Genomic DNA, 115,343 nt, shown 5'->3' with positions numbered 1-115,343 from the left:
CGCTGGAAAATCCCGGTTACGGCGTGTTCGTGACCGCGCGATTGCCCGAGCGCGAAAAGCTCTTCAAGTGGGTCGGACCGATCGGCCCGGATGACTGGATTCTGCTGGCGCGGGCTAACAGCCCAATCCAGCTGAGTACGCTTGAGGCCGCCCGGTCTTACCGAATCGGCGCCTACAAGGGCGACGCCATTGCGGTGGAGCTTGCGCGTCAGGGCATTAAGCCGATCACGGTGCTCAGCGACAAGGACAACGCCAGGAAACTGGTCGACGGTCAGCTCGATCTGTGGGCCACCGGCGATCCGGCGGGGCGGTACCTGGCGCGGCAGGAAGGCATCACGGGATTGAAAACCGTGTTGCGCTTTAACAGCGCTGAACTGTTTCTGGCCCTCAACAAAGACACACCCGACGCGGTGGTCACCCGGCTGCAAGGCGCGCTGGATCGACTGCGCAAAGAAGGCGTGGTCGATTCGATTTTCGCCAAATACCTCTAACGACCTCTAGCGAAGCGCCTTCGGCCTAGCGATAAAACCCATTCTTGCCATGCCCGGCCATCGCTTCGTTGCCGCGAATGCTGATCATGTGGCGCAACTCAATCCAGTCGATGCCTTGAGCTTTAAGCTTGGGCAATTCGCGCTCCAGCACATCCAGCGTCACCGGATAGGGGTGACCGATCATCACCGCAGAGCCCTGTTTGTGAGCCAGTTTGATCGCCGTCTGCAATTGGCCGCTGATGGCCTCCGCAGTGCGCTCGTCGTCGAGGAAGACATCCCTGGAAACACTGGCCAGCCCAATCTTCTGCGCTTCGGCCGCCGCGACGGTTTTGGCGCTGGTGCGGCTGTCGACCAGAAACAGATGGCGTCGCTGCAGCTCGCCCACCAGCCAGCCCATGGCCACCGGCTCGGCCGTCATGCGGCTGCCCATGTGATTGTTGATGCCAGCGGCATAGGGGACTTTCAGCAGCGCGGCGTTCAGGCGCGATTCGAGTTCGGGCAGCGGCAGTTCGGGATGCCAGGCGTACGGCCCGGTCGCCGGGTCCATGGGCATGTGCAGCATGACCGTCTTGCCAGCCTTGTGCGCCTGACGGGCAAACTCGGTGGCGTGGGGCGTGTCGGGCATGATTGCCAGCGTCACGGGGCCGGGAAGGGCCAGCGCGCGGCTGTCCCGTTCAGGATTTTGTCCGAGATCGTCGATGATCAGACTGAGATAGGCGACCTTCGGCGCCTTGCCGCCGGTCGCCGAAGATTCGGCGGGCGCTGCGTGTGCAGCACCCGTTGTGACGGCAAGGGCGCAGATGAGCCCGGTCAACCAGACGCGCATCTCAATTGCCGCGCGTGACACTCAAACCCTTGAGCAAGCTGAGGCCCTGGTTCATCTGGTAGTCGTCGTCCTGCGGACGTGCCTTGCCAGCCTTGGCCTTGGTGGTCGGTTTGTCCGCGCCGCCGTTGCCGTTGCCCAAGTGACCGAGCAGATCGGCCTCTTTGTAGTTGTCGCCATCGGCTTCGGCGGTCAGCTTGGCGCGTTTGACCTCGATGTCCGGGTTGATGCCCTGGGCCTGAATCGAACGTCCGTTCGGCGTGTAATACAACGCCGTGGTGATCTTCAGCGCGCGGTCGTTGGCCAGCGGCAGAACGGTCTGCACCGAGCCTTTGCCGAACGTATCGGTGCCCATCAGGATGCCGCGCTTCTGGTCTTGCAAGGCGCCGGCGACGATCTCCGACGCCGAGGCGCTGCCGCCGTTGATCAGCACAACGAGAGGCACGCCCTCGCTGGCGTCGGCCGGGTCTGCCGAGAAGCGCAGCTCGGAGTTGGCGATGCGCCCTTTGGTGTAAACGATCAGCCCCTTGGTCAGGAAGTGGTCAGCCACTTCAACTGCCGCCTGCAACACACCGCCTGGGTTGTTGCGCAGGTCGAGGATCAGGCCGCTCATCTTCTTGCCGTTGTCCTTGCGCAGCTTGGCCAGGGCCTTGCCGACTTCCTCACCGGTCTTGACCTGGAACTGGGTGATGCGGATGTAGCCGTAACCCGGCTCCAGCATCTGCGCTTTCACGCTCTTGACCTGAATGGTCGCGCGCGCCAGCGTCACGTCGAACGGGGTGCCGCCGTCACGGACCAGGGTGAGCGTGATTTTCTCGCCGATCTTGCCGCGCATCTTGTCCACGGCTTCCTGCATCGTCTGGCCTTGGGTCGGCGTGCCGTTGATCTTCACGATCAAATCACCTGCCTCGATGCCGGCCTTGGACGCAGGGGTGTCATCGATGGGGGAGACGACTTTTACAAAGCCGTCTTCGACGCCCACTTCGATACCCAGCCCGCCGAACTCGCCGCTGGTGCTTTCCTGCAGTTCCTGGAAATCTTCCGGGCCCAGATAAGCGGAGTGCGGATCGAGATTGCTGAGCATGCCCTTGATGGCGTTTTCCAGCAGGGTCTTGTCATCCACGGGTTCGACGTACGCGGCTTTGATCCGGTCCATGACCTCGGCGAAGGTGCGCAGCTCGTCGAGCGGCAGCGGCGCCTTGACGTTCGCGGCGTTGGCGGGCGCAGTGGCGGCGGGCGCAGCAGCAGGTGCGGCGCCGGCAGCCTGGGCAAGAGGCGCGCCGATAACCACGGCGATAGTCAGGGCCAGCGAGGTGAGGCGGGACGAAAACAGCATGTCTTACGAACTCCTGAGTGAGGTGTCGACTTATCCTTGAGTGCGACACCATTGGGCCGGATCACTAGGGCGACCCTGCTGACGAATAGCGAAATACAACGCCGGAGTGTCCTGACCACCACCACTGTTACCAACAGTGGAGATCGCTTCTCCGGCTTTTACGACGTCACCGGCCTCTTTCAACAGGCTCTGGTTGTGACCGTACAGACTCAAATAACCATTGCCGTGGTCGAGAATGACCAGAAGCCCGGCGCCGCGCAACCAGTCGGCGAACACCACCCGGCCACCGTGCACCGCACGGACCTGGCTGCCTGCAGCCGCACTGATCATCACGCCATCCCACTTGGTGCGTTCGTCATCGCCACGGCTTTCACCGAATCGCGCCAACAGTCGACCATCGACCGGCCAAGGAAGTTTTCCCTTCGCTTGCTCAAAAGCGCCGCCGTACGACTGACCGGCGCTGGAAACCATCGCGCCGGGCGCTTTGGTTGGGCGACGAGGGGCCTCATCGCTGTCGTCCTTCGCATCGTCTTTAGCACGGTTTTTCGCCAGCGCTTCCTGCTCGCGCTGCCGTTTTTCGGCCTCTTGCTGCGCCAACAGCGCTTTCTGACGGGCCTCTTCGGCTTCGCGGGCCTGGCGGGCGAGGGTTTCTTCGATAGTCTTGAGGACCTTGGTCAGGTCGGCTTGATCCTGCTGCCGCGACTGCAGCTTCTGGTCGCGAACCTTGTAGTCCTGATTCAGCTTGGCCAGCGCCACCTGACGTTCCTGGCGAACGGTATCGAGCTGGGCTTTCTGGTCATCCAGCGAACTCTTCTGCACCAGGAGTTGCGCTTGCTGCAGGTCGATGTCTTTCTCGACGCCGGCCAGCTGGCGCAGGGTTTCATTGAAGTTGCGCAACTGCTCCAGGCGGGCCTGGCTCAAGTAATCGTAATAGGTGAGGGTGCGGGCGAATTTTTCGGGGTTCTGCTGATTGAGCAGCAATTTGAGGTATTCCTGGCGGCCGCTCTGGTAAGCAGCGCGGGCCTGGATGGCGATCAATCGTTGTTGTTCAACGCGTGCGCTCTGGAGTTTTTTTTTCTCCTGGTCGAGCCGTTGCAGCTCGCTTTCACTCTTTTTTAGTTCCTTTTGCAGGGCCTCCACCTGCTTTTCCAGCTTGCCCATCTGAGTTTCAGTGGAGCGCAGGTCTTTCTGGACGCCGGACTTTTCTTCCTGCAACTGGCCCAGCGCTTTCTTCAGTTCGGTGATGTCCTGACGCGTGGCATCCAGCTGTTTCTGCGTTTGTGCGCGATCATCGTCGGCGAAGGCCGGATTGAGCAGGCAAATCAAAGCGAGGGTGATCAGGGCGCGAAGCATGAGGTTGGGCGATACCAGGAGTGAAGACGGGCCTAGTATGCCCGGCGGTGGCTGCAAAAAAAACGCTCGGACGACGTGGCCGTCAGAGATTTCATACAAAACCGGCCCGCCAGAGACTGGCGGACCGGTTCAAGGGGCTTACTTGGCGACCAGAATCGGCGTGCCGGTCATTTCTTGCGGGATTTCCATGCCGAGCAGCGTGAGCATGGTCGGTGCAACGTCCGCCAGAACGCCACCTTCGCGGACCTTCAGGTCACGTTTGCCCACATAAATGAACGGTACCGGCTCAGTGGTGTGCGCAGTGTGGGGCTGGTGGGTTTCCTCGTTGGTCATCTGTTCGACGTTGCCGTGGTCGGCCGTGATCAGCGCTTCACCGCCGACTTTTTCCAGCGCCTGGGTAATGCGGCCGACGCAGACGTCCAGACATTCAACGGCCTTGACCGCCGCTTCCATGATCCCGCTGTGGCCCACCATGTCGCCGTTGGCGTAGTTCACGACGATCACGTCGTAACGCTGATGCTCGATGGCGTCGACGATTCTGTCGGTGACTTCCGGCGCGCTCATTTCTGGCTGCAGGTCGTAAGTGGCCACTTTCGGTGAAGGGATCAGGATGCGTTCTTCGCCGGGAAACGGTTCTTCACGGCCGCCCGAGAAGAAGAATGTCACGTGGGCGTACTTCTCGGTCTCGGCGATGCGCAGCTGCGTTTTGCCGTTGTTCGACAGGTATTCGCCGAGCACGTTGTGCAGGCCGGCTTTTTCGAACGCCGCCGGTGCGTCGATGCTGGCCGCATACTTGGTCAGCGTGACGAAGCCGGCCAGTTTGGCCTGACGGCGACGGGCGAAGTCCGCGAAATCGTCTTCGACGAATACGCGGGTCAGTTCGCGGGCACGGTCGGAGCGGAAATTCATGAACACCACTGCATCGCCGTCTTCGACTGTCACCGGCGCGCCGATGCTGGTGGCTTTGACGAATTCGTCGTTTTCGCCACGCTCATAAGCGGCGTCCAGCGCGGCCTTGGCGTTGTCAGCGTGGAATTCCGAGATGCCGTCGACGATCAGGTTGTAGGCGGATTCGACCCGGTCCCAGCGATTGTCGCGGTCCATGGCGAAGTAACGGCCAATGATCGTGGCAGTGCGACCTTTGCCCAGGCGCGCGTAGGCCGCTTCCATGGTCTCAAGGTATTGATGGGCGCTGCGCGGTGGCGTGTCGCGGCCATCTAGGAAGGCGTGCAGGTAGATCTTGTCGGCGCCGCGCTTGGCGGCCAGCTCGACCATCGCTACCAGGTGATCTTCATGGCTGTGAACGCCGCCGTCGGACAACAGGCCGAGGATATGCACGGCCTTGCCGGCGCCGACCGCTTGATCGACTGCTTTACAGATGGCGGGGTTTTCGAAAAACTCGCCGTCGCGGATCGCTTTGGTCACGCGGGTGAAGTCCTGATACACCACGCGGCCGGCACCCAGGTTCATATGGCCGACTTCGGAGTTGCCCATCTGCCCGTCAGGCAGACCGACATCCATGCCGGACCCTGAGATCAAGCCGTTTGGCATGGTCTGGTACAAGCGATCGAAGGCCGGCATCTTCGCTGCGTAGACCGCGTTGCCGTGGTGGCTGTCGCTGTGACCGAAGCCGTCCAGGATGATCAGAACCAAAGGTTTAGGCGTGGTAGTCATAAATCCCACTCTTGGCTAATAGGTGAAGTAGAAAAAAGATCGACAGTTTAGGGACAAGTTCAAATCAGCGACAAGCTAAACGGCGTCACTGCCGTACGGGCTTTGGCCCACCTTGGGGGCTGTGTATACTGGCCGACATTTTAACGCCCTGGAACCTGATGATGGTTGCTCACCTGATTGAATTTGCCACGAATCACTATTTGCTGACGGGTGCTTTCGTCATCCTGCTGGGCCTGCTGATCGCAACGGAGCTTAGCAAAGGTGGCCGCAGCCTGAGCACCGGCGAACTGACCACCCTGGTCAACCGCGATGAAGCCGTTGTCATCGACGTCCGCGCCAAGAAAGATTTCACTGCCGGCCACATCGTCGGCGCCGTGAATTTCCCCCAGGACAAAATCCTGACCCGCACTGCGGAGCTGGAGAAATTCAAGCCTAAAACCCTGATCATCGTTGACGCCGCCGGCCAGCACGCCGGCCATACCGCACGCGAACTGCTGAAAGCGGGCTTCAACGCCGCCAAGCTGTCCGGTGGTATTTCGTCGTGGCGCGGTGACAACCTGCCGCTGGTGAAGTGAAATGACCGACGTCGTCGTCTATTCCAGCGATTATTGCCCATATTGCTCCCGCGCCAAGTCGCTGCTGGCGGGCAAGGGCGTTGGCTTCCAAGAGATCAAGGTCGACGGCAAGCCACAGATTCGCGCTGAAATGACCAAGAAATCCGGGCGTACCTCGGTTCCGCAGATCTGGATCGGCTCGGTCCATGTTGGCGGTTGCGATGACCTGTTCGCTCTGGAGCGCGCCGGCAAGCTGGATAAGCTGCTGAGCGCCTGAATTCGAACCGGGATGTGGAAACGATGGTTTTTTGCACAGCCCGGAAGCCTACAAGACCTCAATGCAAGGATTTGAGATGACTGATCAACCGAATAACGGCGCCATTTCCAACGAAGAAGAAGCACCGCAGTTTTCCCTGCAACGCATCTACGTTCGCGACCTGTCGTTCGAAGCGCCAAAAAGCCCGGCGATCTTCCGTCAGGAATGGACCCCGAGCGTCAGCCTGGACCTGAACACCCGCCAGAAGCAGCTGGAAAATGACTTCTACGAAGTCGTGCTGACCCTGTCGGTCGAAGTGAAGAATGGCGACGAAATCGCCTTCATCGCTGAAGTCCAGCAAGCCGGTATCTTCCTGATCAAAGGCCTGGATGCCAGCTCGATGAGCCACACCCTGGGCGCGTTCTGCCCGAACATCCTCTTCCCGTACGCTCGCGAAACCATCGACAGCCTGGTTGTCCGTGGTTCGTTCCCTGCGCTGATGCTGGCCCCGGTGAACTTCGACGCCCTGTACGCGCAAGAACTGCAACGCATGCAGGAAAGCGGCGAAACGCCAACGCCAACGCCTACCGTTCAGTAAGCGTTGTCGCTGCAATAAAAAAGCGCCTGTGATGGGCGCTTTTTTGTGGGCGTTTGTTCTCGGCTGGATGACGACGGCCTGGTTATCTATTTGCCGGCATTCTCAGGTATTCGAATTAATTACCACGGTGTTTCCAGGTTTCTGGTTAGTCGCAATTACAGTTGACCGGTTTATTTCGATTTGGTCTTTAAGGACGCTTGTATTGTTGATGACCTCTTTTACTATTAGGGAGGGCAGGGTTTTTCTGCCCCCCCTAAACAGTCACATGGATGAACGGTTATGAACAGTGAGAGAGATGGCGCGGTTGACGGTAACGTAGGTGAGTGCAGTAATCCAGGTTTTCAGTTTTATACAAATACAGGCCATATTAACTATCAGAGCCTACAGGAAGGAAAGCTGAGTTTTGGTTGGTTGAAGGGTGAGTCGTTAGTTAATCATCCTCGAGGGAAAGTGAGCGTTGAGTTCCAGCCAGACTCAGGTGACAGCTTTGTCGCCGACCCGCATGAGTTCGCGATTGAAGACACAGATACAGCAATTAGTGTACTCACCGAGGATATCGCACTTGAGCTCAGCAAGGAGAAGACTACCTCGTTAATCAACAAGGTTACAACCTTCAGAGCCAAGGTGGTTGAGGGAAGTTTTAAGGCCTATGGGGTAGATAGAGTAATATTGTTGATAAATGACCAACTGCCTCCTTTGAAGTGCGCCAACATTGTTCCTGACAAGGCGGAGTTCGATCTGGACGCGACGACTCAAACGTATCTGGTTTTTAGTCAGGAAGCACCTGGCGGTAGATCGGGTACCGTAGCCCCAGTGATAGTCGCCGGCAATTTGACTTTCTCGGTAACGCCTGTGGCGTTTTATGAGAATTCTGGCAGGAGCCGGGGGGCGTTAAATATCACAATGGCAAAGAGATATTTGCGCGACTTAATAGGTGAGGAAGTATTCGTCGGGTGCAGATGGAGTTTTGGGCAAGGGGGTGAATACAAAGAGTACTATTCCGAAATGCGGAAGTTGAAAGTTACAGGCACCCCGGCCTGAGTGTTTTATAGCTATCGTGCGAGCCCCCGGTTTAGCCGAGGGCTTGACCATCTATCGGAACCCCAACTGCCGCCAACCCTCATACACTGCAACCGCCACAGTATTCGACAGATTCAGACTGCGGCAGCCTTCGCGCATCGGCAGGCGCAGGCGTTGGTCGCTTGACAACGGGTCCAGCACCTCCGGCGGGAGGCCTCGGCTTTCCGGGCCGAAGAGGAACGCATCACCCTCCTCGAACTGCGCATCGTGGAAAACCCGCGAGCCCTTTGTGGTAAAAGCGAACAGCCGCGGATGGCCGATGCTTTCAAGGCAGCTCGGCAGGTCGGCGTGACGATGCAGCGTGGCGTATTCGTGGTAATCAAGGCCGGCTCGACGCAGGCGCTTGTCATCCAGCTCGAAGCCCAGCGGCTCGATCAAATGCAGGCTGCAGCCGCTGTTGGCGCAGAGCCTGATGATGTTGCCGGTATTCGGCGGAATTTCTGGTTGAAAAAGGATCACGTGAAACATGCACGGCTCCGAACGAAAGGACGGGATGCATTCTACCCCTGAAGAAGACCCCAGACCGAAGCTATGGCTCAAGTTTCTGGGCTCGGTGGCGATCGTTGGTGTGATGGTCGGGCTGATGATCGGCCGCGTGACGACCCCGGACCCCATTCAGCTGCAAAGCATTGAAGCGTTACCTGACGGCGTTGCCGTGTGGTTCAACCGCGAGCCGCAGCTCCATGGCGAACACATCGATGGCGCGGTGGCGTTGCTGTTCAACGCCCAGGGTCAGGCGCAGAAAGGCGAGCTGAAGCTCAACGGCAAAGACGTGCGCTGGAGGGTGCAACGAAGCGATAAGGGATTGTTGCTGAACCTGCTGGCGGCCCGTCCTCTGCACGGCGACTGGCGCGGTGCAACCCAGGACGGGCGCTGGAGACTGGAGGTCAGTCTCCGAGAGGAATAAAAGAGGGGAATCCCCGGCCTGCCTGTACCAAGGTCCCCAAAACTGGTGATGTATAACCTATTGCAGCGTGCGTGCCAGTTTTAGGAAATGTCCGTAGGAATATTCGTAATGTCTTGCAGGCGCCGGGTTTAGGGCCTTGTGGACCGCGCCATTTCACTGCCTTCATTGAGCTGAGGTTCGAATCGCCTTTCGGAGTTGAATGTTTGGTGAGCACTTTTTGCACGCTATTCGCGCATCCGAAGGCGCCGAGTAACCAAAGTGATGCACGCCCTAAAGCAGCGACAAGGTTGCTCTTCAGCTCGCCGGCATTTGTACAGCTGGGTACATGGACGGTCTTTGGGCTCGCTGATCTCTAAATTGTGGGACCGGCTTTAGCCGGGAAGGCGTCAGGCGTTACGCCGCAAGTTTATAGCGCACCTAGCGGCCTCTTCCCGGCTGAAGCCGGTCCCACTAAAAGCATCGCGTGCATGCAGTGGGCTCGCTGAACCCTAAATTGTGGGACCGGCTTTAGCCGGGAAAGCGTCAGGTGCTACACCGCAAATCTACAGTGCACCCAGCGGCTTCTTCCCGGCTGAAGCCGGTCCCACTAAAAGCATCGCGTGCATGCAGCGGGCTTGCTGAACCCTAAATTGTGGGACCGGCTTTAGCCGGCAAGGCGTCAGGCGTTACGCCGCAAGTCTATAGCGCACCCAGCGGCCTCTTCCCGGCTGAAGCCGGTCCCACTAAAAGCATCGCGTGCATGCAGTGGGCTCGCTGAACCCTAAATTGTGGTACCGGCTTTAGCCGGGAAGGCGTCAGGCGTTACGCCGCAAGTCTATAGCGCACCCAGCGGCCTTTTCCCGGCTGAAGCCGGTCCCACTAAAAGCATCGCGTGCATGCAGTGGGCTCGCTGATCTCTAAATTGTGGGACCGGCTTTAGCCGGGAAAGCGTCAGGTGCTACACCGCAAATCTACAGTGCACCCAGCGGCTTCTTCCCGGCTGAAGCCGGTCCCACTAAAAGCATCGCGTGCATGCAGTGGGCTCGCTGAACCCTAAATTGTGGGACCGGCTTTAGCCGGGAAGGCGTCAGGCGTTGCGCCGCAAGTCTATAGCGCACCCAGCGGCCTCTTCCCGGCTAAAGCCGGTCCCACTAAAAGCATCGCGTGCATGCAGTGGGCTCGCTGAAACCTAAATTGTGGGACCGGCTTTAGCCGGGAAGGCGTCAGGCGTTGCGCCGCAAGTCTATAGCGCACCCAGCGGCCTCTTCCCGGCTGAAGCCGGTCCCACTAAAAGCATCGCGTGCATGCAGTGGGCTCGCTGAACCCTAAGTTGTGGGACCGGCTTTAGCCGGGAAGGCGTCAGGCGTTACGCCGCAAGTCTATAGCGCACCTAGCGGCCTTTTCCCGGCTGAAGCCGGTCCCACTAAAAGCATCGCGTGCATGCAGTGGGCTCGCTGAACCCTAAATTGTGGGACCGGCTTTAGCCGGGAAGGCGTCAGTCGGTACGCTGCAAGTCTATAGCGCACCTAGCGGCCTCTTCCCGGCTGAAGCCGGTCCCACTAAAAGCATCAGCGCGCCTGCCGGCCTCTTATCAAAACGGCGCATCACCCAGGATCGTCGCGCGATGCATCACGCGGCGCTGCGGGCGGTAATCGTCGACCGCGTAATGCTGTGTCACGCGGTTGTCCCACATCGCCACGTCGTTCGCCTGCCAGCGCCAGCGCAAGGTGAACTCCGGCCGCGTGCCATGGGCGAACAGCAATTTCAGGACTGCCTCACTCTCTGCCGCTTCCAGTTCATTGATCCGGGTGGTGAAACCGTCGTTGACGAACAGCGCCTTGCGACCGCTGACCGGGTGCGTGCGAATGACCGGGTGCGACAGCGGCGGATTTTTGCGGCGAGTCTCCTCCCAGCGGGCGAGGTCTTCCGCCGTGCTGCCAAAACGCTCCAGCGGGAATGACCGGGTGAAGTCATGGGTTGCGGTCAAGCCGTCGAGCAACGTCTGCATCGGCCGGGAGAGCGCTTCGAACGAAGCAATTCCGCTCGCCCACAACGTGTCGCCACCGTAAGCCGGCACCTGCTTGGCGCTGAGCACCGCCCCCAGCGCAGGCGTCGGCAGAAAGGTGACATCCGTGTGCCAGATGGCGTTGTCGCGCACGTCGGTGACCGCGGTATCGAGAATCAGCACTTCAGGCTGTTCTGGCACGTTGGGGTAGATCGGATGAATGTGCAGGTCACCAAAGTTGGCGGCGAATCGCGCTTGTTGCTGCGGCGTGATCGGCTGATCGCGAAAGAACAGCACCTGATGATCAAGCAGCGCCCGTTCAATGACGTCGCGTTGTTCGCCGTTCAGGTCGCGGCTCAGGTCAACGCTGCTGATCTGTGCGCCCAATGCCGGGCTGAGCGGGTGGATGTCGATGCTCATGGTGGTCTCGTGTGTTCGGCGCCGAGGTGTCGGCGTAGTCAGTAATAAGGTCTCTAATTCAGTGGTTCTGGCCGTGCCAGGGCACGAGCTTGCGTTGCAGCGCGCGCAGGCCCATTTCCAGCGCGAAGGCGATCAGGGCGATGACCAGAATTCCCAACACCACCACGTCGGTTACCAGAAATTGCGCGGCGGACTGGACCATGAAACCCAGGCCACTGGTGGCGGCGATCAACTCGGCGGCCACCAGCGTCGACCAACCCACGCCGAGGCCGATGCGCACGCCAGTGAGAATGTCGGGCAGGGCGCTGGGCAGGATGACGTGGCGGATGAGCTGCCAGCGGCTGGCGCCCAAAGACTGAGCCGCGCGCAGTTTTGCGCTGTCGACCGTGCGCACACCGGTTGCGGTGGCGATGGCGATCGGCGCGAAGATCGCCAGATAAATCAGCAGGACCTTGGAGAATTCGCCAATGCCGCACCAGATCACAATCAATGGCAGGTAGGCCAGCGGCGGCACTGGGCGGTAGAACTCGATCAGCGGGTCGAAAATCCCTCGCGCGATTCGGTTATGACCAATGGCGATGCCGACGGGAATGGCCGTCAGCACGGCGAAGAACAGCGCCAGACCGATGCGTTGCAAACTCGCCCCCAAGTGCTGCCAGAGCGTGGAGTCCATGTATCCCTTGGTCATCAACAACCAGGCTTTTTCCAGCACAGCGGAAGGCGGCGGCAGAAACAGCGGTTCTACCCATTCAAGGGCGGTGACCACCCACCAACCGCCCAGCAAAACGGCGAGGGTCAGCACGCTGATTGCGCGCGTGCTCACATAGAAAGAAGAAGGCTGAAGGCGCGCGGTTTTCACCGGCACGCGAGTGAGCAATGGTTCCGGCGATTGATAAAGACTCATGCCCGTTGCTCCCGAACGCCTTGCCGTTGGGAAAATACCCGCGCCAACACGTGCTCGCGGGTTTCGATGAAGCGAGGGTCGGACTTGATGGCACGAGCCGATTCACCCGCGCTGTAGCGCTGACCGAAGTCGAGCTTCAGGTGCTCGACGATGTGACCGGGGTTGGGCGCAAGCAGAATCAGATCGGTCGACAGGAACACCGCTTCTTCAATGTCGTGGGTGATAAGGAAGACCGGCTTGGCGCTGCGTTGCCAGACCTGCAGCAGCAGCTCTTGCATCTGTTCGCGGGTGAAGGCGTCCAGCGCGCCGAATGGCTCGTCCATCAGCAGCACGCGTGGATCGGCCGCCAATGCGCGGGCGAGGCCCACACGTTGTTTCTGCCCGCCGGACAATTCCCAGATACGCCGCTTCTCGAAGCCGGCGAGATCGACCAGCGCCAGCATGTCGCGCGCCTTTGCCTCGCGCTTTTCACGGGGAACGCCCGCCAGCTCCAGCCCGAATGCGACGTTGGCCAGCACATCCTGCCAAGGCAGCAGAGCGTCATCCTGAAACACCACGCCGCGTTCGGCGCTGGGCCCGCTCACTGGCACGCCATCAAGGGTAATGCGGCCTGCGCTTGGCGCGACGAACCCGGCAATCAGGTTGAGCAACGACGTCTTGCCACTGCCGGATGGGCCCAGGGCAACCAGCAGTTGCTGCGGACCGAGGGTCAGGGAAATATCCGACAGCACCGGCTCGGCCGCACCGGGATACTGTGCGCTGATGCGCTCCAGCTGTAACAAGGCCATGGCATGTACCCCGCTTTATAGATGTGCATGAGCGGTGAGTGGATAACGGCGCGTTGAGTGATTTCTCGCATTCTTTGGTGCGTCGTTAAATTCATTTTGTAGGAGCCGGCTTGCTGGCGAACCCGACCTCTCAATCGCTACGAGGGGACTGACCTGGCGCCTTCGCCAGCAAGCCGGCTCCTACAGATTTTGGCGCGCCGTGGGCATGTGTAAAAGGCGAACAGGCCGTGGGATGCGTGGCGGTATCGCCCTCATGTCCGGGCTTCGGCCGGATTACTGGGTGACGAACTTGGCGCTCACGTAGGGGGTGTAATCGGCCAGCACGGCGTCGACCTTGCCTTGTTCCTTGAGGAACGCTGCGGTCTTGGTGATGGCCTCGGTGGTCGGCGCGCCCAGTTCTGTCACCTGATCAGCCGCCAGCGGGTAAACGTTGCCCTGCAACAGGCCGGGGATGTCACCAGGTTTGGCGCCGGACAGTTTCACCAGCTTGTCGACGTTGCCGGCATCGGCCAGCCAGGCCGCAGGATCCTTGCGGTAGGCGGCGTAGGCGTCGAGGGTGGTTTTGGCGAAGGCTTTGACAACCTCAGGATGTTTGTCGGCGAAGTCCTTGCGCACGATCCACGCATCAAAGGTCGGCGCGCCGACTTTTGCCAGCTCGCCCGAAGTGATCAGCACTTTGCCTGTCTCCTTGGCGACGCCGAGCGCTGGGTCCCATACGTAGGTGGCGTCGATGTCACCGCGCTTCCACGCCGCCGCAATCGCCGGTGGGGCGAGATTGAGAATGGTCACTTTCGCCGGGTCGATCTTCCAGTACTTCAGGGCGGCGAGCAGGCTGTAGTGGCCGGTCGAAACGAACGGCACGGCGATCTTCTTGCCGATCAGATCCTGTGGGCCGTTGATACCGGAGCCATTACGCGCAACCAGCGCCTCGGCAGCGCCGATCTGGGTGGCAATCAGGAAAGTTTCCACCGGTACTTTGCGCGTTGCCGCCGCGGTGAGAGGGCTGGAGCCGAGATAGCCGATCTGGACGTCACCCGACGCGATCGCCGTGATCACGTCCGCGCCGTTATCGAATTTACGCCATGAAATCTTCGAGCCCGTCGCCTTTTCATAGTCGCCATCGGCCTGAGCGACCTTCGCCGGATCCACGGTGGTCTGGTAGGCGACCGTAAAGTCTGCGGCCTGGGCGAAGAGCGTGGAGCCGGCGAGCGACAAGGCGGCCAGGACGCATAGGGGTTTGAGCAATTTCATGGTGACGCTCCGTAGAAAGGCACACCGCCTTCGAATGCCGGAGAGCGTAAATGATCTAAGAACGTCGAAATAAATAACCTTTTGGAATTTGCTTAGCGTTAATTTCCATACGCGCGGGCTTGATAGCGTCGCATTTCCAGAACAAAAGCACTGATCTCATAGACGGTTCATCGAATCGTCACAATTTGTAAATACGATCGCGACGCCCGTTCAACGATGTATCCGCAGGGATGGGGCGTTTCTCGAGGACCGATCTGGATGGTTAGACGGTGCAGGGACGAATTTTGACATGGCGTTCTCGCCGATGAGGTTTTCGCTGGCTTCGTCACAAAACAGACGGGGAGCAGGGTGACAACTGCAATATTTGCGACTACCAGTAAAGAAACATGATGTATTTCAGGTGGTTAGAAAGGCAATTCTCACCCAGTTTCGCAGGATGACCGTGACTTGCCGGTCAAGTTCCGGTCGCACGACACCGCTAAACATATCGATCTGACGAGCGGCATTGAAATATGTTTTGGGAATTAGGGATTAGGGCCGATACACTCCGCAACGGACGGCTGAAACGGCTTGTGACATATAACTGCTTGGCATAAAAGCAGGTCTAACAAGTCTTTTTAGGTTTAAGGGATTTACCCTACCTTGCAGCCAGCTGTAACGCGGTCTAGTCAATTAGTCTTGGGGCCATTGACTCGCCGAGTCAGGTCCGGCGCTAATCGCGCATCCTCGGTTTTGAGCCTTAGGCTCTGGCCCGGGAACTACAAAAATTAGATTCATGAGGAGCGATACACAATGAAGAAGTCCACCCTGGCCTTGGCCGTATACGCAGGTGTCTTGGCTACTCAGGCTGGTGCAGCCGGTTTCCTGGATGACAGCAAAGCGACACTCAGTTCCCGTACTCTTTATTTCGAACAAGATCCTCGCGAAAACCCAGCCACCGGTAAAGCGCAGGATCAGCGTCAGACCACCCAGGGTTTCCTGTTCAACTTCATCTCGGGCTACACCCCGGGTACCGTTGGCTTCGGTCTCGACGTTCAAGGCATGTGGGGCATCAACCTGGGCGGCGGTATCGACAACCGTGCTGCTAACGGCACCACGGCGAACACCGTTTCCCCGACTACTTCCGACGGTACGCCGGTCGCTGACTGGGCGCGTGCCGGTGCAAACGCCAAGGTCAAACTGTCGAAGACCGAGCTGAAAGTCGGTAACGCGCTGCAGCCTAACCTGCCGATCCTGGTATCGAACGATGGTCGTCTGCTGCCGCAAACCTTCGAGGGTGGCATCGTCACTTCCAAGGAAATCGACGGCCTGACACTGACCGCCGGTAAGCTGACCCAGGCTGCCGGTCGTGCGTCCAGCAACTACGCTGACATGTCCCTGGCCGGTGGTTACAAAGGTTCGAACAACTTCCAGTTCGCTGGCGGCGACTACAAAGTCACCAAAGACCTGACCGTTCAGTACTACTACGCAAACCTGGAAGACTACTATAAGCAGCACTTCCTGGGTCTGGTCCACATTCTGCCGATCGCGGAAGACCAGTCGTTCAAGACCGACCTGCGTTACTTCCACAGCACCTCCGACGGTGCAAATGCTCATCAGCAAGTCAACAACGGTTACCGCTTCGCCAACGGCTACAGCAAAGACGGCCAGGGCGAAGTTGATAACAACACCTGGACTGCGATGTTCACCTACACCCTGGGCGGCAACGCATTCCTGTTGGGTTACCAGTCTGTGAGCGACGACGGCGCCATGCCGATCATCAGCAACGGCAACGTCACCCGCAACAACGCTGCTAACGGTCGTAACGAAGGTGAAGGCGGTAACAGCGTTTATCTGTTCACCGACAGCATGATCACCAACTTCACCCGCACAGGTGAGCAGACCAAGTTCGGTCAGTACTCGTATGACTTCGCACGCCTCGGCGTTCCTGGTCTGAAAGCTGCCATTGCTTACCTGTATGGCGACCAGATTCGTCTGCAGAACGCAGCGCTGGGTCGTGGTTCGGAGTGGGAACGTGACATGCGTGTCGACTACGTGTTCCAGGACGGCTTCATGAAAGGCTTCGGCGTTACAGTACGTCGCGCCAGCCTGCGTTCCGATTCCGATCTGTATGCTACTCAGCAAGACACTGACCAGACTCGTGTGGTCCTCAACTACACCTACGCCTTCAAATAAGCGTGATGTGTTGAAAAGAGCCCCGCTTCGGCGGGGCTTTTTTATGCCTGAAACAAAGTCATCCAGCACCAATCGATCCTTTTGTTTTCAGATGCTGGGATGCACAGTTGATCAATAACTCATCACCGAAGGAATACGAACGTATGGGCCTTAAACTCGGCGACATCGCACCTGACTTCGAACAGGACTCCAGCGAAGGACCTATCAAGTTTCACGAGTGGCTGGATGGGAAATGGGCGGTACTGTTTTCGCACCCCGCCGACTTCACGCCCGTCTGCACCACCGAGCTGGGCTTCACCGCAAAACTCAAAGACGAATTCGACAAGCGCAATGTCAAGGCGATTGCCTTGTCCGTAGACTCGGCCGAATCTCACACAAAGTGGATCGGCGACATCAACTCCACGCAGAACACCGTCGTGAATTTCCCGATTTTGGCGGACGAAGACCGCAAGGTCTCCCAGCTTTACGATTTGATTCACCCCAATGCCAGCGAAACGCTGACGGTGCGTTCGCTGTTCGTGATAGACCCGAACAAGAAGGTCCGCCTGACCATTACCTACCCGGCCAGCACCGGGCGCAACTTCCACGAAATCCTGCGGGTGATCGACTCGCTGCAGCTGACCGACAACTACAAAGTCGCCACGCCGGCAAACTGGAAGGACGGCGAAGACGTCGTGATCGTGCCGTCGATCAAGGACGAAGCAGAGATCAAGGAGCGCTTCCCCAAAGGCTATACAGCCGTTACGCCGTACCTGCGCCTGACGCCACAGCCGAATCGCTGATACACCGGTTTCAACCACGACATTCGGGCCGATTTATCGGCCCTTTTTTTTTGCAGGCTTCAGTGATCGTCGATTCGCATTCTGTAGACGCCGGCTTGCTGGCGAACACGCTCTTTGCGCTACACCACCCGGCGTCTGGAGATTGCGGTGGGCCGATCAGCCTGATCGTGGCCTATCTAACGTCTTCGCGGGCAAGCGCGCTCTTACAGGGTAGGGGTGTCGGACCACGGCAATTCTTATATTCATTTTGGTGCTAACCAAATGAATAAATATGATTTTAGAGAATAACCATCCCCTGCTATGGTCTTTCCGTCCTGGCAAGATCGCCGGCAATGAATCCCTTCCCGCCTTACTGGTCCGCCATCGGACGAGCAGGTGCCACCTGTTAGCTACACAGCAAAGGAGCGTGCCATGCGCACCGTTATTTTGCGTCGAGGCCTGGTCGCTCTGTTTGCTGCGGCGGTTTCCTTCGGCGTCCTTACTCAGGCCCAGGCCGATACCTTGCGCATCGGTTACCAGAAATACGGCACGCTGGTGTTGCTCAAGGCCAAAGGCTCGCTCGAGAAAAAACTCGCCGATCAAGGTGTGCAGGTCCAATGGACTGAGTTTCCCGGTGGCCCGCAGTTGCTCGAAGGCCTGAACGTGGGCTCGATCGACTTTGGTGTGACTGGCGAAACCCCGCCCGTGTTTGCCCAGGCCGCCGGCGCTGACCTGCTGTACGTCGCCTCCGAGCCGCCAGCGCCCACCAGCGAAGCGATTCTGGTGCCCAAGGATTCGCCGATCACTTCGGTCAAAGACCTCAAAGGCAAGAAAGTCGTCCTCAACAAAGGCTCCAACGTGCATTACCTGCTGGTGCGCGCGCTGGAAGAAGCCGGCTTGAAGTACACCGATATCCAGACCGTTTTCCTGCCGCCCGCCGATGCGCGTGCAGCCTTCGAGCGCGGCAGCGTCGATGCCTGGGTGATCTGGGATCCTTACCAGGCTGCCGCCGAGCAGCAACTTCAGGCCAAGACCCTGCGCGACGGCAAAGGCATCGTCGACAACAACCAGTTCTACCTGGCGACCAAACCCTATGCGCAGCAGCATCCCAAGGTGATTCAGACCCTGGTTGAAGAAGTGCGCGCCGTCGGCGAATGGTCCAAGGCCAACCCGGAAGAGGTGACCAAACAGGTCGCGCCGCTGCTCGGCCTGCCGGAAGACATCACCCGCACGTCGGTGAAGCGTCAGGGCTACGGTGCTTTGTTCATCACGCCTGAGACCGTCGCGGCACAACAGAAAATCGCCGACACCTTCTACCAGCTCAAGCTGATCCCTAAACCGTTGCGCATCGCTGATGTGATCTGGACGCCACCCGCTGCTGTCGCGAAAGCGCAGTAAGCCCGGCAATTGGAAGGAGACAACTCCATGAGCGTCGAAAGAATCACCCACAGACTGGCGCCCTGGTTGCTACCGGTCTTGTTGTTGGCGATATGGCAGCTGGCGGTCAGCGCGGGCTGGCTGTCGACCCGCATTCTGCCGGCGCCGAGCGCTGTGATTGAGGCCGGCGTCACGCTGGTACGCAGCGGTGAAATCTGGACCCATCTGGCAATCAGTGGCTGGCGTGCCGGCATCGGCTTCGCCATCGGCGGCGGGATCGGCTTGGCATTGGGCTTCATCACCGGGCTGTCGAAATGGGGCGAACGGCTGCTCGACAGCTCCGTGCAGATGATCCGTAACGTGCCGCATCTGGCGCTGATCCCGCTGGTCATTCTGTGGTTCGGCATCGACGAGACCGCCAAGATATTTCTGGTCGCGCTGGGCACGCTCTTCCCGATTTACCTGAACACGTACCACGGCATTCGCAACATCGACCCGGCGCTGGTGGAAATGTCCCGCAGCTACGGTTTGAGCGGCTTCGGACTGTTCCGCCATGTGATTCTGCCGGGCGCGATGCCATCGATTCTGGTCGGCGTGCGGTTCGCGCTGGGCTTCATGTGGCTGACCCTGATCGTCGCGGAAACCATCTCGGCCAGCTCGGGCATCGGTTATCTGGCGATGAACGCCCGGGAGTTTCTGCAGACCGACGTCGTGGTACTGGCGATCGTGCTCTACGCCGTACTCGGCAAATTGGCAGACCTCGCGGCGCGTGGTCTGGAACGGGTCTGCCTGCGGTGGCACCCGGCGTATCAAGTGGCTAAAGGTGGCGCGCAATGAGCAATCTCCAACAACCGGCAAACCTGTTGCGCGGGATTCCCTTGCAGGTCCGCAAGCTGAAAAAGACGTTCGGCTCGCGGGAAGTACTGAAAGACATCGATCTGCACATCCCGGCCGGCCAGTTCGTCGCTGTCGTGGGCCGAAGCGGCTGCGGCAAGAGCACCTTGCTGCGCCTGCTGGCAGGACTCGATCAACCGTCGAGTGGCCAACTGCTGGCCGGTAACGGCTCGTTGGCGGATGCGCGGGAAGACACGCGACTGATGTTCCAGGAAGCACGTTTGCTGCCCTGGAAAAAGATCATCGACAACGTCGGCCTTGGCCTCGGCGGCGACTGGCGTGGCAAAGCGCTGGAAGCGCTGGAAGCAGTGGGTTTGGCCGAGCGCGCCAATGAATGGCCGGCGGCGTTATCGGGTGGTCAGAAACTACGCCTGGCGCTGGCGCGTGCGCTGATTCACCAGCCGCGCTTGTTGTTGCTCGACGAGCCCCTTGGCGCGCTGGATGCCCTGACCCGAATCGAGATGCAGCAGCTGATCGAAAACCTGTGGAAGAAGCACGGCTTCACCGTATTGCTGGTGACCCACGACGTCAGCGAGGCCGTCGCCATTGCCGACCGGGTCTTGCTGATCGAAGAGGGCCGCATTGGTCTTGATCTGCAGGTTGATCTGGCCCGTCCGAGGGCGCGCGGCTCTTACCGACTGGCCGCGCTGGAAACCGAAGTGCTCAACCGCGTGTTGTCGTTGCCAGGCACCCCGCCCGAACCCGAACCGACTTCACCGCTGCCCACGCAACTGCGTTGGGCCAACTAACTCCAGAGGCAATCTTGCCCCCGGAACTGATCTCACAAAGGAAGCCTTACCATGACTATCAAAGCCATCAACGTGCGTAACCAGTTCAAAGGCACCATCAAGGAAATCGTCTTCGGCGACGTATTGTCCGAAATCGACGTGCAGACCGCGTCGGGTGTCGTTACCTCCGTTATCACCACCCGCTCCGTCAAAGAGCTGGAACTGGTCGTCGGCAGCGAAGTGATCGCGTTCGTGAAATCCACCGAGGTGTCGATCGCCAAGTTGTGATCGATGCTGTATAGCAAGCGACGTCCCTGCGTGTAGGAGCGCGCTTGCCCGCGAATGTGGAGTGTCAGTCACGGATTATTTAATTGACCCACCGCAATCGCGGGCAAGCGCGCTCCTACAATGGATCTCGATCCAAACCCCAGGTCTGCGTTGACCTCGAATCTGTAGGAGCCGGCTTGCTGGCGAACACGGTGTGTCAGGTACATCAGTGCTGACTGTTGAAACGCATTCGCCAGCAAGCCGGCTCCTACGGATCCGGTGAATGCTCAGCGTCTGCGTCGTTTAGCAGGGCAGATGTTGTGATCGCTTCGGCAAAAACGGCGGCAAGTACAACCCCAGATACGCATCAAACACCCGCAATCCTTCCTCGGCCATGCGCGGGGTAATCGCGTTGTGCAGTTGCACCGAGCGCGCATACACCCGATCGGCCAATTCCAGCGCCAGGGCAAACACCTCAACATCATCGGGCAGCGTCGGCAGTTGAAAATGCCGGGCGAACAGCGCGTGCATGAGGTTGCCCAGTTCAATGTCGTGCTGACGATCCGCCTGGGTGACTTCAGTCAAACCGTGCTGGGCGAGGATCAACTGCCGCGCGGCAGCGTCGTCGCTGTAGATCGCGAGCATGCGCGATTCCACCACATGGGACAGGTCACGCCACTGGTTCAACTGATCATGATCGATGGGCTGCTGCAGGCTTTCGCGAAACGCCTCGTGGACATCGGCCGTCAGCGCTTCGAGCAGCGCCGGAACGCTGGCGAAGAAGTGATACACCGAAGAGGGCGGTATCTCGGCGCGCTCGGCGACGCTGTAGATGGAAAGGCTCGCCACGCCGTCCGAGGCCAGCAGCGCGCGTGCGGCATCGAGGATCGAGTCGATCCGCGCCTGACTGCGTGCACGAGGTTTGCGGGGTGTGGCAAGGCGGGTCATCAGTGCTCTCTCGGTCGGGGCCGCGGGCATTCTACAGTGGCAGCCGGGAGATTGCCTTCCCGGCTGAAGCCGGTCCCACAGGGTGTCCGCGCAGCTCATGAATGAAAAACGCCACCGATTCTCTCGAAAAGGTGGCGTTTTCTTAACTCACGCAGGCATCAAACCGTGTGCAGATACCAGTTGTATTCAAGGTCGGAGATGGAGTGCTCGAACTCCTCCAGCTCACTTTCCTTGCACGCAACAAAGATATCGATGTACTTCGGATCGATGTACTTAGCCATGACTTCGCTGTCGTCCAGCTCGCGCAGTGCATCACGCAGGTTGTTCGGCAGGCTCTGCTCGTTCTGCTCGTAGGAGTTGCCTTCCACGGGCGGACCGGGCTCGATCTGGTTGGTCAGGCCGTGGTGAATGCCTGCCAGCACCGCTGCCATCAACAGATACGGGTTGGCATCCGCACCGGCAACCCGATGCTCGATACGCACCGAATCGGCCGTCCCGGTAGGTACGCGCACGGCCACGGTCCGGTTATCCAAGCCCCAGCACGGCGAGTTTGGAACGTAGAACTGAGCACCAAACCTGCGATACGAATTGACGTTCGGGCAAAGGAACGCCATCTGCGCGGGTAGGGTCTCGAGCACACCGCCGATCGCATGACGCAATGCGGCGTTCTGCTCGGGATCCTCGCTGGTGAAGATGTTTTTGCCATCGCGATCGAGAATCGAAATGTGCACGTGCAGACCGTTACCCGCCTGGCCTGGATAAGGCTTGGCCATGAAAGTGGTGTCCATCTCATGGTCGTAGGCGATGTTCTTGATCAAACGCTTGAGCAGCACCGCGTAATCACAGGCTTTCAGCGCGTCGGCAGTGTGGTGCAGGTTCACTTCGAACTGCGCCGGGGCACTTTCCTTAACGATCGCGTCGGCCGGAATGCCTTGCTCTTTCGCACCTTCCAGAATGTCCTGGAGGCAGTCGACGTACTCGTCCAGGTCATCGATCAGGTAAACCTGTGTCGAGTGCGGACGTTTGCCGGAGATCGGCGAGCGCGGGGGTTGCGGACGGCCGTTCACGTTTTCCTGATCGATCAGGTAGAACTCAAGCTCGAATGCAGCGCAGATGGTCAGGCCCATCTCGTCGAACTTGCTGACAACCTGGCGCAGCACTTCGCGCGGATCCGCGAAGAAGGGCGTGCCTTCCAGCTCGTGCATGGTCATCAGAAGTTGTGCGGTAGGACGCTTCTGCCAGGGCTCATTGCAGAGAGTGTCGGGGATTGGATAGCAGATTCGGTCAGCGTCACCGATGTCCAGACCCAGGCCGGTGCTTTCCACCGTCGAGCCGTTGATATCCAGTGCGAATAGGGAAGCTGGGAGGTTGATGCCTTTTTCGTAAACCTTATGAAGGCTGGTGCGTTCGATGCGCTTGCCGCGCACCACGCCATTCATATCTGCAATCAGAAGGTCAACGTATAGAACCTCAGGATGTTCCTTAAGGAACGCGTTCGCTTCGTTGAGCTGAACGGCACGCGGGGGTACCGACATGATGCAACACCTTTGTTGTTGAAAATATCAATCATCGAGCATTACGGGTTTCAGTCAATCCGAAAGGCCAGACGAAGTCAAGGGAGCCCTGATTTGCCCTAAAAGGGCGCCAAAAAGCCATTTTCGCCGCACTTTAGGGCAAATGTTGTGCGCCGAACGTCATGCAAGCTGCGGGTTTGAGCAGGGCGTGTTTTATTTTTTACGGGCGTGTTGTGGAAAAAAATGAACAACGCTAAGCTCGATTGCAACCCATAACAGCAATAATACCGGGGGTCTCATGCTTCGCCTTCCGCTGATCGGCCTCACCGCCTGCACTCAGCCATTCGGGCACCTGCTTTTCACATCACACGCTTTCAGTGTAGCGGCCCAGCCAGCGCGCCGGGCACTGCGCGTGCCTCTGCGCAGCACCTCGACACCTTACTCTTTATCCGCGCAGCGGTTCCAGCGGGCGCGTCTTTTGCTTCCGCTGACTACCCGGCCCAGGTTTTCTGCGGCCTCCGCCGCCGCGCGTTTTGCACAACCCCGACTATCTTTGAGTCGTCCAGGCATTTTGGCGATGCCTGAACTAAACACGCAACCGTAACGCCAGCGCTTCAAAGAACGCCTGACCGCCATGACGGCGACCAGGAATTAAAACCCTGAGGTATTTATGAGTACCAACCTCGACCAGCTCACCGATTGGTTGAAAGAACACAGGATTACCGAAGTCGAATGCATGATCGCCGACCTCACCGGTATCACACGGGGCAAGATTTCACCGACCAACAAGTTCATTGCTGAAAAGGGCATGCGCTTGCCGGAAAGCGTACTGCTCCAGACCGTGACGGGCGATTACGTCGAAGACGACATCTACTACGGATTGCTGGACCCTGCAGACATCGACATGTTCTGCCGTCCTGACCAGAGCGCGGTGTTTCTGGTGCCCTGGGCCATCGAGCCGACTGCGCAGGTGATTCACGACACCTACGACAAGCAAGGCAACCCCATCGAGCTGTCCCCGCGCAACGTCCTCAAGAAAGTCCTCAAGCTCTACGCCGACCAGGGCTGGCAGCCCATTGTGGCGCCGGAGATGGAGTTCTATCTGACCAAGCGCAGCGACGACCCCGACTACCCGCTGCAGCCACCGGTGGGGCGCTCGGGGCGTCCGGAAACCGGTCGTCAGTCGTTCTCCATCGAAGCCGCCAACGAATTCGACCCCTTGTTCGAAGACGTCTACGACTGGTGCGAACTGCAAAATCTCGACCTGGACACGCTGATTCACGAAGACGGCACCGCGCAGATGGAAATCAACTTCCGCCACGGCGACGCGCTGTCTCTGGCGGATCAGATTCTGGTGTTCAAGCGCACCATGCGCGAAGCCGCCCTCAAGCACGATGTGGCCGCGACCTTCATGGCCAAGCCCATGACCGGTGAGCCTGGCAGTGCGATGCACTTGCACCAGAGCATCATCGATATCGAGACCGGCAAGAACATCTTCTCCAATGAAGACGGCTCGATGAGTCAGCTGTTCCTGCAACACATCGGCGGTCTGCAAAAGCTGATCCCCGAGCTGTTGCCGCTGTTCGCACCCAACGTCAACTCGTTCCGCCGCTTCCTGCCGGACACTTCCGCGCCGGTGAACGTGGAATGGGGCGAAGAAAACCGCACCGTTGGCCTGCGCGTTCCGGATGCCGGCCCGCAGAACCGTCGCGTGGAAAACCGCCTGCCCGGCGCCGATGCCAACCCGTATCTGGCCATCGCCGCCAGCCTGTTGTGCGGCTTCATCGGCATGGTCGAGGGCCTCAACCCCAGCGCCCCAGTGGTCGGTCGCGGCTACGAACGCCGCAACCTGCGCTTGCCGTTGACCATCGAAGACGCGCTGGAGCGCATGGAAAACAGCAAGACGGTCGAAAAGTACCTCGGGAAGAAATTCATCACCGGCTACGTCGCGGTCAAGCGCGCCGAGCACGAGAACTTCAAGCGTGTGATCAGTTCGTGGGAGCGGGAATTCCTGCTCTTTGCCGTCTGACGTCACGGGGCGTCGCCAGATCCGAGTGAATCCCGAGCGGATGACGGCGCCCCACACGCGATACCACAATGGAGTGATTCATGAGTTCCAACAACCCGCAAACCCGCGAATGGCAAGCCCTCAGCAGTGATCATCACCTGGCGCCGTTCAGCGATTTCAAGCAGCTGAAAGAGAAAGGTCCGCGCATTATCACTAACGCCAAGGGCGTTTATCTTTGGGACAGCGAAGGCAACAAGATCCTCGACGGCATGGCCGGGCTCTGGTGTGTCGCCATCGGGTACGGTCGCGAAGAACTCGCCGACGCTGCCAGCAAACAGATGCGTGAGCTGCCTTATTACAACCTGTTCTTCCAGACCGCTCACCCGCCGGCATTGAAACTGGCCAAGGCGATTTCCGACATCGCCCCCGAGGGCATGAACCACGTGTTCTTCACCGGGTCCGGCTCCGAGGGCAACGACACGGTACTGCGCCTGGTGCGTCACTACTGGGCGATCAAGGGCCAGCCGAGCAAGAAAGTCATCATCAGCCGCGTCAACGGTTACCACGGCTCGACCGTCGCAGGTGCCAGCCTGGGCGGCATGACCTACATGCACGAACAGGGCGACTTGCCGATTCCGGGCATCGTGCACATTCCGCAGCCGTACTGGTTCGGTGAAGGCGGCGACATGACGCCCGACGAATTCGGCGTCTGGGCGGCCGAACAGCTGGAGAAGAAAATTCTCGAACTGGGCGTGGACAACGTCGGCGCGTTCATCGCCGAGCCGATTCAGGGCGCCGGCGGTGTCATCGTTCCGCCCGACACCTACTGGCCGAAAATCAAAGAGATCCTCGCCAAGTACGACATCCTCTTTGTGGCCGATGAAGTGATCTGTGGCTTTGGCCGCACCGGGGAATGGTTCGGCAGCGATTTCTATGGCCTCAAGCCAGACCTGATGACCATTGCCAAAGGCCTGACCTCGGGCTACATCCCCATGGGTGGGGTCATCGTGCACGATGAAGTGGTCAAGGTGTTGAACGAGGGCGGCGACTTCAACCACGGTTTCACCTACTCGGGTCACCCGGTGGCGGCGGCAGTGGGGCTGGAGAACATCCGCATTCTGAGTGAAGAAAAGATCGTCGAACGGGTGAAGTCCGAAACGGCACCCTATTTGCAAAAGCGTCTGCGCGAGCTGAGCGATCACCCGCTGGTGGGTGAAGTGCGGGGCGTCGGCATGCTGGGCGCGATCGAACTGGTGAAAGACAAGGCCACTCGGGAGCGTTATGTCGGCAAAGGCGCAGGCATGATTTGCCGCACTTTCTGCTTCAACAATGGCCTGATCATGCGGGCTGTGGGCGACACCATGATCATCTCGCCGCCGCTGGTGATTACCTTCGCCGAGATCGACGAGCTGATCGAAAAGGCGCGCAAGTGCCTGGACCTGACGCTTGAGTCATTGCAGGGCTGAATTTTTACCGGGAAATTGCCAGACTGTCCGCCGTCTAGACGCCGCTTACATAAAAACACTGGAGCCGTACGAATGAAGAAATTTGGCAAAACCCTCCTGGCCTTGTCCCTCATGGGCGCAGTGGCCGCTGCTGCACACGCCGATGACAAAGTCCTCCACGTTTATAACTGGTCCGACTACATCGCTCCGAACACCATCGCCGACTTCGAAAAAGAGTCGGGCATCAAAGTGGTGTACGACGTGTTCGACAGCAACGAGACCCTGGAAGCGAAGTTGCTGGCCGGTAAGTCGGGCTACGACGTCGTCGTTCCGTCGAACAACTTCCTGGCCAAGCAGATCAAGGCCGGCGTCTACCAGGAGCTGGACAAGTCCAAGCTGCCAAATTACAAAAACCTCGACCCTGCCTTGTTGAAAGCCGTGTCCATCAGCGACCCGGACAACAAGCACGCGTTCCCGTACATGTGGGGCTCGATCGGCATCGGCTTCAACGCCGAGAAGGTCAAAGCCGCCTTGGGCGCAGATGCACCGGTCAATTCTTGGGATCTGCTGTTCAAGCCAGAAAACGCCGCCAAGCTGAAAGGCTGCGGTATCAGCTTCCTCGACTCGCCGACCGAAATGCTGCCGGTGGCGTTGCATTACCTGGGCCTGCCGACCGACAGCCAGAAGAAGGAAGACATCCAGAAGGCCGAGGATCTGTTCAAGAAGATTCGTCCTTCGATCACCTACTTCCACTCGTCCAAGTACATTTCGGACCTGGCCAACGGCAACATCTGCGTAGCCGTGGGTTACTCGGGTGACGTCTACCAGGCCAAGGCGCGTGCTGAAGAAGCGGGCGGCAAGGTCAAAGTCAGCTACAACATTCCGAAAGAAGGTGCAGGCAGCTTCTACGACATGGTCGCCATCCCGAAAGATGCCGAAAACGTCGAAGGCGCCTACAAGTTCATGAACTTCATCCTGCAACCGAAAGTGATGGCTGAAATCACCAACTCCGTTCACTTCCCGAACGGCAACAAGGCGGCAACCGAGTTCGTCGACAAGGACATCACGTCTGACCCGGGCGTTTACCCGCCGGCGGACGTTCTGGCCAAGTTGTACGCCATCGCTGACTTGCCTGCGGCGACCCAGCGTTTGATGACGCGCAGCTGGACCAACATCAAATCGGGTAAATAAGCCTGACCGGGTGCGTCGTCCTGTACGACGCACCCCGTAGGAGCGCGCTTGCCCGCGATTACGGTGTCTCGGCCGACATCAATGTCGTATGTGCCCAAGTCATCGCGGGCAGGCGCGCTCCTACCGTTCACGCTTCGTGATGGCATTCACAAAAAGTTTTTTTGCGAGAAGGGTTTATCGAAGGTAAGTTGCGCGCCGGATGGGTCACAGGCAGTCGTTACTGTCATCGGTACGGGCAACAGGCCCACCTACTAAAAAAGGACTGCACACGTGTCTATTTCTTTATTTTCAAAAGGCTTGCTGCTCGGCGCCGGGCTCACGCTCGCTGCCGGTGCCTACGCGGATTCCACCGTTCGCATTTATAACTGGTCCGATTACATCGGCACCACGACGCTGGAGGACTTCACGTCCACCACCGGGATCAAGACCAAGTACGACGTCTTCGACTCCAACGAAACCCTGGAAGGCAAGCTCCTCGCCGGCCATACCGGGTATGACGTGGTCGTGCCGTCCAATCACTTCCTGGGCAAGCAGATCAAGGCTGGAGCGTTTCAAAAGCTCGACAAGTCGCAACTGCCCAACTACGCCAACCTCGACCCCGAACTGCTCAAGCGCCTGGAAAAGAACGACCCGGGGAACCAGTACGCCGTGCCATATCTGTGGGGCACCAACGGCATCGGCTACAACGTCGACAAGATCAAGGAAGTCCTGGGCGTCGACACCATCGATTCGTGGGCCACGCTGTTCGAGCCTGAAAACATCAAGAAGCTGCAAAAATGCGGCGTTGCGTTCCTGGATTCCGCTGATGAGATGATCCCCGCGGTCCTCAATTACATGAAGCTGAGTCCGAACAGCACCGACGAGAAAGACTACAAGGCCGCTGAAGCCAAGCTGCTCAAAATCCGCCCTTACGTGACCTATTTCAACTCGTCCAAATACATCACTGACCTGGCCAACGGAGACATCTGTATCGCTGCCGGTTTCTCCGGTGACGTCTTCCAGGCCAAGGCCCGTGCCGCAGAAGCCGGCAAAGGCGTCAACATCGCTTACTCGATTCCGAAAGAGGGCGGCAACCTGTGGTTCGACATGCTCGCGATCCCTTCGGATGCGCCGGACGTGAAGGCCGCTCACGCCTTCATCAACTACATCCTCAAGCCCGACGTGATCGCCAAGGTCAGTGATCAGGTGGGTTACGCCAACCCGACCCCGGCTTCGGGCGAGCTGATGGATCAGGACATTCGCAACGACGAGGCGGTTTATCCTTCGAAGGAGATACAGGAGCGCCTGTACGTCAACTCCGAGCTGCCGCCCAAGATCCAGCGCATCATGACGCGCAGCTGGACGAAGATCAAAACCGGTAAATAAAGACCTTGGCGCCCGGCCGCATTGGCCGGGCGCAAAAACAGTTGGGAGTTTCACCCATGGCAGTTGCCTCCGGCGCCTACAAGAAATCCCTTGAGGGTGGTCAGCAACCGAAACAGGTGCTGGTCAAAATCGATCGGGTCACGAAAAAGTTCGATGAGACGATTGCTGTGGACGACGTGTCTCTGCAGATCAACAAGGGAGAAATCTTCGCCCTGCTTGGCGGCTCCGGCTCGGGGAAATCCACCCTGCTGCGCATGCTCGCCGGCTTCGAACGCCCGACCGAAGGGCGCATTTACCTCGACGGCGTCGACATCACTGACATGCCGCCGTACGAACGTCCCATCAACATGATGTTCCAGTCCTACGCATTGTTCCCGCACATGACCGTGGCGGACAACATTGCCTTTGGCCTCAAGCAGGACAAGCTGCCCAAGGCCGAAGTCGAAGCCCGCGTGGCCGAGATGCTCAAGCTGGTGCAGATGACCCAGTACGCCAAGCGCAAGCCCCATCAGTTGTCGGGCGGACAACGCCAGCGTGTGGCACTGGCGCGTTCGCTGGCGAAGAAGCCGAAGTTGCTGCTGCTCGACGAACCCATGGGCGCACTGGACAAAAAACTGCGTTCGCAGATGCAACTGGAGCTGGTGGAGATCATCGAGCGCGTTGGCGTGACCTGCGTGATGGTGACCCACGACCAGGAAGAAGCCATGACCATGGCCGAGCGCATCGCGATCATGCACCTGGGCTGGATCGCGCAGATCGGCAGCCCGATCGATATCTACGAAACGCCCACCAGCCGCCTGGTGTGCGAGTTCATCGGCAACGTCAACCTGTTCGACGGCGAAGTCATCGAAGACATGGAAGGTCACGCGCTGATCAGCAGTCCTGAGCTCGAACGCAAGATCTATGTCGGCCACGGCGTCACCACGTCGGTGGAAGACAAGCGCATTACCTACGCGTTGCGTCCTGAAAAACTGCTGGTGACCACCGAGCAGCCGTCGTTCGAGCACAACTGGTCTCGCGGCAAGGTCCACGACATCGCCTATCTGGGCGGTCACTCGGTGTTCTACGTGAAGCTGCCGTCGGGCAAGCTGGTGCAGTCGTTTGTCGCCAACGCCGAGCGCCAGGGCACGCGTCCGACCTGGGACGACGAAGTCTTCGTCTGGTGGGAAGACGACAGCGGCGTGGTGCTGCGCTCATGAAAATCCGAAAAATAAAACGGGCTTTCAATCGAATAAAACCCACCGGCCGCCAAGCTGTTATCGGCGTGCCGTTCCTGTGGCTGTTCCTGTTTTTTGCGCTGCCGTTTCTGATTGTTATCAAGATCAGCTTCGCTGAAGCGGACGTAGCGATCCCGCCGTACACCGAGATATTCACCTTCGTTGAGCAGAAGCTCGACATCGTGCTCAACTTCGCCAACTACGCGCTGCTGACCAGTGACGACCTGTACATCTCGGCGTATCTGGGTTCGTTGAAGATGGCGTTCATCAGCACCGTGCTGTGCCTGTTGATCGGCTATCCGATGGCTTATGGCATCTCCATCGCCCGCAAAGAGATGCAGACGGTGCTGTTGCTGCTGATCATGATGCCGACATGGACCGCGATCCTGATCCGCGTTTATGCGTGGATGGGCATCCTCAGCAACAACGGTCTGCTCAATGCTTTCCTGATGTGGCTGGGCGTGATCAGCGAGCCGTTGCAGATACTCAATACCAACCTCGCGGTGTACATCGGGGTGGTCTATTCGTATCTGCCGTTCATGATCCTGCCGCTGTACGCGAATCTGGTGAAGCACGATCAAAGCCTGCTGGAAGCCGCGTCGGACCTGGGCTCAAGCACCTTCAACAGCTTCTGGAAAATCACCGTGCCGCTGTCCAAGAACGGCATCATCGCCGGCTGCATGCTGGTGTTCATTCCGGTGGTGGGCGAGTTCGTCATCCCCGAATTGCTGGGCGGCCCCGAGACGCTGATGATCGGTAAAGTGCTGTGGCAGGAATTCTTCAACAACCGTGACTGGCCGGTAGCGTCGTCGCTGGCGGTGGTGATGCTGCTGATCCTCATCGTGCCCATCATTCTGTTCAACCGCAGTCAGGCCAAAGAGCTGGAGGGCAGGGCATGAGAGGCTTCCGATTCTCGAACCTGATGTTGGTACTGGGCCTGATCTTCATTTACGCGCCCATGGTCATTCTGGTGATCTACTCGTTCAACGCCTCCAAACTGGTAACGGTCTGGGGTGGCTGGTCGGTGAAGTGGTACGTTGGGCTGCTCGACAACACCCAACTGATGAGCGCGGTCATGCGCTCGCTGGAAATCGCGCTGTACACCTCGATTGCGGCGGTGGCGCTGGGCACCATGGCGGCCTTCGTGCTGACGCGGATCACCCGCTTCAAGGGCAAGACGTTCTTCGGCGGTCTGGTCACCGCGCCACTGGTGATGCCTGAAGTGATCACCGGGCTGTCGCTGTTGCTGCTGTTCGTGGCGATGGCGCAGTTGCTCGGCTGGCCCGAGGAGCGTGGCATCGTCACCATCTGGATCGCTCACACGACTTTCTGTTCGGCGTATGTGGCGGTGGTGGTGTCGGCGCGCCTGCGTGAGCTGGACATGTCCATCGAAGAAGCGGCAATGGACCTGGGTGCGCGGCCGTGGAAGGTGTTCTTCCTGATCACTATCCCGATGATCGCGCCATCTCTGGCAGCGGGGGCGATGATGTCCTTCGCGCTGTCGCTGGACGACCTGGTACTGGCGAGCTTCGTCTCCGGCCCGGGCTCGACGACCCTGCCGATGGAAGTGTTCTCGGCGGTGCGCCTGGGCGTGAAGCCTGAGATCAACGCAATTGCCAGCTTGATTCTGCTGGCGGTGTCGATTGCGACCTTCCTGGTCTGGTTCTTCAGCCGCCGCGCAGAAAACAACCGCAAACGCGCGATCCAGCAAGCCATCGAAGAAGCTGCGGCAGACGGCTGGAAACAGCCGGACATACGCCGTGCGAAGGTAGTGGAGTCGGTTTGATCCAGCGCAGTTTCAGTGGGATGGCCCCACTGAATGCACGCGATGCTGTTAGTGGGACCGGCTTTAGCCGGGAAGAGGCCGGTGTGCGCGCTGTTAATTCTGCGGTGTAACGTCCGACGCCTTCCCGGCTAAAGCCGGTCCCACAAGTTGGCGTTCCGGCAGGTCCCACAAGCTGGGACTCCAGCCAGCCCCACTGAATGCACGCGATGCTGTTAGTGGGACCGGCTTCAGCCGGGAAGAGGCCGGTGTGTGCGCTGTAAATTCTGAGGTGTGACGCCTGACGCCTTCCCGGCTAAAGCCGGTCCCACAAGTTGGCGTTCCGGCAGGTTCCACAAGCTGGGACTCCAGCCAGTCCCACTGAATGCACGCGATGCTGTTAGTGGGACCGGCTTCAGCCGGGAAGAGGCCCGCATGTGCACAGTAAATTCTGCGGTGTGACGTCCGGCGCTTTCCCGGCTAAAGCCGGTCCTACAAGTTGGCGTTCCGGCAGGTCCCACATGTGGGGACTTCAGCCAAGTCCCAAAGCTCTGACGGGGTTAACGCCCCGGCACCAGCCTCAACACTTCCTTGCTGTTCCCCACCACATCCCCTTCAGTGAACCGCTCCGGCACGTACTCGCCGTTGACGTAACGCTGCGCCTGATCGGCGTAGTGCTTGTCGAACAGCACGCCGCTCTGGCCCACCGGGTTGATCCCCAGCGCATGGGCCGGGTCGGCGAAATCAAGGAGGCGGCGCGTCGATGGCCCGTAAGTCACCGGCCACGGCGCGGGACCCATGCTCGCTGACAGGTTGTTCGGCACCTCATGGGTACCGGGCGCCGCGAATGGCCCGACATTGAACAGCATGTCCAGCGGCGGCTGTTTGCCCAACGGATGTTCATGGGTCAGCGTGTGCGCCTTGCCCCACGTCCATTCATCGGGGGTCTGCCCGTACAGCGATGTGAGGTGCGAGACCGCTGCATGCCAGGCGACCTTCACCGTGTTGTCGCGGCTTTCGGGCTCTCGAGAATTACGATTGTTCCACCACGGCGAATCGGCGTCTGCCGCCAGTCGCGGCAGGGCCATGTCAATGAGGCGGGTCGACAGCAGCGTGGTGAACAGCCCGTTGCTCAGCTCGTCATGGAAAACCTGATCGGTCAGGTCGAACAGGAACTGATTGAACAGCGTCGCCCCCACCGAATCCACGGAGTAGTCACCGTTCCAGGCTGCCAGGCGCTCAAGCAGATCGTGCTCCTCCGGCTCATTCACCACGCGGCGCAGCACCGGAATCAGCTGCGTGAGAATCTGCGCGGCGTAATCCGTCCGAGTGCCAAGCTGCAGCGCCTTGCTGTTCTCCAGATTCCATTTCACCTTGTCGTCGCTCAACTGGCGATTTAACTGGCGACCGCGCTCGGCGAGGTTGTAATAGCCCGGAATCTCCATCCCCGTAGGCGACACCGGCTGGAAGTTCGCCGAGACGATATAACCCCGCGCCGGGTTTTCTTCCTGCGGGTTAGCAGTGAAGGGGTAGAAGCCGTTCTTGTCAGCCTGCTCAGAGCTGCCATCGAGAATGAACGTCGGATTGACCCCCGCAGGCCGCTTCGGCAGTTGCGCGGCAGCCCACCAGCCGATATCGCCCCTGGCGTTGGCGTAGACAACGTTCAGGCCCGGCGACTGAATCTTCTCGGCGGCGCTACGCATCTTCTCCAGCGTGTCAGCGCGGTTGGCTTCGTAAAAGCCCTGCAGGATCGGGTTGTCCGACTCAAGGAACGACCACCACATCGCAATTGGCGTATCGCTCGGCTGTTGCGCCCCATTACCACCCAGCGCGTCGTTGACGATCGGGCCATGGGGTGACTGCCGCAGGGTGAGCATGACGGGGGATTCACCCTTGACCTCGATTTGCTCGGTGCGGGACGTCATGTCCACCCAGGCGCCGTGGTACCAGACTTGATTGGGATTATCGGGGTTGGTCTTTTCAGCGATCAGGTCCAGATCATCGTTCTGGAACATGGTCAGGCTCCAGCCAAAGTCGAGATTATGGCCGAGCAACGCGAAGGGGTTGAGGGCCTGAAAATGCCCGTACAGCTCAAAACCCGGCGCGGTCAGCTGGGCTTCGTACCAGACCGCCGGCACCGAGAAACGAATGTGCGGATCACCCGCCAGCAGCGGTTTGCCACTCTGGGTGCGGCTGCCGGACACCGCCCAGGCATTGCTGCCCTCGAACTGCGGCAGGCCGGCTTTCTCAAGCGCCTGCTGGCTGAGCAGCGCCAGGTCATTGAGGCCTTTCCAGTCGTTGCTCGTCAGCGCAGACGTTTGACTGCCCCCGGAAGATTGCCCGAGCGCGCCTTTTGGCTGCCAGTCCAGATCGAAGATTTTCAGGTATTCCGGGCCCAGTTGATCCCGCACATAGGTCATCAGCGGCTCAGTGCGAAACGCCGCCGCGAAGCTGTACGCCAGATATCCGCCGACGCTGAGGGTGTCTTGCGCCGTGAACGGCCGCTCGCGAATGCCCAGAACGTCGAACTCGATCGGTTTGGGATGGGTCGCCTGATATTGATTGATGCCGTCCAGATACGCTTGAAGCGCCTTCCACGCCGGCGTGTTTTTGTCCTGGCGCGCGACGTAGGCATCGGCGTGCTCGCGTATGCGCAGGCTGCGGAACAGCTTGTCGGTGTTGACCAGCTTGGGGCCAAGGACTTCAGCCAGCTCGCCGCGCGCCAGCCTGCGCAGGATTTCCATCTGGAACAGGCGGTCCTGAGCGTGGACATAGCCCAGAGCGCGGTACAGATCGTCCTGGTTATCGGCACGGATATGCGGCACGCCGCGCTCGTCGTAACGCACGGTAACCGGGGCCTGCAGCCCCGTCAGGCTCATCTCGCCATCGCGGACCGGCTGCTTGCCGTGGATGTACCAGGCGCCCGCGCCCCCGATGAGCATCAACAATGCGGCGACGACGTAAAGACTGCGTTTCATCCGGGGGCTCAAATGAGAATCGTGAAGGTTTTGCAGGCTACAGATTTGTCTCGCGACTGGGTAGACGGACCGCCCACGGATTTAGGCAGCGTAACTTGCCACGCCGCAGCGGACAGATGACACTTCCGTGCGGCCGCTTCCTACACACCCTCATCTGGAATTCCGATGTCTGACACGTTCGATCCCGATCACCTGCGTGCTGAGCTGTTGCCGCTAAGCGTGTCGCAAGCGCCATCTGAAGAGGCGCAGGCTTATCAGCGTTTCTATGGTTTGAACGCGCTTGGCCCGAATGGCTTGATCAGCAGCCGGATCGGGCGCTTTGAAGTGGGCGGTTACGACATCGTCACGCAGCTGTGGATGCCCGAACAGCCGGTCGGCACGCTGGTGCTGATGCACGGCTTTTACGATCACGTCGGGCTGTACCGTCACGTCATCGACTGGGCGCTGGGGCTTGGGCTGGCGGTGATTGCCTGCGACTTGCCGGGCCATGGATTGTCCAGTGGAGCGCGGGCAAGCATTACCGACTTCGCGGAGTATCAGGCCGTGCTGGATCGACTTTTTGTCGAAGCCGAAAGCCTCAACCTGCCGCAGCCGTGGCACCTGTGCGGGCAAAGCACCGGCGGCGCGATTGTCATTGACCACTTGCTTCACCGCGGCGACGCCAGCCCGGCGCAGGGTCAGACCATCCTGCTGGCGCCACTGGTGCGGCCGCGTGGCTGGGCCCTGTCGAAACTCAGCTATTACCTGCTGCGCGGCTTCGTCAAAGCCATTGACAGGCGATTCAGCGAAAACTCAAACGCCTCGACCTTTCTGCCTTTCCTGCTGGCGGATCCGTTGCAGCCGCGGCGCTTGCCGACAGTCTGGGTGGGCGCGCTGGCCAAGTGGATCGAGCGCATAGAGCGCGCACCGCGCAGCCGCCGCAGCCCGCTGATCGTGCAGGGTGAGTCGGACATGACCGTGGACTGGAAACATAATCTGCCGGTGCTCAAGGACAAGTTCGATGAGCCGCAGATCTTCATGCTGCACGAAGCGCGGCACCATCTGGTCAACGAGTCACCCGAGTTACGCGCGCGGTTTTTTGAGTTTCTGACGCAGCGTATGCGGTAGGGCTCGAAGGGCAGGGCAGGCTTGCGTACTGACATAACGAATGTGGGACTGGCTTTAGCCGGGAAGGCTTGAGTCGTCAGACCGAAAGATGGAGGGTGTTCAAACAGTCCCCTTCCCGGCTGAAGCCGGTCCCACTGACGTCATTTGACAGTCTGCCCAACCGCCAATCCCGCGCGAACAGCTGCCAGCGCTGCCTTGTAATAGGCCTTGCCTTCGTTGGACTCGGCGAAGGTGGCGAATTCGTCCAGCTCGCCGTCCGACAGGTCGCGGTACACATAAAGCAGCGTGTTGTTCACGTCCTTGCCGATCTGCCCCATGAGCCGCTGACGCTGACTGTCGAGCATCGCCTGGGTCGTTCCGCCGCCCATCAGGCCTGGAATCATTGAACTCAGGCTGTCGGCGGCGACCCCAGCAATGGCCATGCTGACCTCGGCGCCGGCTTCCTTGGCGGGGAGGGCGTTGGCCAGATGGCCGATGATCAGCAGACGGTTGTCGTCCGCCTGGATGTGCGGCAGGCCTTGAGCGTTTTTAGCCAGTTGGTCCGGGCGCGTCGCAGTGAGTTCGGCATTGACGATCTTGCTGCCCAGCGGCGACTGGAAAAACTGCAGCGCAGGATTCGGGTCCTGCAGCGTCTGGCGCAGCATTTGCTCCCCGCGCTGGTCCATCGCCTGCGGAGCGAAACGCTGATTGCTGTTGCTCACCAGAGCGTCGAATACGGCGGGCGGAAGGCTGTTGCGGTAACGCTGCTGAGCGGCTTTCAAGGCATCGACAAAATGAGCGCGTTGTTCCGGCCAGCCGGCGAGCTTGTACAGCTGATCGTGGCCGTCTGCCCAAGCGGGCACAGTGCAGAACATCAACAGCAGGAAAAACAGACGGCGCATTAGAGACTCCTGTCGGCAGGCCGCCATTCTCGGTGGGGCAGCGGGGATTTGTCGAGTTAACACTTGCCAGACCCCGCTAAAAACCGTGGGTTCGATCAGTGATCGGGCAAAACCGCCAGGCGTATTCAAACCCGCAAAAATATTCCTCATTCGCCGGACTGCAGGCCCTGTCGGATTAATCGGCGTATGGATACTATGCGCGCCATGCGCATATCCCCTGATCACCCCCTGCTGTTGCGAATCGTCGACGATCTGGCCGAGCGTGGCTGGTCGCAGCAGAACATCTTCCTGCCCGACACCCTGACCCGCGAGCTGGCCCTTGAGTGCCGCACGCGTGCCGTTCAGGGTGAGCTGGCGCCTGCTGCGGTGGGGCGCGGTCCGGCGCAAGAGGTTCGCGAGGGGATTCGCGGCGATCACATTCAGTGGCTGGAAGCGGGGCAGGCCGAGCCGTGCGATCGCTATCTGGACCTGATGGAGAGCCTGCGTCAGGCGCTGAACCGGGGCCTGTTTCTGGGCCTTGAGGATTACGAGAGCCACTTCGCGCTCTATCCGCCGGGGGCCTTCTATCGCAAGCATGTGGATCGCTTTCGCGATGATGACAAACGCATGGTCTCGGCGGTCGTCTACCTCAATGACGGCTGGTTGCCGGAGCATGGCGGCCAGTTGCGGATGTACCTCAAGGACGGCGTCGAGTATGACGTGCAGCCGACGGGCGGTTGCCTGGTGGTGTTCCTCTCGGGCGACATGCCCCACGAAGTCATGCCCTCGACCCGCGAGCGACTGTCGCTGACCGGATGGTTCAGGCGGCGTGGGAATGAACCATTCGAGTTGTAACTGGCTTCCTGTCCGTCTGCATCGGTCCAACATGAAATCTTCTACATCAAACCACTCAGCGAAATACTTCGCGGCCAACCGCAGCTAAGGTAAAGGTCGTTCCTGAGCGGTTGTCTGTCGGGATGAACAGGCTTCAATCCCCGAGCCCGCCAATCGCGCATCGATAAAAACGGAGAGATCATGAAGACGTTATTTGCGAGAACTGCCCTGACCGGACTGCTGCTGGGGGCGAGCTTGCTGGCCCAAGCCGCCGACATGCCACGCACGGCATCGCCTGCAGGCGCCGAGGTTTACATCATCTCGCCGAAGGATGGCGCGACCGTCAACGGCGCATTCAAGGTGCAGTTCGGCCTCAAGGGCATGGGCGTCGCCCCGGCCGGCGTTGACGTCCCGGACACCGGTCATCACCACCTGCTGATCGACGTCAAGGATCAGCCCGACATGAACGCGCCGCTGCCGAACACCGACAACATCCGCCACTTCGGCAAAGGCCAGACCGAAACCGAGCTGAATCTGACGCCGGGTCAGCACACCCTGCAGCTGCTGGTCGGCGACAAGAACCACGTCCCGCTGAACCCGCCGGTCGAGTCGCAGAAAATCACCATCACGGTGAAATAAGGCGTATCGCGCATCCGCAGATGCCATGGATGGTGTGGGAGTCCGTCGTCCAATGGCTGGCGTGAGATTCGCAGGAGCCGGCTTGCTGGCGAAGGCGTCAGACCAGATGCATCAATGGTGCATGAAAACACCGCTTCGCCAGCAAGCCGGCCCCTACGGATTGGGGTTGGCCGCATATAGCCGTGTCGGCGCAATCCCAGTGCAGGAGCGCGCTTGCCCGCGAATGCGATCTGTCTGTGCCATCCATGTTGAATGACTCACCGCGAAGGAAGGTGCGAGCGCGCAGCGGACAAAAAAAGGAGACCCGAAGGTCTCCTTTTTATCACCCCGAACTACCGTCCTAGAACAGAACGCGGCTACGAATGGTGCCTTTGATGTGCTGCAGTTTCTCTTGCGCCAGATCGGAGTACTCGGCGTCGACGTCGATGACCACGTAGCCGACTTTCTCGTTGGTCTGCAGGAACTGACCGGAGATGTTGATGCCGTTTTCAGCGAAGACCTTGTTGATCTCCATCAGCACGCCCGGGATGTTCTCGTGGATGTGCAGCAGGCGGTGCTTGCCAGGGTGAGCCGGCAGGGCCACTTCCGGGAAGTTGACGGAAGAAACCGACGTACCGTTGTCGCTGTACTTGACCAGTTTCTCTGCCACTTCCAGACCGATGTTGGCCTGGGCTTCAGCGGTCGAGCCGCCGATGTGCGGGGTCAGGATCACGTTGTCCAGGCCGCGCAGCGGGCTTTCGAACACGTCGTCGTTGGAGCGTGGCTCAACCGGGAACACGTCGATGGCCGCGCCGATCAGGTGCTGATCCTTGATCGCATCAGCCAGTGCGTCGAGTTCGACCACCGTGCCGCGCGCCGCGTTGATCAGGATGGCGCCCTTCTTCATCGTGCGAATTTCTTTCTCGCCGATCATCCACTGGGTTTCGTTGGTTTCCGGAACGTGCAGGGTAACGATGTCGGACATGCCCAGCAGCTCGTTGAGGCTGGACACCTGAGTGGCGTTGCCCAGCGGCAGCTTGGTCAGGGTGTCGTAGAAGTACACCTGCATGCCCAGGCCTTCAGCCAGGACCGACAACTGAGTGCCGATCGAGCCGTAGCCGATGATGCCGAGCTTCTTGCCACGAATCTCGAACGAGTTGGCCGCGCTCTTGATCCAGCCACCGCGATGGCAGGAAGCGTTCTTCTCCGGGATACCGCGCAGCAGCAGGATGGCCTCGGCCAGCACCAGCTCCGCCACCGAACGGGTGTTGGAGTAAGGGGCGTTGAACACAGCGATGCCGCGCTCGCGGGCTGCGTTCAGGTCAACCTGATTGGTACCGATGCAGAAACAGCCGACCGCGACCAGTTTCTTGGCGCTGTCGAACAGTTCTTCAGTCAGTTGGGTGCGGGAACGAATACCGATGAAATGAGCGTCGGCAATCTTTTCCTTCAGTTCGGCTTCCGGCAAAGACTTGGTGTGGTACTCAATGCTGGTGTAACCGGCGGCCTTGAGGACGTCGACCGCGGACTGGTGGACGCCTTCGAGAAGAAGGAACTTGATCTTGCTCTTGTCGAGGGAAGTCTTGCTCATCTGCGTAAACCTGTGTCCCGGAGAGAAATGGCAGTAAGTGAAGCGCGCGCAAATCGGCCGAAAGCTCGATTGGCGGGGGGCGTATGCTAGCATATGCACCCCGCGAAACACCCCATTCCTGGACGTGAGCCGTTCTCAGGATGACCATGAATTGTTCGAGAGTTCTGTTGATGACCCATCCTGCGCTGATAGATGAGCTGAAGACCCTGGTTGACCCTGGCAAGGTCCTGACCGACGCCGATTCCCTCGAAACCTACGGCAAGGACTGGACCAAACATTTCGCCCCGGCGCCCACCGCCATCGTCTTTCCCAAGACCACCGAACAGGTTCAGGCAATCGTGCGCTGGGCCAATGAGCGCCAGGTTGCGCTGGTCCCGTCGGGCGGCCGCACCGGGTTGTCTGCCGCGGCCGTTGCCGCCAACGGTGAGGTGGTCGTCTCCTTCGATTACATGAACCAGGTGCTCGAACTCAACCTGACGGATCGCACTGCCATCTGCCAGCCGGGTGTTGTCACCAAACAGCTGCAGAATCTCGCCGAAGAAAACGGCTTGTATTATCCGGTGGACTTCGCGTCGTCAGGCTCGAGCAATATCGGCGGCAACATCGGCACCAACGCCGGCGGGATCAAAGTGATCCGCTACGGCATGACCCGCAACTGGGTCGCGGGACTCAAGGTGGTCACCGGCAAGGGCGACCTGCTCGAACTGAACAAAGACCTCATCAAAAACGCCACCGGCTACGACATGCGTCAGCTGTTCATTGGCGCCGAAGGCACGCTGGGGTTCGTGGTCGAGGCGACCATGCGACTGGACCGCGCGCCGAAAAACCTCACCGCGATGGTTCTCGGGACCACCGATTTCAACGCCATCATGCCGGTGCTGCACGCTTTCCAGAGCAAGCTGGACCTGACCGCATTCGAGTTCTTCTCGGACAAGGCGCTGGCCAAGGTCATGGCGCGCGGTGACGTGCCGTCCCCGTTCGAGACCGAATGCCCGTTTTACGCTCTGCTGGAATTCGAAGCGACCACCGAAGAAGTGGCCAACCACGCGCTGGAAACTTTCGAGCACTGTGTCGAGCAGGGCTGGGTGCTGGATGGCGTGATGAGTCAGAGCGAACAGCAACTGCAGAATCTGTGGAAACTGCGCGAATACATTTCTGAAACCATCTCGCACTTCACGCCGTACAAAAACGACATCTCGGTCACCGTTTCGAAGGTCCCGGCGTTTCTCGCTGAGGTCGACGCGATCGTTGGCCAGCATTACCCGGATTTCGAAATCGTCTGGTTCGGTCACATTGGCGACGGCAACCTGCACCTGAACATCCTCAAGCCGGAAAACCTGAGCAAGGACGAGTTCTTTGCCAAGTGCGCAACGGTGAACAAGTGGGTGTTCGAGATCGTGCAAAAGTACAACGGATCGATTTCCGCAGAACACGGCGTCGGTATGACCAAGCGTGACTACCTGCACTACAGCCGGTCGCCGGTGGAAATCGAATACATGAAAGCCGTTAAAGCAGTGTTCGACCCGAACGGCATCATGAACCCCGGCAAAATTTTCGCGGTGTAAGCGGTTCCCCCATTACAACAAGCTTTTCAGGAGCGCTCATGAGCTATCAGCACAAGTACGTGGACGGCACCAAGGTTCACTTTCCGCTCGGTAAAGTTGTCTGCATCGGCCGCAATTATGCCGAGCACGCCAAGGAGCTGGACAACCCGGTCCCCACTGAACCGCTCCTGTTCATCAAGCCGGGCAGCTGCGTGGTCGGGATCGAGGGTGGTTTCAGCATTCCTCAGGACCGGGGTTCGGTGCACTACGAAGCCGAGATCGTCGTGCTGATCGGCAAGCCGCTGAGCAAGAAGCCCAGTCGTGAAGAAGTCCTCGATGCGATCTCCGGATTCGCCCCGGGCCTGGACCTGACGCTGCGCGACGTGCAGTCGAAGCTGAAGGAGAAAGGCCTGCCATGGGAGATCGCCAAGTCGTTCGACGGCGCAGCGGTGATCGCGCCGTTCGTATCGGCTGACGCTTACCCCGATCTGACCGACATCGCCATCCGCCTGACCATCAACGGCGAAGTCCGCCAGGACGGCAACAGCAGCCACATGCTCAACCCGATCGTGCCGATGATCCAGCACATGGCGTCGCAGTTCTCGCTGCAGGCCGGTGACCTGATCATGACCGGCACGCCCGCAGGCGTAGGTCCGTTCATCGTCGGCGATGAGATCGTGCTGGAGCTGACTGGCCAGAGCCGTTTCGAAAGCGACGTGCGCTGATCTGAGCCGGGACCAAGATTAAGGCCGCCCCTAAGAAGGTGGCCTTTTTCTTGAGCGAAGAGTCTGACCGGTTCGTGCGGCTTGCCGTTTTTTTCACATGGGATCCGGATAATCCCCCGCCGACCGCAGCGCCTTGCCGCTGTGCCGATAGTTGCCTTACAGGATTGCCTTGATGGTCGATAACGCCCCACCGCTAACACACCGTAAAAGCCGTCTGCGTTTCCGTTGGTGGTGGCTGCTCATCGCGGCGTTGGTGATCCTCGCCGGTCTGTCGCTGGCCTGGCACTGGGACGATCGCGGCCTGTTATGGCTGCGCGAACGCAACGTCACGCCGGCCGAGCGCGCGGCGGGCATCTGGCTGCCGGATTACAAGGTCGATATCGACGCCAAGCCGCTGGCCGGCATGGAAAAGGACGAGGCCTCGGACCTGTCCTACGACCCGGCAAGCAAAACTCTGTATTCGGTAATGGGCAAGAACCCCTTCCTTTCCGAGATCACGCTGACCGGCGACGTCATTCGCAAGATCCCGCTCCAGGGCTGGGGCAACCCCGAGGGCGTAGCCGTTCTGGGTAACGGTCTGATTGCCATCGTCGATGAGCGTCAGCACCTGATGACCATCGTCCACGTCACCCCTGAAACCAAAACCCTCAACATCGCCGACTTCCCCAAGTACGACCTGGGCCCCTCGAAGGATCAGAACAAAGCCTTCGAAGGCATCGCCTGGGACCCTCGGGATCAGCAGTTCCTGTTTGGCGAAGAGCGTCCGCCGGCGTTGTACAGCTGGAAGGCCGATGGCAGCAGCGAGGTGAGGGGCGAGAAGCGCAAGCTGATCAACGACAACCTGATCGTGCGCAATCTGTCGTCCCTGTATGCGGACCAGAAGACCGGGCATCTGCTGGTGCTGTCCGCCGAGTCGCACATGCTGCTGGAGCTGGACGGCAAGGGTAATCAAGTCAGCTTCATGACGCTGCTGCGCGGTTTCAACGGCCTGAGCCAGACCATTCCGCGCGCCGAAGGGGTGGCGATGGACGAGAACGGTACCATTTACATGGTCAGCGAGCCCAACCTGTTTTACGCCTTCAAGCGGCAGTAAACCTCGGCTGGCTTCGCCTCGATCGTCTGCCGGGGCTCGTCCAGGCCCCGCAAGGCCCGAACGAGATGTCACATCGCTTTCAGTTTGGCTTCAGAATACGGTGCTATTAAAGCCGCCCCACTGAAGTCGAGCCCCCTGCATGCGTCGTGTCACCCCATTCCAGAGCGTCGTGCTCACGTTAGTTGTCCTGTTGATACTGACCGCGTCCTTTTTCGTGGCGCGCGAATACCGGGTCATCGAGCGGCTCTGGTTTAACTGGTACGTGTTCTGGCAGTCCAGCGACGCCCAGGCACTGGGCCTTGACGCCTATGAGGTCGAGATTGAGGCGCGGGCGATCGACGGCCTGGAAGACAACGTCTCGGCGCTCAGCTTCGATCCGCAGCGCAAAACCCTCTTCACCGTCACCAACAAAGACCCCGAGCTGGTCGAACTCAGCCTCGAAGGGCGGATTCTCAGACGAATTCCCCTGGCCGGGTTCGGGGATGCCGAAGCGGTCGAGTACATCAGTTCCGGGATTTACGTCATCAGCGACGAGCACAGTCAGCGGCTGATCAAGGTTCATGTGGATGACGACACGACATTCCTCGACGCCGCCGATGCCGAGCAGCTGACCCTGGGCATCGATGCCGGCGGCAACAATGGCTTCGAAGGCCTGGCCTACGATAATCAGAGCCGCCGCCTGTTCGTCGCCAAAGAGCGGCGACCGGTGCAGATCATCGAAGTGCGCGGCTTTCCTGACGCGGGAACCCATTCTCCAAACATCCTTGAAGTGACATCCAGCAAGCAGCGGGATGCGGGCCTGTTCGTGCGCGACCTTTCCAGCCTGCAATTCGATGAACGAAGCGGGCATTTGCTGGCGCTGTCGGATGAGTCACGGCAGATTCTCGAGCTGGACACTGAAGGCAAGCCAGTCGCCAACGTGTCACTGACCAAGGGCAGCATGGGCTTGAGCAAAAGTGCGCCCCAGGCTGAGGGCATCGCCATGGGGGACGACGGCACGTTGTACGTCGTGAGCGAGCCGAACCTGTTTTATGCGTTCAAGAAGCGCTAAGGGCCAGGCATCTCCACAAGGATTTGCCTTGCCCCGCAACAATCAACGCTTGAGGGTCTTCACGCCTTCTTGTGTACCCAGCAGCAGCAGATCCGCCGGGCGCGCGGCGAACAGGCCGTTGGTGACGACGCCGACGATGTTATTGATCTGCGCTTCCACTTCCACCGGGTTGGTGATGTTCATGTTGTGCACATCGAGGATGATGTTGCCGTTGTCCGTCAGCACGCCCTCGCGGTAGACCGGGTCGCCGCCCAGCTTCACCAGCTCGCGGGCCACGTGGCTGCGGGCCATCGGGATCACTTCGACCGGCAGGGGAAACGCGCCCAGCACCGGCACCAGCTTGCTGGCGTCAGCGATGCAGATGAAGGTTTTGGCCACGGCGGCGACGATTTTCTCGCGGGTCAGGGCTGCGCCGCCGCCTTTGATCAGGTTCAGGTGCTCGTCGCTTTCATCGGCGCCGTCGACGTAAAACTCCAGATCGCTGACCGTGTTCAGCTCATACACCGGAATGCCGTGGCCCTTGAGGCGCGCAGCCGTTGCGTCGGAGCTTGCGACTGCGCCGTCGAACGCGCCTTTGTGCAGGGCCAGGGCGTCGATGAAGCAATTGGCGGTAGAGCCGGTGCCCACGCCCACGACGCTTTTGTCGTCGAGTTTCGGAAGGATGAAATCGACAGCGGCCTGGGCAACGGCCTGTTTGAGTTGATCCTGGGTCATGCGAGGTGGGCTCCGGTTAAGAATGACGACCTGTAGGAGCGCGCTTGCCCGCGAAGGCGGTGTGTCAGCGACGAATCGGTGACAGCGGTAATACCATCGCGGGCTAGCGCGCTCTGACAGGGAATAGCGATAGGTCCGAGGGCCGGCAGTATAGCGACATGCCGTCGTCAAAGCCTGAGTCTTGATGTGGTCGTGCGCCGGGGCGAGGGGTAGACTTCCGGGTCTTGCCCCTTCGCCAGCGATTCTTCCCCGATGCTCGAGCACTACGTCAAAAAGATCCTCACCTCCCGCGTTTATGACGTCGCCGTGGAAACCCCGCTGCACGCTGCTCGGCGACTGTCCGAGCGCCTGGGCAACAACGTGCTGCTCAAGCGCGAAGACTTGCAGCCGGTGTTCTCCTTCAAGATCCGCGGCGCGTACAACAAGCTGGCGCAGCTAAGCCCGGAAGAACTGGCGCGGGGCGTGGTGACAGCCTCGGCGGGCAATCATGCCCAAGGCCTGGCGCTGGCGGCGAAGACGCTGGGCGTGTCGGCGACCATCGTGATGCCGAAGACCACCCCCGAGATCAAGGTCGAAGGCGTGCGCTCCCGGGGCGGAAAAGTCGTACTGCATGGCGACTCTTTTCCCGAAGCGCTGGCGTATTCGCTGAAGCTGGTTGAGGAACACGGCTACGTCTACGTCCACCCTTACGACGACCCTGACACCATTGCCGGGCAAGGCACGGTGGCGATGGAAATCCTGCGTCAGCATCAGGGCCCGCTGGACGCGATATTTGTCCCAGTCGGTGGCGGCGGGCTGATCGCCGGCATTGCGGCGTACGTGAAATACCTGCGCCCGGATATCAAGGTCATCGGCGTCGAGCCGGACGATTCCAACTGCCTGCAACAGGCCATGGCTTACGGCGAGCGCGTGGTGTTGCAGCAAGTAGGGCTGTTCGCCGATGGCGTGGCGGTGGCGCAGATCGGGCAGTACACCTTCGAGATCTGCAAGGATTACGTCGACGAGGTGATCACCGTCAGCACCGATGAAATCTGCGCGGCAATCAAGGACATCTACGACGACACCCGCTCGATCACCGAGCCATCCGGCGCCCTGGGCGTGGCCGGGATCAAGAAGTACACCGAACAGTACGAAGTCACCGGGCAGACGTTTGTCGCCATCGATTCTGGCGCCAACGTCAATTTCGACCGCCTGCGCCACGTCGCCGAACGCGCTGAGCTGGGCGAAGGCCGCGAGGCGATCATTGCCGTGACCATTCCGGAACAGCCGGGCAGCTTCAAAGCCTTCTGCGAGGCCATCGGCAAACGGCAGATCACCGAATTCAATTACCGCTACCACACCGACCGCGAGGCACACATCTTCGTCGGCGTGCAGACCCACCCCGACACAGACCCGCGCAAAGCCCTGATCGAGAGCCTGACGGAGCAGGGTTTTCCGGTGCTCGACCTGACCGACAACGAGCTGGCCAAGCTGCACCTGCGGCACATGGTCGGTGGGCATTCTGAGCGGGTCAGCGATGAGGTGGTGCTGCGGTTTGAGTTTCCGGAGCGTCCGGGTGCGCTGTTCAACTTCCTCAACAAGCTGGGCGGGAAATGGAATATTTCGATGTTCCACTACCGCAACCATGGCGCGGCAGACGGGCGTGTGGTGGCAGGCCTGGTGGTGCCGGAGGATGAACGGCATCTGGTGCCGCAGGCGTTGGCAGAGATTGGGTACCCGTATTGGGATGAAACCAAGAACCCGGCGTACAAGCTTTTTTTGGGGTGAGCTCCGAAGACTGACACTGCTGACTTCAGCGGTTCATGCCCGGACCTGTAGGAGCGCGGCTTGCCCCGCGATCTGCCGGGAACCTGCAGCAACCCGGTGCATGCGGTCTCCGAACTGAAACAGCAAGGTCGCCCATGGGCTGCCGCTTCGCGACAGATCGCGGGGCAAGCCACGCGCCTACAGGATCAACAGCGGCGGCAACACGCAGCCGGCTGCTAATCTTCAAACACCGCCAGCCACAGGGACACGAACACAATGGAACACTTCGCTGCACTGAAAATTCTGCACGTCGTCAGCACGGTGCTGCTCTTCATCTGCGCGCTGGGGCTGATCGTGTGGATCGTGCGCGGCCGTCGGGCGGGCGATACGACGGTGCAAAATCGCGCGATGCAGCGGCCGTGGGCATTCGCCTGGGTGCTGATGGGCGTGTGCCTGCTGACCCTGCCGATCAGCGGTTGGTGGCTGGTCCACTACGCCGGCTGGCCACTGGGACAGACCTGGCTGCTGGCGGCGAGTGTGCTGTATCTCTTCGGCGCCTTTAGCTGGGCCTGGCTGGCGGTGCGGGTCAACCGTCTGCGCCGGCCGCTCATCGTCGGCAACTCCCGCTTCACCCTGGCGCTGGCTATCTTCAGCGTCGTCTGCTTCGTGGCGATTGCCGGTCTGATGGGTGCCAAACCGGTTTGAACCTCATTTCCCAGTGACACCAGAGGCAGACCATGGATTGGGCTTGCCTGATCCATTTTTTCGCGGGCAAGCGCGCTCCTACAGAGGCTGCGGTGACTTGTAGAAATGAGCTTACCCGCGAAGGGTTTTCAGTCGCGCAGTGAAATCACCGGCCAGCCGCGACGGGTGGCCTCGGCGCGCAGCTTTTCATCAGGATCGACCGCGACCGGATTAGCCACCTGCTCCAGCAGCGGTAAATCGTTCATCGAATCGCTGTAGAACCAGCTGTCGTCCAGGTTGAAGCCGTTCTCTTCGATCCAGCGATTCAGGCGGGTCACCTTGCCCTCGCGGAAGCACGGCACATCAGTGGTGCGCCCGGTGTAGCGGCCATCGACGATTTCGCACTCGGTCGCCAGCAACGTGTCGATGCCCAGCCGGGCCACGATCGGCGCCGTGACGAAACGGTTGGTCGCCGTGATCACCACCAGCTTGTCGCCAGCGTCGCGGTGTTTGGCGATGAGGGCCAAGGCCTTCGGCAAGATCAACGGCTCGATGCAGTCGCGCATGAATTCCCGATGCCATTCGTCGAGCTGCGCCGTGTCAGTGCGGCCCAGAATCTCCAGGCTGAAATTCAGGTAGTCGGTCAGGTTCAGCGTGCCGGCCAGATAGTCCTGATAGAAAGCATCGTTGCGTGCCTTGTAGGCAGCGCCGTCCAGGATGCCGCGCTCGCACAGGTAATCGCCCCAGGCGTGGTCGCTGTCGCCGCCGAGAAGGGTGTTGTCGAGGTCGAACAGGGCCAGGCGCATGGGCTTTACTCGCTGAAATATCAGAAAAAAGAGCACAAGAATACGAGGTTTGCCCGAGAGATCGCATCTATTAATGCAGTTGTCACGATAAGCTGTCCCAGCCTCGTTGCTGCCTTCACGATCTTTGTGGAACAATGCGCCGACATGCGTTTGCGAGGTTGTAGCCGTGATCGACCCCGATGGTTTTCGCCCTAATGTCGGGATAATTCTGACAAATGATGCTGGCCAGGTCTTATGGGCTCGGCGCATCAATCAAGATGCCTGGCAGTTTCCGCAGGGGGGTATCAACCCTCAGGAGACGCCGGAAGACGCGCTTTACCGTGAATTGAATGAAGAAGTCGGGCTGGAACGGCATGATGTTGAAATTCTTGCCTGCACCCGGGGTTGGTTGCGCTATCGTCTGCCGCAACGATTGGTCCGTACCCACAGCCAGCCGCTGTGCATCGGCCAGAAGCAAAAATGGTTTCTCCTGCGCCTGATCTCCAACGAGCAGCGGGTGCGGATGGATTTGACCGGCAAACCGGAGTTCGATGGCTGGCGTTGGGTCAGTTATTGGTACCCGTTGGGCCAGGTGGTGACATTCAAGCGCGAGGTATATCGCCGCGCACTCAAAGAGCTTGCCCCGCGCCTGTTGGCGCGCGACTGACACGGAGTTCGACCCCGAGCCATGCTCAATACGCTGCGCAAGATCGTCCAGGAAGTTAACTCCGCCAAGGATCTCAAGGCGGCGTTGGGCATTATTGTGTTGCGCGTAAAAGAGGCCATGAGCAGCCAGGTGTGCTCGGTCTATCTGCTCGACACCGAAACGAACCGCTTCGTGCTGATGGCCACCGAAGGCCTGAACAAGCGCTCCATCGGCAAAGTCAGCATGGCCCCGAACGAGGGGCTCGTGGGTCTGGTCGGTACGCGTGAAGAACCGCTTAACCTCGAAAACGCCGCTGATCACCCCCGCTATCGCTACTTTGCTGAAACCGGCGAAGAGCGCTACGCGTCCTTCCTCGGTGCGCCGATCATCCACCACCGCAGGGTTGTGGGCGTATTGGTCATCCAGCAAAAGGAGCGCCGTCAGTTCGACGAGGGCGAAGAAGCCTTCCTTGTGACGATGAGCGCGCAGCTCGCGGGCGTTATCGCTCACGCAGAGGCTACTGGCTCCATTCGAGGGCTGGGCCGGCAGGGCAAGGGCATTCAGGAAGCCCGCTTCGTCGGTGTGCCAGGCTCGCCGGGTGCAGCCGTCGGTACCGCGCTGGTCATGTTGCCGCCGGCCGACCTCGAAGTCGTCCCCGACAAAACTGTCTCTGATATCACCGCTGAACTTAAACTGTTCCAGACTGCGCTTGAAGGCGTGCGCAACGACATGCGCACGCTTTCGGCGAAGTTGGCGACGCAATTGCGTCCTGAAGAGCGCGCGTTGTTCGATGTTTACTTGATGATGCTCGACGATGCGTCGCTGGGCAGTGAAGTCACCAACGTCATCAAGACCGGCCAGTGGGCCCAGGGCGCATTGCGCTCGGTGGTCAACGAGCACGTTAAACGCTTCGAGCTGATGGACGACGCCTACCTGCGTGAGCGCGCATCGGACGTTAAAGACCTCGGTCGCCGCCTGCTCGCGTACCTTCAGGAAGCGCGTCAGCAAACACTGGTCTATCCCGACAACACCATTCTGGTCAGCGAAGAGCTGTCGCCTGCCATGCTCGGCGAGGTGCCGGAAGGCAAGTTGGTGGGGCTGATTTCGGTACTCGGCTCGGGTAACTCCCACGTCGCCATTCTGGCCCGCGCCATGGGAATTCCCACGGTCATGGGCGTGGTGGACCTGCCGTACTCGAAAGTCGACGGTATCCAGCTGATCGTCGACGGCTACCACGGCGAGGTCTTCACCAACCCGTCAGAGATTTTGATCAAACAGTATTCCGTCGTGGTCGAGGAGGAGCGTCAGCTCTCCCAAGGCCTCGATGCGCTGCGCGAATTGCCCTGCGTGACCCTCGACGGCCACCGCATGCCGCTGTGGGTCAACACCGGGCTGCTGGCGGACGTGGCCCGCGCGCAACAGCGGGGCGCGGAAGGCGTTGGCCTGTACCGCACCGAAGTGCCGTTCATGATTCAGCAGCGGTTCCCGAGCGAAAAGGAACAGCTCGCCATTTACCGCGAGCAATTGGCGGCGTTTCACCCGTTACCGGTGACGATGCGAACGCTGGACATCGGCGGCGACAAGTCGCTGTCGTACTTCCCGATCAAGGAAGACAACCCGTTCCTCGGCTGGCGCGGCATTCGCGTGACGCTGGATCACCCGGAAATCTTCCTGGTGCAGACCCGCGCCATGCTCAAGGCCAGCGAAGGCCTGAACAACCTGCGGATCCTGCTGCCGATGATCTCCGGCACCCACGAAACCGAAGAGGCGCTGCACCTGATCCACCGGGCGTGGGGCGAAGTGCGCGATGAAGGCACGGACGTGCCGATGCCGCCGGTGGGCGTGATGATTGAAGTGCCGGCAGCGGTCTATCAGACCCGTGAGCTGGCGCGTCAGGTGGATTTCCTGTCTGTCGGTTCCAACGACTTGACCCAGTATCTGCTGGCGGTCGACCGTAACAACCCGCGCGTGGCGGATTTGTACGACTACTTGCACCCGGCCGTGCTCCAGGCCTTGCAGAGCGTGGTGCGCGATGCCCACGCCGAAGGCAAGCCGGTGAGCATCTGCGGCGAAATGGCCGGTGATCCTGCGGCGGCGGTGCTGCTGATGGCGATGGGTTTCGACAGCCTGTCGATGAACGCGACCAACTTGCCGAAAGTGAAGTGGATGCTGCGTCAGATCAACCTGAGCATGGCCAAGGACCTGTTGGCCCAACTGATGAAGAACGACAACCCGCAAGTGATCAGCAGCTCGTTGCAGCTGGCGCTGAGGAATCTGGGCCTGTCGCGGATGATCAATCCGGGGTCTGTGAAAGGGCATTGACGGCTGGCGCTGCGCTGCTCTTAGTGGGACCGGCTTTAGCCGGGAAGAGGCCGGCTTGAACACCCTAAGATGTTGGGTGTGACACAAGACGCTTTCCCGGCTAAAGCCGGTCCCACTAAAACCCTGATGCAGGCTAAACCTGCAGGTCCACCTCTCCCAATCTCCCGCCATACGGCCCAAAGCTGCGCTCGATCAGGCGCCGGCTGCCGTCTGCATTAACCAGCAACACCGTGCTCGCCCGCGTGCCGTAATTGGGACTGGCGATGAACACGCTCGACAGCAATTTCTCCGTCGCCAGCCCAACGCCGGTGTTCGGCAGTTCGGCATCAGGCGCAGGCGCGTGATCGATGAGAAAGCCAAACAGCGCTTCGGGATCAGGATTGTGCAGTTGTTCGGACAGGGCGGCTTTGGCTTTCACCAGCTTCGGCCACGGCGTGTCGAGTCCGGCGTTGGACACTCCGTAAACGCCTGCTTCCAGGCGGCGGGGTGTCGGGTCGTTCGCATTGAGGAAGTGCAACTGCTGACGATCACCCAACAGCAAATTGAACCCCCCGTACTCCTCCGATCGCGCAGCAATTTCACGCAAATAGTCGTCAATCGATACATCGTGGGGTGACTCTTTGCTCAAGAAGCCAGCAACCAGTTCGCCCCGTGAGCGGCGGCCAGGCGTTTTACCCGGCTCGCGGATATTGGTGAGAGCAGCAAAACGTCCATCAGCATTAACCCCCAGCCACGTCCCGCCCGCCTCAAGATCGCGCCCGGCGTAAATCTGTGGCGCGTCTTCCCACTGTGCCAGCGGCAGAGTAGGGCGCGCGTAGAACTCGTCACGATTGGCCGCCAGAACCAGCGGCTGAGGGTGCGACGGCCGCCAGGCGAAGACGATAAGGCACATGGATGACTCCTTTTTGCGCCACTTTACCCACCCCGCACGCCGACATCCATCGCACGCGGCTAGAGCGGATCGGCGCGGTCCGGTAACATGCCGCACTGTTTTTGAGAGATGTCCGCGTCAGGCGTGGCGACATCGTCGGTGTGCGGGTTTAGCAACGCGGTCGCTCTTGCACCAGATTTCATCATTATTGGGTGGCACTACCTGCTGCCGCCGCCGCATAGTTCCGCTTCGTCGCTCAATGAGCGCTTCTATTTCAAGGAGTCGCAATGCTGCCTTACCCGCAGATTGACCCGGTAGCCGTGGCCATCGGTCCGCTGCAAATTCACTGGTACGGCCTGATGTATCTGGTCGGTATCGGCAGTGCCTGGTACCTGGCATCCCGTCGCCTGAATCGCTTTGACCCGACGTGGACCAAAGAAAAGCTCTCGGACATGATTTTCTGGGTCGCCATGGGCGTCATCGTCGGTGGGCGTCTCGGCTACGTGCTGTTCTACGATCTGCCCAACTACATCGCCAACCCGCTGCTGATCTTTGAAGTGTGGAAGGGCGGCATGGCGTTCCACGGCGGCATCATCGGCGTGATGATCGCGACGTACTGGTTCGGCAAGCGCAACGGCAAGTCGTTCTTCCAGCTCATGGACTTCATCGCGCCCATGGTGCCGATTGGTCTGGGTGCCGGGCGCATCGGTAACTTCATCAACGCCGAACTGTGGGGCAAACCGACTGATCTGCCCTGGGCCATGGTGTTCCCGCCCTACAGCGATCCTGCGCAACTGCCGCGCCATCCGTCACAGCTCTACCAGTTCGCGCTGGAAGGCGTGGCACTGTTCGTCATTCTCTATTTGTTCTCCCGCAAGCCGCGTCCGACCATGGCCGTTTCCGGCATGTTCGCGCTGTTCTACGGCATCTTCCGCTTCGTGGTGGAGTTCGTCCGCGTGCCGGACGCCCAGCTGGGTTATCTGGCCTGGGGCTGGGTCACCATGGGGCAGATCCTCAGCCTGCCGATGATCATTGGCGGCCTGGTGCTGATCTGGCTTGCCTACCATCGCGCGCCCGCTGCCAACAACGCTGCGGCGTGACGCGCCGGGCACATTTGCTGAACGCCGGGCCTGATGGGTGCGGCGGATCCACCGAAACAGAGGGCCTCTGGTCATGAAGCAATACCTTGAACTGCTGCAGGACGTCATCAACAACGGAACCCGCAAGGGCGACCGCACCGGGACTGGCACCACTGCCGTGTTCGGTCGGCAGATTCGCCACAACCTGGCCGATGGCTTCCCGCTGCTGACCACCAAGAAGCTGCACTTCAAGAGCATCGCCAACGAGCTGATCTGGATGCTCAGCGGCAACACCAACACCAAATGGCTCAACGAAAACGGCGTAACCATCTGGGATGAGTGGGCCACCGAAGACGGCGACCTCGGCCCGGTGTATGGCGCCCAGTGGACCGGCTGGCCGACCAAGGATGGCGGCAAGATCAACCAGATCGATTACATGGTCGACTGCCTGAAGAACAACCCCAACAGCCGGCGCATCCTGTTCCACGGCTGGAACACCGAGTACCTGCCGGACGAAAAGCTGTCGCCGCAGGAGAACGTCAAGGCCGGGCGCCAGGCCCTTGCAGTGTGCCATCTGCTGTATCAGGCCTTCGTTGCCGACGGCAAGCTGTCGATGCAGCTGTACATTCGCAGTTCGGACGTCTTCCTCGGCCTGCCGTACAATATCGCCGCGTTGGCGCTGCTGACCCACATGCTGGCTCAGCAATGCGACCTGATCCCCCACGAGATCATCGTGAGCCTGGGCGACACTCACGCTTACTCCAATCATGAAGAGCAAATCGCGACGCAGCTGACCCGCACGCCGCGACAGCTGCCGCAGCTGAACATCAAGCGTCGCCCGGAGAGCATCTACGACTACCGATTCGAAGATTTCGAAATCGTGGGTTATGACGCCGATCCGAGCATCAAGGCGCCGGTAGCGGTGTGACCTCCACTGCGCTCATGAGTGGAGGCTATTGATCAATCGGTAACCGATTGAAAACCTCTATCCGCCCAGTGCGCAGTGACAATGAGCTTAAACGCGTCGATTTCCCTATCGTTCTCCCCATCGGACAGACAAAGGGCGGCCTCAGCAGGGGTTGCCCGCCAGTACCCTTTGTGGAGAAGCACGCATGAGCAACAAACTGACGACCGCTTTCGGCGCCCCCGTAGTCGACAACCAGAATATCCAGACCGCCGGCCCCCACGGCCCCGCGCTGCTGCAGGATGTCTGGTTCCTCGAGAAGCTCGCCCATTTCGATCGTGAAGTTATCCCGGAGCGTCGCATGCACGCCAAGGGTTCCGGCGCGTTTGGCACCTTCACCGTCACTCACGACATCACCCGCTACACCCGCGCAAAAATCTTTTCTGAAATTGGCAAAACCACCGAGATGTTCGCCCGCTTCTCCACCGTTGCCGGTGAGCGCGGCGCAGCAGATGCCGAGCGCGACATTCGCGGTTTCTCGTTCAAGTTCTACACCGAGGAAGGCAATTGGGACATGGTTGGCAATAACACGCCGGTGTTCTTCCTGCGCGACCCGATGAAGTTTCCTGACCTGAACCACGCCGTCAAACGCGACCCACGCACCGGCATGCGCAGTGCCGAAAACAACTGGGACTTCTGGACTCAACTGCCGGAAGCGCTGCACCAGGTGACTGTCGTGATGAGCGAGCGCGGCATTCCCCGCAGCTACCGCGAAATGCACGGGTTTGGCAGCCACACCTACAGCTTTCTCAGCGCGCAGCACGAGCGGTTCTGGGTGAAATTCCACTTTGTCTCGCAGCAAGGCATCGCCAACCTGACCGACGCCGAAGCGCAGGACCTGGTCGGCCGTGACCGTGAGTCCCATCACCGTGACCTGTACGAAAACATCGAGCAGGGCAACTTCCCGCGCTGGAAGCTGTTCGTGCAGATCATGCCGGAGAAGGAGGCGGGCTCGTACCCCATCAACCCGTTCGACCTGACCAAGGTCTGGCCGAAGGGCGACTACCCGCTGATCGAAGTGGGCGTTGTTGAGCTGAACCGTAATCCGGAGAACAACTTTGCGGACGTTGAGCAGGCGGCATTTGCGCCTTCCAACGTGGTGCCGGGCATCAGCTTCTCGCCGGACAAAATGCTGCAGGGTCGTCTGTTCTCATACGGCGATGCCCAGCGCTACCGTTTGAGCGTCAACCACCACCAGATCCCGGTGAACTCGCCACGGGCGGCGCTGCACGTGAACAGCTACCACCGCGACGGCCTGATGCGCATCGACGGTAATCGTGGCGGCATGACTTCTTATGAGCCGAACACCAAAGGCGCGTTTCAGGAACAGCCGGACTTCAGAGAGCCGCCGTTGTCGATCGAAGGCGCGGCCGCTCACTGGAACCACCGCGTGGATGGCGACTACTACTCGCAGCCAGGCAACCTGTTCCGCCTGATGAACGACCGGGAGAAACAGTCGCTGTTCGACAACACCGCCCGCTCGTTGCGCGGCGTGTCGGCACCGATTATTCAGCTGCACATCGAACACTGCTCGATGGCTGATCCTGAGTACGGGATTGGGGTCGCGGCTGCGGTTGAGCGTATCCACAACGCTTGAAGGTGCGTGCACCGGCCTCTTCCCGGCTAAAGCCGGTCCCACTAAAGCATTCGCGTGCGTCCAATGGGTCCGGCTGAAACGCCGACTTGTGGGACCGGCTTTAGCCGGGAAGGCGTCGGATGCCACACCGCGAAAGTGATGTTGCCCCCAATGGCCTCTTCCCGGCTAAAGCCGGTCCCACTAAAGCATTCGCGTGCATTCAATGGGACCGGCTGGAACGCCGACTTGTGGGACCGGCTTTAGCCGGGAAGGCGTCGGATGCCACACCGCGAAAGTGATGTTGCTCCCAATGTCCGCTTCCCGGCTAAAGCCGGTCCCACTAACCAGTCAATGCCCGTGGCTGCGGCCTACGTGGGAGTGTTCGACGTCCGCTGCCACGACGCTGCCGCTGATTTCAAGCCGATCCAGAATCCCGCAGTGATCCGGCGCACCTTCGCTGCAGCGTTGGCGCAGGTCGACCAGTTGCTCCTGCAGCGCTTGCAGGCTCGCGACCCGGGCGTTCACGTGCTGGATGTGTTCGTCAATCAGCGCGTTGACGTTCTCGCACTGGTCCCGCGGACTGTCGCGCAGCGCCAGCAGGCTGCGGATCTCGTCCAGCGTCATGTCCAGGCTGCGGCAGTTGCGGATGAAGGTTAGGCGCTCGACGTGCTCCTGGGTGTAGAGCCGATAGTTGCCGTCACTGCGTGCAGGCTCACTGAGCAGGCCCTCGCGCTCGTAGTACCGAATGGTTTCCACCGGGCAATCCGTGAGTTTTGCCAGTTCGCCGATTTTAAATGAAGGGTTCATGCGCAAGATCTCGATAGGATGCTTGACCCTATAGTGGCTACAGGGTGTTCACTTGGCAACACGCACACTTAGAGACTCAATCCATGAGTGACTCTGTACACAAATCTTCCCCTCGCAATCCTGCTCACATCGCGCCCGACCATGCCGGGCACGAGCACGCTGCTCATGACCATTCCGCCCATGACCACGCTGATCACGATCACGCCGGTCATGACCGCGGGCAAGCCAAACTCACGCCCGTGCACAAACACGACCATGCTGCCCACGCGTGCTGCTCCCACGACAGCGCACCCGCCGTCGTGACCATCGATGGCGCGTCAGGCGCTGAGGGTCAACTCAGCAGCTTCCGCATCGAAGCCATGGACTGCCCCACCGAGCAGACGCTGATCCAGAACAAGCTCGGCAAGATGAAGGGTATTCAGAAGCTTGAATTCAATCTGATCAATCGCGTGCTGGGTGTCTGGCACGAGCTACCGTCCACCGACCCCATCCGCGACGCCATTGGCGCGCTGGGCATGCAGGCGGACCTGATCGAAGAGGGCGCTGACAAGGAAACCGCGTCGCTGCCGCCCGCCAACAAACCGTGGTGGCCGTTGGCGCTGTCGGGTGTCGCTGCATTGACGGCGGAAGTCATCCATTTCACCAACGCCGCGCCCACCTGGGTAGTCGCCATCGTTGCGCTGGTCGCCATTTTCAGCGGCGGCCTGACCACCTACAAAAAGGGCTGGATCGCCCTGAAAAACTTCAACCTGAACATCAATGCGCTGATGAGCATCGCTGTCACCGGCGCGGTGCTGATCGGGCAGTGGCCAGAAGCGGCGATGGTGATGTTTCTGTTCACCGTCGCCGAGCTGATCGAAGCCAAATCCCTGGACCGTGCGCGCAATGCCATTGGCGGCCTTATGCAGCTGACGCCGGAAACCGCGACGGTGCAGCAGAACGGCGAGTGGCTTGAGATTGAGGTCAAGAATATTGAGTTGGGCAGCGTCGTTCGGGTGAAACCGGGTGAGCGCATCGGGCTGGACGGTGAAGTGGTTTCCGGCCAGTCGAGCATCGATCAGGCGCCGATCACGGGCGAAAGCCTGCCGGTCGAGAAAACCGTGGGCGACAAGGTCTTTGCCGGCACGATCAATCAGGCCGGTTCGCTGGAATACAAAGTGACCGCCGCCGCCAACAACTCGACGCTGGCGCGGATCATCCATGCCGTCGAGGCGGCCCAGGGTGCGCGCGCGCCGACTCAGCGTTTCGTTGACAGCTTTTCAAAGATCTACACGCCCGCCGTGTTCGCGCTGGCTCTGGCGATCGCGATCATCCCCCCGCTGTTCATGGGCGCGGTGTGGTTTGACTGGATCTACCGCGCGCTCGTGCTGCTGGTGGTTGCGTGCCCGTGTGCGCTCGTGATTTCGACGCCGGTGACGATTGTCAGCGGTCTGGCAGCGGCGGCGCGCAAAGGCATCCTGATCAAGGGCGGCGTGTACCTGGAAATGGGGCACAAGCTCGATTACCTGGCGCTCGACAAGACCGGCACCATCACCCACGGCAAGCCGGTGCAGACTGATTACGTGTTGCTCGATACGTCATTGGGCGAGCAAGCGCTGGCGATCTCGGCGAGCCTGGCCGGTCGCTCGGATCACCCGGTGTCTCAAGCGATTGCCAAGGCTGCGCAGGACGGCACCCGGCTGCCGGTCGAGGCGTTCGAAGCCCTCGCAGGGCTTGGCGTGAAAGGCGAGGTGCAAGGGCGTTTGTATCACTTGGGCAACCATCGTCTGGTGCATGACGCCGGGTATTGCTCGCCGGGACTGGAAGCGCAACTTGAAGCGCTGGAAAGCCAGGGCAAAACCGTGGTGCTGCTGTTCGACGCTTCCGGCCCGCTGGCGTTGTTTGCGGTCGCCGACACGGTGAAGGACAGCAGCCGCGAGGCCATCGAGCAACTGCATGCGCTGGGCGTGAAGACGATGATGCTGACGGGCGACAACCCGCACACCGCCAAGGCCATCGCCGCTCAGGTGGGCATCGATCAGGCCCAGGGCAATCTGATGCCGACCGACAAGCTGCAAGCCATTGAAGCCCTGTACGCGCAAAACCATCGGGTGGGCATGGTCGGGGATGGCATCAATGATGCGCCGGCGCTGGCCCGGGCGGAGATCGGTTTTGCCATGGCGGCGGCGGGCACGGACACTGCCATCGAAACCGCCGACGTGGCGCTGATGGACGATGATCTGCGCAAGATTCCGACCTTCATTCGCCTGTCGCGGGACACGGCAGCGGTGCTCAAGCAGAACATGGCGCTGGCGCTGGTGATCAAGCTGATCTTTCTGGCGGTGACCTTCGCTGGCATGGCCACCATGTGGATGGCGGTGTTCGCCGACATGGGCGTGAGTTTGCTGGTGGTGTTCAACGGGTTGCGGTTGTTGAAAAAGTAACGCTGATGATCAGGAGACTGATGGTGCTCAGACAGGCCTCTTCCCGACTAAAGCCGGTCCCACTAACGCCGCGTGCGCATCCAGTGGGACCGGCTTTAGCCGGGAAGGCGTCAGGTGCAATGCCGCAAAATTGATGGTGCTCAAACTGGCCTCTTCCCGGCTGAAGCCGGTCCCACCAAGAGAGTCATCAACCCGGGGCTACTTCCCGTACTTCTCCCGCCCCCAGGCGATCATCTCTTCCAGCAGACCTTTCAACACCACCTGCGTCGGCTCGGCCAGATCGGGACGGTAGTGGAACGGCACGAACTCGTCCATGTACGTGCTCTGCGCCAGTTCCAGTTGTACCGCGTGGATATGGTTGGACGGGTCGCCGTAGTGGCGGGTGATGTGGCCGCCCTTGAAACGGCCGTTGAGCACATGGCTGTAGTTCTTCGCCGCAGCGCAGGCGGTGTCCAGACGCTGGGCCAGCGCTTCATCACAGCTCGCACCATTGAACGTGCCGAGGTTGAAGTCCGGCAGCCGCCCGTCGAACAAGTGCGGGATGTGTCCACGAATGGAATGCGCATCGAACAGCAGCGCATATCCGAACTCGGCGCGCAGGCGTTCAAGCTCGTTGCGCAGGGTATCGTGGTACGGCGTCCAGATTTTCTCCAGATAGGTTGCGCGTTCTTCCTTGCTGGGCGACAAACCTTCCTTGAACAACGGGTCGCCTTCGAACAACGTCGACGGGAACAGCCCGGTGGTCGCGCCGGCGTACAGCGGCGTGTCGTCGGAGGGGCGATTGAGGTCGATGACGAAGCGCGAATATTCCGCCGAGAGCACGCTGGCGCCGAGGTCAGACGCAAAGTCATACAGACGCGGAATGTGCCAGTCGGTGTCCGGCAGGCTCACGGCCTCGTCCACCAGACCGTCACGCACGGCGGGCGTCAGGTGCAGTCCCGGGTGCGGCATGCTGATCAGCAGCGGCACGCGACCGCGAGTGAAACTCAGAACCTTGTCCACAGTATTCCCCTGATTAGAGAGTGCGTTCCACGCCATGACGCACGACGCGTTTGTCCAGATCGCCGCCCAGCCAGTAGGCGAGGTCGGCAGGCCGTTCGATGTGCCAGGCGACGAAATCCGCCGTTTTGCCCACCTCCAGCGAACCATGGGTCTCGGCCAGGCCCAGCGCCTGTGCTGCGTGGATAGTTGCGCCGGCCAGGGCTTCTTCCGGGGTCATGCGGAACAGCGTGCAGGCCATGTTGAGCATCAGCCGCAGCGACAAGCCCGGGGATGTGCCCGGGTTGAGGTCGGTGGAAATGGCGATCTTCACCCCGTGTTTGCGCAGGGCATCCATCGGTGGCAACTGAGTCTCGCGCAGGAAATAAAATGCCCCCGGCAGCAACACCGCGACCGTGCCTGAGGCCGCCATCGCGATGGCGTCTTCTTCGGTCATGAATTCCAGATGGTCAGCCGACAATGCCTGATAACGCGCCGCCAGACTCGAGCCGTGCAGCGAAGACAACTGCTCGGCGTGCAGCTTGACCGGCAGGCCCAGCTGGCCGGCAGTGATGAACACCCGCTCGACCTGCGCTGGCGAGAACGCCAGGTATTCGCAGAAGGCGTCGACGGCATCCACCAGGTTTTCCGCCGCCAGCGCCGGCAGCATCTCGCTGCAGATGTGGGCGATGTAGTCGTCGGCGCGGTCTTTGTATTCCGGCGGCAAGGCGTGGGCAGCGAGGCAGGTGCTGCGCACGGTGACCGGCAGGTTTTCACCCAGTTGGCGAATCACCCGCAGGATCTTGCGTTCGCTGGCGAGGTCCAGGCCGTAACCGGATTTCATCTCGATCGTGGTCACGCCGTCCCTGAGCAGGTGCAGCAGACGACGTTCAGCGCTGGCGTAGAGTTCTTCTTCACTGGCGGCCCGGGTGGCGCGGACGGTGCTGGCAATACCGCCGCCCGCTGCGGCGATTTCCGCGTAGCTGACGCCCTGCAAGCGCTGTTCGAACTCACCGCTGCGGTTACCGCCGAACACCGTGTGCGTGTGGCAATCGATCAGGCCAGGCATCAACCACGCGCCGTTCAGGTCGACGCGCTTGATGTCGCCCTGGTCCGGCAACTCTTGGAGAGGACCGATCCAGACGATCTGCGCTGCATCGGTCACGATGGCGGCGTCCTCGATGATCGAGTACGTGCCGTTCGCCATGGTTGCTGCGTGACAGTGGTGCCAGAGCGTTTTCATCAGTACCTCCAGAGAACAAATAGAGCCTGCTTCAGACACGGACCGCAGGGTTTTGCGTCAGCTATTTGATGTGGCCTTTATCAGGTTTTGCTTCGGCTTGACCCAGATCCAGTAAGCAACCACCAGCAAACCAATCCATGCCGCCCCCACCACCAGCGCGGCCTGGCTGTCCGGGAAATAACCCAGCACGCCGAACACGAACACCATGAACAACGTGGCAACAATCGGCGCAACGGGCCAGAACGGCACCGGGAATTTCAGCTGGGCAACTTCTTCTGCGCTCATCGAGCGGCGCATGGCGATCTGCGTGACCAGAATCATCAGCCAGACCCAGACCGTCGCGAAGGTCGCGATCGAGGCGATCAGCAGGAACACGTTTTCCGGAATCAGGTAATTCAGCACGACGCCGCAGAGCAGCGCGACGCCCATCACCAGCACGGTCATCCACGGCACGCCCTGGGCGGACAACTGAGCAAAACCCTTGGGCGCCTGACCCTGTTTCGCCAAGCTGTACATCATGCGTCCGGCGCCGAAGATGTCGCTGTTGATTGCCGAAACAGCTGCGGTGATGACCACGATGTTGAGGACGGTCGCCGCAGAGGAAATCCCCAAGTGATCGAAGATCTGGACGAACGGGCTGCCCTGGTTGCCGATCTGCTGCCACGGATACAGCGACATCAGGACGAACAGCGTGAGCACGTAAAACAGCAGAATCCGAAGCGGGACTGCATTGATCGCGCGCGGAATAACGCGCTCCGGGTTGCGCGCTTCACCGGCGGTGATGCCGATGATTTCGATGCCGCCGAAGGCAAACATGACCACCGCCAGCGAGGCCACGAGACCACCGATGCCGTTGGGCATGAAGCCGCCGTAGGCCCACAGATTGCTCACGCTGCTGACGCCGCCGCCCGAGTCCGAGCCGATGCCAAACAGCATGATGCCGAAGCCTGCGAGGATCATCGCGATGATCGCGCCGACCTTGAGCAGCGACAGCCAGAACTCCGTTTCACCGAAAACTTTGACGCTGCACAGGTTGAGCGCGCCGATCAGAAAAACGATGCCGAGCACCCAGATCCAGCGTGGCACCTCTGGAAACCAGAAGCCCATGTAGATACCGAACGCAGTGACATCGGCCAGGCAGACGATGACCATCTCGAACGCATAGGTCCAGCCGAGGACAAACCCTGCGAGCGGACCCAGATACGTGGTGGCGTACTCGCCGAACGAGCCGGACACCGGGTTGCGCACGGCCATCTCGCCGAGGGCGCGCATGACCATGTAAACCGCAGCGCCGGCGATGATGTACACCAGCAGCACGGCGGGACCGGCCAGTTTGATAGCCGACGCGGAACCGTAGAACAACCCGGTGCCAATGGCCGAGCCCAGCGCCATGAAGCGAATGTGGCGAGCGCTGAGCCCGCGTTTCAGATCTGTAGCGTTTTGCGATGTCATTTCACACGTTCCTAGTCTTACTTTTTGCTGCGAAACGAGAGCTGCGCACGTCCTTGTAGGAGCGCGCTTGCCCGCGAATTCGGTGTGTCAGTCGGCACATCCATAGCTGACACACTGCAATCGCGGGCAAGCGCGCTCCTACAAAATCATTGCGCGTACATTCTCATTTCAACGACAGGCCATCCCTGGCCTGTCCCGATCAGAAGCTCGGCAGCAGGTCAGCAGAAACCAGGTCGCTCAGGCAGTTGGAAGCCAGCAGCTCGATGGCGGCCTCGATATCAGGGGCGAAGAAGCGGTCTTTCTCGTAGAACGGGACTTTGCCGCGCAGCGTGGTGCGGGCGATTTCCAGTTTTTCGGAGGTCTTCAGACCGTTGCGCAAGTCCAGACCCTGACACGCAGCCAGCCATTCTACAGCCAGCACGCCGCGAGTGTTCTCCGCCATTTCCCACAACCGCTTGCCGGCGGCAGGCGCCATCGACACGTGGTCTTCCTGGTTGGCGGACGTCGGCAGGCTGTCGACGCTGTGCGGGTGGGACAGGGCCTTGTTTTCACTGGCCAGCGCCGCTGCTGTCACCTGGGCGATCATGAAACCGGAGTTCACGCCGCCGTTGGCCACCAGGAACGGCGGCAGCTGCGACATGTGCTTGTCCATCATCAGCGAAATGCGGCGTTCACTGAGGGAGCCGATTTCAGCGATGGCCAGGGCGATGTTGTCGGCGGCCATGGCAACCGGTTCGGCGTGAAAGTTACCGCCGGAAATCACCTCGCCTTCGGCCGCGAACACCAGCGGGTTGTCCGACACCGCGTTTGATTCGACGGCCAGCACTTCGGCGGCCTGACGCAGTTGTGTCAGGCAGGCGCCCATGACCTGTGGCTGGCAGCGCAAGGAGTAGGGGTCCTGAACCTTGTCGCAGTCGCGGTGGGAGTCGGAGAGCTGACTGCCGTCGCCGAGCAGATCGCGATAGGCCGCAGCTGAATCGATCTGGCCGCGCTGACCGCGGGCCGCATGAATACGTGCGTCAAACGGTGCGCGTGAGCCGAGCACCGCCTCAACGGTCAGCGCGCCACAGCTCAAGGCACCGGCGAACAGGTCCTCGGTTTCGAACAGGCCGCGCAACGCGTACGCCGTCGACACTTGCGTGCCGTTAAGCAGCGCCAGGCCTTCTTTGGCCGCCAGCGTCAGCGGCGTTAGCCCGGCAATCGCCAGCGCTTCCACAGCATTCAGCCATTCGCCCTTGTAGCGCGCCTTGCCTTCGCCCAGCAGCACCAGCGACATGTGCGCCAATGGCGCGAGATCGCCGGAGGCGCCGACCGAACCCTTGAGCGGGATGTGCGGATAGACTTCAGCGTTGATCAGCGCGATCAGCGCGTCGATGACCTGACGGCGAATCCCGGAGAAGCCCCGGCTCAGGCTGTTGACCTTGAGCACCATGATCAGGCGCACCAGATCATCGCTGATCGGCCCGCCAACGCCCGCGGCGTGAGACAGCACCAGCGAGCGCTGCAGGTTTTCCAGGTCGGCGCTGGCAATGCGCGTCGAGGCCAGCAGGCCGAAACCGGTGTTGATGCCGTAGGCGGTGCGGTTTTCGGCGAGGATCTGCTCGACGCAGGCCACGCTGTCTTCGATCTGCCGATTGGCGCTGGCGTCGAGTGTCAGCGACACGGGTTGCTGATAGATCGCGCGCAGCTGGGCGAGGCTCAACTGGCCGGGGATCAGATTCAGCGGGGTCGCCTGTTGGGTGTGGGTCACGATGCTGCTACTCCTGAATGGGTATCGGTCGTCTGCGCTGAACCGGCTCCTGCCTGTCCCGCGCGGGGGGCGCCTGCGCGGCGACCGTTGTTGTCGGTGTCGGTGTGAGCGTCTGCCGCGTAATCGCGGCAGCGCTGGAATACGGTTTCCAATGACTCTTCGTTCTTGAGCAGGGTCACGCTGCTGGCGATGTCCGGGGCCAGCCAGCGGTCTTCGTCGTAGGCCGGCACGCGCTCGCGCAACAGACGCCACGCCGCTTCGGTACCGACGCCAAAACGCGGGCCCTTGAAAAATTCGAACGCCTGGCCGGCCAGCAAATACTCGATGGCGAGGATCTGCGTCACGTTCTCCAGCACCTTGTGCAGCTTCAAGGCGGCGCTGGTGCCCATGCTCAGATGATCCTCCTGCAGGCCGGACGTCACGTAGTTATCAATGACCGCCGGTTGTGCCAACTGGCGGTTTTCCGCGCACAGCGAGGCGGCGACGTATTGGGTGATCATCATCCCGGAATTGACCCCCGGCTGGCTGACCAGAAACGCCGGAAGCCCGCTGACCGTCGGATTGATCAGCCGGTCCAGCCGTCGCTCGGCAATCGAGCCCAGTTCGGCCATGGCAATCGCCAGCAGATCAGCCGCCATCGCCACGGATTGGCCGTGAGGGTTGGCCTGGGAAACCACGCGATACGCGTCAGGCGTGCCGAGCAGCAGCGGGTTGTCGGTGGCTGAGTTGAGCTCGATTTCGATCTGCCGCGTGGCGTGGGCCAACTGGTCCCGCGTGGCGCCATGCACCTGCGGGATAGAGCGGATGCTCAAGGCGTCTTGAGTGCGGATGCCCTGACTGTTGGCGAGCACCTCGCTGCCAGCGAGCAGGCCGCGCAGGTTTTTGCCGACCTGCTGCATGCCGGGATGTGGCTTGAGCGCGATGATGGTTTCGTCGAAGGCGTCGAGCTGGCCGCGAAGGCCCTCAAAGGTCATGGCGGCGATCACGTCGGCCCACTGCATCAGGCGATTGACGTCGGCGACGGCCAGGCAGCTCAGGCCGGTCATGCACGGCGTGCCGTTGACCAGACACAAACCGTCTTTGGCCCCCAGTTCCACCGGCGACAGGCCCTCTTCGCTGAGCGCCTGCAACGCCGACATCACTTGTCCGCGATAACTGACCTGACCCACGCCGAGCAGCGCGACGCCGATGTGCGCCATGTGCGTGAGGTAACCCACCGAGCCCTGGGACGGCACTTGCGGGGTGATGCGTCGATTGAGCAGGGTGAGCAAGGCCTCGACCACCTGACGGTGAATCCCGGACTTGCCCTGGCTGTAGTTGATGATCGCGGCACAGGTGATCGCGCGGGTCTGCTCGTCCGGCAACGCCGGGCCAACGCCGCAGGCATGGCTGAGCAGGGTGTTGCGCGACAGTCGGCCAAGCTGCTCGTCGGCCAGCGACACATTGCACAGCGCGCCCAGGCCGGTGTTCACGCCATAGGCGCGTTCGCCGCTGGCAACGATGCGCTGCACGATCGTCTGGGCATTGTCGATGCGCGCCCACGCGCTTTCCGACAACGACAGCGTCGCGCCATAGCGGGCAACGGCGGTCACGTCCCGCCAACTGAGCGGGCCTTCGCCGATGATGATCTGTTCTGCTCGCGACATGACCACAGCGTCCTTAGAGAGTCGCCACGCGCCGCTGCACGAAACGATCAACGTAATCGTCGGCAGGCGAGTAGAGGATTTCTTTCGGTGTTCCGACCTGAATCAGCCGACCGTCCTTGAGAATGGCGATGCGGTTGCCGATGCGCACGGCTTCGTCGAGGTCGTGGGTGATAAAGACGATGGTCTTCTTCAGGCTCGATTGCAGCTCCAGCAACTGGTCCTGCATCTCGGCGCGGATCAGCGGATCGAGTGCGCTGAATGCTTCGTCCATCAGGATGATGTCGGTGTCAGCCGCCAACGCCCGGGCCAGGCCGACGCGCTGACGCATGCCGCCGGAGAGCTGATGTGGGTACTTTTTCTCGTAGCCCTTCAGACCCACTGTGGTGATCCAGTGCTGCGCACGCTCGGCGCATTGCGCTTTGCTCTCGCCACGAATGGTCAGTCCGTAGGCGACGTTGTCGATCACGGTCTTGTGCGGCAGCAGGCCGAAGCTTTGGAACACCATGCTGATCTTGTGCCGACGGAAGTTGCGCAGCGCTTCCATGTCGTAGGTCAGGATGTTCTCGCCATCGACCAGGATCTCGCCGCTGGTGGGGTCGATCAGGCGATTGAAGTGGCGCACCAGGGTCGATTTGCCGGAGCCCGACAGGCCCATGATCACGAAAATCTCTCCGCTGGAGATGGACAGCGACAGGTCGTTCACGCCGACTACGCAGCCGGTCTGCGACAACACCTGATCCTTCGTCTGGTTGTTCTGAACCATCGCCAGCGCATCCTTGGCGCGGTTGCCGAAGATCTTGTACACGTTCTTGACGACGATCTTGCCGTCCGGACTCGCGGTACTCTCTGGATTTCCCGAGCTCACTGGATTAATAGTCTCGACGCTCATTTGTTCGCCTCATGCCGTGGACGGCCATAGGCCTGCGTGATGCGGTCAATCACGACCGCCAGAATGACGATGGCCAGACCCGCTTCCAGGCCGCGTCCGACGTTGAGGGTCTGAATGCCGACCAGCACGTCTTCGCCCAGACCGCGCGCACCGATCATCGAGGCGATCACCACCATCGACAGCGCCATCATCGTGGTCTGGTTGATCCCGGCCATGATGCTCGGCAGGGCCAGCGGCAGTTGCACGCCAAACAGTTGCTGCCAGCGATTGGCGCCGAAGGCGTTGATCGCTTCCATGACCTCGCCATCGACCTGACGAATGCCCAGATCGGTCAGGCGAATCAGCGGCGGCGCGGCATAGATGACCGTGGCGAAGATCGCCGGCACTTTGCCCAGACCGAACAGCATCAGCACCGGAATCAGGTACACGAAGCTGGGCATGGTCTGCATGATGTCCAGAAGCGGCATCAGCACTGAACGCAGCCGGTTGCTGCGCGCTGAAAGAATGCCGAGCGGTATGCCGATGACTACCGAGATCAGCGTGGCGACCAGCATCAGCGCCAGCGTCTGCATCAGCTTTTCCCACAGGCCCACGGCACCGACGAGAAACAGCAGGCCGACGATGACCACTGTGGTGGTGATCTTGCGGGTCGCGTGCCAGGCGATCAGGCCGACGATGGCCAGCAGCAGCCACCACGGCGCAACGCGCAGCAGGCCTTCGAGCTTGACGATGGCCCACAGCAACGTGTCGGAGATGTGCCGGAACACGTCGCCGTAATTGGTGACCAGCTTGTCGACCCAGTCATTGACCCAGTCGGCGATGGAGAACGTGAAGCTTTCGGGGAACATATCGTTATCTCGATGTATTAGATGGAGCATGCCTGTCAGGCGCCGCGCTGTTCTTGTAGGAGCGACCGGGGTGGCGATCCACCTTGCCCGCGAACGCAGGGTGTCAGGGAACGAATTCATATTTGACACACCGCCTTCGCGGGCAAGCGCGCTCCTACAGGTAGTCAGCTCTCTGCTTACAGTGAAGCATCCACCTTCTTCGCCGCATCCTCGCTCACCCACTGATGCCAGACTTCCGGGTGTTCCTTGAGGAAGATCTTCGCCAGTTTCGGCGACTCGATGCGCTCTTTGGTCATACGCGCCAGATTCTGGTTAAGCAGGTCGATCGGGATGTTGACCTTCTCCATCACTGCCACCAGTTCAGGCGCCTGTTCGTGAAACGCCTTGGACAGGCCGACCTTGATCTCGATGGTCTTGTTCACGCCGGCTTTCTCTTCCAGACGCACCATGTCCACCTGACCCATCAGCGGGGTCGGCGACCAGTAGTAGGCCAGGATCGGCTCGCCACGCTTGTAGCTGGAGAGAATCGCCGCATCCAGCGCCGGGCCTGTGCCAGGGCGGAAGTTGGTGTATTTGCTTTCCAGGCCATAGCTTTTCAGCATTTCGCTGTTTTCCAGCTCGCAGGTCCAGCCGGCCGGGCAATTATAAAAACGGCCTTTCTCCGGCTCTTCGGCATCCTTGAACAGGGCTGCGTATTTACCCAGATCGGCGATGGACTTCAGGTCCGGTGCCTTGGCTTCCAGCTTGCGCTTGGCGTCGCCTTCGATCACGTAACGCGGCACGTACCAGCCTTCCACCGCGCCCTTGACCGGCGCGCCGACGCCGACCACTTTGCCGGCCGCTTCCGCCTTGTTCCAGACTTCGCTGCGGCCGACCCATTCTTCGGTAAACACTTGAATATCGTTGGTGCTCAGGGCGTTTTCCATGGTGATGGAATTGCCCGGCAGGCTGTCCACTTCGCAGCCATACCCCTTGTTCAGCACCACTTGCAGCACATCGGTCAGCAGCATCGCGCTCTCCCAGTTCAGACCGGCGAATTTCACCGGCTTGCCGGACTCGCACCATCCTGCAGCCTGACTGGCGCCACTGGCGAGCACGCCGGCGGTGAGCAACGTGGATAGCAGGGCCTTTTTCGTGTTCATTGAGTGACGCTCCGGTCTTGTAGTGGATGACGGCAGTAACGAAAACAGATGGCGTCCAGCCGTGGGGAGAGGCACTTGCCGGCCTCGTCCCGCTTCTCTCTCCAGCAATGCCTGTTCAACAGACGTGCATGACGAACGGTCAGTTCACCGCCATGTGTGCAGGGGCAGCAATGCGGCTTGCAGGGGGCGCGTCCGAACCCGGTGGCAGGATCAAGCGATCAGCCACTCTACCGGGCCACCTCTTCGCCGCCACGTAGTACAGCACAGCAGGCACGATGAGACCGATGATCCACGAGATGTCGGTGTCATCGAGGCTCGCCACCAGCGGTCCGGTGTAGAAGTGCGTAGAGATGAACGGCATCTGAATCAGCACGCCCAGCACGTAAATCCCGATGCCCATCCAGTTCCAGCGGCCGTAGCGACCGTTCGGGTCCGACAGCGCCGGGATGTCATAGCGCTCCTTGGTGATGCAGTAGAAGTCCACGAGATTGATCGCGCTCCACGGTGTGAAGAACGCCAGCAGAAACAGGATGAAGGCCGAGAAATCCTTGAGGAACGAGTCCTTGCCCAGCAGCGCCAGCGCCGTCGCGATGCCGACCATGGCGAAAATGTACGTCAGCCGCAACGCACTGGAGATGTGACGGTTGCCGCGAAAGCCGCTGACGATGGTGGCGATGGACATGAAGCTGCCGTAGGCGTTGAGCGTGGTGATGGTCACCTTGCCGAACGCGATGCTGAAATACAGTGCTGCCGCGACCGCGCCGGTCCCGCCGAGGCCGACGATGAATGAGACCTCGTGGTGGGCGAAGTTCTTGCCGGCCAGTGCTGCCGCGAACACGCCGAAGACCATGGACGCCTGCGCGCCGATCACCGAACCCAGGCCCACCGCCCAGAACGTTTTGCCAGCCGAGGTGCTGCGCGGCAGATAGCGCGAGTAATCCGCGACGTAAGGGCCAAAGGCGATCTGCCAGGACGCCGACAGTGAAATCGCCAGCAGGAAGCTGCTCAGCGAAAAGTGCTTGTTGCCCAGCAGCGCGCCGACGTCGTTGCCCGCCAGCAGCGCGGCGAACAGGTAGACGAAGGCGATCACGCCGATGAGGCTGGCGACCCGGCCGATCATGTGGATGACCCGGTAGCCAAGGATGGTCAGCACCACGATGGCCGCCGCGAAGATCACCACGCCTTGCCAGTCCGGCACGTTGATCAGTTGCGCCACCGCCTGGCCTGCGAGCAGCGAGCCGCTGGCGGAAAAGCCGATGTACATCAGGCACACCAACACCAGCGGAATTACCGCGCCGTAAACGCCAAACTGCACCCGGCTGGAAATCATCTGCGGCAGGCCGAGCTTCGGCCCTTGCGCCGCGTGCAGCGCCATGACGCCACCGCCGATAAGCTGACCGATGAAAAGCCCGATCAGCGACCAGAACACGCCGCCGCCCAGCACCACGGCCAAGGCCCCGGTGACGATCGCGGTGATCTGCAGATTGGCGCCCAGCCACAGTGTGAACTGACTGAACAGACGACCGTGTCGTTCGGCATCAGGGATGTAATCGATCGAACGCCGCTCGATCACGGAAGCAGGTGCAGCACGATCATCTGGAACAGCCATCTCAGACATTCCCCTAAAGCGAGTGTTGGCACGCGTACTTGTGCTGCCGAATCACCTGCAGGAGCGCGCTTGCCCGCGAAGAGGCCGGTACATCCGCAGCATTAACTGCGTCTGACATTCAGTCTTCGCGAGCAAGCTCGCTCCCACAGGCGCCGTGTGCACCCCAGGCATTGATCAGTTATTGATCATCGGCAGGTTCAGGCCCTGCTCTTTGGCGCAGTCAATCGCGATCTGATAACCCGCGTCGGCATGACGCATCACGCCGGTGGCCGGGTCGTTGTGCAGGACACGGGCGATGCGTTCGGCGGCTTCATCGGTGCCGTCGCAGACGATGACCATGCCCGAGTGCTGCGAGAAGCCCATGCCGACGCCACCGCCGTGGTGCAACGATACCCAGGTCGCGCCGCTCGCGGTATTGAGCAGGGCGTTGAGCAGTGGCCAGTCGGACACGGCGTCGGAGCCGTCCTGCATCGATTCGGTCTCGCGGTTCGGGCTGGCGACGGAGCCGGAGTCCAGGTGATCACGACCGATCACCACCGGCGCCGACAGCTCGCCGCTGCGGACCATTTCGTTGAAGGCCAGGCCCAGCTTGGCGCGCTGGCCCAGGCCGACCCAGCAGATACGTGCCGGCAGACCCTGGAAGCTGATGCGCTCACGGGCCATGTCCAGCCAGTTGTGCAGGTGCGCGTCGTCCGGGATCAGCTCTTTGACTTTGGCGTCGGTCTTGTAGATGTCTTCAGGGTTGCCCGACAGCGCGACCCAGCGGAACGGACCTATGCCACGGCAAAACAGAGGACGAATGTAAGCGGGCACGAAACCGGGGAAATCGAAAGCATGGGCAATGCCCACTTCCTTGGCCATCTGACGGATGTTGTTGCCGTAATCGAACGTCGGCACACCCATTTTCTGAAACGCCAGCATGGCTTCGACGTGATCTGCCATGGACTGCTTGGCGGCCTTGACCACTGCGGCAGGCTCGGTGGCAGCGCGCTCGCGGTACTGCTCCCAGGTCCAGCCTTTTGGCAGGTAGCCGTTGAGCGGGTCGTGGGCGCTGGTCTGGTCGGTGACCATGTCCGGGCGCACGCCACGGCGGACCATTTCCGGAAGGATCTCGGCGGCGTTGCCGCACAGCGCGATGGAGATCGCCTTGCCTTCGGCGGTGTACTTGGCGATGCGGGCGAGGGCGTCGTCGAGGTCAGTGGCTTGCTCGTCGACGTAGCGGGTTTTCAGGCGGAAATCGATGCGGCTCTGCTGGCATTCGATGTTCAGCGAGCAGGCGCCCGCCATGCCGGCGGCCAATGGCTGCGCGCCGCCCATGCCGCCCAGACCTGCAGTCAGGACCCAGCGACCCTTCAGGTTGCCGTCGTAATGTTGGCGACCGGCTTCGACGAAGGTTTCGTACGTGCCTTGAACGATGCCCTGGCTGCCGATGTAGATCCAGCTGCCGGCGGTCATCTGGCCGTACATTGCCAGGCCTTTGGCGTCCAGTTCGTTGAAGTGCTCCCAGCTCGCCCAGTGCGGCACCAGGTTGGAGTTGGCGATCAGCACGCGGGGTGCGTTGCTGTGGGTCTTGAACACGCCGACCGGTTTGCCGGACTGCACCAGCAGGGTTTCGTCATCGTTCAGGTGAGTCAGGCTCTCGACGATCTTGTCGTAGCACTCCCAGTTACGTGCTGCACGACCGATACCGCCGTAGACCACCAGTTCGTTCGGGTTCTCGGCGACTTCCGGGTCGAGGTTGTTCATCAACATCCGCAATGGTGCTTCGGTCATCCAGCTTTTAGCGGTCAGTTGCGTGCCATGGGCCGCGCGGATTTCTACATCGCGGCGTTTGGTCCATTGCTGAGCGGGGTTCTTTTCGTCAGTAGTCACTTAACAATCCTCGATGATCAATCCGGCCCGGACGCATTAGTCCGTAACGAACGTGGGAATAAGGTCCTGCATGAGTGCCGCCGTTGAGATTCGAATTGAGCGGTGATGCTTTTTATCGACTCATGCTTACTTGTACATACAAGCATATGCAACCAAGGGGCCAACGTTGGTTTGTGAACGTAGAAAAGCCTACCACCCGCTCTGGCGCGGGTCTTTCAGTGATTCACGAGGCGAGAGGGCAGGCAGCGAGGGAACAGCGAGCGGAAGGAATTTGTTACTTTTCGGTGCGCACGCCCCAGCACAGTGCGTGGCTGGGGGTAACAAAAGCGGCAGTGAGCGACCAGATCCCCGCGGGGGCCGGCTTGCTGGCGAACCTATCGGTCATTCACCATCGCAGCATTGGCATTGGCATTGGCATTGGCATTGGCGCTTTCGCCAGCAAGCCGCCTCCTACAATGAGATAAGCGATCGAGATCAGTGCTGAGCCAGCTTGCTGCGTAACAACACCACCCCGGCAAGCGCCGATGCGATCGAACCCAGCAACACGCCCACTTTAACTTCGTCGATCAGATGCGCTGCGCCCGGGAAGGCCAGGTTGCCGATGAACAGGCTCATGGTGAAACCAATTCCGCAGAGCAGGGCGACGCCATACAGCTGCGGCCAGTTGCTTCCTTCTGGCAGCGTTGCCAGGCCGGATCGGATTGCCAGCACCGCCGCGAGAAACACACCGATCTGCTTGCCGATAAACAAGCCCAGCGCCACACCCAGCGGCACCGGGTCGACCAGATTGCCGAGGGTGATCCCCGACAGGGAGACGCCCGCGTTGGCAAAGCCGAAAATCGGCACCACCGCGAACGCCACCCAGTAGTGCATTTTCTCTTCAAGAAACAGCAGCGGTGAGCGGGCTTCTTCCTTGCGCGTGCCCAGCGGAATACACAGCGCCAGCGCCACGCCCGCCAAGGTCGCGTGCACACCTGATTGCAGCACGAAGAACCACAACAACAGGCCGAGCAGCAGGTACGGCAGCAATCGCTGCACGCCCATGCGGTTCATGATCACCAGCACGGCGAGCGTCGCGAACGAGGCGCCGAGCATCGTCATGTTCAGGCCGCTGCTGTAGAACAGCGCAATGATGGTGACGGCGCCCAGATCATCGAGAATCGCCAGCGCGGCCAGAAACACTTTCAACGACGTCGGCACCCGCTTGCCCAGCAACGAGAGCACGCCGAGGGCGAAGGCGATGTCGGTGGCTGCAGGAATCGCCCAACCGCTCAGGGTTTCGGTGTTGCCCATGTTGACGCCGATGTAGATCAGCGCCGGCACCAGCATGCCGCCCGCTGCCGCAAAACCGGGGAGTGCCCGCTGACCCCAACTGGCGAGACCGCCGGCCAATACTTCGCGTTTGATTTCCAGACCGACCATCAGAAAGAAGATCGCCATCAGCCCGTCGTTGATCCATAACTCGATCGACAACCCTCCCCAGACACTGTGCAGCGCGGCGAAATACGAGGGGGCGAGGGTGGAGTTGGCAACGATGATTGCTGCGAGGGCGGCGCCCATCAGAACGAGGCCGCCTGCTGATTCCGATGCAAGAAAACTGGCAAGAATGGCGATGGCTCGTGGGCTTTCTTTATTGTTGTCGAGCGTCGTCATGGTCTTCCCTGTGTGCTGGCGAAAAAAAACGCAATTTAACACAGGGGATGGATCTCAGGCGGCGAGGCTCAGACGCGCGTCAGCTCAATCACGCACACCCGGCTGACGCGAGGGGCGTAGAGCACCGCCTCCAGCAGAACGCCTGCGGCGTTTTCCAATTGTAAGCAGTCGTGTTTTTCCAGCAACTGCGGCGGGTGTTCGCCGATGTTGGCGGCCATCTGCTCCGCCGCGCTGAACACCACGAACACGTCGGCCGAACTGAAAAAACGCTGCGGCTGCATCACGTCGACCCACTGCAGGCGCGCGCGGTAACGGGCTGGCGAGTAGATCAGGTTGAAGTCGCGAATCGGGCCGTCAAGCAGCGTGCATGACACCGCACTGTCGCCGCTGAACGCGAACGGATCGGACGGCAGCAGTGGCTCACTGTCCTGGCCATCGATGTTCAGCGTCATGCCTGCACCTTGCAGCACCGTGATGATGCGCTGATAACCGGCGAACACCGAAAAGCCGCCTGACTCGGCGATGTCAGCGATCGACAGCCGCCAGCCGAAACCTTCCATGCCTTCACCGGCATCGCGGGTGATTTCCTCGGTGCTGCCACCGCCGTTTTTCCAGGGCATGCGCGGGTAGTCCACAGCGCGCAGAACAGTCAGTTGAGTCATTTGCTGAAGCGTCCTTCCAGGCGGTGGCGTGAGCCGGGATGAATCAGGCGTGCGGCGGTTACCGGTTGGCGGCCGGACCAGGTGCGCCGACGCACCAGCAAGCACGGCTCGCCCTTCTCGATCTGCAGCAACTTGCATTCGTCAGGCTCAGCGAGGATCGCCTCAACCACGTGCTCGCCTTCGGTCAGCGGCGCGACCTGGGAAAGGTAGGCGTAGGGCGTTTGTTTGGTGAAATCCTGCTGCAGGTAGTCCGGCGCGACGAGGGCGTTGACGAAACGGTCTTCGATTTGCACGGGAATATCGTTTTCGAAATGCACGATCAGCGAATGAAACACCCGCTGGCCTTCACGCATGTCGAGCGCCAGCGCGCGTTCGGAACCGGCGGCTTCTTCGGTAAGGATGATGACCTGGCAGGTGTGGGCATGTCCGCGGGCGGCGATCTCATCGGCGATGTTATGCACTTCGAACAACGCGGATTGAGTCTTGGGCTCGGCGACGAATGTACCGACGCCCTGCATGCGCACCAACAGCCCTTCGGCGGTCATCTCACGCAGGGCGCGATTGATGGTCATGCGGCTGAAGCCCAGTTGCGTCACCAGTTCGCTCTCGGAGGGCACGCGGTGATGCGGCGGCCATGTGCCATTCTGAATCTGCTGGGTGATCATGTGCTTCACCCTGGCGTACAGCGGCGCCGGACTGTCACCCATCTGGGAAGCCAGCGGCAAGTTGGCAGGCGGAGTCGGCACAGAGAAATCCTTGTTATGGCGTTATTCAGGCGAGGGAGGGTTACAGCGTCCACGCTAACCATTAACGCGTGTGCCGACAAGCGCCGCGCAGTTTACCGGTCGCGTAAACGTCTGTATATGTATAGACAATTTCACGCGAGGGGTGCCGAGTTATGTCCGTTTTCTTTGCCGAACGTGCGTTATTGCCCACCGGCTGGGCCACCGATGTACGTTTTGAGGTCAGCGCTGATGGCTTGCTGAGCCAGATTCAGGCCAACGCCGAGCGCGGTGACGCCGAGCTGCTCAACGGACCTGTGGTGCCGGGCATGCCGAACCTGCACTCCCACGCGTTTCAACGGGCCATGGCAGGGCTCGCGGAAGTGGCCGGCAATCCCAATGACAGTTTCTGGACCTGGCGCGATCTGATGTATCGCCTCGTTGGGCAGATCAGTCCGCAGCAGCTCGGCGTCATCGCGCGGCAGCTGTACATCGAAATGCTCAAGGGCGGCTTCACCTCGGTTGCGGAATTTCACTACGTCCATCAGGACACCACCGGCAAGCCCTACGCCGACCCTGCCGAGCTGGCGCTGCAGGTCAGCCAGGCGGCGAGTTCGATTGGCATCGGCATGACGTTGCTGCCGGTGCTCTACAGCCACTCCGGTTTCGGCGGCTTGACGCCGAACGAGGGGCAGCGCCGGTTTATCAACAGCACCGACAGTTACCTGGACTTGCAGTCCCGTCTGAAGCCCGTCATCACCACCCAACCTGCCCAGGCGCTGGGTCTTTGCTTTCACTCGTTGCGCGCCGTGACGCCGCAGCAGATCAGTGACGTGACGGCCGCCAGCGATCCCTATTGCCCGATCCACATCCATATCGCCGAGCAGCAAAAGGAAGTTGACGATTGCCTGAGCTGGAGCGGTCGCCGGCCGCTGCAGTGGCTGTATGAAAACGTCGAGGTCGATGGGCGCTGGTGCCTGGTTCATGCGACCCATGCCCAGCCGGACGAAGTGGCGTTGATGGCGAAAAGTCGTGCGATCGCGGGATTGTGCCTGACCACCGAAGCTAACCTGGGCGACGGGATTTTCCCGGCGGTTGATTACATCGCACAGGGCGGCCGTTGGGGCATTGGTTCCGACAGCCATGTGTCGCTGAGCGTGGTCGAAGAGTTGCGCTGGCTGGAATACGGCCAGCGTCTGCGCGATCAGCGGCGGAATCGGCTGTACCGGCCGGATCAACCGATGGTCGGCCGCACGCTGTATGACGCGGCGCTAATCGGCGGCGCGCAAGCGATGGGGCAGCCGGTGGGTGCGCTGGAAGTGGGCAAACGGGCGGACTGGCTGGTGCTGGACGGTAACGATCCGTATCTGGCAACGGCGTCCGGTGATGCCATTCTCAATCGCTGGCTGTTCGCCGGGAGTGATCGTCAGATCAAGGATGTGATGGTCAATGGCCGCTGGGTGATCCGCGACGGCCACCATGCCGGTGAAGAGCAGAGCAGCCGCGCGTTCGCTCAGGTATTGCGGGAGTTGCTGGGCTGATGCATCTGAGGTGGACGGGGGAGAGCTTCGCGAGCAAGGTGGCTCTACCTTGGTCGCGACTGGTCAGTCGGCAGCCTTGATCTTCGAATCCGCCACCCGCCAGATCAGCTTGGTGGTGTCGTAACCCTGTTGCTGCGCTTTCATCAGCAGGTCGTTGCGCACTGCATCCGGCACATGAGGTGTGCGCGACAGCAGCCACAGGAACTTGCGGTTCGGGCTGCCAACCAGCGCCACTTTGTAGTCGGGACTCACGTACAGCACCCAGTAATCGCCCTTCGCCACACTCGGGAAGAGGTTCGAGAACCAGTTGTCGAACACGACCCACAGCTTGTCGGTCTTGCCCTGAACCTGCGGTGAAGCCGTTCCGGTTGCTTGCTCCCACTTGCCCTCGATCGTGCGGCAGCGGTTGGTGACAGCGATGTTGCCATCATCCTTCAGCGTGTAGTGCGCTTCGGACTGCGCGCAGTTGCGCTGAAAGAACATCGGCAGCCGCGCTACTTCGTACCACGTGCCCTGGTAACGCTTGAGATCGACATGATCAACCGTCTTCGGCGCCATGGATTCAGTTTCAGGCTTCACCGCACAGGCGCTGATCCACAATGCTGCCAGGGCCACAGCGCCGATTTTCAATGCCTGACGAATTCTCATTTAAGGCCCTGACCGGAAAACAGCACCACCTTTTCGGCAGCGTATTGGACGCTGATGAACGTCTTCGCATCGCCCCACGTGCAGCTGGACATCCCCAACGCGCCGGAGCATTCGGTCGGGCTGCCGAGCAATTGCTCGACCTGCGCCTTCGACATGCCGGCCGAAATTTTCGAGTAATTTTCCTGAGTGACCTTGCTGCAGGCCGCCAGCAATACGCAGAACGACAACACCGCGAGAGCGCGCAAAGACATGAGATGAAGCTCCTGAATCGAAGGAAGGGCGGCGTCGCAGCGCCTAACGTCAGCCATTGATGTTGATGGCGGACTCAGCGCTCGCCGCTAACTCTGTAGGCGCGCGCTTGCCCGCGATCATGTTTTGTCTGTCACGAATAGTTTGCTGACCCGCCGCCTTTCGCGGGCAAGCGCGCTCCTACAGTGTGGTGCGGCGGGTATGTCATTCACGTCGTAAGCCAAAGGCGGCCATTCAGGACGTTATTCCTTGTGATACGCCGTCGCGCGTTCGACTTCTTCCTTCGAACCCAGGAAGACAGCAACGCGCTGGTGCAGGCCTTCGGGCTGGATGTCGAGGATGCGCTGATGGCCGTCGGTTGATGCGCCGCCGGCTTGCTCAACCAGGAACGACATCGGGTTGGCTTCGTACATCAGGCGCAGCTTGCCTGGCTTTGAAGGCTCGCGGGAGTCGCGCGGGTACATGAACAGACCGCCACGGGTCAGGATGCGGTGGACGTCGCCCACCATCGCCGCGACCCAGCGCATGTTGTAGTTCTTCTTCAGCGGGCCGTCTTCGCCTGCCAGCAGCTCTTCGACGTAGCGCTTGACCGGGGCTTCCCAGTGACGCTGATTGGACATGTTGACCGCGAATTCCTGAGTGGACTCCGGGATCTTGATGTCCTCGTGGCTCAGGACGAAACTGCCCATTTCGCGGTCCAGCGTGAAGCCTTTGACGCCGTCACCCAGGGTCAGCACCAGCATGGTCTGCGGGCCGTAGATGGCATAACCGGCGGCGACTTGCTGAGTCCCCGGCTGCAGAAAGGCCTTCTCGTTCAGCGCTTCGTTCTGGCTCAGGTACTCGTTCGGGCAACGCAGCACCGAAAAGATCGTGCCGACCGGCGCGTTGATGTCGATGTTGGACGAACCGTCCAGTGGGTCGAACACCAGCAGGTAGGCGCCTTTCGGGTATTTGCCGGGGATCTGGTAGGCGTTGTCCATCTCTTCGGACGCCATACCGGCCAGGTGACCACCCCATTCGTTGGCTTCGAGCAAAATCTCGTTGGACATCACGTCCAGTTTCTTCTGCACTTCACCCTGCACGTTTTCGGTGCCCATGCTGCCGAGCACGCCGCCAAGGGCGCCTTTGGATACCGCGTGGCTGATTTCCTTGCACGCACGCGCCACCACTTCAATCAGAAAGCGCAGATCGGCAGGGGTGTTGTTGGTGCGGGTCTGCTCGATCAGATAACGACTCAAGGTAACGCGGGACATGGAGAGCTCCGAAAATGGGGGATAAAAACGCGCACAGTCTAGCGTGAGCGGAAATTTAATACTGCCTGTCAGACCGGTTAGGTAGTGATTGAGTTCACGGGCTACATCCAAGTGGGACCGGCTTTAGCCGGGAAGAGGCCGGTGTGAACACCACAAATCTTGCAGCGTGACGACCGACGCCTTCCCGGCTGAAGCCGGTCCCACAAGGGATCGTCGTACCCAGTCGCATCGGGTGTACGTTAAGCGTAGCGCGATCGGGGTGACGAATTGGCGGGCATCGTCTGCAATTTTTTCGATGCCGGATCGATTCAGCGTCATCACCCCGACACTTATTCTCTGGCGCCTCGGTTAGCCGCCTCGGTTGGCGCCTTATTTTGCGCGTTACTTGCTACGACCCGCGCAGTGTGGCGAGCGCCATCCATGCCAGGAACATCACGCCGAGTATCAGCACCGCCCACAAACCGATGCGTTTCATGTCGGGACCAGTGGCCTCCACGGGCGCGGCCGGAGCAACCGGCGCGACCGGTGTGGAGGCCATGGACGCGCTGCCCAGCGCTGCCAGTTTTTCGGGGCTGATGCCGGGAATCAGCGTCGCCAGCGGCAGTGCTGCACTTTTCACCGTGACGTTGCCAACGGCCAGGCTGTAAGGCGGCGCGCCGCGGCCGAGAAACACCAGTTGCGTGGCGCGCACGGCAAAACTCAGCGTCGGCGCGTCCTTGCCCAGGCCGCCGCCACGGTCATCGACCTCAAGTTTCAGCTGCTGCACAACATTGCCGGGCAGCTCCATTTCGTCCTGCACAACGTCTTGACCGTTCTGGCTGAGCCGATAAAGCAGGCCGTTGTCGATCAGCTGCCACGACGCATTGCTGTCACGACGCCCATACAGCGTGGCGGGCGCGAGGCTGTTGGGTTGCGCGATGTCGATCCGCATCCGTTCCAGCGGCAGGGCCACTGGCAGTTGCCACACATACACGCCGGGTTTTTCGACGCGACCATTGATGGCCGGGGACCAGCTCAACGGCAGCACGCCGGGTTGTGTGCTGATCAGTTGCACGGCGTTCAGCGTCGGCGCGGACAGGGGCGATTTCCACAGCAAGCGCAGATAGCGGGCGCTGCGCCCCGGCAGATTAACAACGCGCTGCTCAACCAACTCTTCAGCGAAAGACAGCCTCGCTACCTGACCCTCGCCCCAGCGCTGCCAATGCTGGAGGTCGTCGCTGGCCTCGATGCTGAACCGCTGAAAACCGTCGCGTTCGCTGCTCCAGTCCAGAATCAACTGATCCAGCGGCGCGTTGATCGCGCTGGTGTCGAGCAGCCAGCCGCGCAGAATCTCTTCGCCCGCCTCGATTTCACCCTGGGGCTGAACCTCTACGAGTGTGCCGTTGGGCGTGCGCTCGACGCGGATTTTCGGTTCGGCGTCTTTTGCGCCATCGCTGTTGTACAGCGGGAACCACTTCACCGAGACCGGGCTTGCGTCGGCTGCACGCTGGGGCGGGCTTTGGGTAATGGCGTAGGGTTGGGCCTGGCCGTCCGCGTTGAAAACACGCACGTCGTTGAGAGTGCTCTGGCGCGCGTTCAACTGCACGCCGAGGGGCAATTCCAGCCGATACCAAGGCCCTTCGCCGCTGACGGTCAGCGGCGCATGGATGGTGAAATCATCCGGCAGATCCTCCGCCTGACTGAGCGGGGCCGCGCATAGCAGCGAGCCCAGCAACGGGGCAAGCAGGGCGGCCTTGATGACGAACTGACGACTCAACTGAACACTCCTTACGCGTTTCATTTCGATGCCCGGTCCGCAGCATCTGCATCGGCCAGACCCTCATTTCGGGCCGGATGCCGAGGCGGCAGGGGGGCGAAATATCCCACCACCAGCAACAGAACGCCAACGCCGATAAAGGAAATGATTCGCTCCAGACCGCCACGATTGCTCAGCTCGACGAAGAACAGTTTGGCCACGACGACCCCGATCAGCGCGGCGCCGACAATCCACAGCTCGCGACGTGCGCGCAGATGGCCAACGATCATCAGCGCCAGTGCGGTCAGCGTCCAGACGATGGAAAGCCCGGCCTGCACACGCATCGATTCAAACAGCGCGTCGGGGTACCAGGCCACGCCGGCCCAGTGATGCGCCGTGCGCAGAACCATGGCGGTGATCAGTGCGAACAACGATGCGCCAGCAATAACCAGCGCCGCCTTCTGAGCACGTCCCTCGCTGACGCCTAACTGCGGGAGTTGCTGGCGGGTCCAGCTGAAGATGCCGGTCAGCGTGATCAGCAAGCCCAGCTCCAGCGGGTTCAGCAATGGAAGATAGGGCAGGGGATCGGCAGCGCCTTCGCTGAACCCGTTCGCCAGCCAGAACCAGCCGAGCATCAATGCCGCCAGCGGCGCGGCAGCCCAGACGCGGTACTCACGCGGATACGCACTGACGGGCCAGGGCCACGTGCGGGATGCTGTCATCGCCAGCAAATACAGGCTCGGCAGCAACGCCCAGCCCAGCCAGCGCCAGGCGTTATACGACTCCGACAGCACCAGCAATCCGTAGCGAAGTTGCAGCGAGAGGACGCCGATGATCAGCCAGCAGCCGATCACATGGGCCGCACTGCGCAAGCGCGGGAGCAGCAGTTTGTCGAGCCGTTTCAGCGACCACAGATGAGCCGCAAACACCGCGAGCCAGCCCAGCCAGCCCCAATCGGCGGCGGGGTTGTAGTAGGTATTGAAACTCATCAGCGCGAGCAACACCGCGCTCATGGGTGTCAGCAGCGTGGACAGTTGAGCGATCCCCGCCCAGTTCAGGCGCAGGGCCGTCAATGTCCACAGCCCAACACTGACGGCGCCCAACAGCAAGAGCGTCGAGAACTCGGCCTCTCCCGGCACGTAATGGGTGCTGACGCACACCGCTGCGGTCCACCACAGCGCGCTCCAGGTCAACAGCAACGGCTGCAAGAAACGATTGCTCAACGACAAACGCAAGGTGCCGATGCGCTCCACGGTAAAGGCGCTGACCAGACCGGCGAGGGCGATGATCAGCGGTGTCCAGAAGTCACCGTGGTTGAAGTTCGGCGCATACCAGCGCCCGACTACGCCCAGGAACGCGATTCCCGCGCCCAGTTGCAGCAGCAGGCCGAAACCCCGTGCCAGCAAGCGGTTTTGGCGCATGCCGAGCCAGAACACCGCTGCGCCTTCGACGGCCCAGGCGACCGTCGTCCATTGCGCGCTCAGGCCCAGCGGAATCGCCAGCGTGCCGAACACAACGCCCAGCGAGAGGCACGTTTCGACCAGCAGCAATGCCCGACCCGGTGCGCGCCCGGCCAGGAACCGAGCGATGCCCATGTACAGCAAGCCAAGCGCCAGTGCGCTCAACGCAGCGCCGAATTCGATGTGTTGAACGAGGGCGTACTGCAGGCCGAAACCGACGATGGGTGTGCCGAACAACAGGCTGCCATCGACGTAGTGGGTCTGGCGCGCGGACCAGCGCAGGGTGGCTTCCCGGCTGTCTTCGTCGGGACCGGCCGCGTGTTCTTGCAGCTTGCGCCGGGCGAACAGCAGGCCGATTGCCAGGTACATCAGGAAGAACAGAATCAGGAAGGGTTCGGTGCTCCAGAACAGCTCGGGCGTGTACGCGTTCATGCCCCAGGCGAAGCCGATGCCGAATGTGCCGATGAAGCCGATCAGGTTCAGCGGGCGCCAGGCCTTGAACCACGCGATGGCGAAGATGCCGGCGTTGAGCAGGGCGAAATAACTGAACAACGCGACATGACTGCCGTCGCCGGAGGACGTCAGCAGCGGCGCAGCAAATCCGCCCAGCGCAGCGACGCAGGCGAGGGCCAGGGAGTTTTGCGTGACGGCGAGAATGGCCGAAAACACGGTGACCGCGACCAACAGGCTGAACGCCATCCCCGGCGCCAGCAGGGTGTGAACTTTCATGGCGGCGAACACGGTCAGGTACAGCACCGCGACGCCAGTCCCCTGCAGCATCAGCGCGAAGGATTCGTTGCGGTGACGCAGCCACCAACCCAGCCCCAACAACGCCAGCGCTGCGACAGCGACGCCGGCATAACGGGCTTCGATCGGGACGACCATGCCTTCGGTGGCGTAGCGCAGCAGAAACGCCAGACCGAGAAACAGCAACACCACGCCGACCCGCAGCACGGTGTTGCCACCCAGCAGCCAGTTTTTAGCGCGCAGCAAGGCGCTGTCGAACAGGCTGTGCTGGGCAGGAGCGGGCAGGGAGGCGGATGCAGCAGCGGGCGCGTAGCTCGGGGCTGTGGGTGATGGCGCCGATGCAGGGCGACTCCATTCCGAATCGCCGACATCCGCGGCGGCCGGCTCAAGGTCCGGAAGGTCCCACAGCAGTTCCGGGCCATCGTCTGCGATGGGCTGAACATTCAACGGCGCCGACACGGGCGCATCCGGCAATTGCGCGGCGGCGGAATCCAGCTGGCTGAGGCGTTGTTGCACGGCGTTGAGGTCCAGCCGGGTCTTGACGAGTTCGGCTTTCTGCACGGCGGTTTCCCGCGTCAATGCATTAAGCCGGAAGCTCAAGCCCGCGGCCAGGCCAATGACCGCGCCAACGGCGCCCCCTAACAGCGACTCATCAAGAAGCGCCCCGATCACCAGACCGGCCAGCAGAAGAATCCATTGCACGCGACGACATCCCTTTTCTGCCGATTAACGGCGATGGCGAAAAGTATATCGGGCGTCAGGAAAGGGGAAACATTTTGTGTCGGTGAAGGAGAACTGAGTCGCTGATGCATCTGGGCGCAAACATATCCGGCGGTCGAATGGTGATCTGTTGATGCTGCTGGACCACCCGATGGGTCGAGAGAACGTTCCGTGGTTGGCGCAAACCAGTAGGAGCGCGCTTGCCCGCGAAAGCATTCCGTCAGCAAATAATTAGCCGTCTGACCCACCGCAATCGCGGGCAAGCGCGCTCCTACAGTGGATTTTTGTCGTTGGCGAGAGGTGTGATCGACGCGATTCTGCGAGACCTCCAGCCAGTCATTACAGAGGGCTGCACCTCCAGCGCAGGTGATTGCCTCGGCTGAGACAATCACCTCACACGTCCTTAATCCAGCGCGTTCCAGATTTCGGTCGCGTATTCGCGAATGGTCCGGTCCGAGGAGAACCAGCCCATGCGCGCGGTGTTGAGCACCGCCGAGCGCCACCATTCTTTCGGATCGTGCCAGCGCGCTTCCACCTTGGCCTGCGCGTGCCAGTACGACTCGAAGTCCGCGCAGACGAAGAAGCGATCGTAGTTGATCAACTGATCGATCAGCCCGGCATAGCGATATGGATCATCCGGCGAGAACACCCCGCCCCGAATCGCTTGCAGCACGTCATTCAAACGCCCGGACGCCGCGATGTCCTGGTGCGCGTTGAACTCACCGGCATGCTTGCGCGCTTCGACTTCCTGCGCGGTCATGCCGAAGATGAACATGTGCTCCAGGCCGACCTGCTCGCTCATCTCCACGTTGGCGCCGTCGAGGGTGCCGATGGTCAGTGCGCCGTTGAGGCCGAACTTCATGTTGCTGGTGCCGGACGCTTCCAGACCCGCCGTGGAAATCTGCTCCGACAAATCCGCCGCCGGAATGATGCTTTCCGCCAGGCTGACGTTGTAGTTGGGCATGAACACCACTTTCAGACGGCCACGCAGCGTAGGGTCGTTGTTGACCGTGCGCGCGATGTCGTTGGTCAGCTTGATGATCAGCTTGGCCGAGTGATAACTGGCCGCCGCCTTGCCGCCGAAGATCTTCACGCGCGGCACCCAATCGGTGCTCGGGTCGGCACGCATGGCCTGATACAGCGCTACGGTGTGGAACAGGTTCAGCAACTGACGCTTGTACTCGTGGATACGTTTGACCTGCACGTCAAACATCGCCTCAGGGTTAACCACGATGCCCATGCGGTCCTGAATGATCGTGGCCAGCGCTTGTTTGCTTTGCAGGCGTTGAGCGGCGAATTCCTGCTGGAAACGTGCGTCGTCAGCCAGCGGCTCCAGTTTCAGAAGGGCGGTCTCGTGGTTGTCGAGCACTTGCTCGCCCAACTCGTTGACCAGCATGGAAGTCAGCTGAGGGTTGGACTGGAACAGCCAGCGGCGGAAGGTGATGCCGTTGGTTTTGTTGTTGATGCGATCCGGGTGCAGCTTGTGCAGATGGGCGAAAACGGTCTTGCGCATCAGCTGTGTGTGCAGCGCTGACACACCGTTCACACTGTGCGAGCCGAGGAATGCCAGGTTACCCATGCGCACGCGACGGCCGTTGTCTTCTTCGATCAGCGAGACGGCGCGCAACAAGTCAAACAGCGCAGGATCGTCTTTGAAGTCCAGGCGAACCTTGTCGATGTGCTGGGCGTTGATCATGTAGATGATCTGCATGTGGCGCGGCAACATGCGCTCCATCAGGCCGACCGACCAGGTTTCCAGCGCCTCAGGCAGCAGCGTGTGGTTGGTGTACGCCAGGGTGCCGACGGTGATGCGCCAGGCCTCGTCCCACTCCACGTCGTGCAGATCAATCAGGACGCGCATCAGCTCCGCCACAGCAATCGACGGGTGCGTGTCGTTCATCTGGATGGCCACGTGTTCCGGCAGGCTGCTGATGCTGTAGCCCATGTTCTTGTGGCGGCGCAGCAAATCCTGCAACGACGCCGAGACGAAGAAGAATTCCTGGCGCAGGCGCAGTTCCTGGCCCGCTTCGGTGCTGTCGTTTGGATACAGCACACGGGAAATACTTTCTGCCCGCACCACTTCCGCCACCGCACCGACGTGGTCACCGGCGTTGAAGCGTTCAAGGTGCAGATCTTCCACCGCACGCGCACGCCACAGGCGCAGCGTGTTCACCGCTTTGCCGCGCCAGCCCACAACCGGGGTGTCGTAAGCAATCGCGCGGACGGTTTCGCCTGCGGTCCAGACCTGGCGGGTTTCGCCCGAGGCATCCAGAACAGGTGCGCCGGCTGCATCAAGCTGGGGCTGCACGCTGCCGCCGAAACCGATCTGGTAAATCACTTCAGGGCGTTCGAATTCCCACGGGTTACCAAAGTCCAGCCAGTTCTCGGTCTGCTCCTGCTGCCAGCCATCGACGATGGCCTGACGGAAGAGGCCGTGCTCGTAACGAATGCCGTAGCCATGACCGGCAATGCCGAGGGTTGACATGCTCTCCATGAAACAGGCGGCCAGACGGCCGAGGCCGCCGTTGCCCAGCGCAGCGTCAGGCTCCAGCGAGCGAATCTGCTCCAGGTCGACGTTCAGACCTTTCAACGCTTCGCGCGCGGTGTCGAGGATACCCAGGTTGCTCAGGCTGTCGAACATCAGACGGCCGATCAGGAACTCGAGGGAGAGGTAATAAACGCGCTTTTTTTCCTGCCGGTAGACGTAGCGCGTGTGGTTCATCCAGCGCTCGGCCATTTTGTCGCGAGTCGCCAGGGCAATTGCCATGAACCAGTCATGGTCGAAGGCATGGTCGGGGTCTTTACCGACGGCATACTCGAGTTTGTTCAGCACAGCTTCTCGGAAGGCTGCCACTTCAGCGTCACGAACGTTGGGTTCCGGAGACATCGGGTACGACCTCAAGTTGGTTTGACGATTAAATGGGGTGGGTTGACTGTAGGGCGTGTCATTGGTTATTTCCTCCCGGACGGATGAAAATTACGCGGTTGCACGACCCTCGGTTCGACTCGAACAAGCTACCTCGGTTCGCCGTCATTGCACACCGGCGGCGAATCTCTGGCGCTTTCCCCTGATCTGGAGACGGCTTGCATTGATCGTTCCACTCTGGCGTTGATCTTGCTGATGCTTGCTGCCAGAGGGCATATGCCCATGAAACAGCGGATAACAGGTTGCCAGAATCAGGCAGGCATGTTCATTCGCCGATTCGGGTTTATGATGCCCCACGGCAGATAGACCGCAGCCCCTGAACTGGACTTTTGGAGCACCTATGCAGACTTTGTACCCGCAGATCAAACCTTACGCCCGGCACGATCTGGCAGTGGAAGAGCCGCATGTGCTGTATGTCGATGAAAGCGGCTCGCCGGACGGCTTGCCCGTAGTGTTCATTCACGGCGGACCGGGTTCGGGATGCGATGCACAGAGCCGCCGCTATTTCGATCCGAACCTCTATCGCATCATCACCTTCGATCAGCGGGGCTGCGGCCGTTCAACGCCTCACGCTAGCCTGGAAAACAACACCACCTGGCATCTGGTCGATGACCTCGAACGCATCCGCACCCACTTGGGCATCGACCAATGGGTGGTATTCGGTGGCTCGTGGGGTTCGACGCTTTCCCTGGCCTATGCGCAGAAGCACCCTGATCGGGTTCATGCCTTGATTTTGCGCGGCATCTTTTTGAGCCGGCCCCAGGACATCAAGTGGTTCTATCAGGAAGGCGCGAGCCGCCTGTTCCCGGATTACTGGCAGGACTACATGGCGCCGATCCCGCCGGACGAGCGCGGCGACGTGCTTGGCGCATTTCACAAGCGCCTTACCGGCAGCGATCAGATCGCCCAGATGCACGCCGCCAAGGCATGGTCGACGTGGGAAGGGCGCACCGCCACGTTGCGTCCGAACCCGCAGGTGGTCGATCGCTTCACCGAGCCCCATCGTGCGCTGTCCATTGCGCGCATCGAATGTCATTACTTCACCAACGGCGCGTTCCTCGAAGAAAACCAGTTGATTCGCGACATGCCAAAAATCGCCCATCTGCCGGGCATCATCGTCCATGGCCGCTACGACATGATCTGCACGCTCGACAATGCCTGGGAGCTGCATCAGGCGTGGCCGAACAGTGAGCTGCAGGTCATCCGCGACGCCGGGCACTCGGCGTCCGAGCCGGGCATCACCGACGCGCTGGTGCGCGCGGCATCAGAAGTGGCGCGCCGTTTGCTGGATCTGCCGCCGGAAGAGGCATAAATGAAAGCCTTGCTTCAGCGCGTTTCCCAGGCGCGCGTCGACGTTGCCGGCCAGACCATTGGTGCGATTGATCAAGGATTAATGGTCTTGATTGGCATCGAGCCTCAAGACACGCAGGCCAGCGCCGACAAGATGTTGCACAAGCTGCTTAACTACCGGGTATTCAGTGACGCCGACGGGAAAATGAATCTTTCGTTAACCGACGTTAATGGCGGGTTACTGCTGGTCTCACAGTTCACCCTGGCGGCGGATACTAAAAGCGGGATGCGGCCGAGCTTTTCAAAAGCTGCACCCCCGGCCCTCGGCGCCGAGCTGTTTGACTACTTGGTGACAAAGGCCAAAACCTCTCACGCTACGGTGGAAACGGGCCAGTTTGGTGCAGATATGCAGGTGCACCTGATCAATGATGGCCCCGTGACATTTTTGCTTGAGACCTGAACAGCCCGGCCTGTTTGATGGCCCCGGAATTACTCGCTCCAAACGCAATAAATAGTTTGCGTCCCCTGATGCGTTGTAACGCGAGCTACTGGATAATCCCGCGCTACAAAGACGGGCCAAGGCCCGTCAAATCGGTTAAACGCAGACTGGTCCGACACCGCTTGGGGAATCATTGGCCCCTTTTGGAGTCGGAACAATGCTCGCCAACCCGGCATTTGATAGCTGGCCGTTGGTTTCTTCATCTGTTTTCGGCGAGGGTTGCTCGTGATTGTTAGTCCATGTAATGCACCAAAGAACCCGGGCGGGCGCTTGCGCAGCGCGCTGCTGGCAGGGTCGGCTTTGTTTTGTCTGTTCGGCGCCAGTCAGCTCTGGGCGTTCGATCTCGACGACGTGGCGACAAAGGCCAAAGATCTGGCCGGACAGAAATTCACCGCGCCGAAGAGCAATCTTCCGGCCGAATTCCGCGACATGAAGTTCGCGGACTATCAAAAGATCCGCTTCCTGCAAGACAAGGCCGAGTGGGCCAATGACAAAACCCCCTTCAAGGTGTCGTTCTACCATCAGGGCATGCACTTCGACACCCCGGTCAAAATCAATGAAGTCACCGCCAACTCCGTCAACGAGATCAAGTACGACCCGAGTCGTTTCGATTTCGGCGACGTGAAGTTCGATCCCAAGTCGACCGAGAACCTGGGCTACGCCGGCTTCCGCGTCACTTACCCGATCAACAAAGACGACAAGCAAGACGAAATCATGACCATGCTGGGCGCGAGCTACTTCCGCGTGATCGGTAAAGGTCAGGTTTACGGTCTGTCTGCGCGCGGGATGGCGATCGACACGGCCATGCCATCGGGTGAGGAATTCCCTCGCTTCACCGAATTCTGGATCGAGAAGCCGAACCCGGATGACAACCATCTGGTTATTTTCGCCTTGCTCGACTCCCCTCGCGCCACTGGCGCGTACAAGCTGACCCTGCGTCCGGGCACCAACACACTGGTTGATGTCCAGTCGCGCATGTACCTGCGTGACAAGGTCGGCAAACTGGGCGTTGCGCCGCTGACGAGCATGTACCTGTTCGGTGCCAATCAGCCGTCGAAAGTCCTCAACTACCGTCGCGAGCTGCACGACTCCAGCGGTCTGTCGATCCAGGCCGCCAATGGCGAGTGGATCTGGCGTCCGCTGAACAACCCTAAACACCTTGCCGTGAGCAGCTTCTCGGTCGAGAACCCGCGCGGTTTCGGTCTGCTGCAACGTGGCCGCAATTTCAGCCATTACGAAGATCTGGATGACCGCTACGACAAACGTCCAAGCGCCTGGATCGAGCCGAAGGGCGACTGGGGCAAGGGCACCGTTGATCTGGTCGAGATTCCGACTGCCGACGAAACCAACGACAACATCGTTGCGTTCTGGAAGCCGGAAACCCAGCCAGAGCCGGGTCAGCCGATCGACTTCAACTACCGTCTGCACTGGACCATGGATGAGGACGCCATTCACTCGCCGGATCTGGGCTGGGTCAAGCAGACCCTTCGCTCTACGGGTGACGTGAAGCAATCGAACCTGATCCGTCAACCGGATGGCAGCGTTGCCTACCTGGTCGACTTCGTTGGCCCGACCCTCGCCAAGCTGGGCGAAGATCCGTCGATCCGCAGTCAGGTCATTACCGACGACAACACCGATCTGGTCGAGAACAATCTGCGCTACAACCCGGTGACCAAAGGCTGGCGTCTGACTTTGCGCCTGAAGGTCAAGGATCCGGGCAAGTCGGTTGAGATGCGTGCTTACCTGCTGCGTGAAACCCCTGCCGAACCGGGCAAGGAGCCAGCAGTGATCACCGCTGACAAGTCGGACAAGAAGCCGGTTGCCAAGGCTGACGCCAAGCCTGCTGTTGCCGCTGCGCCAGCGGTTGCCGCACAGAAGGATGACAAAGCAGAAATCGTCAAAACCGACGCTTTGAAGGCCGGTGATGCGAAGGAAGCCAAAGGGCCTAAAGCCGATAGCAAGGATGCCGCCAAGTCTGCTGACGCAACCAAGGTTGCAGAAGCCAAGTCGGACGAGGCGTCCAAGCCAGAAGCCGCTCTGGGCGACGCTGCCAAGGCCAACAAAGCTATGAAAGACACCCCGCAGCCAGCGGTAGAGGCTGCATCCACCCAACAGGGGCCGGCCATGATTCAACAAGTCCTGACCGAAACCTGGAGCTACCAGTTGCCAGCCGATGAGTAATTCACACGCGGTGCCAGAGCCTTTGAATGAGTCTCTCAGCGAGTACCTGGCGCACTTGCCGATGACCGACGCGCAGCGGGCAGAACTTGCCAGCTGCACCTCGTTCGCTGAGCTGCACGAACGCCTTTCGGCGCAGACCGTCGCTGACCCTGCCGAGGCCTCCCAGGCTTCGGTGGGTCGTCGCCTGACCCTGACGACCGCTGATGAACTGCACGAAGCCGAGATGCTGAGTGTCGACGCCAGCGGCCGCGTTGTCCTGAAAGCCACGCCGCCGATTCGTCGGACCAAAGTCGTGCCGGAGCCGTGGCGGACCAACATCCTGCACCGCGGCTGGCGTCGACTGACCGGGAAGACCAATCCGCCGCCGCCCAAGGACGATCTGCCACGCGATCTGCCGAAGGCGCGCTGGCGCACCGTGGGTTCGATCCGTCGCTACATTTTGCTGATCCTCATGCTGGGCCAGACCATCGTCGCCGGCTTCTACATGAAAGGCATCCTGCCGTACCAGGGCTGGTCGTTGGTTTCGTTCGACGAAATCAGTCACCAGACCCTATGGCAGACCGCTGTTCAGGTCATGCCGTACGCGTTGCAGACCAGCATCCTCTTGCTGTTCGGGATTCTGTTCTGTTGGGTATCGGCGGGTTTCTGGACCGCGCTGATGGGCTTCCTCGAATTGCTCACTGGTCACGACAAGTACCGTATTTCCGGTGCCAGCGCGGGCATTGAGCCGATCGAAGCCGGTGCGCGCACTGCGCTGGTGATGCCGATCTGCAACGAAGACGTGCCTCGCGTATTCGCGGGTCTGCGAGCGACGTTCGAATCGGTCAAAGCCACGGGCGATCTGGATCGTTTCGACTTCTTCATTCTCAGCGACTCCAACGAAACCGACATCTGTGTGGCCGAGCAACAAGCCTGGCTGGACGTGTGCCGTGAAACCGGTGGTTTCGGCAAGATCTTCTACCGTCGTCGCCGCCGTCGCGTTAAGCGCAAGAGCGGTAACCTCGATGACTTCTGCCGTCGCTGGGGCGGTGAATACCGCTACATGGTTGTGCTTGACGCTGACTCGGTCATGAGCGGCGAATGCCTGACCAGCCTCGTGCGTTTGATGGAAGCGACGCCGGACGCCGGCATCATCCAGACCGCGCCGCGTGCCTCGGGCATGGACACGCTGTACGCCCGCATGCAGCAGTTCGCCACTCGCGTGTACGGCCCGCTGTTCACGGCCGGCCTGCACTTCTGGCAGCTGGGTGAATCCCACTATTGGGGTCACAACGCGATCATTCGCATGAAGCCGTTCATCGAGCACTGCGCCTTGGCGCCGCTGCCCGGGAAGGGAGCCTTTGCCGGTGCGATTCTGTCCCACGACTTCGTCGAAGCAGCGCTCATGCGCCGTGCCGGCTGGGGCGTGTGGATTGCCTACGACCTGCCGGGCAGTTACGAAGAGCTGCCGCCGAACCTGCTGGACGAACTCAAGCGTGACCGTCGCTGGTGCCACGGTAACCTGATGAACTTCCGTCTGTTCCTGGTGAAAGGCATGCACCCGGTGCACCGCGCGGTGTTCCTGACCGGCGTGATGTCCTATCTGTCGGCGCCGCTGTGGTTCTTCTTCCTGGTGCTGTCGACTGCGCTGCTGGCGGTGAACACGCTGATGGAGCCGACCTACTTCATGGAGCCGCGTCAGCTGTATCCGTTGTGGCCACAGTGGCACCCGGAAAAAGCCGTCGCTTTGTTCTCTACGACAGTCGTGCTGTTGTTCCTGCCGAAACTGCTCAGCGTGATTCTGATCTGGGCCAAGGGCGCGACCGGCTTTGGTGGCCGCATCAAGGTTACGATGTCGATGCTGCTGGAAATGTTGTTCTCCATGCTGCTGGCGCCGGTGCGCATGATCTTCCACACCCGCTTTGTACTGGCTGCGTTCCTGGGCTGGGCCGCAACGTGGAACTCGCCGCAGCGTGATGATGACTCGACGCCGTGGAGCGAAGCGGTCAAGCGTCACGGGCCACAGACACTGCTGGGCTTTTGCTGGGCGCTGCTGGTGGCTTGGCTGAACCCGAGCTTCCTGTGGTGGCTGGTGCCGATTGTGGGTTCGTTGATGCTGTCGATCCCGGTGTCGGTGATTTCCAGCCGCACGAATCTGGGCCTGAAGGCGCGCGACACCAAGCTGTTCCTGATTCCGGAAGAGCACACGCCGCCGCAAGAGCTGGTGTCCACTGACACGTACACCCATGAGAATCGCTGGCACGCGCTGAACGACGGCTTTGTTCGCGCAGTGGTTGATCCGCAGCAGAACGCTTTGGCCTGCGCGTTGGCGACCTCTCGCCATCGCGATGCCGAGCCGATCGAGTGGATGCGTGTCGAGCGTGTGCGTCATGCGATCAAGGGTGGCCCTGAGCTGCTGAACAACCACGAGCGCCTGCAATTGCTGAGCGATCCGGTTGCGCTGGCGCGGTTGCACGAGCTGGTCTGGAGCGAAGGCAATTCCGCCTGGCTCAATGCCTGGCGCGCTTCGGTGGAAGCCGATCCCCATGCGCCGCTGCTGCCCTTGCAGCCAGCGACCCATGTGAACGACGCGACTCTCGTTAACGCCTGATTCACGCGCTAAACAAAACGCCGCCGAAGAGCCATCTTCGGCGGCGTTTTTGTTTGGGCCATGAATCAGACGTGTTTGCAAGGCTAACAGCCATACACAAATCGACTGTAGGAGCGCGCTTGCCCGCGAAAGCATTCCGTCAGCACATAATAAGTCGTCTGATCCACCGCAATCGCGGGCAAGCGCGCTCCTACAGTTGAGGCGGTGCTAACTCCGCAATCAACTCACCCGAAACTTCCCGACCATCTCCTGCAACTGCACCCCCAACCGCGCCAGCTCAATGCTTGAGGCGGCGGTCTCCTCGCTGGACGCCGCGGTTTGCTCGGACACATCCCGCACGTTCAGCACGCTGCGGTTGATCTGCTCCGCCACGCTGCTCTGTTCTTCTCCCGCCGCAGCGATCTGCTGGTTCATCGTCTGAATCGTCGACACCGTGCGTGTGATGTGTCCCAGCGCGCTGCCCGCCTGGCGACTCAACTCGACGCTGCTGTCGGTCAGGGTCCGGCTGGCATCGAGCGTCATCACCACTTGTTGGGTGCCGCTTTGCAGCGCCGCGATGAGCACTTCGATTTCCTCGGTGGATTCCTGAGTGCGCTGGGCCAGGCCGCGAACCTCATCGGCGACGACCGCAAAACCGCGTCCCGCTTCGCCCGCCCGGGCGGCTTCGATTGCGGCGTTCAAGGCGAGCAGATTGGTCTGTTGCGACACTGACTTGATGACGTCGAGCACCCCGCCGATCTTGTCGCTCTCCAGCTTCAGCTTGCCCATCGCCTCAGTTGAATTGTTCACCTCCAGCGCCAGGCGCTCGATCTGCGCGATGGCGTCGTTGACCACCTTGTCGCCGTCCCGCGCCTGCTGATCCGCGTGCCGCGCCGCCTCGCTGGCTTCTTCAGCATTGCGAGCCACTTCCATCACGGTCGAGGTCATCTGGTTCATGGCCGTGGCGACGCAATCGGTTTCGTCTTTCTGGCTATTGACGCCCACGCTGGTTTGCTCGGTGACGGCCGACAGTTGCTCCGCCGCGCTGGCAATCTGGGTCACGCCGTCGCTGATACCGCTGATGAGTTGGCGCAGGCTCAGAGTCATGTCCTGCATGCTGCGCTGGAGCATGCCCATCTCGTCGCGACGGCCGACTTCGAGGTCCTGACTCAGATCACCCTTGGCGATGCGCGCAGCGGCACTCAAGGTCAGCCGTAGCGGCGCGATGATCTGCTGGGTGATCAGCCAGGCGGCCAGCAGGCCAAGGAGCATTGCCAGCCCGGCCACGCCACTGAGCGTCTGCCGCGACTGCGTGGCTTCCGCATCACGCCGCTGGCCTTGCAGCGCCGTGATCTCGCCGGTTGACGTAAGCGGGCTCTCGCTCAGCGCCTCCATGGACTCCTGAGCCGCTTCAACCTTGACCTGCAGGTCTTTGAACTGGCCCATGTGCTCGCGGTACTTGAGCAGCGTCTTACGGGCGTTGAGCAATTCGCTGACGTTGCCGTCGGCCTGATCGCTGGCGATCTGCTCGACTTCCTTCAGCGCTTCGTCGATGGCGGTAATGGCGGAGATCTCGTAGGACTCTTTACCGCTGAACACGTACGCCTGGACTTCGTAACGGGCGTTTTGCACCTGGCCGCGCAACTGCTGGATGTTGGTGAACTCCCCCAGGCGCTCGCTGCTGTCCTGCTCCTGACTCACGGCCTTCAAGACTTCGCTTTCCACCAGGCCAATGGACGTGATCGCCTCTTCAGACAGGACGGCCAGTTGCGCACGCGAATCTGCCCGCGCGCTCAGCAGCTTGGCCAGGTCGGCAAAGGTGGCTTCGAGCGCCCGCACGGTGTCGCTCTGCCCGTTGAGCAACTTGAGGATGTCGGCAGGCGGGGCGTCGTCGCGCAATACCACCAGATGCGCTTCGATCTCGTTAATGCGCGCAACGACGCGCGAGGCGCTGTCGGCAGTGTTTTCGACCCGAAAGACAATGCGCTCGGCGCGCAGGTCCTTGGTCATCGCGTTGAGCTGGGCGATGGAGGTCAATGACTCCGAGCGCTCGATCATGGTGTCGAGCCCATGCCAGCCGGTCAGGGTGATGGCCAGGGTCAGAAACAGAACCAGGCCGAAGCCCAGCGAGAGTTTGAGTTTGACGCTGGTGTTGGCCAGCGTCCGGTTGATGCCTTGCAACATGATGACTCTCCTGCGGATGAGCGATAAACGCGCATCGGCAGGGGAAGCGGAGGCGTGACCTGATCAGGTCGTAGGAGATTTCCGAGGGGCGGGAAGGGGGGACGCGTGTCACAGATTCCGCCCCTGATCGGAGGTGTTGCCGGCAAGCCTTCCGCTGAAGCAGATGCGAACCGGGCAAATGGATCAGACCCGGAAGCGGCCCACCAGCGCTTGCAGATGGCTGCCCAGGCGCGCCAGTTCGACGCTCGATGCGGCGGTTTCTTCGCTGGCCGCGGAGGTCTGTTCCGACACATCGCGCACGTTGAGCACGCTGCGGTTGATCTCCTCGGCCGTGGCGCTTTGCTCTTCGGCGGCAGCGGCAATCTGCTGGTTCATGGATTGAATCGCAGAAACCGTGCGGGTGATGCTTTCCAGTGAGCTGCCCGCGCGGCGGGTCAACTCGACGCTGCTGACGGTGAGTTCGCGGCTGTTGTCCATGATCGTTGCCACCTGCCGGGTACCGTTCTGCAGGCCGGAAATCAGCTCTTCGATCTCTTCCGTGGATTTTTGCGTGCGCTGCGCGAGGCTGCGCACTTCGTCCGCCACCACGGCAAAGCCACGCCCGGCCTCGCCAGCCCGCGCGGCCTCAATGGCGGCGTTCAGGGCCAGCAGGTTGGTTTGCTGCGCAACGGACTTGATCACGTCGAGGACGCTGCCGATCTTGTCGCTCTCGCGCTTGAGTTCAGCCATTGCCTCGGTGGAGTGACCGACTTCGGTCGCCAGACGCTCGATCTGCGCAATGGCCTCGTTGACCACCTTGTCGCCTTCGCGCGCCTGAAGGTCCGCGGCTACGGCAGCCTCGGACGCTTCTTCGGCGTTGCGCGCAACTTCCTGCACCGTGGCGGTCATCTGGTGCATGGCGGTGGCGACCTGGTCGGTCTCGACCTTCTGGCTGTTGACGCCGGCGCTGGTCTGTTCGGTGACCGCCGACAACTCTTCGGCGGCGCTGGCGATCTGGGTCACGCCTTCGCCGATGCCGCTGATCAATTCACGCAGCCCGACGGTCATGCGCTGGATGCTGCCCTGCAACTGGCCAAGCTCGTCGCGGCGGTCGACGCTGAGGTTGTGGGTCAGATCACCGGACGCCACCCGCTCGACCGCAACAAGCGTCTGGCCCAGCGGCACTGTGATTTGCCGGGTGATGACCCAGGCGGCAAGCACACCGAGGATCAGCGCCAGCACCGTCGCGATGCCAAGGGTCGATTGGGCCTGACTGCTGTCGGCATCGCGTTTGGCGTTTTGCGAAACGCTCAATTGGTCGCTGACATCGAGCAACTGCTGGCCCAGCCCGGTCATCTTGGCCAGGGCCTGACGGCTGACCAGTTGTGCGTCACGGTATTGGCCGACCGCCGCGCGGTAGCCTTTGAGCGCCAGGTTGGCCTTCTGCAGTTGCGGGATGTACTGGGAAGACACGTCGCCCGCCAGCGTGTTGACCCCGACAATGGCCTCGTCGATGGCTGCGGTAGCGTTCTTTTCGAAATCCGGATTGCCGCTGAAGGTGTAACCGCGGACCTGGAAGCGTGCCTGCTGAATCTGTTTGCTGACATCCACCGCGCTGTTGAATTGCAGGATGTTGTCGTGCTGAATCAACGCTTCCTCGATCTTTTTGACCATGTCCACGGCGGCATCGGCGGTGGCCCCCAGGTTGGTCCGGCTGGCTTCGCGATTCTGAATGGCCTTGGTCATGTCGTCGAAGGCGCGGCGGTAATCGCTGGCCGCCTGAATCTGAGTATCCAGCAGCGTGAGATCGTCAGCGCCTCTGATCATGCTGCGCGCGGTTTTCAGATCCGCGTCGAGCTTGTCCAGCGCAGTCATGACAGCCGTCGCGGCTTCGGCGCTGTATTGGGTTTCATACACCATGCTCGCCGTGCGCAGGTCCATCGTCCGCTCACTGATCAGCGAGATCATCCCCAGCTTGTCGCCGCGCTCGATCAACGCCTTGACACTCGACCAGCCCGTCGCCGTGATGAGCAGCGTGAGCAACAGCACCAGCCCGAAACCGATACCCAGTTTGAGGCTGACGCTCATATTTCCAAGGCGTTGGGTAAACCAGCGAGACATGATGATTCCTTGCGAATTGTTTTTATGGACGCCTGTACATCGGCCGCTGCGCGACGAACTGAAGCGTTGGATGACTAAGGGCTTGGTGGGCAGGTTCACGACTGCTGCGCAGCCGATCGCGGGCAAGCGCGCTCCTACGCCTTCGGCAGAAGCGGGTCAGGCGTTGATCGGCAGAGATGGGTTCGGTATTGATCGTCAGGTTGAGTGCCGCTGGTGCGGATGCTCATTGGGTTTGCCGCGCGTCCGGATGTCGGCGATCTGCCTTGGATTCTGCCCGAAGGGCGTAGGAGCGCGCTTGCCCGCGAACTGGCGCGAAGCGGCAGCAAAACAGACGCCTCGGTCGAGTCAGATGCAACTGGTGCGGATGCTCATTGGGTTTGCCGCGCGTCCGGATGTCGGCGATCTGCCTTGGATTCTGCCCGAAGGGCGTAGGAGCGCGCTTGCCCGCGAACTGGCGCGAGGTGGCAGCAAAACAGACGCCTCGGTCGAGTCAGATGCAATGCAGCCTCAGAACAACCGGGCCAGCAGCGCGGTCACGGCGGTCTCGACGCGCAGGATCCGTGCGCCCAGTTGAACCGGATTCAAGCCGGACGCGTGCAACAGGTCGACTTCGTAGGGAATCCAGCCACCTTCAGGGCCGATGGCCAAGGTGACAGGCTGTTCAACCGCGCGCGGGCAGGCGGGGAAATCACCCGGATGGCCGACCAAACCCAGCGTCCCCTCCACGATGGCGGGAAGGCGGTCTTCAACGAATGGCTTGAAGCGCTTTTCGATGACGATCTCCGGCAGCACGCTGTCCCGGGCCTGCTCCAATCCGAGAATCAACTGCTCGCGAATCGCCGCAGGCTCCAGAAAGGGTGTCTGCCAGAAGCTTTTTTCGACGCGATAACTGTTGACCAGGATCACTCTGGACACACCCATCGTAGCCACGGTCTGAAACACGCGGCGCAGCATCTTCGGACGAGGCAGGGCGAGGATCAGCGTCAGTGGCAGTTTGGCCGGCGGGGCGTGCTCGAAGCTCACCGAAAGCTCGGCTTCCCGAGGCTCCAGCCGCAGCAGTTGCGCACTGCCCAGCAGTCCGTTCACGCGGCCGACCCGCAGGCTGTCGCCGACCTCGCTGCGATGCACTTCCTGCATGTGCTTGAGGCGCCGGTCACGCAGCACAACCCGGTCCGCCGCGATGAAGTCGGCTTCCTCAAGCAACAGCAGGTTCACGGCTGGGTCGCTGGCGGTTGGCTCTGTTCGTCTTCGGCTTTTTCGTCGTCTTCATGATCGCCGCGTTTGGTGATCATCGAACTGCACAGCACGCCGATCTCGAACAGCAGCCACATCGGCACGGCCAGCAGGGTCTGCGAAAAGATGTCCGGCGGGGTGAGGATCATGCCGACCACAAAGCAGCCGATCACCACGTACGGGCGAATCTTCTTCAGGTACTTGACGTCGACGATGCCGATCCACACCAGCAGCACAACCGCCACCGGGATCTCGAACGCAACGCCAAACGCCAGGAACAGCGTCATGACGAAATCCAGATAACTGGCGATGTCCGTCATCATCGACACGCCCTCCGGGGTGACGCTGGCGAAGAAGTGGAAAATCAGCGGGAAGACCAGGAAGTAGGCAAACGCCATCCCGGCATAGAACAGGATGATGCTCGACACCAGCAGCGGCACGGCGACGCGCTTTTCATGCTTGTACAGACCGGGCGCGATGAAGCCCCAGATCTGATACAGAATCACCGGCATCGCCAGGAACAGCGCCACCATCATCGTCAGCTTGAACGGCGTGATGAACGGCGAGGCCACATCGGTCGCGATCATCGTGGCGCCGTCAGGCAGAAACTTGCGCAGCGGGGCAGAAACGAAGGTGTAGATCTTCTGTGTGAAGTAGAACAGCGCGCCGAAGATCACGAAGATCGCCAGCACGCAGCGCAGCAGGCGCGAGCGCAGTTCTGTCAGGTGCGAGACCAGCGGCATTTGCTGGTCGTTTTCCGGAATTTCGCTCATGGGGCTCGTGGTGGCAGTGACGAATCGTTGGCAGAAGGCGCACGTTGCACCGCGGTCGCAGGGGTGATGACCGGCGCAAGTGCGGGTGCAGATTCAGGTGCAGCGGGCGCAGCAGGCCCGACATGAACAGGCGGCGGTGCGACCGACGCGCTTTCAGCCGGAGCGGCCGGGCCAATGTCGGCGCTCTGGACCGGTGAGGCCGCACCCATGACCGGCGCTGTCGATACCGGGGCCGGCGAAACCGGCGTCTCGGTAGCAGGTTCAGCCGGTGCTGGCGTAACAGGCGCAGCAGGCGGTTGTTGCGGCTGCATGATCTTGCGAGCCTCTTCTTCCAGCGAAAGAATATGCTCGTTGTGCAACTGACGCCGAATCTCGTCAGCGCCGATTTCGCGCTCAACTTCCTGTTTGATCGCATTGAAGCTGCGTTTCAGACGGCCGATCCAGAGCCCGGCCGTCCGTGCTGCGCCCGGCAGACGCTCGGGGCCCAGCACCAGCAGGGCAACGAGGCCGACCAGCAGCAGTTCAGAAAAGCTGATACCAAACATGCGTCACGACCTAGTCTTTGCGGAGGGGGTCTTCGACTCGTTGCGCTTGAGCGTCGATGGTGTGCGGCTGGTGCAGCGGCGGAGTCGGAGGAACAGGCTGCGCGGTCGGCTGTGGCTGAACCGGCGGCTGCACCGGAGGCTCTTCCGGGTGTTTGTCGTCATCGTTCATGGCCTTGCGAAAGCCCTTGATCGACTCACCCACGTCAGTGCCCAGGTTTTTGAGCTTCTTGGTGCCGAACACCAGCACGACAACCACGAGAATGACGATCCAGTGTTTCCAGTCAAAAATGCCCATGACGCGTTCCTCACAAGAAATTTCGGGCCGCAGCCCATGTATTTATTCCGCCGAGCGAGACGCCTTCTCGGCGTGGCCGGACAGGCCGAAACGGCGGTCCAGCTCATCGAGCACGGCTTGCGGGTGTTGGCCCAGTTGGGCGAGCATCACCATGCTGTGGAACCACAAGTCGGCGGTTTCGTAGACGACATCACTGCAGTCACCGCTGATGGCAGCGTCCTTGGCAGCGATTATGGTTTCGACCGACTCTTCGCCGACCTTCTCCAGAATCTTGTTCAATCCCTTGTGATAGAGGCTGGCGACATAAGACGAGTCGGCAGCCGCGCCCTTGCGTGATTCAAGCACCTCGGCAAGGCGTGACAAGGTATCAGTCATGTTCAGTGTCCTGCTTGGTAAATGGCATCCGGGTCTTTGAGCACCGGGTCCACGGTCTTCCAGCCGGCGTCGTCAAAGACGCGGTAGAAGCAGCTCTCGCGGCCGGTATGGCAAGCGATTCCGCCGATTTGCTCGACCATCAGGATAATGACGTCGGCATCACAGTCCAGGCGCAGTTCATGAAGCTTCTGCACGTGGCCCGATTCTTCGCCCTTTCGCCACAACTTGCCACGTGAACGTGACCAATAGATAGCGCGCTGTTCGCTGGCAGTCAGGCTCAAGGCTTCGCGGTTCATCCAGGCCATCATCAGCACGCGACCGGTCTTGTGATCCTGCGCAATGGCGGGAACCAGACCGTCCTTGTCCCACTTAATCTCGTCCAGCCAGTCTTTCATCGTCGGCTCCGGCCGCTCCAGGGGAGGGTTAGTGTGCCAGCGGCTCACGCTGATGGCTATCGGCGAACGACCAGATAGACACCTGCCGCCAGCATCAGCAAGGCGGGCCAGGCACTCAGGGTGTTCAGCGCTTCGCCGGTCTGGGTATGGGTGATCGCCAACAGTACGCCGCCGGCCAGCAAGCCAGCGCCGAGCAAGCGCAGGGCCCAATGATCGCCATCGCGCCGATAGGGCGGGGGCGGATCGTGGCGATGGGGCTGCGACAGACGTTCGAGCAAATCCCGGGTCATGTTGGCCAGATGCGGAATCTGTTCGACCTGGGACTGCAGATTGCCGAGCAGGGTTTTCGGGCTGACGCGTTCGCGCATCCAGCGTTCGAGGAACGGCTGCGCCGTCGCCCAGAGATCCAGCTCCGGATACAGCTGACGGCCCAGGCCTTCGATGTTGAGCAGCGTCTTTTGCAGCAGCACCAGTTGCGGCTGCACTTCCATGTTGAAGCGGCGAGCGGTCTGAAACAGGCGCATCAGCACCTGGCCAAAGGAAATGTCTTTCAGCGGCTTCTCGAAAATAGGTTCGCACACCGTACGGATGGCCGCTTCGAACTCATTCAGCTTGGTCTCGGCCGGCACCCAGCCCGAGTCGATGTGCAGCTGTGCAACGCGGCGATAATCACGCTTGAAGAAAGCAAACAGGTTGCGCGCCAGATAGTCCTGATCCTCAGGGGTCAGGCTGCCGACGATGCCGCAGTCAATAGCAATGTACTGCGGATCCCACGGCGTGACCGTGCTGACGAAAATGTTGCCGGGGTGCATGTCGGCGTGGAAAAAGCTGTCGCGGAAGACCTGGGTGAAGAACAGCTCGACACCCCGCTCGGCCAGCTTCTTCATGTCGGTGCGTTGATCGGCGAGGGTCGCCAGATCGGTCACTTGCACGCCGTAGATGCGCTCCATGACCAACACCTTCGGCCGGCACCAGTCCCAATAGACCTGCGGCACGTAAAGCATCGTCGAGCCTTCGAAGTTGCGGCGCAGCTGGCTGGAGTTGGCCGCCTCGCGCAACAGGTCGAGTTCGTCGTAAATGGTTTTTTCGTAATCGGCGACGACGGCCACCGGATGCAGCAGTCGCGCGTCTGCGGAGACCCGCTCGGCAATCTTCGCCAGGATGAACAGCCACGCAAGGTCGGAACCGATGATCGGCTTCAAGCCTGGCCGCACCACCTTCACCACCACTTCTTCGCCTGTTTTCAGGCGTGCGGCGTGGACTTGAGCGACAGACGCCGAGGCCAGCGGGGCCACGTCGAAACGGCTGAAGACTTCGCTGATCTTCGCGCCCAGCTGCGATTCGATCAGCGCGATGGCTTTGGCGGAGTCGAACGGCGGCACGCGATCCTGCAGCCTCATCAACTCGTCGGCGATGTCTTCAGGCAGCAGGTCGCGGCGGGTGGACAGCAACTGCCCGAACTTGATGAAAATCGGCCCCAGGTCCTGCAGCGCCAGACGCAGACGGGCGCCACGGCTCAGTTCGTTCTTGCGCCGCGGAAGCCAGCGCCACGGCAGCACGAAGCGCACGGCCAGCAGCCACCACGGCAGTGGCAGGGCGAACAACAGATCATCGAGGCGGTAACGGATTACGACACGCTGGATGCGAAACAGGCGGCGGACGGCAAGCAGGCTCATGCGTTATCGCTGGATGTGAGGGAGTGGGCCAGACGCTCGAAGCGAGCTTCGAGGCGTTCCAGGTCTTGTTTGGTCTGATCCAGTTCGGCGAAGCGGGCTTCGGCCTCGCGTTTGCCGACCAGCGTGCGGGATTCTTCGGCCAGGTATTCGGCCAGGTTGTGGCTGAGGCTGGCAGCGCTGTCGCGGGTCCAGCGCGCGCTATTGCGCAGCTGCCCACCGATCAGGGGCGCGGCGACGGGACCGAGCCAGCGTTGCAGCTCGTATTCCCAGTCGAGGTCCAGATCCTGCAGCACGCCCACCAGCTCAAGCAGCACGGCGCTTTCACCGTCCAGCTCGACTTCCGGGCTGTGCAGCACGGCATTCTTGTCTTTGCTCATCGCCAGGCGCATCAGGCTCGCAGCGGGTGCCCGCAGGGTAACGTCGGCGCCGCCTTCCCAGTTCGCCGCCAGCATCAGGCCGTCGTCACTGGGGAGTACGTGCAGATGAAACGCCGGGCGGGTGCATTCGATCGCGATGACCTTGCCGCTCAGCCGGTCAAGGCGCGGCAAGGCGGTGCTGTCCATGCGCAGCACGCGATTGATGCCGTGCTCGGCACTGGCGAGCAAGCCGTTGATCAGCATCAGGGCTTGATGCCCCGGTGCAGCGCGACGATGCCGGACGTCATGTTGTGGTAGGTCACGCGGTCGAAACCGGCCTGGACCATCATCGATTTCAGGGTTTCCTGGTCGGGGTGCATGCGGATCGACTCTGCCAGGTAGCGGTAGCTTTCCGAATCGTTGGTGATCAGCTTGCCGGCCAGCGGCATGAAAGCAAACGAGTAGGCGTCGTAGATCTTGGACATGACTTTGCTGGTTGGCTTGGAAAATTCCAGCACCAGCAAACGACCACCGGGCTTGAGCACGCGCAGCATGGAGCGGATGGCGTCTTCCTTGTGCGTCACGTTGCGCAGGCCGAAGGCGATGGTCACGCAGTCGAAGTAGTTGTCAGGGAACGGCAGCTTTTCAGCGTCGGCCTGGACGAACTTGATGTTGCCGGCCACGCCGCGATCCAGCAGACGGTCACGACCGACCTTGAGCATCGAAGCGTTGATGTCAGCCAGTACGACTTCGCCGGTCGGGCCGACAAGATGGGAAAACTTCTTCGCCAGATCACCGGTGCCGCCCGCGATGTCGAGCACGCGGTTGCCGCTGCGAACGCCGGACAGTTCGATGGTGAAGCGCTTCCAGAGCCGATGCATGCCGCCGGACAGTACGTCGTTCATCAGGTCATATTTGGCCGCGACGGAGTGAAATACCTCGGCGACTTTCTCGGCCTTCTGGCTTTCCGGTACGTTTTTGTAACCGAAGTGGGTGATGGGTTCGGCATCGCTGCCTTTGCGCGGATCATTCATATCGCTGTCACCGGAATAAAGTGGCGCCATTCTAATCGTCGGGGCTGGCTTTGTCTTGACAAGGCTCACGGCCAACAGTTTCTTCGATCCGGGCCGCTGGTATAGTGCGCCGACGATTTAAGCCGAAGCAGGAGCCCGTCAGTGGCCAGAATTACCGTGGAACGCCAGCACACGCTGGGAAAGGAAAAGGCCCGCGAGAAGGCTGAGATCATGCTGCAGAAACTGTCCGACAAGTATGGCATCGAGCATGAGTGGACAGGTGACACCGTGGCCCTGGAAGGCAAGGGCGCCAAGGGTACTGTCGCGGTCGAGGATGAGTGGGTGCGGGTGACTATCGACCTCAACTTCTTCCTCTCCGCCATGAGCGGTTCGATTCAGTCGGAAGTTGAACGGCAGTTGGACAAAGTGTTGACCGCCTGATTGACCTAAGGCCCCGTTCTTCGGCCAGAGCCATTCTGGCGTGGAAAGACCTGTAGGAGCGCGCTTGCCCGCGATCGCGGAGTGTCATGTTAAGAGTCGCCATCAGTCAGGATGCGTTCGCGGGCAAGCGCGCTCCTACAGTGGGTGGTGTCCGCGGTCGGAGATCTGCTGTTCAGCCACGGCGAAGGGCTAAAGCATCAGCTTGATGACTTGCTCGGAAGGGTCGCGGGATTTGCCGGCGGCCTTGAGCTCGGCCAGATACTCCTCCCACAGTTGCGCCTGGCGTTGCGCCAGTTGCTCCAGGTATTCCCAGGTAAACAAACCGCTGTCATGACCGTCGTCAAAGGTCAGCTTCAGCGCGTACTGGCCGGCGGGCTCCACCTTGGTGAGCCCGACGCCCAGCTTGCCGAATTGCAGAATCGGATTGCCATGGCCCTGCACCTCTGCCGAAGGCGAGTGCACACGCAGAAATTCCGCCGGCAAGCGGTATTCCTCATCCGGTCCGTATTTCAGGCTGAGGACTTTCGAGGCTTTGTGCAGCTGGATAGCGGTGGGGATTCTCGACATTGGGGTAAGGCCTTGACCGGTGGTTGCAAGTAGGTCTATAGCTAGCCGCGATGTTGCAGCAAGGCAGACATCCTGACGCTGCAACAGACATCCATAGGCCAAAGACCTGTAGGCGCCGGCTTGCTGGCGAATGCGGTGTATCAGACGCAGATGATCGCCTGACAGGTTGCGTTCGCCAGCAAGCCGGCTCCTACAAGTCGGGGTGCAGCGCGTTAGAGGATGTACCGCGACAGATCTTCGTCTTCCGCCAGCTCACCCAAGTGACTGTTCACGTATGCAGCGTCGATCTGAATCGTCCCGCCGTCCTGCGCGCCCGCCAGGTCACCGGCACTGAAAGAAACCTCTTCCAGCAACCGCTCAAGCAGCGTGTGCAAGCGACGCGCACCGATGTTCTCGGTCTTCTCGTTGACCTGCCAGGCGATCTCGGCCAGACGCTTGATGCCATCCGGCAGGAACGCGATGTTCAGGCCTTCGGTCTTCAACAACTCTCGGTACTGCTCGGTCAGCGACGCATGGGGCTCGGTCAGGATGCGTTCGAAATCCTGCGGGCTCAGCGCTTTCAGCTCGACGCGAATCGGCAGACGACCCTGCAGCTCAGGCACCAGATCGCTTGGCTTGCTCAGGTGAAACGCACCGGAAGCGATGAACAGGATGTGATCGGTCTTGACCATGCCCAGCTTGGTGTTAACGGTGCAGCCTTCGATCAGCGGCAGCAGGTCGCGTTGCACGCCTTCGCGGGACACATCGGCGCCGCCAACGTTGCCGCGCTTGGCCACTTTGTCGATCTCGTCGATGAACACGATGCCGTGCTGTTCAACCGCTTCCAGCGCCTTGGCTTTCAGCTCTTCATCGTTGACCAGACGGCCCGCTTCTTCATCGCGAACCATCTTCAGCGCGTCTTTGACTTTCAGCTTGCGGCTCTTTTTCTTGCCCTTGCCCATGTTGGCAAACAGGCTCTGCAGCTGGTTGGTCATCTCTTCCATGCCCGGCGGCGCGGAAATATCGACGCCGCCCATTTCAGCGACCTCAATCTCGATTTCCTTGTCATCCAGCTGACCTTCGCGCAGACGCTTGCGGAACAGCTGACGGGTGTTGGAATCGCTGCCAGACGTCGCGTCTTCGTTGAAGCCTGCGCGTGCCGGTGGAAGCAGGGCGTCGAGAATGCGGTCTTCGGCAGCGTCCTCGGCGCGATGGCGAACCTTGGTGATTTCCTGTTCACGCAGCAGCTTCATCGCAGCGTCGGCCAGATCACGGATGATCGACTCGACATCGCGGCCTACATAGCCGACTTCGGTGAACTTGGTCGCTTCGACCTTGATGAACGGCGCGTTGGCGAGCTTGGCCAGACGACGGGCGATTTCGGTTTTACCGACGCCGGTCGGGCCGATCATCAGGATGTTCTTGGGGGTGACTTCAACGCGCAGCTCTTCAGGCAGCTGCATCCGGCGCCAGCGGTTACGCAACGCGATGGCGACGGCGCGTTTGGCATCGTCCTGGCCGATGATATGGCGATTGAGTTCGTGGACGATTTCACGGGGAGTCATGGACATGGTTTTCAACGGTCCTCGGCAGATTGTAAGTCGGGTAGGCCGCGATGAATGGCGGCCATCACCTGAGGCTTACTCGGCGAGGTCCTGCTCCTCAATAGTGATGTTGTGGTTGGTGAAGACGCAGATGTCGCCAGCAATGTGCAAGGCGGTTTCGGCGATTTCACGGGCAGAGAGTTCGGTCTTCAGCAGCAGCGCGCGGGCCGCAGCCTGGGCGAAGGCGCCGCCGGAGCCCATGGCAATCAGGCCGTCTTCGGGCTCAACGACGTCGCCGTTGCCGGTAATGATCAGCGAAGCGTCTTTGTTGGCAACCGCCAGCATGGCTTCCAGGCGGCTCAGAGAACGGTCGGTACGCCATTCTTTCGCCAGCTCTACGGCGGCGCGCACGAGGTGACCCTGGTGTTTCTCCAGCTGGGCTTCGAAACGCTCGAACAGGGTGAAGGCGTCAGCGGTGGCGCCTGCGAATCCGGCGATGACCTGGCCGTGGTAAAGGCGCCGGACTTTCTTGGCGTTGCCTTTCATGACGGTATTGCCCAGGGAAACCTGGCCGTCACCGGCCATGACGACTTTGCCTTGGCGGCGCACTGAAACGATGGTGGTCAAGGGGAGAGTCTCCACGCTGCGGGGCGAAAATGCCCTGATGGAAACTCATATGGGGGTGGGGGTGGGTATTTCAACCGTTGAGTGGGTTGAGGGATGAATGGTGACATTGGCAGGTATCTTCCCGGACGTCGCCGCTGCCTCGCCCTTTGTAGGAGCGCGCTTGCCCGCGATGGCGGTGTGTCAGGCAATGGATCCGTTATCGATCCACCGCATTCGCGGGCAAGCGCGCTCCTACAGGAGGAGTCGCAAGTCCTTACCGGCTCTGGCGCTGTTGCAGCAGCAGGTTGCTAAACCCGCCGCCCGCCAGTTGCTTCTGCGCTGTGGTCAGTTGTTCGCGGTTGCTGAACGGGCCGACCAGTACGCGGTACCAGGTTTCATCCTTCACCGTGCCCGACTCCACCGTCGACGTTTGCCCCAGCAGAATAATCTGCGCGCGTACTTTCTCGGCGTCGGCCTGTTTACGGAACGAGCCCGCTTGCAGGAAGAACGTCGTCACGGCCGCCGGCTTGGTCACCGGAGGTGCTGGTGGCGGGGTCAAACCGCTGAGCGCCGCCTGGGCGCGTGCAGTGTCGATCTTCGCGGCCACTTCAGGCGTAACCGGCGTGCTTGGCGCAACGACCGGTGGCGTCTTCTCTGGCACTGCTTCGTTCGGCACGATGACTTCCGACTCAGGCAACAGCGTATAGAAGTCGTACTTTGGCTTCACCGGAGCGGTCGGGCTGGGCGGCGTCTTGTTCGCTTCGGCGATCTTTGCGGCCTTGGCTTCGGCCTTGACGCGCTTGATGTCGTCGCCACTGCCGGGTTCGAGCTTCATCAGAAAAACAACGAAAGCGCCGACGGTCAGGCCGATCGCCATCCACACCCAGCCCGGAATCGGCTTCTTGGCGGGTGCCTGATACCGGCTGGCGCCGCGCTTGGGAGCAGGTTTCTTTTTAACGGCCAACTTACATACGCTCCAGAGTGTCCAGACCCAGCAACTGCAGGCCTTGCTTGAGGGTGCGACCGGTCAGGGCGGCGAGGCGCAGACGGCTTTGCTGTTGTTCAGGGTTTTCTGCCGCCAGGATCGGGCAGTTCTCGTAGAAACTGGAGAACAGGCCTGCGAGGTCGTACACATAGGCGCAGAGCACATGGGGCGTGCCCTTGTCGGCGACGGTGTTGACTGTCTCGCCGAACTGCGCCAGACGCGCGGCCAGGTCTTGCTCCTGGGTTGCGTCCAAGATGATTTGGCCCTCGCTCGCGTCGAAGGTTTCGCCCTTTTCTTCGAGCTTGCGGAACACGCCGGCCACTCGGGTGTAGGCGTACAGCAAATAAGGCGCGGTGTTGCCTTCGAAGCTGAGCATCTGGTCGAAGTTGAAGCTGTAGTCGCTGGCGCGATGCTTGGACAGGTCCGCGTATTTCACCGCGCTGATGCCCACGGCCTTGGCGATCGAGCGCAACTCGTCTTCGGCGACGTCCGGGTTTTTCTCTTTGACCAGCGTATAAGCGCGCTCTTCAGCTTCGTCGAGCAGGTCGACCAGCTTGACCGTGCCGCCATCGCGGGTCTTGAACGGACGGCCATCGGCGCCGTTCATGGTGCCGAAGCCCATGTGCTCCATCTGCATGCCGTTGGTGACGAAGCCTGCACGGCGCGCCACTTCGAAGACCTGCTGGAAGTGCAGGGCCTGACGCTGATCGACGAAATACAGCGCGCGATCAGCTTTCAGCACGTTGCTGCGGTAGCGAATGGCGGCGAGGTCGGTGGTGGCATACAGATAACCGCCACCGGCCTTTTGCACGATCACCGGCAGCGGGGTGCCCTCAGCGGTTTTGAATTCTTCAAGAAACACACACTGCGCGCCGTTGCTCTCGACCAGCAGCCCGGCCTTTTTCAGGTCGGCGACGACGTTGGCGAGGTCGTCGTTGTAGGCGCTTTCGCCCATGACGTCCTTCGGCGTGAGGTTGACGTTCAGGCGTTCGTACACTTCCTGGCAGTGGGACAGGGAGATGTCTTTGAAACGGGTCCACAGGCTCAGGCACTCGGCGTCGCCCGCTTGCAGCTTGACCACCAGGCCACGTGCGCGCTCGGCGAATTCTTCGGATTCGTCGAAACGGCCCTTGGCGGCGCGGTAGAAGTTTTCGAGGTCAGCCAGTTCGTCGCTGGTCGCCGGGGTTTCCTGCAGATAGGCCAGCAGCATGCCGAACTGAGTGCCCCAGTCGCCGACGTGGTTCTGACGGATTACGGTGTCACCAAGAAACTCAAGGACGCTGGCCACGCCGTCGCCAATGATGGTCGAACGCAAGTGGCCGACGTGCATCTCTTTGGCCAGGTTCGGCGCGGACAGGTCGACCACAACGCGTTGAGCAGGGCCGTTCTTGCGCACGGACAGGGTCGCGTCGGCGAGGGCTTCGTCGAGACGCGAAGCCAGGGCCTGGGTGTTCTGGAAAAAATTGAGGAAACCGGGACCGGCGATGTCGACCTTGGTGATCTGCTCGTCGGCAGGTAGCGCGGCGACGATTTTTTCAGCCAGGTCACGCGGCTTCATGCCCGCAGGCTTGGCCAGCATCATGGCGATATTGCTGGCGAAGTCGCCGTTTTTCTTGTCCTTAGCGTTCTCCACCTGAATCGCCGGCGTCAGCCCTTCCGGCAAGACGCCATCGGTGACGAGTTGGCTCAGAGCTTGTTGAATCAGCTGGCGAATGGTGTCTTTCATGGTGCTCTCTTTCGACCGCAAGCGCGGCCGCGCCTGGATGCGCGGGTGGAAAAACTGGGCATTATCCGTGGCCGGGGCCACCTTGCCAACCGCGCTGGATGCGCGGTCAACCGATGCGAATCAATAAAGGTCCACCGGATCCACGTCCAGCGACCATCTGACCTGGCGCCCGCTCGGCATGTTTTCCAGTGTCAGCAGCCAGGTCGCGAGCAGCTTGTGCAGTGGCGCGCGGGCGTTGGCCTGGATCAGCAACTGAGCGCGATAGCGTCCGGCGCGTCGTTCCATGGGTGCCGGAACCGGGCCCAGCAGCTCAATGCCGCCCAGCGCCATGTCCTTCAGCAATCGCTCGGCTTCGGTGCAGGCTTCGTCAAGAAACCCCTCGGCCTGACCCGGCTTGTGCGCTTCTGCGCGCAGCAGCGCCAAGTGTGAAAACGGCGGCAGCCCGGCGGCGCGACGTTCACTCAGTGCTTGCTCGGCAAAGGCGAAATAGCCCTGTTCTGTGAGTTGAATCAATAAAGGATGGTCGGCCAGGTGAGTCTGGATGATCACCTTGCCCGGCTCTTCGGCGCGCCCGGCTCTGCCTGCGACCTGTACAATCAATTGCGCCATGCGCTCGCTGGCGCGGAAGTCACCCGAGAACAGCCCGCCATCGGCATCCAGAATCGACACCAGCGTCACGCGCGGGAAGTGATGCCCTTTGGCGAGCATCTGCGTGCCCACCAGAATGCACGGCTGGCCTTTCTGGATGGTGGCGAACAGCTGATTCATCGCGTCCTTGCGCGAAGTGCTGTCCCGATCAACGCGCAGCACCGGGTAGTCGGGGAACAGAATCGCCAGCCGCTCCTCGGCACGCTCGGTCCCTGCACCCACCGGGCGCAGATCGACCTTGCCGCATGCCGGGCAATTGCGTGGCACGCGCTCGACATGGCCGCAATGGTGACAACGCAGCTCGCCCGAGCGCTGGTGCACGGTCATGCGCGCATCGCAGCGGGGGCATTCCGACAACCAGCCACAGTCGTGACACAGCAGAGTAGGGGCAAAGCCGCGGCGATTGAGGAACACCAGCACTTGCTGGCCCGCCGCCAGGGTCTGGCCGATGGCTTGCTGCATGGGACCTGAAATGCCGCTGTCGAGGGGGCGGCTTTTCACATCCAGCCGCAGGAAGCGGGGTTGCTGGGCACCGCCCGCCCGTTGAGTCAGACGCAGGAGCGCATACCGACCGGTGTGGGCGTTGTGCAGACTTTCCAGCGAAGGCGTCGCCGAGCCGAGCACGATCGGGATGTCCTCCTGATGCGCCCTCACCAGCGCCAGATCCCGGGCGTGATAGCGCAGGCCTTCCTGCTGTTTATAGGAGCCGTCGTGCTCCTCGTCGATGATGATCAGCCCCGGGTTTTTCATCGGGGTGAACAGCGCCGAGCGGGTGCCGATGATGATGTCGGCCTCGCCATCGCGTGCCGCCAGCCAGGCGTCCAGCCGGTCGCGATCGTTCACCGCCGAATGCAGCAGCGCGATGCGCGCGTTGAAACGCTGTTCGAAACGCGCAAGGGTCTGCGGCCCCAAGTTGATTTCCGGAATCAGCACCAGCGCCTGCTTGCCCGCCTCCAGCGTTTCGCGGATGAGCTGCAGGTACACCTCGGTCTTGCCGCTGCCGGTGACGCCCGCCAGCAGTGAGGCGTGAAAGCTGCCGAAGCCGGAACGGATGGCTTCATAGGCGGCCCGCTGCTCGGTGTTGAGCGGCAGTTCCGGCTGCGCCAGCCAGTGCTCGTGCCGCTCGACCGGGCCATGACCGCGCACCTCGACGGTCACCAGTCCCTTGGCGAGCAGCAGATTCAGGCTGTCCCGGTTGAGCATCAGCTTGCTCAGCAACTGGTGAGCCACGCCATGGGGGTGCTGGGCCAGCGTGCGCAGCGCCTCCTTTTGTTTCGGCGCCCGGGCGATGCGCGGGTCTTCGACGCTGGCGTCCGGGGCTGCGTGCCAGAACCGCTCCTGCCGCGCTTCCGCAGGTTCGCCCTGGCGCAGCAACACTGGCAACGCCCAACTGAGCGTGTCGCCCAGGCTGTGCTGGTAATACTGCGCAGTCCACAGGCACAGCTTGAATAATGCAGGCGGCAACGGCGCTTCGGCGTCCAGCACCGCAATGGCCGGCTTGAGCTTGTCGGCCGGCACGTCGCTGTGATCGACGACTTCCACCAACACGCCGATCATTTCCCGACGGCCGAACGGCACGCGCAGGCGCATCCCAGGCTGCAAGGCACTGCGCGCCACACCTGCGGGGGCAAGGTAGTCGAACAGGCGGCGCAGCGGCGAGGGCAGGGCGAGGCGCAAGATGGCGTCGGGCACGCGGGGGATATCCTGTTACGGAGTATGACGAAGGGCGCGATCTTAGCAGACGACCGGCGTGAACGTTCCCTTGCGTGATTGGCGTTGTCTGTTAATATGCGCGGCCTAATTCCGTGCGGTATTCAACAATAGTGTTGGGTGGCGGCACGATAGCCTGAGGAAATACCCATGAAAGCTGATATCCATCCAGTTTACGAAGCCATTGACGCAACCTGCAGCTGCGGCAATGTCATCAAAACCCGTTCCACACTGGCCAAGCCTCTGAGCCTGGACGTGTGCAACGAGTGCCACCCGTTCTACACCGGCAAGCAAAAAACTCTGGACGTCGGCGGTCGTGTCGACAAGTTCAAGTCGCGTTTCGGTGCGTTCGGTCCTACCAAAGCTCCTGCTGCTGCAGAGTAAGGTTGGCCGTTCTGGAGTCGCCGATGCGTTTCTCCAGGCTGCTTAAAAAGGCGTCCCTCGCGGGCGCCTTTTTTATGTCCGCGATTTGGCTTTCGGCGGCCCAGGCCTTTTGCCCGGCGCCGGCGTCGCTGCCTGTGGCTCAGGTGCAGCGAGTAGTCGATGGCGACACGGTGCGCCTGAGCGATGGTCGCAGCGTTCGCATGATTGGGCTGAATACGCCGGAAACCGGCAAAAAGGGTCAGTCTGCCCAGCCGCTTGCCGAAGCGGCCAAGCGACGTTTGCAGGCGTTGGTTGATGCCAGTGACGGGCAGGTCAAGCTGCGCGTCGGTGAAGAACCGGCCGATCACTACGGTCGCACCCTCGCCAACGTCTATGGCCGCGATGGCGCCAATCTCGAGGCGCAACTGCTGGCGGAAGGCCTTGGCTACCTCGTCGCAGTCTCCCCGAACGTTGCGCTGGTGAGCTGTCAGCAGGCCGCAGAGAAGTCTGCTCGCCAGGCAGGCCTGGGCCTGTGGCGCAACTCGCCGGTTCAGCCAGTCGAGCAGATCAGCACTGGTGGATTTGCGTTGGTCAGCGGACGCGTGACCAGCGTGCAGCGCAATGGCGGCGGCCTGTGGATCAAATTCGGCGATGCGCTGGTGCTGCGCATTGCGCCCAGGCTGCTCGGCCAGTTCGACACTGCCGAGCTGCAGCGCCTGAAAGGTCAGCGAATCGAAGCCCGTGGCTGGGTGATTGATCGTTCGCGCAGGGGTGGGCTTAAATCAGGTCAGCCACGCTGGATGATGCCGATCACTCACCCTGCAATGATGGATACAGTTAGTAAATAAATTGTAGACATTTTTAGCAAGGATTGCCGCAGCTAGAGGCCTTGTGTTCTGCGGCTCTACGCTGAAAGTCGTAGATGCGGCCTCTTGACACAGGTGACCCGCCAGTCTTGTTAGGACTTTATGACTTGCGTATGCTCGGCGGTCCGTCTGTCCAACAGCAAAAAAGCGGAATGCCCCCATGTCAGATTTGAAAACTGCCGCTCTCGAATATCACGCTCTTCCCCGTCCAGGGAAACTCAGCGTCGAGCTCACCAAAGCCACTGCAACCGCTCGCGATCTGTCGCTGGCCTACAGCCCGGGTGTGGCTGAGCCGGTCCGCGAAATCGGTCGCGATCCGGAGCTTGCCTACAAGTACACCGGCAAGGGCAACCTGGTAGCGGTCATCTCTGATGGCACCGCGATTCTGGGTCTGGGTAATCTCGGGCCTCTCGCGTCCAAGCCGGTCATGGAAGGCAAGGGCGTGCTGTTCAAGCGCTTTGCCGGTATCGATGTGTTCGATATCGAAGTCGATTCGGAAAGCCCGCAGGCCTTCATCGACACCGTGCGACGCATCTCCATCACGTTCGGCGGCATCAACCTGGAAGACATCAAGGCACCTGAGTGCTTTGAGATCGAAAAGGCGCTGATCGAGCAGTGCGACATCCCGGTGTTCCACGATGACCAGCACGGCACCGCGATCGTCACCGCCGCAGGCATGATCAACGCGCTGGAAATCGCCGGCAAAACACTGGAAGCAGCGAAGATCGTCTGCCTGGGCGCTGGCGCCGCGGCCATCTCCTGCATGAAGTTGCTGGTGAGCATGGGCGCGAAGATCGAAAACATCTTCATGATCGACCGTAACGGCGTGGTTCACGACGGGCGTACCGACCTGAACCAGTACAAGGCCCAGTTCGCTCACTCCACCGACAAGCGCACGCTGGCTGATGCTCTGGAAGGCGCTGACGTGTTCGTCGGTCTGTCCGGTCCGAACCTGCTGAGCGCTGAGGGCCTGAAGTCGATGGCGGCCAACCCGATCGTGTTCGCCTGCTCGAACCCGGATCCGGAAATCTCGCCAGAACTGGCTCACGCCACCCGCGACGACGTGATCATGGCAACCGGCCGTTCGGACTACCCGAACCAGGTCAACAACGTGCTGGGCTTCCCGTTCATCTTCCGTGGCGCGCTGGATGTTCGCGCAAAGCGCATCAACGAAGAGATGAAGATCGCAGCGGCCAACGCGCTGCGCGAACTGGCCAAGCTGCCGGTGCCTCAGGAAGTCTGCGACGCCTACGGCGGCATCGCCCTGGCATTCGGTCGTGAGTACATCATCCCGAAACCACTGGACGTGCGCCTGCTGACTGTCGTGTCCGATGCCGTGGCTAAAGCCGCCATCGAAAGCGGCGTCGCGACCCTGCCGTATCCGAAACACTACCCGCTGAAAAGCGTGGATGAGGTGTTCAACGGCTGATAGCTGAACGCTGCACAAAAAAAGCCCTGCACAGATGCAGGGCTTTTTTGTGGGTGCTTGTTTTGTGGCTACCGGGGGGCTTAGCCCTTGCCTCGAGCAACTGTAATTGGATGGACTCGCCCAGGCCGAGGCGTCAATGCGCCACGGTGGCAGTCTAAACA

The 115,343-nt window shown here is 60.8% G+C and carries 96 protein-coding genes and 3 pseudogenes (1 of these 99 running past the window's edge); 43 read left to right on the top strand and 56 right to left on the bottom strand.

What is annotated here, in order from left to right; all coding sequences use genetic code 11:
• Nucleotides 1–491 carry the 3' portion of a substrate-binding periplasmic protein gene (locus L4G42_RS19330; protein ID WP_237253312.1) on the top strand. It extends 265 nt beyond the left edge of the window, so the window shows 491 of its 756 coding nt (coding positions 266–756); its start codon lies beyond the left edge, outside the window; it ends in the stop codon at nt 489–491.
• 25 nt (nt 492–516) lie between these two features.
• Here L4G42_RS19330 and L4G42_RS19325 read toward each other — a convergent pair whose 3' ends face one another.
• From L4G42_RS19325 to gpmI, 4 genes are all read right to left on the bottom strand, one after another.
• On the bottom strand, nt 517–1,317 hold the full coding sequence (locus L4G42_RS19325) for a divergent polysaccharide deacetylase family protein (protein WP_237259206.1): 801 nt from the start codon (nt 1,315–1,317) through the stop codon (nt 517–519).
• Between the two features lies 1 nt (nt 1,318).
• Nucleotides 1,319–2,650, bottom strand: a complete 1,332-nt coding sequence (locus L4G42_RS19320) for a S41 family peptidase (RefSeq protein ID WP_237253310.1) — start codon at nt 2,648–2,650, stop codon at nt 1,319–1,321.
• Nucleotides 2,651–2,680: 30 nt separating this feature from the next.
• Nucleotides 2,681–4,003: a murein hydrolase activator EnvC family protein gene (locus L4G42_RS19315; protein ID WP_237253309.1), complete on the bottom strand. Its 1,323-nt coding sequence runs from the start codon at nt 4,001–4,003 to the stop codon at nt 2,681–2,683.
• 138 nt (nt 4,004–4,141) lie between these two features.
• Nucleotides 4,142–5,677 (bottom strand): 2,3-bisphosphoglycerate-independent phosphoglycerate mutase, encoded by a 1,536-nt coding sequence (gene gpmI, locus L4G42_RS19310; RefSeq protein ID WP_237253308.1) that lies wholly within the window; start codon nt 5,675–5,677, stop codon nt 4,142–4,144.
• A 161-nt stretch (nt 5,678–5,838) separates the two neighbouring features.
• On the opposite strand from gpmI, the gene L4G42_RS19305 reads away from it, so the two are divergent.
• From L4G42_RS19305 to L4G42_RS19290, 4 genes are all read left to right on the top strand, one after another.
• Nucleotides 5,839–6,252, top strand: a complete 414-nt coding sequence (locus L4G42_RS19305) for a rhodanese-like domain-containing protein (RefSeq protein ID WP_237253347.1) — start codon at nt 5,839–5,841, stop codon at nt 6,250–6,252.
• Between the two features lies 1 nt (nt 6,253).
• Nucleotides 6,254–6,508 (top strand): glutaredoxin 3, encoded by a 255-nt coding sequence (grxC, locus tag L4G42_RS19300; protein ID WP_065987377.1) that lies wholly within the window; start codon nt 6,254–6,256, stop codon nt 6,506–6,508.
• Nucleotides 6,509–6,584: 76 nt separating this feature from the next.
• The gene (gene secB / locus L4G42_RS19295) at nt 6,585–7,085 is read left to right on the top strand and encodes a protein-export chaperone SecB (protein ID WP_237253307.1); all 501 of its coding nucleotides are present in this window, start codon (nt 6,585–6,587) and stop codon (nt 7,083–7,085) included.
• 279 nt (nt 7,086–7,364) lie between these two features.
• A complete protein-coding gene (locus L4G42_RS19290) occupies nt 7,365–8,126 on the top strand; it encodes a hypothetical protein (protein WP_237259205.1) in 762 nt (253 codons plus the stop codon).
• 51 nt (nt 8,127–8,177) lie between these two features.
• Here L4G42_RS19290 and L4G42_RS19285 read toward each other — a convergent pair whose 3' ends face one another.
• The gene (locus tag L4G42_RS19285) at nt 8,178–8,633 is read right to left on the bottom strand and encodes a tRNA (cytidine(34)-2'-O)-methyltransferase (RefSeq protein ID WP_065987374.1); all 456 of its coding nucleotides are present in this window, start codon (nt 8,631–8,633) and stop codon (nt 8,178–8,180) included.
• Between L4G42_RS19285 and L4G42_RS19280 the strand changes: the two genes are divergently transcribed.
• The gene (locus L4G42_RS19280; RefSeq protein ID WP_237253305.1) at nt 8,632–9,072 is read left to right on the top strand and encodes a hypothetical protein; all 441 of its coding nucleotides are present in this window, start codon (nt 8,632–8,634) and stop codon (nt 9,070–9,072) included. The two genes, L4G42_RS19285 and L4G42_RS19280, sit on opposite strands and share 2 nt — an antisense overlap.
• A gap of 1,570 nt (nt 9,073–10,642) precedes the next feature.
• Here the strand turns inward: L4G42_RS19280 and tauD are convergent.
• The 4 genes and pseudogenes from tauD to tauA all read right to left on the bottom strand — a co-directional run bounded on the left by tauD (nt 10,643) and on the right by tauA (nt 14,419).
• The gene (gene tauD, locus L4G42_RS19275) at nt 10,643–11,476 is read right to left on the bottom strand and encodes a taurine dioxygenase (protein WP_237253304.1); all 834 of its coding nucleotides are present in this window, start codon (nt 11,474–11,476) and stop codon (nt 10,643–10,645) included.
• Nucleotides 11,477–11,534: 58 nt separating this feature from the next.
• Nucleotides 11,535–12,299: pseudogene (gene tauC / locus L4G42_RS19270) on the bottom strand (taurine ABC transporter permease TauC); the annotation flags it as partial.
• Between the two features lie 77 nt (nt 12,300–12,376).
• A complete protein-coding gene (gene tauB, locus L4G42_RS19265; RefSeq protein ID WP_237253302.1) occupies nt 12,377–13,168 on the bottom strand; it encodes a taurine ABC transporter ATP-binding subunit in 792 nt (263 codons plus the stop codon).
• A 273-nt stretch (nt 13,169–13,441) separates the two neighbouring features.
• Nucleotides 13,442–14,419 carry a taurine ABC transporter substrate-binding protein gene (gene tauA, locus L4G42_RS19260; protein ID WP_237253301.1) on the bottom strand — a complete coding sequence of 326 codons (978 nt, stop codon included), beginning with the start codon at nt 14,417–14,419 and terminating at the stop codon, nt 13,442–13,444.
• A 792-nt stretch (nt 14,420–15,211) separates the two neighbouring features.
• On the opposite strand from tauA, the gene L4G42_RS19255 reads away from it, so the two are divergent.
• From L4G42_RS19255 to L4G42_RS19230, 6 genes are all read left to right on the top strand, one after another.
• On the top strand, nt 15,212–16,594 hold the full coding sequence (locus tag L4G42_RS19255; RefSeq protein ID WP_237253300.1) for an OprD family porin: 1,383 nt from the start codon (nt 15,212–15,214) through the stop codon (nt 16,592–16,594).
• Between the two features lie 143 nt (nt 16,595–16,737).
• Nucleotides 16,738–17,376 (top strand): peroxiredoxin, encoded by a 639-nt coding sequence (locus L4G42_RS19250; protein WP_237253299.1) that lies wholly within the window; start codon nt 16,738–16,740, stop codon nt 17,374–17,376.
• A 411-nt stretch (nt 17,377–17,787) separates the two neighbouring features.
• Nucleotides 17,788–18,753, top strand: coding sequence for a sulfonate ABC transporter substrate-binding protein (locus L4G42_RS19245; protein WP_237253298.1), 966 nt, complete (start codon nt 17,788–17,790; stop codon nt 18,751–18,753).
• Between the two features lie 27 nt (nt 18,754–18,780).
• On the top strand, nt 18,781–19,569 hold the full coding sequence (gene ssuC / locus L4G42_RS19240) for an aliphatic sulfonate ABC transporter permease SsuC (protein ID WP_122533999.1): 789 nt from the start codon (nt 18,781–18,783) through the stop codon (nt 19,567–19,569).
• The gene (gene ssuB, locus L4G42_RS19235) at nt 19,566–20,375 is read left to right on the top strand and encodes an aliphatic sulfonates ABC transporter ATP-binding protein (protein WP_237259204.1); all 810 of its coding nucleotides are present in this window, start codon (nt 19,566–19,568) and stop codon (nt 20,373–20,375) included. The genes ssuC and ssuB overlap by 4 nt, the downstream gene beginning before the upstream one ends.
• A gap of 51 nt (nt 20,376–20,426) precedes the next feature.
• Complete coding sequence (locus tag L4G42_RS19230; RefSeq protein WP_133773552.1) at nt 20,427–20,642, top strand: TOBE domain-containing protein; 216 nt, start codon at nt 20,427–20,429, stop codon at nt 20,640–20,642.
• A gap of 282 nt (nt 20,643–20,924) precedes the next feature.
• Here L4G42_RS19230 and L4G42_RS19225 read toward each other — a convergent pair whose 3' ends face one another.
• Nucleotides 20,925–21,569, bottom strand: a complete 645-nt coding sequence (locus L4G42_RS19225; RefSeq protein WP_237253296.1) for a TetR/AcrR family transcriptional regulator — start codon at nt 21,567–21,569, stop codon at nt 20,925–20,927.
• Nucleotides 21,570–21,727: 158 nt separating this feature from the next.
• Complete coding sequence (locus tag L4G42_RS19220) at nt 21,728–23,104, bottom strand: glutamine synthetase family protein (protein ID WP_237253295.1); 1,377 nt, start codon at nt 23,102–23,104, stop codon at nt 21,728–21,730.
• Nucleotides 23,105–23,753: 649 nt separating this feature from the next.
• On the opposite strand from L4G42_RS19220, the gene L4G42_RS19215 reads away from it, so the two are divergent.
• The 7 genes from L4G42_RS19215 (at nt 23,754) to L4G42_RS19185 (ending at nt 32,095) form a co-directional block, all read left to right on the top strand.
• On the top strand, nt 23,754–25,112 hold the full coding sequence (locus tag L4G42_RS19215) for a glutamine synthetase family protein (RefSeq protein WP_237253294.1): 1,359 nt from the start codon (nt 23,754–23,756) through the stop codon (nt 25,110–25,112).
• Between the two features lie 80 nt (nt 25,113–25,192).
• On the top strand, nt 25,193–26,557 hold the full coding sequence (locus tag L4G42_RS19210) for an aspartate aminotransferase family protein (protein ID WP_237253293.1): 1,365 nt from the start codon (nt 25,193–25,195) through the stop codon (nt 26,555–26,557).
• A 72-nt stretch (nt 26,558–26,629) separates the two neighbouring features.
• Nucleotides 26,630–27,727 (top strand): polyamine ABC transporter substrate-binding protein, encoded by a 1,098-nt coding sequence (locus L4G42_RS19205; protein ID WP_237253292.1) that lies wholly within the window; start codon nt 26,630–26,632, stop codon nt 27,725–27,727.
• Between the two features lie 270 nt (nt 27,728–27,997).
• A complete protein-coding gene (locus tag L4G42_RS19200; protein ID WP_237253291.1) occupies nt 27,998–29,092 on the top strand; it encodes a polyamine ABC transporter substrate-binding protein in 1,095 nt (364 codons plus the stop codon).
• A gap of 56 nt (nt 29,093–29,148) precedes the next feature.
• Complete coding sequence (potA, locus tag L4G42_RS19195) at nt 29,149–30,291, top strand: polyamine ABC transporter ATP-binding protein (RefSeq protein ID WP_074889771.1); 1,143 nt, start codon at nt 29,149–29,151, stop codon at nt 30,289–30,291.
• Complete coding sequence (locus tag L4G42_RS19190; protein WP_237253290.1) at nt 30,288–31,208, top strand: ABC transporter permease subunit; 921 nt, start codon at nt 30,288–30,290, stop codon at nt 31,206–31,208. The genes potA and L4G42_RS19190 overlap by 4 nt, the downstream gene beginning before the upstream one ends.
• Nucleotides 31,205–32,095, top strand: coding sequence for an ABC transporter permease subunit (locus L4G42_RS19185; protein ID WP_237253289.1), 891 nt, complete (start codon nt 31,205–31,207; stop codon nt 32,093–32,095). The genes L4G42_RS19190 and L4G42_RS19185 overlap by 4 nt, the downstream gene beginning before the upstream one ends.
• Before the next feature lie 536 nt (nt 32,096–32,631).
• Here the strand turns inward: L4G42_RS19185 and L4G42_RS19180 are convergent.
• A complete protein-coding gene (locus tag L4G42_RS19180) occupies nt 32,632–35,049 on the bottom strand; it encodes a penicillin acylase family protein (RefSeq protein ID WP_237253288.1) in 2,418 nt (805 codons plus the stop codon).
• A 165-nt stretch (nt 35,050–35,214) separates the two neighbouring features.
• On the opposite strand from L4G42_RS19180, the gene bipL reads away from it, so the two are divergent.
• Nucleotides 35,215–36,156 (top strand): phospholipase BipL, encoded by a 942-nt coding sequence (gene bipL, locus L4G42_RS19175; protein WP_237253287.1) that lies wholly within the window; start codon nt 35,215–35,217, stop codon nt 36,154–36,156.
• A 140-nt stretch (nt 36,157–36,296) separates the two neighbouring features.
• On the opposite strand, the gene L4G42_RS19170 is transcribed toward bipL, so the two are convergent.
• Nucleotides 36,297–37,037: a DUF2059 domain-containing protein gene (locus L4G42_RS19170; protein ID WP_237253286.1), complete on the bottom strand. Its 741-nt coding sequence runs from the start codon at nt 37,035–37,037 to the stop codon at nt 36,297–36,299.
• A 195-nt stretch (nt 37,038–37,232) separates the two neighbouring features.
• On the opposite strand from L4G42_RS19170, the gene L4G42_RS19165 reads away from it, so the two are divergent.
• Nucleotides 37,233–37,871, top strand: a complete 639-nt coding sequence (locus L4G42_RS19165; RefSeq protein ID WP_237253346.1) for a 2OG-Fe(II) oxygenase — start codon at nt 37,233–37,235, stop codon at nt 37,869–37,871.
• Between the two features lie 180 nt (nt 37,872–38,051).
• The gene (locus L4G42_RS19160) at nt 38,052–38,489 is read left to right on the top strand and encodes a DUF4399 domain-containing protein (RefSeq protein ID WP_237253285.1); all 438 of its coding nucleotides are present in this window, start codon (nt 38,052–38,054) and stop codon (nt 38,487–38,489) included.
• Nucleotides 38,490–38,829: 340 nt separating this feature from the next.
• Here L4G42_RS19160 and serA read toward each other — a convergent pair whose 3' ends face one another.
• Entirely contained in the window at nt 38,830–40,059 is a 1,230-nt protein-coding gene (gene serA / locus L4G42_RS19155) for a phosphoglycerate dehydrogenase (protein WP_237253284.1), read from the bottom strand.
• Between the two features lie 170 nt (nt 40,060–40,229).
• Between serA and L4G42_RS19150 the strand changes: the two genes are divergently transcribed.
• The 4 genes from L4G42_RS19150 to L4G42_RS19135 all read left to right on the top strand — a co-directional run bounded on the left by L4G42_RS19150 (nt 40,230) and on the right by L4G42_RS19135 (nt 44,472).
• Nucleotides 40,230–41,624, top strand: coding sequence for an FAD-binding oxidoreductase (locus L4G42_RS19150; protein ID WP_237253345.1), 1,395 nt, complete (start codon nt 40,230–40,232; stop codon nt 41,622–41,624).
• Nucleotides 41,625–41,662: 38 nt separating this feature from the next.
• Complete coding sequence (locus tag L4G42_RS19145; protein WP_237253283.1) at nt 41,663–42,328, top strand: fumarylacetoacetate hydrolase family protein; 666 nt, start codon at nt 41,663–41,665, stop codon at nt 42,326–42,328.
• A 172-nt stretch (nt 42,329–42,500) separates the two neighbouring features.
• A complete protein-coding gene (locus L4G42_RS19140) occupies nt 42,501–43,421 on the top strand; it encodes an SdiA-regulated domain-containing protein (RefSeq protein ID WP_237259203.1) in 921 nt (306 codons plus the stop codon).
• 139 nt (nt 43,422–43,560) lie between these two features.
• Complete coding sequence (locus tag L4G42_RS19135; RefSeq protein ID WP_237261032.1) at nt 43,561–44,472, top strand: SdiA-regulated domain-containing protein; 912 nt, start codon at nt 43,561–43,563, stop codon at nt 44,470–44,472.
• Between the two features lie 42 nt (nt 44,473–44,514).
• Here the strand turns inward: L4G42_RS19135 and rpiA are convergent, their stop codons facing one another.
• Nucleotides 44,515–45,186: a ribose-5-phosphate isomerase RpiA gene (gene rpiA, locus L4G42_RS19130; protein ID WP_237253280.1), complete on the bottom strand. Its 672-nt coding sequence runs from the start codon at nt 45,184–45,186 to the stop codon at nt 44,515–44,517.
• Between the two features lie 252 nt (nt 45,187–45,438).
• Here rpiA and ilvA point away from each other — a divergent pair, with 252 nt between their 5' ends.
• Nucleotides 45,439–46,953 carry a threonine ammonia-lyase, biosynthetic gene (gene ilvA, locus L4G42_RS19125; protein WP_237253279.1) on the top strand — a complete coding sequence of 505 codons (1,515 nt, stop codon included), beginning with the start codon at nt 45,439–45,441 and terminating at the stop codon, nt 46,951–46,953.
• A 255-nt stretch (nt 46,954–47,208) separates the two neighbouring features.
• Nucleotides 47,209–47,637, top strand: coding sequence for a DUF2269 family protein (locus L4G42_RS19120; RefSeq protein WP_237253278.1), 429 nt, complete (start codon nt 47,209–47,211; stop codon nt 47,635–47,637).
• 128 nt (nt 47,638–47,765) lie between these two features.
• On the opposite strand, the gene L4G42_RS19115 is transcribed toward L4G42_RS19120, so the two are convergent.
• Complete coding sequence (locus L4G42_RS19115) at nt 47,766–48,422, bottom strand: histidinol-phosphatase (protein ID WP_237259201.1); 657 nt, start codon at nt 48,420–48,422, stop codon at nt 47,766–47,768.
• Between the two features lie 166 nt (nt 48,423–48,588).
• On the opposite strand from L4G42_RS19115, the gene L4G42_RS19110 reads away from it, so the two are divergent.
• Nucleotides 48,589–49,068, top strand: coding sequence for an RNA pyrophosphohydrolase (locus tag L4G42_RS19110; RefSeq protein WP_062379340.1), 480 nt, complete (start codon nt 48,589–48,591; stop codon nt 49,066–49,068).
• 21 nt (nt 49,069–49,089) lie between these two features.
• On the top strand, nt 49,090–51,369 hold the full coding sequence (ptsP, locus tag L4G42_RS19105; protein WP_237253276.1) for a phosphoenolpyruvate--protein phosphotransferase: 2,280 nt from the start codon (nt 49,090–49,092) through the stop codon (nt 51,367–51,369).
• A gap of 133 nt (nt 51,370–51,502) precedes the next feature.
• Here ptsP and L4G42_RS19100 read toward each other — a convergent pair whose 3' ends face one another.
• Complete coding sequence (locus L4G42_RS19100) at nt 51,503–52,261, bottom strand: NRDE family protein (RefSeq protein ID WP_237253275.1); 759 nt, start codon at nt 52,259–52,261, stop codon at nt 51,503–51,505.
• 266 nt (nt 52,262–52,527) lie between these two features.
• Between L4G42_RS19100 and lgt the strand changes: the two genes are divergently transcribed.
• From lgt to L4G42_RS19085, 3 genes are all read left to right on the top strand, one after another.
• Nucleotides 52,528–53,340 (top strand): prolipoprotein diacylglyceryl transferase, encoded by an 813-nt coding sequence (lgt, locus tag L4G42_RS19095; protein ID WP_237261030.1) that lies wholly within the window; start codon nt 52,528–52,530, stop codon nt 53,338–53,340.
• A gap of 73 nt (nt 53,341–53,413) precedes the next feature.
• The gene (locus tag L4G42_RS19090; RefSeq protein WP_074889717.1) at nt 53,414–54,247 is read left to right on the top strand and encodes a thymidylate synthase; all 834 of its coding nucleotides are present in this window, start codon (nt 53,414–53,416) and stop codon (nt 54,245–54,247) included.
• 184 nt (nt 54,248–54,431) lie between these two features.
• The gene (locus L4G42_RS19085; protein WP_237253273.1) at nt 54,432–55,880 is read left to right on the top strand and encodes a catalase; all 1,449 of its coding nucleotides are present in this window, start codon (nt 54,432–54,434) and stop codon (nt 55,878–55,880) included.
• Between the two features lie 327 nt (nt 55,881–56,207).
• Here the strand turns inward: L4G42_RS19085 and cadR are convergent, their stop codons facing one another.
• Nucleotides 56,208–56,666: a Cd(II)/Pb(II)-responsive transcriptional regulator gene (gene cadR, locus L4G42_RS19080; protein WP_122533975.1), complete on the bottom strand. Its 459-nt coding sequence runs from the start codon at nt 56,664–56,666 to the stop codon at nt 56,208–56,210.
• Between the two features lie 83 nt (nt 56,667–56,749).
• Between cadR and L4G42_RS19075 the strand changes: the two genes are divergently transcribed.
• On the top strand, nt 56,750–59,089 hold the full coding sequence (locus tag L4G42_RS19075; protein WP_237261028.1) for a heavy metal translocating P-type ATPase: 2,340 nt from the start codon (nt 56,750–56,752) through the stop codon (nt 59,087–59,089).
• Between the two features lie 198 nt (nt 59,090–59,287).
• On the opposite strand, the gene hutG is transcribed toward L4G42_RS19075, so the two are convergent.
• The 13 genes from hutG to hutC all read right to left on the bottom strand — a co-directional run bounded on the left by hutG (nt 59,288) and on the right by hutC (nt 75,540).
• Nucleotides 59,288–60,091 (bottom strand): N-formylglutamate deformylase, encoded by an 804-nt coding sequence (gene hutG / locus L4G42_RS19070; RefSeq protein ID WP_237253271.1) that lies wholly within the window; start codon nt 60,089–60,091, stop codon nt 59,288–59,290.
• A gap of 13 nt (nt 60,092–60,104) precedes the next feature.
• Nucleotides 60,105–61,310: an imidazolonepropionase gene (hutI, locus tag L4G42_RS19065; RefSeq protein ID WP_237253270.1), complete on the bottom strand. Its 1,206-nt coding sequence runs from the start codon at nt 61,308–61,310 to the stop codon at nt 60,105–60,107.
• 57 nt (nt 61,311–61,367) lie between these two features.
• Nucleotides 61,368–62,762, bottom strand: coding sequence for an amino acid permease (locus L4G42_RS19060; protein ID WP_237253269.1), 1,395 nt, complete (start codon nt 62,760–62,762; stop codon nt 61,368–61,370).
• Between the two features lie 199 nt (nt 62,763–62,961).
• Entirely contained in the window at nt 62,962–64,512 is a 1,551-nt protein-coding gene (hutH, locus tag L4G42_RS19055) for a histidine ammonia-lyase (protein WP_419789388.1), read from the bottom strand.
• A complete protein-coding gene (gene hutH, locus L4G42_RS19050; RefSeq protein WP_237253268.1) occupies nt 64,509–66,158 on the bottom strand; it encodes a histidine ammonia-lyase in 1,650 nt (549 codons plus the stop codon). Before hutH (L4G42_RS19050) ends, hutH (L4G42_RS19055) begins: the two co-directional genes overlap by 4 nt.
• Nucleotides 66,159–66,171: 13 nt before the next feature.
• Nucleotides 66,172–67,047, bottom strand: coding sequence for a quaternary amine ABC transporter ATP-binding protein (locus tag L4G42_RS19045; protein ID WP_237253267.1), 876 nt, complete (start codon nt 67,045–67,047; stop codon nt 66,172–66,174).
• Entirely contained in the window at nt 67,044–67,895 is an 852-nt protein-coding gene (locus L4G42_RS19040) for an ABC transporter permease (RefSeq protein ID WP_237253266.1), read from the bottom strand. The genes L4G42_RS19045 and L4G42_RS19040 overlap by 4 nt, the downstream gene beginning before the upstream one ends.
• Nucleotides 67,896–68,071: 176 nt before the next feature.
• Entirely contained in the window at nt 68,072–69,037 is a 966-nt protein-coding gene (locus tag L4G42_RS19035; RefSeq protein WP_237253265.1) for an ABC transporter substrate-binding protein, read from the bottom strand.
• A 139-nt stretch (nt 69,038–69,176) separates the two neighbouring features.
• Nucleotides 69,177–70,646 (bottom strand): purine-cytosine permease family protein, encoded by a 1,470-nt coding sequence (locus L4G42_RS19030; RefSeq protein WP_237253264.1) that lies wholly within the window; start codon nt 70,644–70,646, stop codon nt 69,177–69,179.
• 174 nt (nt 70,647–70,820) lie between these two features.
• Nucleotides 70,821–72,518 carry a urocanate hydratase gene (gene hutU, locus L4G42_RS19025; RefSeq protein ID WP_237253263.1) on the bottom strand — a complete coding sequence of 566 codons (1,698 nt, stop codon included), beginning with the start codon at nt 72,516–72,518 and terminating at the stop codon, nt 70,821–70,823.
• A 474-nt stretch (nt 72,519–72,992) separates the two neighbouring features.
• Nucleotides 72,993–74,171, bottom strand: coding sequence for a Na+/H+ antiporter NhaA (gene nhaA, locus L4G42_RS19020; protein ID WP_237253262.1), 1,179 nt, complete (start codon nt 74,169–74,171; stop codon nt 72,993–72,995).
• Between the two features lie 68 nt (nt 74,172–74,239).
• Entirely contained in the window at nt 74,240–74,833 is a 594-nt protein-coding gene (locus tag L4G42_RS19015) for a HutD/Ves family protein (RefSeq protein ID WP_237253261.1), read from the bottom strand.
• Nucleotides 74,830–75,540 carry a histidine utilization repressor gene (gene hutC / locus L4G42_RS19010; protein WP_237253343.1) on the bottom strand — a complete coding sequence of 237 codons (711 nt, stop codon included), beginning with the start codon at nt 75,538–75,540 and terminating at the stop codon, nt 74,830–74,832. The genes L4G42_RS19015 and hutC overlap by 4 nt, the downstream gene beginning before the upstream one ends.
• A gap of 191 nt (nt 75,541–75,731) precedes the next feature.
• On the opposite strand from hutC, the gene L4G42_RS19005 reads away from it, so the two are divergent.
• Nucleotides 75,732–77,096: a formimidoylglutamate deiminase gene (locus tag L4G42_RS19005; protein WP_237253260.1), complete on the top strand. Its 1,365-nt coding sequence runs from the start codon at nt 75,732–75,734 to the stop codon at nt 77,094–77,096.
• Nucleotides 77,097–77,159: 63 nt separating this feature from the next.
• Here L4G42_RS19005 and L4G42_RS19000 read toward each other — a convergent pair whose 3' ends face one another.
• The 6 genes from L4G42_RS19000 to L4G42_RS18975 all read right to left on the bottom strand — a co-directional run bounded on the left by L4G42_RS19000 (nt 77,160) and on the right by L4G42_RS18975 (nt 86,795).
• Nucleotides 77,160–77,654 carry a lipocalin family protein gene (locus L4G42_RS19000; RefSeq protein ID WP_237253342.1) on the bottom strand — a complete coding sequence of 165 codons (495 nt, stop codon included), beginning with the start codon at nt 77,652–77,654 and terminating at the stop codon, nt 77,160–77,162.
• An 86-nt stretch (nt 77,655–77,740) separates the two neighbouring features.
• Entirely contained in the window at nt 77,741–77,995 is a 255-nt protein-coding gene (gene bamE, locus L4G42_RS18995) for an outer membrane protein assembly factor BamE domain-containing protein (protein WP_237253259.1), read from the bottom strand.
• A 240-nt stretch (nt 77,996–78,235) separates the two neighbouring features.
• Entirely contained in the window at nt 78,236–79,246 is a 1,011-nt protein-coding gene (locus tag L4G42_RS18990) for a class 1 fructose-bisphosphatase (RefSeq protein WP_065986681.1), read from the bottom strand.
• Nucleotides 79,247–79,634: 388 nt separating this feature from the next.
• Nucleotides 79,635–80,972 carry a DUF3999 domain-containing protein gene (locus L4G42_RS18985; RefSeq protein ID WP_237261129.1) on the bottom strand — a complete coding sequence of 446 codons (1,338 nt, stop codon included), beginning with the start codon at nt 80,970–80,972 and terminating at the stop codon, nt 79,635–79,637.
• A gap of 50 nt (nt 80,973–81,022) precedes the next feature.
• The gene (locus L4G42_RS18980; protein WP_237253258.1) at nt 81,023–83,890 is read right to left on the bottom strand and encodes a DUF2339 domain-containing protein; all 2,868 of its coding nucleotides are present in this window, start codon (nt 83,888–83,890) and stop codon (nt 81,023–81,025) included.
• Nucleotides 83,891–84,311: 421 nt separating this feature from the next.
• Nucleotides 84,312–86,795, bottom strand: a complete 2,484-nt coding sequence (locus L4G42_RS18975) for a glycogen/starch/alpha-glucan phosphorylase (RefSeq protein ID WP_237259200.1) — start codon at nt 86,793–86,795, stop codon at nt 84,312–84,314.
• Between the two features lie 379 nt (nt 86,796–87,174).
• On the opposite strand from L4G42_RS18975, the gene pip reads away from it, so the two are divergent.
• From pip to mdoH, 4 genes are all read left to right on the top strand, one after another.
• Nucleotides 87,175–88,146 carry a prolyl aminopeptidase gene (gene pip / locus L4G42_RS18970; RefSeq protein WP_237253256.1) on the top strand — a complete coding sequence of 324 codons (972 nt, stop codon included), beginning with the start codon at nt 87,175–87,177 and terminating at the stop codon, nt 88,144–88,146.
• Nucleotides 88,147–88,584 (top strand): D-aminoacyl-tRNA deacylase, encoded by a 438-nt coding sequence (gene dtd / locus L4G42_RS18965; protein ID WP_237253255.1) that lies wholly within the window; start codon nt 88,147–88,149, stop codon nt 88,582–88,584.
• A gap of 264 nt (nt 88,585–88,848) precedes the next feature.
• Complete coding sequence (locus tag L4G42_RS18960) at nt 88,849–90,804, top strand: glucan biosynthesis protein (RefSeq protein ID WP_336885876.1); 1,956 nt, start codon at nt 88,849–88,851, stop codon at nt 90,802–90,804.
• The gene (mdoH, locus tag L4G42_RS18955) at nt 90,797–93,394 is read left to right on the top strand and encodes a glucans biosynthesis glucosyltransferase MdoH (RefSeq protein ID WP_237253253.1); all 2,598 of its coding nucleotides are present in this window, start codon (nt 90,797–90,799) and stop codon (nt 93,392–93,394) included. The genes L4G42_RS18960 and mdoH overlap by 8 nt, the downstream gene beginning before the upstream one ends.
• 219 nt (nt 93,395–93,613) lie before the next feature.
• Here mdoH and L4G42_RS26530 read toward each other — a convergent pair whose 3' ends face one another.
• The 13 genes and pseudogenes from L4G42_RS26530 to ubiE all read right to left on the bottom strand — a co-directional run bounded on the left by L4G42_RS26530 (nt 93,614) and on the right by ubiE (nt 104,339).
• The gene (locus L4G42_RS26530) at nt 93,614–94,480 is read right to left on the bottom strand and encodes a methyl-accepting chemotaxis protein (RefSeq protein ID WP_474001573.1); all 867 of its coding nucleotides are present in this window, start codon (nt 94,478–94,480) and stop codon (nt 93,614–93,616) included.
• Nucleotides 94,472–95,431 (bottom strand): annotated as a pseudogene (locus L4G42_RS26525) (methyl-accepting chemotaxis protein); the annotation flags it as partial. The pseudogene L4G42_RS26525 and the gene L4G42_RS26530, both read right to left, overlap by 9 nt.
• Before the next feature lie 309 nt (nt 95,432–95,740).
• Nucleotides 95,741–96,445 carry a methyl-accepting chemotaxis protein gene (locus L4G42_RS26520; RefSeq protein ID WP_474001572.1) on the bottom strand — a complete coding sequence of 235 codons (705 nt, stop codon included), beginning with the start codon at nt 96,443–96,445 and terminating at the stop codon, nt 95,741–95,743.
• A 201-nt stretch (nt 96,446–96,646) separates the two neighbouring features.
• Nucleotides 96,647–97,504, bottom strand: a pseudogene (locus L4G42_RS26515) (methyl-accepting chemotaxis protein); the annotation flags it as partial.
• A 660-nt stretch (nt 97,505–98,164) separates the two neighbouring features.
• The gene (locus tag L4G42_RS18940; protein WP_237253250.1) at nt 98,165–98,872 is read right to left on the bottom strand and encodes a 16S rRNA (uracil(1498)-N(3))-methyltransferase; all 708 of its coding nucleotides are present in this window, start codon (nt 98,870–98,872) and stop codon (nt 98,165–98,167) included.
• Nucleotides 98,869–99,663 (bottom strand): twin-arginine translocase subunit TatC, encoded by a 795-nt coding sequence (gene tatC / locus L4G42_RS18935; protein WP_133774761.1) that lies wholly within the window; start codon nt 99,661–99,663, stop codon nt 98,869–98,871. The genes L4G42_RS18940 and tatC overlap by 4 nt, the downstream gene beginning before the upstream one ends.
• Nucleotides 99,660–100,208 carry a Sec-independent protein translocase protein TatB gene (gene tatB / locus L4G42_RS18930; RefSeq protein WP_237253248.1) on the bottom strand — a complete coding sequence of 183 codons (549 nt, stop codon included), beginning with the start codon at nt 100,206–100,208 and terminating at the stop codon, nt 99,660–99,662. The genes tatC and tatB overlap by 4 nt, the downstream gene beginning before the upstream one ends.
• A 10-nt stretch (nt 100,209–100,218) precedes the next feature.
• Complete coding sequence (locus L4G42_RS18925) at nt 100,219–100,503, bottom strand: twin-arginine translocase TatA/TatE family subunit (RefSeq protein ID WP_237253247.1); 285 nt, start codon at nt 100,501–100,503, stop codon at nt 100,219–100,221.
• 42 nt (nt 100,504–100,545) lie between these two features.
• Nucleotides 100,546–100,878 (bottom strand): phosphoribosyl-ATP diphosphatase, encoded by a 333-nt coding sequence (locus tag L4G42_RS18920; protein WP_065986654.1) that lies wholly within the window; start codon nt 100,876–100,878, stop codon nt 100,546–100,548.
• A gap of 2 nt (nt 100,879–100,880) precedes the next feature.
• Nucleotides 100,881–101,273 carry a phosphoribosyl-AMP cyclohydrolase gene (gene hisI / locus L4G42_RS18915; RefSeq protein ID WP_237253246.1) on the bottom strand — a complete coding sequence of 131 codons (393 nt, stop codon included), beginning with the start codon at nt 101,271–101,273 and terminating at the stop codon, nt 100,881–100,883.
• Nucleotides 101,274–101,329: 56 nt separating this feature from the next.
• Complete coding sequence (ubiB, locus tag L4G42_RS18910) at nt 101,330–102,949, bottom strand: ubiquinone biosynthesis regulatory protein kinase UbiB (protein ID WP_237253245.1); 1,620 nt, start codon at nt 102,947–102,949, stop codon at nt 101,330–101,332.
• The gene (locus L4G42_RS18905; protein WP_237253244.1) at nt 102,946–103,569 is read right to left on the bottom strand and encodes a ubiquinone biosynthesis accessory factor UbiJ; all 624 of its coding nucleotides are present in this window, start codon (nt 103,567–103,569) and stop codon (nt 102,946–102,948) included. The genes ubiB and L4G42_RS18905 overlap by 4 nt, the downstream gene beginning before the upstream one ends.
• On the bottom strand, nt 103,569–104,339 hold the full coding sequence (gene ubiE / locus L4G42_RS18900; protein WP_122534362.1) for a bifunctional demethylmenaquinone methyltransferase/2-methoxy-6-polyprenyl-1,4-benzoquinol methylase UbiE: 771 nt from the start codon (nt 104,337–104,339) through the stop codon (nt 103,569–103,571). The genes L4G42_RS18905 and ubiE overlap by 1 nt, the downstream gene beginning before the upstream one ends.
• A 141-nt stretch (nt 104,340–104,480) precedes the next feature.
• On the opposite strand from ubiE, the gene L4G42_RS18895 reads away from it, so the two are divergent.
• On the top strand, nt 104,481–104,759 hold the full coding sequence (locus L4G42_RS18895) for a polyhydroxyalkanoic acid system family protein (RefSeq protein WP_237253243.1): 279 nt from the start codon (nt 104,481–104,483) through the stop codon (nt 104,757–104,759).
• A 189-nt stretch (nt 104,760–104,948) separates the two neighbouring features.
• On the opposite strand, the gene L4G42_RS18890 is transcribed toward L4G42_RS18895, so the two are convergent.
• From L4G42_RS18890 to L4G42_RS18865, 6 genes are all read right to left on the bottom strand, one after another.
• A complete protein-coding gene (locus L4G42_RS18890) occupies nt 104,949–105,326 on the bottom strand; it encodes a gamma-butyrobetaine hydroxylase family protein (protein ID WP_237253242.1) in 378 nt (125 codons plus the stop codon).
• Between the two features lie 212 nt (nt 105,327–105,538).
• On the bottom strand, nt 105,539–106,876 hold the full coding sequence (gene hslU / locus L4G42_RS18885; RefSeq protein WP_237253241.1) for an ATP-dependent protease ATPase subunit HslU: 1,338 nt from the start codon (nt 106,874–106,876) through the stop codon (nt 105,539–105,541).
• 69 nt (nt 106,877–106,945) lie between these two features.
• Nucleotides 106,946–107,476 carry an ATP-dependent protease subunit HslV gene (gene hslV / locus L4G42_RS18880; RefSeq protein ID WP_074890792.1) on the bottom strand — a complete coding sequence of 177 codons (531 nt, stop codon included), beginning with the start codon at nt 107,474–107,476 and terminating at the stop codon, nt 106,946–106,948.
• A 253-nt stretch (nt 107,477–107,729) separates the two neighbouring features.
• Nucleotides 107,730–108,419 (bottom strand): SPOR domain-containing protein, encoded by a 690-nt coding sequence (locus L4G42_RS18875; protein ID WP_237253240.1) that lies wholly within the window; start codon nt 108,417–108,419, stop codon nt 107,730–107,732.
• A 1-nt stretch (nt 108,420) separates the two neighbouring features.
• A complete protein-coding gene (gene argS, locus L4G42_RS18870) occupies nt 108,421–110,166 on the bottom strand; it encodes an arginine--tRNA ligase (protein ID WP_237259198.1) in 1,746 nt (581 codons plus the stop codon).
• 120 nt (nt 110,167–110,286) lie between these two features.
• Nucleotides 110,287–112,506 carry a primosomal protein N' gene (locus tag L4G42_RS18865; RefSeq protein WP_237253238.1) on the bottom strand — a complete coding sequence of 740 codons (2,220 nt, stop codon included), beginning with the start codon at nt 112,504–112,506 and terminating at the stop codon, nt 110,287–110,289.
• A 168-nt stretch (nt 112,507–112,674) separates the two neighbouring features.
• On the opposite strand from L4G42_RS18865, the gene rpmE reads away from it, so the two are divergent.
• The 3 genes from rpmE to L4G42_RS18850 all read left to right on the top strand — a co-directional run bounded on the left by rpmE (nt 112,675) and on the right by L4G42_RS18850 (nt 115,182).
• The gene (gene rpmE, locus L4G42_RS18860) at nt 112,675–112,908 is read left to right on the top strand and encodes a 50S ribosomal protein L31 (RefSeq protein ID WP_065986634.1); all 234 of its coding nucleotides are present in this window, start codon (nt 112,675–112,677) and stop codon (nt 112,906–112,908) included.
• A 23-nt stretch (nt 112,909–112,931) separates the two neighbouring features.
• Entirely contained in the window at nt 112,932–113,735 is an 804-nt protein-coding gene (locus L4G42_RS18855; RefSeq protein WP_237253237.1) for a thermonuclease family protein, read from the top strand.
• A gap of 178 nt (nt 113,736–113,913) precedes the next feature.
• Nucleotides 113,914–115,182, top strand: a complete 1,269-nt coding sequence (locus tag L4G42_RS18850; protein ID WP_237253236.1) for a malic enzyme-like NAD(P)-binding protein — start codon at nt 113,914–113,916, stop codon at nt 115,180–115,182.
• Nucleotides 115,183–115,343: the final 161 nt, after the last annotated feature.

The organism is Pseudomonas petrae (assembly GCF_021728295.1).
GTDB classification, from domain to species: Bacteria; Pseudomonadota; Gammaproteobacteria; order Pseudomonadales; family Pseudomonadaceae; genus Aquipseudomonas; species Aquipseudomonas petrae.
Note: the sequence above shows the minus strand (reverse complement) of the source record. Positions and strands in the feature narration are given on the sequence as shown.

Coding starts and splice junctions, on each gene's coding strand:
- tauB (WP_237253302.1), bottom strand. CDS start 13,168: ATGGCCTTGTTACAGCTGGAGCGCATCAGCGCACAGTATCCCGGTGCG.
- potA (WP_074889771.1), top strand. CDS start 29,149: ATGGCAGTTGCCTCCGGCGCCTACAAGAAATCCCTTGAGGGTGGTCAG.
- nhaA (WP_237253262.1), bottom strand. CDS start 74,171: ATGACGACGCTCGACAACAATAAAGAAAGCCCACGAGCCATCGCCATT.
- rpiA (WP_237253280.1), bottom strand. CDS start 45,186: ATGACCCAGGATCAACTCAAACAGGCCGTTGCCCAGGCCGCTGTCGAT.
- L4G42_RS18850 (WP_237253236.1), top strand. CDS start 113,914: ATGTCAGATTTGAAAACTGCCGCTCTCGAATATCACGCTCTTCCCCGT.
- L4G42_RS19075 (WP_237261028.1), top strand. CDS start 56,750: ATGAGTGACTCTGTACACAAATCTTCCCCTCGCAATCCTGCTCACATC.
- L4G42_RS19150 (WP_237253345.1), top strand. CDS start 40,230: ATGACCCATCCTGCGCTGATAGATGAGCTGAAGACCCTGGTTGACCCT.
- L4G42_RS19255 (WP_237253300.1), top strand. CDS start 15,212: ATGAAGAAGTCCACCCTGGCCTTGGCCGTATACGCAGGTGTCTTGGCT.
- tatB (WP_237253248.1), bottom strand. CDS start 100,208: ATGTTTGGTATCAGCTTTTCTGAACTGCTGCTGGTCGGCCTCGTTGCC.
- serA (WP_237253284.1), bottom strand. CDS start 40,059: ATGAGCAAGACTTCCCTCGACAAGAGCAAGATCAAGTTCCTTCTTCTC.
- pip (WP_237253256.1), top strand. CDS start 87,175: ATGCAGACTTTGTACCCGCAGATCAAACCTTACGCCCGGCACGATCTG.
- hslU (WP_237253241.1), bottom strand. CDS start 106,876: ATGTCCATGACTCCCCGTGAAATCGTCCACGAACTCAATCGCCATATC.
- tauD (WP_237253304.1), bottom strand. CDS start 11,476: ATGAGCATCGACATCCACCCGCTCAGCCCGGCATTGGGCGCACAGATC.
- ssuC (WP_122533999.1), top strand. CDS start 18,781: ATGAGCGTCGAAAGAATCACCCACAGACTGGCGCCCTGGTTGCTACCG.
- gpmI (WP_237253308.1), bottom strand. CDS start 5,677: ATGACTACCACGCCTAAACCTTTGGTTCTGATCATCCTGGACGGCTTC.
- L4G42_RS19325 (WP_237259206.1), bottom strand. CDS start 1,317: ATGCGCGTCTGGTTGACCGGGCTCATCTGCGCCCTTGCCGTCACAACG.
- grxC (WP_065987377.1), top strand. CDS start 6,254: ATGACCGACGTCGTCGTCTATTCCAGCGATTATTGCCCATATTGCTCC.
- L4G42_RS19180 (WP_237253288.1), bottom strand. CDS start 35,049: ATGAAACGCAGTCTTTACGTCGTCGCCGCATTGTTGATGCTCATCGGG.
- bipL (WP_237253287.1), top strand. CDS start 35,215: ATGTCTGACACGTTCGATCCCGATCACCTGCGTGCTGAGCTGTTGCCG.
- L4G42_RS19015 (WP_237253261.1), bottom strand. CDS start 74,833: ATGACTCAACTGACTGTTCTGCGCGCTGTGGACTACCCGCGCATGCCC.
- L4G42_RS19315 (WP_237253309.1), bottom strand. CDS start 4,003: ATGCTTCGCGCCCTGATCACCCTCGCTTTGATTTGCCTGCTCAATCCG.
- L4G42_RS18925 (WP_237253247.1), bottom strand. CDS start 100,503: ATGGGCATTTTTGACTGGAAACACTGGATCGTCATTCTCGTGGTTGTC.
- L4G42_RS19250 (WP_237253299.1), top strand. CDS start 16,738: ATGGGCCTTAAACTCGGCGACATCGCACCTGACTTCGAACAGGACTCC.
- L4G42_RS19305 (WP_237253347.1), top strand. CDS start 5,839: ATGGTTGCTCACCTGATTGAATTTGCCACGAATCACTATTTGCTGACG.
- L4G42_RS18905 (WP_237253244.1), bottom strand. CDS start 103,569: ATGCTGATCAACGGCTTGCTCGCCAGTGCCGAGCACGGCATCAATCGC.
- L4G42_RS19185 (WP_237253289.1), top strand. CDS start 31,205: ATGAGAGGCTTCCGATTCTCGAACCTGATGTTGGTACTGGGCCTGATC.
- L4G42_RS19085 (WP_237253273.1), top strand. CDS start 54,432: ATGAGCAACAAACTGACGACCGCTTTCGGCGCCCCCGTAGTCGACAAC.
- L4G42_RS19210 (WP_237253293.1), top strand. CDS start 25,193: ATGAGTTCCAACAACCCGCAAACCCGCGAATGGCAAGCCCTCAGCAGT.
- hutI (WP_237253270.1), bottom strand. CDS start 61,310: ATGAAAACGCTCTGGCACCACTGTCACGCAGCAACCATGGCGAACGGC.
- L4G42_RS19215 (WP_237253294.1), top strand. CDS start 23,754: ATGAGTACCAACCTCGACCAGCTCACCGATTGGTTGAAAGAACACAGG.
- L4G42_RS19160 (WP_237253285.1), top strand. CDS start 38,052: ATGAAGACGTTATTTGCGAGAACTGCCCTGACCGGACTGCTGCTGGGG.
- ssuB (WP_237259204.1), top strand. CDS start 19,566: ATGAGCAATCTCCAACAACCGGCAAACCTGTTGCGCGGGATTCCCTTG.
- L4G42_RS19290 (WP_237259205.1), top strand. CDS start 7,365: ATGAACAGTGAGAGAGATGGCGCGGTTGACGGTAACGTAGGTGAGTGC.
- L4G42_RS19245 (WP_237253298.1), top strand. CDS start 17,788: ATGCGCACCGTTATTTTGCGTCGAGGCCTGGTCGCTCTGTTTGCTGCG.
- hutC (WP_237253343.1), bottom strand. CDS start 75,540: ATGGGTGACAGTCCGGCGCCGCTGTACGCCAGGGTGAAGCACATGATC.
- L4G42_RS19230 (WP_133773552.1), top strand. CDS start 20,427: ATGACTATCAAAGCCATCAACGTGCGTAACCAGTTCAAAGGCACCATC.
- lgt (WP_237261030.1), top strand. CDS start 52,528: ATGCTGCCTTACCCGCAGATTGACCCGGTAGCCGTGGCCATCGGTCCG.
- argS (WP_237259198.1), bottom strand. CDS start 110,166: ATGAAAGACACCATTCGCCAGCTGATTCAACAAGCTCTGAGCCAACTC.
- bamE (WP_237253259.1), bottom strand. CDS start 77,995: ATGTCTTTGCGCGCTCTCGCGGTGTTGTCGTTCTGCGTATTGCTGGCG.
- L4G42_RS19115 (WP_237259201.1), bottom strand. CDS start 48,422: ATGCGCCTGGCCCTGTTCGACCTCGACAACACCCTTCTCGGCGGCGAC.
- L4G42_RS18920 (WP_065986654.1), bottom strand. CDS start 100,878: ATGACTGATACCTTGTCACGCCTTGCCGAGGTGCTTGAATCACGCAAG.
- L4G42_RS19135 (WP_237261032.1), top strand. CDS start 43,561: ATGCGTCGTGTCACCCCATTCCAGAGCGTCGTGCTCACGTTAGTTGTC.
- dtd (WP_237253255.1), top strand. CDS start 88,147: ATGAAAGCCTTGCTTCAGCGCGTTTCCCAGGCGCGCGTCGACGTTGCC.
- hisI (WP_237253246.1), bottom strand. CDS start 101,273: ATGAAAGACTGGCTGGACGAGATTAAGTGGGACAAGGACGGTCTGGTT.
- rpmE (WP_065986634.1), top strand. CDS start 112,675: ATGAAAGCTGATATCCATCCAGTTTACGAAGCCATTGACGCAACCTGC.
- L4G42_RS19220 (WP_237253295.1), bottom strand. CDS start 23,104: ATGTCGGTACCCCCGCGTGCCGTTCAGCTCAACGAAGCGAACGCGTTC.
- ilvA (WP_237253279.1), top strand. CDS start 45,439: ATGCTCGAGCACTACGTCAAAAAGATCCTCACCTCCCGCGTTTATGAC.
- L4G42_RS19280 (WP_237253305.1), top strand. CDS start 8,632: ATGCACGGCTCCGAACGAAAGGACGGGATGCATTCTACCCCTGAAGAA.
- L4G42_RS18890 (WP_237253242.1), bottom strand. CDS start 105,326: ATGTCGAGAATCCCCACCGCTATCCAGCTGCACAAAGCCTCGAAAGTC.
- tauA (WP_237253301.1), bottom strand. CDS start 14,419: ATGAAATTGCTCAAACCCCTATGCGTCCTGGCCGCCTTGTCGCTCGCC.
- L4G42_RS19035 (WP_237253265.1), bottom strand. CDS start 69,037: ATGAACACGAAAAAGGCCCTGCTATCCACGTTGCTCACCGCCGGCGTG.
- ubiB (WP_237253245.1), bottom strand. CDS start 102,949: ATGAGCCTGCTTGCCGTCCGCCGCCTGTTTCGCATCCAGCGTGTCGTA.
- L4G42_RS19005 (WP_237253260.1), top strand. CDS start 75,732: ATGTCCGTTTTCTTTGCCGAACGTGCGTTATTGCCCACCGGCTGGGCC.
- L4G42_RS19045 (WP_237253267.1), bottom strand. CDS start 67,047: ATGAGCGTCGAGACTATTAATCCAGTGAGCTCGGGAAATCCAGAGAGT.
- L4G42_RS18975 (WP_237259200.1), bottom strand. CDS start 86,795: ATGTCTCCGGAACCCAACGTTCGTGACGCTGAAGTGGCAGCCTTCCGA.
- hutH (WP_237253268.1), bottom strand. CDS start 66,158: ATGTCGCGAGCAGAACAGATCATCATCGGCGAAGGCCCGCTCAGTTGG.
- L4G42_RS19120 (WP_237253278.1), top strand. CDS start 47,209: ATGGAACACTTCGCTGCACTGAAAATTCTGCACGTCGTCAGCACGGTG.
- ptsP (WP_237253276.1), top strand. CDS start 49,090: ATGCTCAATACGCTGCGCAAGATCGTCCAGGAAGTTAACTCCGCCAAG.
- L4G42_RS19170 (WP_237253286.1), bottom strand. CDS start 37,037: ATGCGCCGTCTGTTTTTCCTGCTGTTGATGTTCTGCACTGTGCCCGCT.
- mdoH (WP_237253253.1), top strand. CDS start 90,797: ATGAGTAATTCACACGCGGTGCCAGAGCCTTTGAATGAGTCTCTCAGC.
- L4G42_RS19040 (WP_237253266.1), bottom strand. CDS start 67,895: ATGTTCCCCGAAAGCTTCACGTTCTCCATCGCCGACTGGGTCAATGAC.
- L4G42_RS19060 (WP_237253269.1), bottom strand. CDS start 62,762: ATGACATCGCAAAACGCTACAGATCTGAAACGCGGGCTCAGCGCTCGC.
- L4G42_RS19145 (WP_237253283.1), top strand. CDS start 41,663: ATGAGCTATCAGCACAAGTACGTGGACGGCACCAAGGTTCACTTTCCG.
- L4G42_RS18855 (WP_237253237.1), top strand. CDS start 112,932: ATGCGTTTCTCCAGGCTGCTTAAAAAGGCGTCCCTCGCGGGCGCCTTT.
- cadR (WP_122533975.1), bottom strand. CDS start 56,666: ATGAACCCTTCATTTAAAATCGGCGAACTGGCAAAACTCACGGATTGC.
- tatC (WP_133774761.1), bottom strand. CDS start 99,663: ATGAGCGAAATTCCGGAAAACGACCAGCAAATGCCGCTGGTCTCGCAC.
- L4G42_RS19140 (WP_237259203.1), top strand. CDS start 42,501: ATGGTCGATAACGCCCCACCGCTAACACACCGTAAAAGCCGTCTGCGT.
- L4G42_RS19205 (WP_237253292.1), top strand. CDS start 26,630: ATGAAGAAATTTGGCAAAACCCTCCTGGCCTTGTCCCTCATGGGCGCA.
- L4G42_RS18990 (WP_065986681.1), bottom strand. CDS start 79,246: ATGTCCCGCGTTACCTTGAGTCGTTATCTGATCGAGCAGACCCGCACC.
- L4G42_RS19320 (WP_237253310.1), bottom strand. CDS start 2,650: ATGCTGTTTTCGTCCCGCCTCACCTCGCTGGCCCTGACTATCGCCGTG.
- L4G42_RS19000 (WP_237253342.1), bottom strand. CDS start 77,654: ATGGCGCCGAAGACGGTTGATCATGTCGATCTCAAGCGTTACCAGGGC.
- L4G42_RS26530 (WP_474001573.1), bottom strand. CDS start 94,480: ATGACTCTGAGCCTGCGCCAACTCATCAGCGGTATCAGCGACGGCGTG.
- L4G42_RS19190 (WP_237253290.1), top strand. CDS start 30,288: ATGAAAATCCGAAAAATAAAACGGGCTTTCAATCGAATAAAACCCACC.
- L4G42_RS19225 (WP_237253296.1), bottom strand. CDS start 21,569: ATGACCCGCCTTGCCACACCCCGCAAACCTCGTGCACGCAGTCAGGCG.
- L4G42_RS19030 (WP_237253264.1), bottom strand. CDS start 70,646: ATGGCTGTTCCAGATGATCGTGCTGCACCTGCTTCCGTGATCGAGCGG.
- L4G42_RS26520 (WP_474001572.1), bottom strand. CDS start 96,445: ATGACCGCCACGGTGCAGGAAGTTGCGCGCAACGCCGAAGAAGCGTCC.
- L4G42_RS19090 (WP_074889717.1), top strand. CDS start 53,414: ATGAAGCAATACCTTGAACTGCTGCAGGACGTCATCAACAACGGAACC.
- ubiE (WP_122534362.1), bottom strand. CDS start 104,339: ATGAATGATCCGCGCAAAGGCAGCGATGCCGAACCCATCACCCACTTC.
- L4G42_RS19100 (WP_237253275.1), bottom strand. CDS start 52,261: ATGTGCCTTATCGTCTTCGCCTGGCGGCCGTCGCACCCTCAGCCGCTG.
- secB (WP_237253307.1), top strand. CDS start 6,585: ATGACTGATCAACCGAATAACGGCGCCATTTCCAACGAAGAAGAAGCA.
- L4G42_RS19165 (WP_237253346.1), top strand. CDS start 37,233: ATGCGCGCCATGCGCATATCCCCTGATCACCCCCTGCTGTTGCGAATC.
- L4G42_RS19285 (WP_065987374.1), bottom strand. CDS start 8,633: ATGTTTCACGTGATCCTTTTTCAACCAGAAATTCCGCCGAATACCGGC.